This window comes from Ilumatobacter sp., from assembly GCF_039969435.1.
Classification (GTDB): Bacteria; Actinomycetota; Acidimicrobiia; order Acidimicrobiales; family Ilumatobacteraceae; genus Ilumatobacter_A.
Window position 1 is genome coordinate 114,898 of the sequence record NZ_JBDVNU010000014.1, and the last position, 115,343, is coordinate 230,240.

At 68.0% G+C, this 115,343-nt stretch carries 109 protein-coding genes and 2 tRNA genes (2 of these 111 only partly in view); 55 read left to right on the top strand and 56 right to left on the bottom strand.

The annotated features are described in order from the left end of the window. The 4 genes in view from yidC to rpmH are tightly spaced (at most 3 nt apart) and all read right to left on the bottom strand, a layout consistent with a single transcriptional unit that may run on beyond the window. Window positions 1–808, bottom strand: partial view of a membrane protein insertase YidC gene (gene yidC, locus ABJK40_RS07930; protein ID WP_348482287.1) — the 5' portion only. 344 nt of this gene lie to the left of the window's left edge; only the first 808 of its 1,152 coding nucleotides appear in the window; its start codon is at window positions 806–808; its stop codon lies off the left edge, out of view. Window positions 809–811: 3 nt separating this feature from the next. Beyond that, complete coding sequence (yidD, locus tag ABJK40_RS07935) at window positions 812–1,114, bottom strand: membrane protein insertion efficiency factor YidD (protein WP_348482285.1); 303 nt, start codon at window positions 1,112–1,114, stop codon at window positions 812–814. Further along, window positions 1,111–1,434: a ribonuclease P protein component gene (rnpA, locus tag ABJK40_RS07940; protein WP_348482283.1), complete on the bottom strand. Its 324-nt coding sequence runs from the start codon at window positions 1,432–1,434 to the stop codon at window positions 1,111–1,113. Before rnpA ends, yidD begins: the two co-directional genes overlap by 4 nt. Further along, window positions 1,431–1,565, bottom strand: coding sequence for a 50S ribosomal protein L34 (rpmH, locus tag ABJK40_RS07945; protein ID WP_348482281.1), 135 nt, complete (start codon window positions 1,563–1,565; stop codon window positions 1,431–1,433). Before rpmH ends, rnpA begins: the two co-directional genes overlap by 4 nt. A gap of 437 nt (window positions 1,566–2,002) precedes the next feature. On the opposite strand from rpmH, the gene dnaA reads away from it, so the two are divergent. From dnaA to ABJK40_RS08010, 13 genes are all read left to right on the top strand, one after another. Then, the gene (gene dnaA / locus ABJK40_RS07950) at window positions 2,003–3,403 is read left to right on the top strand and encodes a chromosomal replication initiator protein DnaA (RefSeq protein WP_348482279.1); all 1,401 of its coding nucleotides are present in this window, start codon (window positions 2,003–2,005) and stop codon (window positions 3,401–3,403) included. Window positions 3,404–3,692: 289 nt separating this feature from the next. Then, a complete protein-coding gene (gene dnaN / locus ABJK40_RS07955) occupies window positions 3,693–4,796 on the top strand; it encodes a DNA polymerase III subunit beta (RefSeq protein ID WP_348482278.1) in 1,104 nt (367 codons plus the stop codon). Window positions 4,797–4,806: 10 nt separating this feature from the next. Continuing rightward, window positions 4,807–5,898, top strand: a complete 1,092-nt coding sequence (locus ABJK40_RS07960) for a DNA replication/repair protein RecF (protein ID WP_348482276.1) — start codon at window positions 4,807–4,809, stop codon at window positions 5,896–5,898. A 28-nt stretch (window positions 5,899–5,926) separates the two neighbouring features. Beyond that, window positions 5,927–6,229 (top strand): DUF721 domain-containing protein, encoded by a 303-nt coding sequence (locus ABJK40_RS07965; RefSeq protein ID WP_348482274.1) that lies wholly within the window; start codon window positions 5,927–5,929, stop codon window positions 6,227–6,229. Window positions 6,230–6,305: 76 nt separating this feature from the next. Next, entirely contained in the window at window positions 6,306–7,055 is a 750-nt protein-coding gene (locus tag ABJK40_RS07970; protein WP_348482273.1) for an RDD family protein, read from the top strand. A gap of 242 nt (window positions 7,056–7,297) precedes the next feature. Further along, a complete protein-coding gene (locus ABJK40_RS07975; protein ID WP_348482271.1) occupies window positions 7,298–9,367 on the top strand; it encodes a DNA topoisomerase subunit B in 2,070 nt (689 codons plus the stop codon). Window positions 9,368–9,421: 54 nt separating this feature from the next. Next, complete coding sequence (gene gyrA, locus ABJK40_RS07980) at window positions 9,422–11,959, top strand: DNA gyrase subunit A (protein WP_348482269.1); 2,538 nt, start codon at window positions 9,422–9,424, stop codon at window positions 11,957–11,959. Window positions 11,960–12,081: 122 nt separating this feature from the next. Next, window positions 12,082–12,543 carry a pilus assembly protein TadG-related protein gene (locus ABJK40_RS07985; protein WP_348482267.1) on the top strand — a complete coding sequence of 154 codons (462 nt, stop codon included), beginning with the start codon at window positions 12,082–12,084 and terminating at the stop codon, window positions 12,541–12,543. 97 nt (window positions 12,544–12,640) lie between these two features. Beyond that, the gene (locus ABJK40_RS07990) at window positions 12,641–13,930 is read left to right on the top strand and encodes a DUF3566 domain-containing protein (RefSeq protein ID WP_348482265.1); all 1,290 of its coding nucleotides are present in this window, start codon (window positions 12,641–12,643) and stop codon (window positions 13,928–13,930) included. Between the two features lie 15 nt (window positions 13,931–13,945). After that, window positions 13,946–14,022 (top strand) — tRNA-Ile (locus tag ABJK40_RS07995). A 103-nt stretch (window positions 14,023–14,125) separates the two neighbouring features. Continuing rightward, complete coding sequence (locus tag ABJK40_RS08000; protein ID WP_348482263.1) at window positions 14,126–14,260, top strand: hypothetical protein; 135 nt, start codon at window positions 14,126–14,128, stop codon at window positions 14,258–14,260. Further along, window positions 14,257–15,210 (top strand): hypothetical protein, encoded by a 954-nt coding sequence (locus tag ABJK40_RS08005; RefSeq protein ID WP_348510220.1) that lies wholly within the window; start codon window positions 14,257–14,259, stop codon window positions 15,208–15,210. Before ABJK40_RS08000 ends, ABJK40_RS08005 begins: the two co-directional genes overlap by 4 nt. Window positions 15,211–15,265: 55 nt before the next feature. Beyond that, window positions 15,266–16,198, top strand: coding sequence for an alpha/beta hydrolase (locus tag ABJK40_RS08010; RefSeq protein WP_348510221.1), 933 nt, complete (start codon window positions 15,266–15,268; stop codon window positions 16,196–16,198). On the opposite strand, the gene ABJK40_RS08015 is transcribed toward ABJK40_RS08010, so the two are convergent. From ABJK40_RS08015 to ABJK40_RS08035, 5 genes are all read right to left on the bottom strand, one after another. Continuing rightward, on the bottom strand, window positions 16,108–16,683 hold the full coding sequence (locus ABJK40_RS08015) for a DUF1003 domain-containing protein (protein ID WP_348481662.1): 576 nt from the start codon (window positions 16,681–16,683) through the stop codon (window positions 16,108–16,110). The two genes, ABJK40_RS08010 and ABJK40_RS08015, sit on opposite strands and share 91 nt — an antisense overlap. After that, window positions 16,683–17,951, bottom strand: coding sequence for a CBS domain-containing protein (locus tag ABJK40_RS08020; protein WP_348481660.1), 1,269 nt, complete (start codon window positions 17,949–17,951; stop codon window positions 16,683–16,685). The genes ABJK40_RS08015 and ABJK40_RS08020 overlap by 1 nt, the downstream gene beginning before the upstream one ends. Window positions 17,952–18,114: 163 nt before the next feature. Continuing rightward, window positions 18,115–18,432: an AzlD domain-containing protein gene (locus ABJK40_RS08025; protein WP_348481658.1), complete on the bottom strand. Its 318-nt coding sequence runs from the start codon at window positions 18,430–18,432 to the stop codon at window positions 18,115–18,117. Then, window positions 18,429–19,187: an AzlC family ABC transporter permease gene (locus tag ABJK40_RS08030; RefSeq protein WP_348481656.1), complete on the bottom strand. Its 759-nt coding sequence runs from the start codon at window positions 19,185–19,187 to the stop codon at window positions 18,429–18,431. Before ABJK40_RS08030 ends, ABJK40_RS08025 begins: the two co-directional genes overlap by 4 nt. A gap of 80 nt (window positions 19,188–19,267) precedes the next feature. After that, complete coding sequence (locus tag ABJK40_RS08035; protein ID WP_348481654.1) at window positions 19,268–21,418, bottom strand: molybdopterin-dependent oxidoreductase; 2,151 nt, start codon at window positions 21,416–21,418, stop codon at window positions 19,268–19,270. Window positions 21,419–21,590: 172 nt separating this feature from the next. Between ABJK40_RS08035 and ABJK40_RS08040 the strand changes: the two genes are divergently transcribed. Then, window positions 21,591–22,289 (top strand): histidine phosphatase family protein, encoded by a 699-nt coding sequence (locus tag ABJK40_RS08040; protein ID WP_348481653.1) that lies wholly within the window; start codon window positions 21,591–21,593, stop codon window positions 22,287–22,289. Between the two features lie 72 nt (window positions 22,290–22,361). Here the strand turns inward: ABJK40_RS08040 and ABJK40_RS08045 are convergent, their stop codons facing one another. Beyond that, window positions 22,362–22,844, bottom strand: coding sequence for an NUDIX hydrolase (locus tag ABJK40_RS08045; RefSeq protein ID WP_348481651.1), 483 nt, complete (start codon window positions 22,842–22,844; stop codon window positions 22,362–22,364). A gap of 139 nt (window positions 22,845–22,983) precedes the next feature. Between ABJK40_RS08045 and ABJK40_RS08050 the strand changes: the two genes are divergently transcribed. Beyond that, on the top strand, window positions 22,984–24,480 hold the full coding sequence (locus tag ABJK40_RS08050) for a mycothione reductase (protein WP_348481649.1): 1,497 nt from the start codon (window positions 22,984–22,986) through the stop codon (window positions 24,478–24,480). A 42-nt stretch (window positions 24,481–24,522) separates the two neighbouring features. Next, window positions 24,523–25,125: a hypothetical protein gene (locus ABJK40_RS08055; protein ID WP_348481647.1), complete on the top strand. Its 603-nt coding sequence runs from the start codon at window positions 24,523–24,525 to the stop codon at window positions 25,123–25,125. 3 nt (window positions 25,126–25,128) lie between these two features. On the opposite strand, the gene ABJK40_RS08060 is transcribed toward ABJK40_RS08055, so the two are convergent. Further along, entirely contained in the window at window positions 25,129–25,902 is a 774-nt protein-coding gene (locus ABJK40_RS08060) for a sulfite exporter TauE/SafE family protein (RefSeq protein ID WP_348481645.1), read from the bottom strand. A gap of 187 nt (window positions 25,903–26,089) precedes the next feature. Here ABJK40_RS08060 and ABJK40_RS08065 point away from each other — a divergent pair, with 187 nt between their 5' ends. From ABJK40_RS08065 to ABJK40_RS08075, 3 genes are all read left to right on the top strand, one after another. Further along, on the top strand, window positions 26,090–27,283 hold the full coding sequence (locus ABJK40_RS08065) for an aminotransferase class V-fold PLP-dependent enzyme (RefSeq protein ID WP_348481643.1): 1,194 nt from the start codon (window positions 26,090–26,092) through the stop codon (window positions 27,281–27,283). A 139-nt stretch (window positions 27,284–27,422) separates the two neighbouring features. Next, complete coding sequence (locus tag ABJK40_RS08070; protein WP_348481642.1) at window positions 27,423–28,751, top strand: D-arabinono-1,4-lactone oxidase; 1,329 nt, start codon at window positions 27,423–27,425, stop codon at window positions 28,749–28,751. 26 nt (window positions 28,752–28,777) lie between these two features. After that, window positions 28,778–29,431, top strand: a complete 654-nt coding sequence (locus ABJK40_RS08075; RefSeq protein WP_348481640.1) for a TetR/AcrR family transcriptional regulator — start codon at window positions 28,778–28,780, stop codon at window positions 29,429–29,431. Window positions 29,432–29,547: 116 nt separating this feature from the next. Here the strand turns inward: ABJK40_RS08075 and ABJK40_RS08080 are convergent, their stop codons facing one another. The 3 genes from ABJK40_RS08080 to ABJK40_RS08090 all read right to left on the bottom strand — a co-directional run bounded on the left by ABJK40_RS08080 (window position 29,548) and on the right by ABJK40_RS08090 (window position 32,634). Then, window positions 29,548–30,270 carry a trypsin-like peptidase domain-containing protein gene (locus ABJK40_RS08080; protein WP_348481638.1) on the bottom strand — a complete coding sequence of 241 codons (723 nt, stop codon included), beginning with the start codon at window positions 30,268–30,270 and terminating at the stop codon, window positions 29,548–29,550. 64 nt (window positions 30,271–30,334) lie between these two features. Next, entirely contained in the window at window positions 30,335–31,129 is a 795-nt protein-coding gene (locus tag ABJK40_RS08085; RefSeq protein ID WP_348481636.1) for a hypothetical protein, read from the bottom strand. 35 nt (window positions 31,130–31,164) lie between these two features. Next, complete coding sequence (locus ABJK40_RS08090) at window positions 31,165–32,634, bottom strand: hypothetical protein (protein WP_348481634.1); 1,470 nt, start codon at window positions 32,632–32,634, stop codon at window positions 31,165–31,167. Window positions 32,635–32,668: 34 nt separating this feature from the next. On the opposite strand from ABJK40_RS08090, the gene ABJK40_RS08095 reads away from it, so the two are divergent. Further along, on the top strand, window positions 32,669–32,848 hold the full coding sequence (locus tag ABJK40_RS08095; protein ID WP_348481632.1) for a hypothetical protein: 180 nt from the start codon (window positions 32,669–32,671) through the stop codon (window positions 32,846–32,848). Window positions 32,849–32,901: 53 nt separating this feature from the next. Here ABJK40_RS08095 and ABJK40_RS08100 read toward each other — a convergent pair whose 3' ends face one another. Together ABJK40_RS08100 and ABJK40_RS08105 are read right to left on the bottom strand one after the other, a co-directional pair. Further along, window positions 32,902–33,339, bottom strand: a complete 438-nt coding sequence (locus tag ABJK40_RS08100) for a PGPGW domain-containing protein (RefSeq protein WP_348481630.1) — start codon at window positions 33,337–33,339, stop codon at window positions 32,902–32,904. Between the two features lie 108 nt (window positions 33,340–33,447). Further along, entirely contained in the window at window positions 33,448–33,639 is a 192-nt protein-coding gene (locus ABJK40_RS08105; RefSeq protein WP_348481628.1) for a hypothetical protein, read from the bottom strand. A 52-nt stretch (window positions 33,640–33,691) separates the two neighbouring features. Here ABJK40_RS08105 and ABJK40_RS08110 point away from each other — a divergent pair, with 52 nt between their 5' ends. Next, window positions 33,692–34,693 carry a helix-turn-helix domain-containing protein gene (locus ABJK40_RS08110; RefSeq protein ID WP_348481626.1) on the top strand — a complete coding sequence of 334 codons (1,002 nt, stop codon included), beginning with the start codon at window positions 33,692–33,694 and terminating at the stop codon, window positions 34,691–34,693. Window positions 34,694–34,717: 24 nt separating this feature from the next. Here the strand turns inward: ABJK40_RS08110 and ABJK40_RS08115 are convergent, their stop codons facing one another. Further along, window positions 34,718–35,962, bottom strand: coding sequence for a hypothetical protein (locus ABJK40_RS08115; protein ID WP_348481624.1), 1,245 nt, complete (start codon window positions 35,960–35,962; stop codon window positions 34,718–34,720). Between the two features lie 99 nt (window positions 35,963–36,061). Here ABJK40_RS08115 and ABJK40_RS08120 point away from each other — a divergent pair. Then, window positions 36,062–36,137, top strand: a tRNA-Ala gene (locus ABJK40_RS08120). A gap of 105 nt (window positions 36,138–36,242) precedes the next feature. Here the strand turns inward: ABJK40_RS08120 and ABJK40_RS08125 are convergent. Next, entirely contained in the window at window positions 36,243–38,279 is a 2,037-nt protein-coding gene (locus ABJK40_RS08125) for a glycosyltransferase (RefSeq protein ID WP_348481622.1), read from the bottom strand. After that, window positions 38,276–39,046 (bottom strand): glycosyltransferase family 2 protein, encoded by a 771-nt coding sequence (locus ABJK40_RS08130; protein ID WP_348481620.1) that lies wholly within the window; start codon window positions 39,044–39,046, stop codon window positions 38,276–38,278. Before ABJK40_RS08130 ends, ABJK40_RS08125 begins: the two co-directional genes overlap by 4 nt. A 27-nt stretch (window positions 39,047–39,073) precedes the next feature. Here ABJK40_RS08130 and ABJK40_RS08135 point away from each other — a divergent pair, with 27 nt between their 5' ends. Beyond that, on the top strand, window positions 39,074–40,978 hold the full coding sequence (locus ABJK40_RS08135) for a hypothetical protein (RefSeq protein ID WP_348481619.1): 1,905 nt from the start codon (window positions 39,074–39,076) through the stop codon (window positions 40,976–40,978). Here the strand turns inward: ABJK40_RS08135 and ABJK40_RS08140 are convergent, their stop codons facing one another. Continuing rightward, window positions 40,979–41,752, bottom strand: coding sequence for a hypothetical protein (locus ABJK40_RS08140; protein ID WP_348481617.1), 774 nt, complete (start codon window positions 41,750–41,752; stop codon window positions 40,979–40,981). An 86-nt stretch (window positions 41,753–41,838) separates the two neighbouring features. Here ABJK40_RS08140 and ABJK40_RS08145 point away from each other — a divergent pair, with 86 nt between their 5' ends. Further along, entirely contained in the window at window positions 41,839–43,365 is a 1,527-nt protein-coding gene (locus ABJK40_RS08145; RefSeq protein WP_348510231.1) for a flippase activity-associated protein Agl23, read from the top strand. Between the two features lie 7 nt (window positions 43,366–43,372). On the opposite strand, the gene ABJK40_RS08150 is transcribed toward ABJK40_RS08145, so the two are convergent. Together ABJK40_RS08150 and ABJK40_RS08155 are read right to left on the bottom strand one after the other, a co-directional pair. Then, window positions 43,373–47,578 (bottom strand): DUF2298 domain-containing protein, encoded by a 4,206-nt coding sequence (locus ABJK40_RS08150; RefSeq protein ID WP_348481615.1) that lies wholly within the window; start codon window positions 47,576–47,578, stop codon window positions 43,373–43,375. Between the two features lie 11 nt (window positions 47,579–47,589). Beyond that, entirely contained in the window at window positions 47,590–48,750 is a 1,161-nt protein-coding gene (locus ABJK40_RS08155) for a UDP-galactopyranose mutase (protein ID WP_348481613.1), read from the bottom strand. 25 nt (window positions 48,751–48,775) lie between these two features. Between ABJK40_RS08155 and ABJK40_RS08160 the strand changes: the two genes are divergently transcribed. After that, on the top strand, window positions 48,776–49,546 hold the full coding sequence (locus ABJK40_RS08160) for a class I SAM-dependent methyltransferase (RefSeq protein WP_348481612.1): 771 nt from the start codon (window positions 48,776–48,778) through the stop codon (window positions 49,544–49,546). Here ABJK40_RS08160 and ABJK40_RS08165 read toward each other — a convergent pair. Further along, window positions 49,530–51,068 (bottom strand): glycosyltransferase family 39 protein, encoded by a 1,539-nt coding sequence (locus ABJK40_RS08165; RefSeq protein ID WP_348481610.1) that lies wholly within the window; start codon window positions 51,066–51,068, stop codon window positions 49,530–49,532. The genes ABJK40_RS08160 and ABJK40_RS08165 overlap by 17 nt on opposite strands. A gap of 67 nt (window positions 51,069–51,135) precedes the next feature. Between ABJK40_RS08165 and ABJK40_RS08170 the strand changes: the two genes are divergently transcribed. Further along, a complete protein-coding gene (locus ABJK40_RS08170; RefSeq protein WP_348481608.1) occupies window positions 51,136–51,939 on the top strand; it encodes a glycosyltransferase in 804 nt (267 codons plus the stop codon). A 106-nt stretch (window positions 51,940–52,045) separates the two neighbouring features. Here ABJK40_RS08170 and ABJK40_RS08175 read toward each other — a convergent pair whose 3' ends face one another. The 4 genes from ABJK40_RS08175 to ABJK40_RS08190 form a co-directional block, all read right to left on the bottom strand. After that, a complete protein-coding gene (locus ABJK40_RS08175; RefSeq protein ID WP_348481606.1) occupies window positions 52,046–52,843 on the bottom strand; it encodes an ABC transporter ATP-binding protein in 798 nt (265 codons plus the stop codon). Continuing rightward, on the bottom strand, window positions 52,840–53,604 hold the full coding sequence (cbiQ, locus tag ABJK40_RS08180) for a cobalt ECF transporter T component CbiQ (RefSeq protein ID WP_348481604.1): 765 nt from the start codon (window positions 53,602–53,604) through the stop codon (window positions 52,840–52,842). The genes ABJK40_RS08175 and cbiQ overlap by 4 nt, the downstream gene beginning before the upstream one ends. Next, window positions 53,601–54,593, bottom strand: coding sequence for an energy-coupling factor ABC transporter permease (locus ABJK40_RS08185; protein WP_348510222.1), 993 nt, complete (start codon window positions 54,591–54,593; stop codon window positions 53,601–53,603). Before ABJK40_RS08185 ends, cbiQ begins: the two co-directional genes overlap by 4 nt. A 133-nt stretch (window positions 54,594–54,726) precedes the next feature. Continuing rightward, the gene (locus tag ABJK40_RS08190) at window positions 54,727–55,188 is read right to left on the bottom strand and encodes a Fur family transcriptional regulator (protein WP_348481600.1); all 462 of its coding nucleotides are present in this window, start codon (window positions 55,186–55,188) and stop codon (window positions 54,727–54,729) included. Window positions 55,189–55,316: 128 nt separating this feature from the next. Here ABJK40_RS08190 and ABJK40_RS08195 point away from each other — a divergent pair, with 128 nt between their 5' ends. Continuing rightward, window positions 55,317–55,859: a hypothetical protein gene (locus tag ABJK40_RS08195; protein WP_348481598.1), complete on the top strand. Its 543-nt coding sequence runs from the start codon at window positions 55,317–55,319 to the stop codon at window positions 55,857–55,859. 81 nt (window positions 55,860–55,940) lie between these two features. Here the strand turns inward: ABJK40_RS08195 and ABJK40_RS08200 are convergent, their stop codons facing one another. Both ABJK40_RS08200 and ABJK40_RS08205 read right to left on the bottom strand, forming a co-directional pair. Next, complete coding sequence (locus tag ABJK40_RS08200; RefSeq protein ID WP_348481597.1) at window positions 55,941–57,365, bottom strand: HAMP domain-containing sensor histidine kinase; 1,425 nt, start codon at window positions 57,363–57,365, stop codon at window positions 55,941–55,943. Beyond that, window positions 57,362–58,072, bottom strand: a complete 711-nt coding sequence (locus ABJK40_RS08205) for a response regulator transcription factor (RefSeq protein WP_348481595.1) — start codon at window positions 58,070–58,072, stop codon at window positions 57,362–57,364. Before ABJK40_RS08205 ends, ABJK40_RS08200 begins: the two co-directional genes overlap by 4 nt. A 176-nt stretch (window positions 58,073–58,248) precedes the next feature. Between ABJK40_RS08205 and ABJK40_RS08210 the strand changes: the two genes are divergently transcribed. The 4 genes from ABJK40_RS08210 to ABJK40_RS08225 all read left to right on the top strand — a co-directional run bounded on the left by ABJK40_RS08210 (window position 58,249) and on the right by ABJK40_RS08225 (window position 65,652). Beyond that, window positions 58,249–59,046, top strand: a complete 798-nt coding sequence (locus ABJK40_RS08210; RefSeq protein WP_348481593.1) for an ABC transporter ATP-binding protein — start codon at window positions 58,249–58,251, stop codon at window positions 59,044–59,046. Between the two features lie 92 nt (window positions 59,047–59,138). Then, window positions 59,139–61,673, top strand: coding sequence for an FtsX-like permease family protein (locus ABJK40_RS08215; protein WP_348481591.1), 2,535 nt, complete (start codon window positions 59,139–59,141; stop codon window positions 61,671–61,673). Window positions 61,674–61,854: 181 nt separating this feature from the next. After that, window positions 61,855–63,105, top strand: coding sequence for a nucleoside hydrolase (locus ABJK40_RS08220; protein ID WP_348510223.1), 1,251 nt, complete (start codon window positions 61,855–61,857; stop codon window positions 63,103–63,105). Window positions 63,106–63,228: 123 nt separating this feature from the next. Continuing rightward, entirely contained in the window at window positions 63,229–65,652 is a 2,424-nt protein-coding gene (locus tag ABJK40_RS08225; protein ID WP_348510224.1) for a protein kinase, read from the top strand. A gap of 63 nt (window positions 65,653–65,715) precedes the next feature. On the opposite strand, the gene ABJK40_RS08230 is transcribed toward ABJK40_RS08225, so the two are convergent. From ABJK40_RS08230 to ABJK40_RS08240, 3 genes are all read right to left on the bottom strand, one after another. After that, window positions 65,716–66,888 carry an ABC transporter permease gene (locus tag ABJK40_RS08230; RefSeq protein WP_348479808.1) on the bottom strand — a complete coding sequence of 391 codons (1,173 nt, stop codon included), beginning with the start codon at window positions 66,886–66,888 and terminating at the stop codon, window positions 65,716–65,718. After that, window positions 66,885–67,934, bottom strand: a complete 1,050-nt coding sequence (locus tag ABJK40_RS08235) for an ATP-binding cassette domain-containing protein (RefSeq protein WP_348510225.1) — start codon at window positions 67,932–67,934, stop codon at window positions 66,885–66,887. The genes ABJK40_RS08230 and ABJK40_RS08235 overlap by 4 nt, the downstream gene beginning before the upstream one ends. Before the next feature lie 127 nt (window positions 67,935–68,061). Then, window positions 68,062–69,387, bottom strand: coding sequence for an acyl-CoA dehydrogenase family protein (locus tag ABJK40_RS08240; RefSeq protein WP_348479806.1), 1,326 nt, complete (start codon window positions 69,385–69,387; stop codon window positions 68,062–68,064). 105 nt (window positions 69,388–69,492) lie between these two features. On the opposite strand from ABJK40_RS08240, the gene ABJK40_RS08245 reads away from it, so the two are divergent. Next, window positions 69,493–69,915, top strand: a complete 423-nt coding sequence (locus ABJK40_RS08245; RefSeq protein WP_348479805.1) for a hypothetical protein — start codon at window positions 69,493–69,495, stop codon at window positions 69,913–69,915. 68 nt (window positions 69,916–69,983) lie between these two features. On the opposite strand, the gene ABJK40_RS08250 is transcribed toward ABJK40_RS08245, so the two are convergent. From ABJK40_RS08250 to ABJK40_RS08270, 5 genes are all read right to left on the bottom strand, one after another. Further along, a complete protein-coding gene (locus ABJK40_RS08250) occupies window positions 69,984–70,751 on the bottom strand; it encodes a hypothetical protein (protein ID WP_348479804.1) in 768 nt (255 codons plus the stop codon). A gap of 88 nt (window positions 70,752–70,839) precedes the next feature. Beyond that, on the bottom strand, window positions 70,840–71,283 hold the full coding sequence (locus ABJK40_RS08255; RefSeq protein WP_348479803.1) for a hemerythrin domain-containing protein: 444 nt from the start codon (window positions 71,281–71,283) through the stop codon (window positions 70,840–70,842). Window positions 71,284–71,361: 78 nt separating this feature from the next. Beyond that, window positions 71,362–71,934: a DinB family protein gene (locus ABJK40_RS08260; RefSeq protein WP_348479802.1), complete on the bottom strand. Its 573-nt coding sequence runs from the start codon at window positions 71,932–71,934 to the stop codon at window positions 71,362–71,364. Between the two features lie 133 nt (window positions 71,935–72,067). Next, window positions 72,068–73,813 carry a PEP-utilizing enzyme gene (locus ABJK40_RS08265; protein WP_348479801.1) on the bottom strand — a complete coding sequence of 582 codons (1,746 nt, stop codon included), beginning with the start codon at window positions 73,811–73,813 and terminating at the stop codon, window positions 72,068–72,070. A gap of 158 nt (window positions 73,814–73,971) precedes the next feature. Further along, window positions 73,972–74,859 (bottom strand): enoyl-CoA hydratase-related protein, encoded by an 888-nt coding sequence (locus tag ABJK40_RS08270; protein ID WP_348479800.1) that lies wholly within the window; start codon window positions 74,857–74,859, stop codon window positions 73,972–73,974. Between the two features lie 69 nt (window positions 74,860–74,928). Here ABJK40_RS08270 and ABJK40_RS08275 point away from each other — a divergent pair, with 69 nt between their 5' ends. The 6 genes from ABJK40_RS08275 to ABJK40_RS08300 all read left to right on the top strand — a co-directional run bounded on the left by ABJK40_RS08275 (window position 74,929) and on the right by ABJK40_RS08300 (window position 80,155). Continuing rightward, a complete protein-coding gene (locus tag ABJK40_RS08275) occupies window positions 74,929–75,834 on the top strand; it encodes a DUF1206 domain-containing protein (RefSeq protein ID WP_348479799.1) in 906 nt (301 codons plus the stop codon). Between the two features lie 4 nt (window positions 75,835–75,838). Next, the gene (locus ABJK40_RS08280) at window positions 75,839–76,741 is read left to right on the top strand and encodes a phosphatase PAP2 family protein (RefSeq protein WP_348479798.1); all 903 of its coding nucleotides are present in this window, start codon (window positions 75,839–75,841) and stop codon (window positions 76,739–76,741) included. Further along, window positions 76,738–77,529, top strand: a complete 792-nt coding sequence (locus tag ABJK40_RS08285; protein ID WP_348479797.1) for a phosphatase PAP2 family protein — start codon at window positions 76,738–76,740, stop codon at window positions 77,527–77,529. The genes ABJK40_RS08280 and ABJK40_RS08285 overlap by 4 nt, the downstream gene beginning before the upstream one ends. Further along, a complete protein-coding gene (locus ABJK40_RS08290) occupies window positions 77,526–78,404 on the top strand; it encodes a diacylglycerol kinase family protein (RefSeq protein ID WP_348479796.1) in 879 nt (292 codons plus the stop codon). Before ABJK40_RS08285 ends, ABJK40_RS08290 begins: the two co-directional genes overlap by 4 nt. Beyond that, on the top strand, window positions 78,401–79,243 hold the full coding sequence (locus tag ABJK40_RS08295) for a PPK2 family polyphosphate kinase (protein ID WP_348479795.1): 843 nt from the start codon (window positions 78,401–78,403) through the stop codon (window positions 79,241–79,243). Before ABJK40_RS08290 ends, ABJK40_RS08295 begins: the two co-directional genes overlap by 4 nt. Before the next feature lie 111 nt (window positions 79,244–79,354). Next, entirely contained in the window at window positions 79,355–80,155 is an 801-nt protein-coding gene (locus ABJK40_RS08300) for a ThuA domain-containing protein (RefSeq protein ID WP_348479794.1), read from the top strand. A 73-nt stretch (window positions 80,156–80,228) separates the two neighbouring features. On the opposite strand, the gene ABJK40_RS08305 is transcribed toward ABJK40_RS08300, so the two are convergent. Genes ABJK40_RS08305 through ABJK40_RS08320 form a run of 4 tightly spaced genes read right to left on the bottom strand, consistent with a single transcriptional unit; the run spans window position 80,229 to window position 84,165 of the window. After that, window positions 80,229–81,791: an AMP-binding protein gene (locus ABJK40_RS08305; RefSeq protein WP_348479793.1), complete on the bottom strand. Its 1,563-nt coding sequence runs from the start codon at window positions 81,789–81,791 to the stop codon at window positions 80,229–80,231. A 3-nt stretch (window positions 81,792–81,794) separates the two neighbouring features. Continuing rightward, window positions 81,795–82,244 carry a nuclear transport factor 2 family protein gene (locus ABJK40_RS08310; protein ID WP_348479792.1) on the bottom strand — a complete coding sequence of 150 codons (450 nt, stop codon included), beginning with the start codon at window positions 82,242–82,244 and terminating at the stop codon, window positions 81,795–81,797. Next, entirely contained in the window at window positions 82,241–83,683 is a 1,443-nt protein-coding gene (locus ABJK40_RS08315) for an aromatic ring-hydroxylating dioxygenase subunit alpha (RefSeq protein WP_348479791.1), read from the bottom strand. Before ABJK40_RS08315 ends, ABJK40_RS08310 begins: the two co-directional genes overlap by 4 nt. Next, window positions 83,680–84,165, bottom strand: a complete 486-nt coding sequence (locus ABJK40_RS08320; RefSeq protein ID WP_348479790.1) for a VOC family protein — start codon at window positions 84,163–84,165, stop codon at window positions 83,680–83,682. The genes ABJK40_RS08315 and ABJK40_RS08320 overlap by 4 nt, the downstream gene beginning before the upstream one ends. A 209-nt stretch (window positions 84,166–84,374) precedes the next feature. Here ABJK40_RS08320 and ABJK40_RS08325 point away from each other — a divergent pair, with 209 nt between their 5' ends. The 4 genes from ABJK40_RS08325 (at window position 84,375) to ABJK40_RS08340 (ending at window position 88,231) form a co-directional block, all read left to right on the top strand. Then, entirely contained in the window at window positions 84,375–85,754 is a 1,380-nt protein-coding gene (locus ABJK40_RS08325; RefSeq protein WP_348479789.1) for an aromatic ring-hydroxylating dioxygenase subunit alpha, read from the top strand. Further along, window positions 85,747–86,121 (top strand): Rieske 2Fe-2S domain-containing protein, encoded by a 375-nt coding sequence (locus tag ABJK40_RS08330; RefSeq protein ID WP_348479788.1) that lies wholly within the window; start codon window positions 85,747–85,749, stop codon window positions 86,119–86,121. The genes ABJK40_RS08325 and ABJK40_RS08330 overlap by 8 nt, the downstream gene beginning before the upstream one ends. 131 nt (window positions 86,122–86,252) lie before the next feature. Next, window positions 86,253–87,377 carry a phosphotransferase gene (locus ABJK40_RS08335; RefSeq protein WP_348479787.1) on the top strand — a complete coding sequence of 375 codons (1,125 nt, stop codon included), beginning with the start codon at window positions 86,253–86,255 and terminating at the stop codon, window positions 87,375–87,377. Then, entirely contained in the window at window positions 87,374–88,231 is an 858-nt protein-coding gene (locus ABJK40_RS08340) for a glucose 1-dehydrogenase (RefSeq protein WP_348479786.1), read from the top strand. Before ABJK40_RS08335 ends, ABJK40_RS08340 begins: the two co-directional genes overlap by 4 nt. A 149-nt stretch (window positions 88,232–88,380) precedes the next feature. Here the strand turns inward: ABJK40_RS08340 and ABJK40_RS08345 are convergent, their stop codons facing one another. Continuing rightward, window positions 88,381–88,953 (bottom strand): VOC family protein, encoded by a 573-nt coding sequence (locus tag ABJK40_RS08345; RefSeq protein ID WP_348479785.1) that lies wholly within the window; start codon window positions 88,951–88,953, stop codon window positions 88,381–88,383. Between the two features lie 38 nt (window positions 88,954–88,991). Here ABJK40_RS08345 and ABJK40_RS08350 point away from each other — a divergent pair, with 38 nt between their 5' ends. The 7 genes from ABJK40_RS08350 (at window position 88,992) to ABJK40_RS08380 (ending at window position 96,267) form a co-directional block, all read left to right on the top strand. Continuing rightward, complete coding sequence (locus tag ABJK40_RS08350; RefSeq protein WP_348479784.1) at window positions 88,992–89,792, top strand: SDR family oxidoreductase; 801 nt, start codon at window positions 88,992–88,994, stop codon at window positions 89,790–89,792. Continuing rightward, window positions 89,789–90,244, top strand: a complete 456-nt coding sequence (locus ABJK40_RS08355; RefSeq protein ID WP_348479783.1) for a nuclear transport factor 2 family protein — start codon at window positions 89,789–89,791, stop codon at window positions 90,242–90,244. The genes ABJK40_RS08350 and ABJK40_RS08355 overlap by 4 nt, the downstream gene beginning before the upstream one ends. 126 nt (window positions 90,245–90,370) lie before the next feature. Further along, on the top strand, window positions 90,371–90,892 hold the full coding sequence (locus ABJK40_RS08360; protein WP_348479782.1) for a nuclear transport factor 2 family protein: 522 nt from the start codon (window positions 90,371–90,373) through the stop codon (window positions 90,890–90,892). A gap of 10 nt (window positions 90,893–90,902) precedes the next feature. Further along, window positions 90,903–92,483, top strand: coding sequence for an AMP-binding protein (locus ABJK40_RS08365; RefSeq protein ID WP_348479781.1), 1,581 nt, complete (start codon window positions 90,903–90,905; stop codon window positions 92,481–92,483). A gap of 119 nt (window positions 92,484–92,602) precedes the next feature. Then, the gene (locus ABJK40_RS08370) at window positions 92,603–93,889 is read left to right on the top strand and encodes an acyl-CoA dehydrogenase family protein (RefSeq protein WP_348479780.1); all 1,287 of its coding nucleotides are present in this window, start codon (window positions 92,603–92,605) and stop codon (window positions 93,887–93,889) included. A gap of 39 nt (window positions 93,890–93,928) precedes the next feature. Further along, window positions 93,929–94,414 carry an NUDIX domain-containing protein gene (locus ABJK40_RS08375; RefSeq protein WP_348479810.1) on the top strand — a complete coding sequence of 162 codons (486 nt, stop codon included), beginning with the start codon at window positions 93,929–93,931 and terminating at the stop codon, window positions 94,412–94,414. 938 nt (window positions 94,415–95,352) lie between these two features. After that, the gene (locus tag ABJK40_RS08380) at window positions 95,353–96,267 is read left to right on the top strand and encodes a hypothetical protein (protein WP_348479779.1); all 915 of its coding nucleotides are present in this window, start codon (window positions 95,353–95,355) and stop codon (window positions 96,265–96,267) included. A 64-nt stretch (window positions 96,268–96,331) separates the two neighbouring features. On the opposite strand, the gene ABJK40_RS08385 is transcribed toward ABJK40_RS08380, so the two are convergent. Then, window positions 96,332–96,844, bottom strand: a complete 513-nt coding sequence (locus tag ABJK40_RS08385; RefSeq protein ID WP_348479778.1) for a hypothetical protein — start codon at window positions 96,842–96,844, stop codon at window positions 96,332–96,334. 52 nt (window positions 96,845–96,896) lie between these two features. Further along, window positions 96,897–98,516 (bottom strand): aromatic ring-hydroxylating dioxygenase subunit alpha, encoded by a 1,620-nt coding sequence (locus tag ABJK40_RS08390; protein ID WP_348479777.1) that lies wholly within the window; start codon window positions 98,514–98,516, stop codon window positions 96,897–96,899. Window positions 98,517–98,692: 176 nt separating this feature from the next. Between ABJK40_RS08390 and ABJK40_RS08395 the strand changes: the two genes are divergently transcribed. Then, entirely contained in the window at window positions 98,693–99,115 is a 423-nt protein-coding gene (locus ABJK40_RS08395) for a cyclic nucleotide-binding domain-containing protein (protein ID WP_348479776.1), read from the top strand. Between the two features lie 39 nt (window positions 99,116–99,154). On the opposite strand, the gene ABJK40_RS08400 is transcribed toward ABJK40_RS08395, so the two are convergent. Both ABJK40_RS08400 and ABJK40_RS08405 read right to left on the bottom strand, forming a co-directional pair. Beyond that, window positions 99,155–100,450, bottom strand: a complete 1,296-nt coding sequence (locus ABJK40_RS08400; protein ID WP_348479775.1) for an aromatic ring-hydroxylating dioxygenase subunit alpha — start codon at window positions 100,448–100,450, stop codon at window positions 99,155–99,157. Beyond that, window positions 100,443–101,135 carry a pyridoxamine 5'-phosphate oxidase family protein gene (locus ABJK40_RS08405; RefSeq protein WP_348479774.1) on the bottom strand — a complete coding sequence of 231 codons (693 nt, stop codon included), beginning with the start codon at window positions 101,133–101,135 and terminating at the stop codon, window positions 100,443–100,445. The genes ABJK40_RS08400 and ABJK40_RS08405 overlap by 8 nt, the downstream gene beginning before the upstream one ends. Window positions 101,136–101,301: 166 nt before the next feature. Between ABJK40_RS08405 and ABJK40_RS08410 the strand changes: the two genes are divergently transcribed. Next, window positions 101,302–103,065 carry a PEP-utilizing enzyme gene (locus tag ABJK40_RS08410; protein WP_348479773.1) on the top strand — a complete coding sequence of 588 codons (1,764 nt, stop codon included), beginning with the start codon at window positions 101,302–101,304 and terminating at the stop codon, window positions 103,063–103,065. 126 nt (window positions 103,066–103,191) lie between these two features. Here the strand turns inward: ABJK40_RS08410 and ABJK40_RS08415 are convergent, their stop codons facing one another. The 5 genes from ABJK40_RS08415 to ABJK40_RS08435 all read right to left on the bottom strand — a co-directional run bounded on the left by ABJK40_RS08415 (window position 103,192) and on the right by ABJK40_RS08435 (window position 106,799). Next, window positions 103,192–103,953: an SDR family oxidoreductase gene (locus ABJK40_RS08415; protein WP_348479772.1), complete on the bottom strand. Its 762-nt coding sequence runs from the start codon at window positions 103,951–103,953 to the stop codon at window positions 103,192–103,194. A gap of 140 nt (window positions 103,954–104,093) precedes the next feature. Next, on the bottom strand, window positions 104,094–104,579 hold the full coding sequence (locus tag ABJK40_RS08420; protein WP_348479771.1) for a nuclear transport factor 2 family protein: 486 nt from the start codon (window positions 104,577–104,579) through the stop codon (window positions 104,094–104,096). 295 nt (window positions 104,580–104,874) lie between these two features. Then, the gene (locus ABJK40_RS08425; RefSeq protein ID WP_348479769.1) at window positions 104,875–105,108 is read right to left on the bottom strand and encodes a DUF5317 family protein; all 234 of its coding nucleotides are present in this window, start codon (window positions 105,106–105,108) and stop codon (window positions 104,875–104,877) included. 246 nt (window positions 105,109–105,354) lie between these two features. Beyond that, window positions 105,355–106,200: a TIM barrel protein gene (locus ABJK40_RS08430; protein WP_348510226.1), complete on the bottom strand. Its 846-nt coding sequence runs from the start codon at window positions 106,198–106,200 to the stop codon at window positions 105,355–105,357. Next, the gene (locus ABJK40_RS08435; protein ID WP_348479767.1) at window positions 106,197–106,799 is read right to left on the bottom strand and encodes a TetR family transcriptional regulator C-terminal domain-containing protein; all 603 of its coding nucleotides are present in this window, start codon (window positions 106,797–106,799) and stop codon (window positions 106,197–106,199) included. Before ABJK40_RS08435 ends, ABJK40_RS08430 begins: the two co-directional genes overlap by 4 nt. Before the next feature lie 60 nt (window positions 106,800–106,859). On the opposite strand from ABJK40_RS08435, the gene ABJK40_RS08440 reads away from it, so the two are divergent. Both ABJK40_RS08440 and ABJK40_RS08445 read left to right on the top strand, forming a co-directional pair. Beyond that, a complete protein-coding gene (locus tag ABJK40_RS08440) occupies window positions 106,860–108,002 on the top strand; it encodes an aromatic ring-hydroxylating dioxygenase subunit alpha (protein WP_348479766.1) in 1,143 nt (380 codons plus the stop codon). A 135-nt stretch (window positions 108,003–108,137) separates the two neighbouring features. Further along, window positions 108,138–109,763: an AMP-binding protein gene (locus ABJK40_RS08445; RefSeq protein WP_348479765.1), complete on the top strand. Its 1,626-nt coding sequence runs from the start codon at window positions 108,138–108,140 to the stop codon at window positions 109,761–109,763. A gap of 9 nt (window positions 109,764–109,772) precedes the next feature. Here ABJK40_RS08445 and ABJK40_RS08450 read toward each other — a convergent pair whose 3' ends face one another. Beyond that, window positions 109,773–110,552, bottom strand: a complete 780-nt coding sequence (locus ABJK40_RS08450; protein ID WP_348479764.1) for a TauD/TfdA family dioxygenase — start codon at window positions 110,550–110,552, stop codon at window positions 109,773–109,775. A gap of 72 nt (window positions 110,553–110,624) precedes the next feature. On the opposite strand from ABJK40_RS08450, the gene ABJK40_RS08455 reads away from it, so the two are divergent. Next, a complete protein-coding gene (locus ABJK40_RS08455; protein WP_348510227.1) occupies window positions 110,625–111,296 on the top strand; it encodes a TetR/AcrR family transcriptional regulator in 672 nt (223 codons plus the stop codon). Between the two features lie 66 nt (window positions 111,297–111,362). Continuing rightward, window positions 111,363–112,169: a phytanoyl-CoA dioxygenase family protein gene (locus ABJK40_RS08460; RefSeq protein ID WP_348479762.1), complete on the top strand. Its 807-nt coding sequence runs from the start codon at window positions 111,363–111,365 to the stop codon at window positions 112,167–112,169. A gap of 51 nt (window positions 112,170–112,220) precedes the next feature. Here the strand turns inward: ABJK40_RS08460 and ABJK40_RS08465 are convergent, their stop codons facing one another. The 4 genes in view from ABJK40_RS08465 to ABJK40_RS08480 are tightly spaced (at most 15 nt apart) and all read right to left on the bottom strand, a layout consistent with a single transcriptional unit that may run on beyond the window. Beyond that, complete coding sequence (locus ABJK40_RS08465) at window positions 112,221–112,694, bottom strand: VOC family protein (RefSeq protein ID WP_348479761.1); 474 nt, start codon at window positions 112,692–112,694, stop codon at window positions 112,221–112,223. After that, a complete protein-coding gene (locus ABJK40_RS08470) occupies window positions 112,691–114,175 on the bottom strand; it encodes a dihydrolipoamide acetyltransferase family protein (protein WP_348510228.1) in 1,485 nt (494 codons plus the stop codon). The genes ABJK40_RS08465 and ABJK40_RS08470 overlap by 4 nt, the downstream gene beginning before the upstream one ends. Continuing rightward, on the bottom strand, window positions 114,165–115,295 hold the full coding sequence (locus ABJK40_RS08475) for an NAD(+)/NADH kinase (protein WP_348510229.1): 1,131 nt from the start codon (window positions 115,293–115,295) through the stop codon (window positions 114,165–114,167). Before ABJK40_RS08475 ends, ABJK40_RS08470 begins: the two co-directional genes overlap by 11 nt. Window positions 115,296–115,310: 15 nt before the next feature. Next, on the bottom strand, window positions 115,311–115,343 hold the 3' end of the coding sequence (locus ABJK40_RS08480; RefSeq protein ID WP_348479758.1) for an alpha-ketoacid dehydrogenase subunit beta. It continues 957 nt past the right edge of the window; the window shows 33 of its 990 coding nt (coding positions 958–990); its start codon lies off the right edge, out of view; its stop codon occupies window positions 115,311–115,313.

A 115,343-nucleotide genomic window follows, 5' to 3' on the forward strand; every position in this document is an offset into this window, starting at 1 on the left:
GTGCCTGGCGACCCAGCGACTCGTCGTCACCGTAGAACTTCTTGGTGATGTAGTACTGCTGCAGGATCCGCAGCAGGGTCTGGAAGATGTAGTAGATGACCAAGGCAGTCAGGAAGAAGATCTGGAAGACCGCGAACACCACGGGCAGGTACTGCATGACCTTCTGCTGAGTGGGCGACATCGTCGGGCTGACCGCAGCCCGTGCGGCGACCATGCGCTGCTGACCGAAGTACAGACCGCCGAGAGCAACGACCAGCAGCGCATAGACCAGGCCCTTCACCGGGTCGTCGCTGATCGCCCGGAAGGGGGAGAGGCTCAGATCGAGTCCCAGTTCGGGCATCGTGAACTTCCCGTACAGGGACTGGAAGAGAGGGGAGTCGACCGAGAGGAAGCGCGGGATGAAGCCGCCGATCTCGTCGGCTCGACCGGTCGCGGTGAACGTCGCCGCAGCGATCGGTTCGGCGGAGCCGCGAGGCGAGTAGGTCAGTGCCTGCATGATGCGGAACATCACGATGAACACCGGCATCTGCGCGAAGATCGGCAGACAGGACGACATGGGGTTGACCTTGTGCTCCTGGTAGAGCTTCATCATCTCTTCGTTGAGCTTGGTCTTGTCGTTGCGGTACTCGTTCTGCAGCCGTCGCATCTCGGGCGACAACTTCTGCATCTCCAACATTCCCTTGGTGCTCTTGAGCGTCAGCGGCGTGGTGATGGCCATCACCACCACCGACATCAGAGCGATGGCGATGATGTAGCTGTTGGTGGCTCCGTAGAACCACGAGAGCATGGCTGCGGGAATCTCGAACATGTGTCAGCAGTCCTTGTGGGCGAGATCGGGGTCGCCGACGGCGACGGTGTGATGGGTCGGTGCTTCGGGAACCGGATCGAATCCGGACGGGCCGAACGGGCGACACCGGACGAGGCGCCGGAGGGTCAACCACGTTCCCCGGCGAGCACCGTGGAGTTCGTAGGCCTCGGCGGCATACGACGAACACGAGGGGTGGAACCGGCAAGGCGACAATCGGCCCTGCATCGCTCGTTGGTACCAGTCGATCGCCGACAGGGCCCATCCTCGAGCCCGCCCCTGAGGCGCATCGAATGCCACGTCGTTCATCCGCTCGCTCGGACCTTCGACGGGAGTCGCCCCAGCGTGGAGGCGATCTCCTCGAACGTCAGTTCGCTCGCCGCCGGCCGACAGCCGAGCAGGTACAGACCGGGCGGCACATCGATGGTCGCCATGATGGCGCGCAGACGTCGTCGGAGTCGGTTGCGGACCACCGCATTGCCGACCGCCCGACTGATCGCGAACGCCACCTGTGGTGGGTTCGCCGACGGATCGCTCAGATGTGAACACCAGAAGGGTTCGATTCGTATCCGACGACCCTCACGGCGAAGCCGCTCGAAGTCGTCGCGAGTACGAATCCGGCCGATCAAGCGGACAGGCGAGCCCGGCCCTTGTCACGCCGGGACTTGAGCACGGCGCGACCGGCGCGGGTGCTCATGCGGGCGCGGAAGCCGTGCTTCTTCGACCGACGTCGGGCGTTGGGCTGGTAGGTACGCTTCACGTGATACTCCGTGGCTTTCGAACACACTGGCCGAACGAGAGGGAGTCGGACGCTGCTCGAGACAGAGGCGCAGCAGTGATCGACCGAGCCGGTGGCTCGTGTTCGGATGTGGTCCGCCAGGCTACGGCCGCGCGACACACGGTCCCAACCTCGTCTCCATCCCGCCGCGACGCCGCCTCGGAGGGGTCCGGCGTCGGCCGGGAGCACGGGACGGAAATGGGCTCGGATGCGATGGTGCCCGAGCTCACGAACTACGTCGATGTAACTTACCCACAGGGTGTGCCGAGTCGCGTTTGCCCAGCGTGAGGGCGTCATTTTGCGAAGTTTTCGGCGCGCTTGCGAGCTGCTAGCGTGCCGTGTTCCGATCCGCCGAGTCGCTCGTCCACACTCTGTGGACAACGCTGTGGATCACTCGAGACACCGAACCTGGACTCACCATGCCGATCACCGACGCCGACGACATGTGGACCCAGGTGACGTTGTCCCTGCGATCACAGCTCGCCGAGAGCGTCTGGTTCTCCACCTTCCAGGAGATCACGCCCATCGCTGTCGACGATCAGACCTTCCGTCTGCTCGCACCGTCGGCGTACGTTCGCGATCGGATCACCACCCGGTACCTTCCGATGATCGTCGATGCGCTCGACGAATCCGGCCTCGGCCACCGTGAGATCGTGATCGACGTCGACAATGCCGTCGAGATCGTCGAGACCCCCTCCGAGCCCGAACCGTCTTCTCCGTCGGCCGACGGCCCCCGCGATTCCGAACGCGTCCAACCGCACGGCAGCCTCAACCACGACCGCAACCACCTGCTCGAAGAGGCCGGCCTCAGCACGGACTACACCTTCGACACGTTCGTCAAGGGTGCGTCGAACCAGTTCCCGTTGGCCGCCGCGCTGCGCGTCGCGGAGACCCCCGCCCGCAGCTACAACCCGCTCTTCATCTACGGGTCCGCCGGACTCGGCAAGACCCATCTCCTGTACGCGATCGGTCACTACGTCCACCAGAACTACCAGCACCACAAGATCCGCTACGTCTCGACCGAGACGTTCATGAACGAGTACGTCGAGTCGATCCGCAACAACACCACCAACCTGTTGCGTCAGCGGTACCGCGACATCGACGTCCTGCTCATCGACGACATCCAGTTCATCGCGAACAAGGAGGGCCTCCAGGAGGAGTTCTTCCACACGTTCAACGCACTCCACGGCGCGAACAAGCAGATCGTCATCAGTTCCGATCGCATGCCCGACGCCATCCCCACGCTGGAGGAACGCCTGCGCAGTCGCTTCAAGTGGGGGCTGATCACCGACATCCAGCCGCCCGACGTCGAGACCCGGCTCGCGATCCTGCGCAACAAGGCCGAGCGTGAGGACATCGAGGTTCCCGGGGCCGCACTCGAGTTCGTCGCCGAGAACATCTCGACGAACATCCGCGAACTCGAAGGTGCGCTCGTGCGGGTCATGGCCTTCGCCAGCCTCAGCCGCCAACCCATCACCGTCGAACTCGTGCAGCAGCAGCTCGCCGACCTGCTCACGGTGTCGCGTCCCAAGGTGCGCACGCCCGAGGAGTTGCTCGACGAGATCGCCGGCATCCTCAAGTTCGACGTCGAGGCACTCAAGAGCAAGAGTCGTCAACGGCCCCTCGTCACTGCCCGCCAGGAGGCGATGTACGTGTTCCGTGAGCTGACCGACCTCAGCTACCCGGCGATCGCCCGACTCTTCGGAGGGCGTGACCACACGACGGTGATCCACGCCAACGAGAAGATCCAACGTCTGATGAAGGAACGCAAACAGGTCTACGACCAGGTGACCGACCTCCTCCAGCAGTTGAAGGCGTGACGAGCGTGATCACCACGAACCGTCGCGCGACCGAGACACCGTGGGCCGAACGCACGCGCGGTGGACATCGCGGTGGACGCGAGACCTCGGTACGCGCCGCGTCATGGGGACGAGCGAAGCGTCGTCCACCGAATCACACGCGTGGCACTCGCGACCTGTGGAGTTCGCGCCATCCCATGTGGACGCCGTCGGTGCCCGTACGCTGGTCCGACGTGGCTTGTCCCCAATCCACAGCACCTACTAGTACTCCTGATCTGAATACATCCCCTCGTGAGGAGAAGTCCAAACCGTGAAGTTTCGTTGCGAACGTGATGTCCTGGCAGACGCCCTGAACTCTGCAGGGCGTGCCGCCACCAACCGGACCGGCACCCTGCCGGTGCTCTCCGGCGTGAGAATCCAGGTCGAGGGCGACACCTTGACGGTGACGGGCACCGACCTCGAACTGACCATCCGGCTCACGGTCGAGGTGGGAGGCGAGCAGGACGGAGCCGCCGTCGTACCGGCGCGTCTCGTCGGCGACATCGTCAAGGCGTTGCCGGCCGGTGCGGTCGAGATCGCCTTGGATGCTGGTGGCAGCGGTGAGATGTCGATCAGCGCGGGTCGCTCGCAGTTCTCGGTGCGCCCGCTGTCGCTCGACGACTATCCGAGCCAGTCCGAGCCGTCCGGTGAGGTCGTCACCATCTCGGCGGAGACCATGGCCGAATCCCTGCGACAGGTCGTGCGCGCGGCGTCGACCGATGACGCGCGTGCGGTGCTCACCGGGGTGTTGCTGGCGTCGGAGGACGACGGTGTGCGCATGGTGGCCACCGACTCGTACCGCTTGGCGGTGCGTGACCTGCCCGACTCCTCGGTGCTCGCGTCGGGCCAGAAGGTGTTGATCCCCGGTCGTGCGCTCAACGAACTCCAGCGTCTGATGGGCGACGTCGAGGAACTCACCGTGCGATTCGGCGAGCGCGAGGCGACGTTCGAAGCGGGGAGCACCCGCCTCACCACGCGACTGATCGAAGGCGAGTTCCCGAACTACCGGAACCTGCTTCCCTCGAGCTACCCGAACCTGCTCACGGTGAGCAAGGCGTCGATGATGGAGGCGATCCGCCGTGTGAAGATCCTCGCGCAGGACTCCACGCCGGTGCGTCTCACCCTCGGTGGCGACACGGTGCAGCTGACGGCGATCACCCAGGACGTCGGCAACGCCGTCGAGGAGATCGACGCGAGCTACGACGGCACCGAGATGACGGTCGCGTTCAACCCGGACTACCTCGCGGCGGGCATCGATGCGATCGACGCCGACGACGTCACGCTGGCCACGATGGACCCGATGAAGCCGGCCGTGCTTCGTGGTGCCGGCCAGGACGACTACCTGTACCTGCTGATGCCCGTCAGGGTGCCGTGACTCCGGCGCCTTGATCGTCTCCCGGCTCGAGCTCACGGATTTCCGGAACTACGCGTCGGCGTCGTTCGATCTCACGGCCGGGACCACTGCGGTCATCGGTGACAACGGGCAGGGCAAGACGAACCTCGCCGAGGCCCTCGCCTATCTCGCCACGCTGTCCAGTTTTCGCGGAGCACCCGGTGACGCGCTCGTGCGTGTGGGGGCGGACCAGGCGATCATCCGCGCCACGGTCGCCCATGACGACGGACGTTCGTCGTTGATCGAGGCCGAACTGGTCACCATCGGTCGCAACCGGGTCCAGGTCAACCGCCAGAAGCTGCAACGCGTCCGCGACCTGCTCGGCACCGTGCGGGTGACCGTGTTCTCGCCCGACGACCTGATCGTCGTGAAGGGCGGTCCGGGAGACCGCCGACGGTTCATGGACGACACCCTCGTCGCGCTGGCGACGAAGTACGACGCGATCCGACTCGAGATCGACCGCATCGTGCGACAGCGCAACACCCTGCTCAAACAGGCACAGAAGGCGCGTGGACTCTCCGACGACGTGGCGATCACGCTCGACGTGTGGGACGCGAAGTTCACCGAGATCGCTGATCAGTTCGGCTACGCCCGTGCGACGCTGGTGGCACGGATCACGCCGATGGTGCAGGAGGCCTACGAGCAGCTCGCCGGTGTGGCCACTCCCGTCGCCCTGCGATACGAACCGGAGTGGCGGAGGGTCGGCCTTCTCGCCGCTCTCGGGGCGGCACGTGACCTCGACGTACGGCGCGGCGTGTCGACGGTCGGCCCGCACCGCGACGAACTCGATCTCTCGATCAACGGACTGCCCAGTCGTACACATGCCTCTCAGGGCGAACAGCGCACGCTGGCGCTGGCACTGCGCCTGGCGGGACACCGATTGGTGACGGAGCGGACGGGGTCGGCTCCCGTGCTCGTCCTCGACGACGTGCTGTCCGAGTTGGACGACGGCCGGGGAACCGCGCTGCTCGGTCACCTGCCCCCGGGGCAGATCGTGATCACGACGGCGAGCGAGCTGCCTGCCGCCGCGCGCGCGGACCGTGTCATCCGGATCCGCGCCGGCGAGGTGGTCGACGACACGTGAACGATCGCGGTTCGTTACCGTGAGCGACGTGTCCGACCCCGTTCCGATCACCCGTTCCCTCGACGGGATGATGAAGTCGCTGCGCGGAACCGATCGGATCCAGGTCGGTGGCGTGTTCGGCAAGTGGGACGCTGCCGTGGGTCCCCAGATCGCAGCGCACGTGCGGCCCGTACGACTCGACCAGCGCACGCTGCTCGTCGAAGCCGACACGGCCACGTGGGCGACGCAGGTGAAGTTCCTCGCCGACACGATCATCACCCGACTGCACGAGGAAGCACGTGTCGAGATCGACCGGGTCGACGTGCGGGTGCGGTCGGCGCGGCGAAAGTAACCGATCGGTCCCTCTGCGTCGATTATGTTCTCGATTGCACGCGCACGAGCGCAACGCATCGACGGAGGAGAACGACATGACGAACACGGGTGGAACACCTGCCGGCTGGTACCACGCCCCGGGCGATCCCGAGGGCACACAGCGCTACTGGGACGGCTCGCAGTGGATCGGCGATCCGCAGGCTGCGCCGTCATCGCCCCAGAGCCCTGCGTCGGACGCAACGGTCGCGTACAACCCGACGCCGGCCTCCGACCCCGGGGCCGGTCAGCCGCCGCAGTACGGAGCACCAGGCGGTCAGCAGCCTCCGTCGTACGGTGGTCAGCCGCCCGCCTACGGATCGGCACCTCCTCCCGGAGCGGGAGCGCCTCCCGGGTACACCGCATTCGGATCGCCCGGCACCGCCGGCGCAGTGGGCGCGCCCGCCGAGTTCGGCCAGCGCGCCATCGCCTACCTGATCGACATCGCTCCGATCGTCGGTGTGTACGTGGTGGTCCTCGTCGCCAGCCTCATCTCCGATGTGCTCGGTCTGTTGGTCTCGATCGTCGGCTACCTCGCGGTGATCGGCTACGCGATCTGGAACTTCTACATCGTGCAGGGCAAGACGGGCCAGACCATCGGCAAGGAGAAGCAGGGCATCAAGCTGGTGTCGGACGCGACCGGTCAACCGGTGGGTGGGGGCATGGCGTTCGTCCGCTACCTGTGCTCGGGCGCATTCGTCCTGCTCTGTTGCATCGGTTCGGCCGTCAACCTGCTGTCCCCGCTGTGGAACTCCGACAAGAAGACCTACTCCGACAAGATCATGAAGATGAGCGTCGTCCGGGTCTGACCCTCGAACGAGTGTGGTGCCGCCGCCCGGTGCGGCGGCACCACGTCGGACGGTCGCGTCCGCGGCCGACTCCCCGACTCTGGAGTACCCCGCTGGTAGACTTTCGAGCAACGATGACATGGACGCTGCGCCGACCTGACCGGTCTGGCCTGCGGTGTCCGTGGACGTCGATCGTGCCCACGTGGCACCACGTTCGAATCACCCCGACGTCTCCGCGGAGGCGATGACGCAAGAAGGTACGAGTGTCCACTGACACCGCAGTCACCATGGCCGATGACGACGACGCGACGCAGCCGATGCGTCGGCCCGAAGACTCCGAGACGCTGCCCGACGCAGAGCCTCGCGTGCGCCGCACGCCGAACGGCGACGCCGCCAAGACCACAGCTGCCTACGGGGCCGATGCGATCACGGTGCTCGAAGGGCTCGACCCGGTTCGCAAGCGGCCGGGCATGTACATCGGCTCCACCGGCCTGCAGGGGTTGCACCACCTGATCTGGGAAGTCGTCGACAACTCCATCGACGAGGCCATGGCCGGCCACTGCGACCGGATCGGTGTCACGCTCACGGCCGACGGTGGGTGCATGGTCAGCGACAACGGACGCGGCGTCCCCGTCGACCAGTTCAAGACGGGTGAGCACGCGGGCAAATCGGCGGCCGAGGTCGTCCTCACCGTGTTGCACGCCGGCGGAAAGTTCGGCGGCGACGGCTACAAGGTCTCCGGCGGTCTCCACGGAGTGGGCGTCTCGGTGGTCAACGCGCTGTCGACCAAGCTGTTGATCCAGGTCGACCGCGACGGCAAGCGTCACGAGCAGCACTACGGCAACGGTGGCGCACCACTCGACGAGATGGTCGTCGTCGGTGAGACCCCGCCCGGCGGCCGCGAGACGGGCACCACGATCACGTTCCATCCGGATCCCGAGATCTTCCAGGCGGAAGGCACCGAGTTCGTGGCTCGCACCGTGCTCGAGCGCCTCCAGACCATGGCGTTCCTCAACAAGGGCCTGATCATCGACTTCGAGGATCAGCGACCGGAACGTGAGAACCAGGTCACGTACCAGTACACGAACGGTCTGATCGACTTCGTGAAGCACCTGAACGCCACGAAGGATCCGCTCTTCAGCAAGGTCTGCCAGTTCGAGGACGAGGACGACGACGGCCAGATGCTCGACGTCGCCATGCAGTGGAACACCGGCTACCACGAGGGAATCCACGGCTACGCGAACGGCATCTCCACGACCGAGGGGGGCATGCACGTCGAGGGCTTCCGTTCCGCGCTCACCTCCGCGATCAACAAGTACGCACGCGAGAAGAACCTGCTCAAGGAGAAGGATCCGAACCTCAGCGGCGACGACGTCCGCGAGGGTCTCACGGCGATCCTGTCGGTGAAGCTGCGCGAGCCGCAGTTCGAAGGCCAGACCAAGGCCAAGCTCGGCAACGTGTCGATGCGTTCCTTCGTGCAGAAGGCCACCTACGAGCGCCTCGCCGAATGGTTGCAGGAGAACCCCGTCGAAGCGAGCAAGCTGGTCAAGAAGGGTGTCGCGGCCGCACAGGCTCGAGCCGCCGCCAAGAACGCGCGCAATGCAATCCGTCGCAAGACCGCTCTGTCGGGCGCCGGCATGCCCGACAAGCTGAAGGACTGCCAGTCGAAGAACGCCGACGAGTCCGAACTGTTCATCGTCGAAGGCGACTCGGCCGGCGGCACGGCAGTCGACGCACGCCACCCGTACAGCCAGGCGATCCTGCCGATCCGCGGCAAGATCCTCAACGTCGAGCGGGCGCGCGTCGACAAGATGCTGAAGAACACCGAGATCCAGGCGCTGATCACCGCGATCGGGGCCGGGGTGGGCGACGAGTTCGAGGTCGAGAAGGCCCGGTACCACAAGGTGATCTGCCTGGCCGACGCCGACGTCGACGGCAGCCACATCCGCACGCTCCTGCTCACGTTCTTCTTCCGACAGATGCGCGAGATGGTCGAGGCCGGCTACTGCTACATCGCCCAGCCGCCGCTGTACTCGACCGAGGTCGGCAAGGAGAAGATCTACCTCAAGGACGATGTCGCCCGCCGCCGGTTCCTCGAACAACGACCGAACCACAAGAAGCAGTTCGCCCGACTGAAGGGCCTCGGCGAGATGGACTGGGACGAGCTGCGCACCACCACGATGGACCCGGCGACGCGCACCCTGCTGCAGGTCAACGTCGACGAGGCCGCTCGCGCCGACGACGTCATGTCGCGCCTGATGGGCGAAGACGTCGCCACTCGGCGCGAGTACATCACCACCAACGCCCGCGACGTGCAGAACCTGGACTTCTGATGCCCGGGCCTCGTCGTCCCGCTCGCCCCGCCGCTCTCATCTTGGACACTTCGAATGACTGACATCACCGACACGACTCCTCCGGTCCCACCGTCCGACGGTGGCGACCAGCCCCCCGAACCCCCCGAGCCGCCCGCAGGCGACGGTGGCGCGCCGCAGGATCCGATCCAGCCGATCGCACTCTCGGAGGAGATGGAGAACTCGTTCCTCGAGTACGCGATGTCGGTCATCATGTCGCGGGCTCTGCCCGACGTGCGTGACGGCCTCAAGCCGGTGCACCGTCGGATCATCTGGGACATGGAGGACCAGGGCTTCCGTCCCGACCGGCCCCACGTCAAGTGCGCCCGTGTCTCGGGTGACACCATGGCCCGCTTCCATCCGCACGGCGACTCGGCCATCTACGACGCCCTCGTGCGCATGGCCCAGCCCTTCTCCCTGCGCCATCCACTGATCGACTTCCACGGCAACTACGGATCGCCCGACTTCGGTGCGGCCGCGTCGCGGTACACGGAATGCCGTCTGCATCCGCTGGCGATGCAGATGATCGCCGACATCGACGAAGACACCGTCGACATGATCCCGAACTACGACGGCACCATCGAGGAGCCGATCGTGCTGCCCGCACGTTTCCCGAACCTGCTGGTCAACGGCAGCCAGGGGATCGCGGTCGGGATGGCCACGAACATCCCGCCGCACAACCTCGGCGAGACCATCGACGCCGTGGTGCATCTGATCGACCACCCCGACGCCACGGTCGAGGACCTGATGCAGTACGTCACCGGCCCCGACTTCCCCACGGGTGCGTACATCCTGGGTCGTGCAGGGATCGTCGACGCGTACACCACCGGTCGCGGATCGGTGAAGATGCGCGCCAAGGCGAGCATCGAGGAGAATAAGAACGGTCGGTACGAGATCGTCGTCACGGAGCTGCCGTACCAGACGAGTTGTTCGTCGATCGCCGCCCGTATCGACGAACTCGTCACCTCGGGTGATCTCGAAGGCATCTCCGATGTCAACGACGACTCCTCGGGTGGCAAGACCAGCCTGATCATCTCGCTGAAGCGTGACGGCAACCCGAACGTGGTGCTCAACAAGCTCTACAAGATGACGCAGCTGCAGTCGAGCTTCTCGGTCAACATGGTCGCGCTCGTCGACGGTGTGCCGCGCCAGATCAACCTCCTGATGGCGCTCGAGGCCTACGTGCGTCACCAGGTCGAGGTGATCACCCGGCGCACGAAGTTCCGCTTGGCCAAGGCGGAGCGCCGCGAACACATCCTGGAAGGCCGCATCAAGGCGCTCGACGTGATCGACGCGATCATCGCGTTGATCCGCGGCAGCGACGACGTCGCCTCGGCTCGCGCCGGGCTGATGGCCGAGCCCTTCGAGTTCTCCGAGGTCCAGGCCAACGACATCCTCGACATGCAGTTGCGTCAACTCACGCGTCTGTCGAAGATCGATCTCGAGACCGAACTGGCGGACATCCGGGCCAGCATCGAGGACCTGCAGGACATCCTGGCCCGACCGGAGCGGTTGAACAGCGTGATCAAGGAAGAGATCATCGCGATCCGCGACGAGTTCGCCACGCCCCGCACGTGCGAGATCACCTACGACGACGGCGAGATGTCGATCGAGGACCTGGTGGACGACAAGGAACTCGTCATCGTGATGACGAACGCCCAGTACATCAAGGCCGTGGCCGCCGACTCGTTCAAGACCCAGGCACGCGGTGGACGCGGTGTGTCGGGCGGCAAGCTCAAGTCCGAGGACATCGTGCGCCACGTGAAGTTCACGACCGCGCACGCCCACCTGCTGTTCTTCACGAACCTGGGCAAGGTCTACCGGTTGCGCGCGATGGAGATCCCCGAGCGTGACCGGACGGCGAAGGGGATGCCGATCATCAATCTCCTGCCGCTGCAGCCGGGAGAGAACGTCCAGGCGATCGTCGACACCCGACAGTTCGCGGGCGACCGGTACCTGTTCTTCGCCACCAAGCGAGGCACGGTCAAGAAGACCACGTTCACCGAATACGACAAGAGCCGCCGTGACGGTCTGATCGCGATCAATCTCCGTGACGGAGACGAACTCGTCAAGGTGATCGAGACGAGCGGTGACGACGACATCTTCATGGTGTCCAAGGGCGGGATGACCATTCGCTTCGACGAGAACGACGTGCGTGCGATGGGCCGGACCGCTGGAGGCGTTCGCGGCATGAAGCTGAAGAACGACACCGACGCCGTGGTGTCGGTCGACGTGGCGCGTGACGACACGTCGATCCTCACCGTCACCGAAGCCGGGTACGGCAAGCGCACCAAGCTCGAGGACTTCAACGTCCAGGGCCGCGGCGGTCAGGGCGTGATCGGGATGAAGCTCACGGGCAAGAAGGGCGAAGTCGTCGCTGCGTTCATGGTGGGCGAGGACGACCAGATCGTGGCCATCTCGAACAACGGGATCACCATCCGCATGGAGGTGCGTGACATCTCCGAGCAGGGGCGTGGCGCGACCGGCGTCCGGGTGATGAACATGGACGACGGTGACGTCGTCGGGTCCGTCTCGCCGATCCTCGCATCCGACGAGCAACTCGCGGTCGAGTGACGCGCCGCGCCGCCGGCGCTTCTCTTCGACCGGTCTCGGTCCCATCGACGGCGGCGTCCGTCCCTCGAGAGAACACCGCGCCTGCCACGAGCAGGCGCGGTCCGATGGGATGGGAGCGCAGCATGTTCACCTGGTCAGCCGACCTCACCGGACGCCGACGATCGGACTGCGACGCTGGTCGAGCAGTCCACCGATGCCGACGTCGGCGTCGTCCGTCCGAACGCCGTGAAGCCGAGCATCGTGAAGCCGAGCATCGTGCTTCCGAACGTCGCGGGACGTCGTCGACCGACACCGGCCAGGCGGCCGTCCTCGTCCTCACGGTCACCGCCGTCCTGCTGGTGGTGATCGTCCTGGCCATCGCCGCGATGGGACGCACCACGATCGAGCGGACCCGTGCCCAGACCGCAGCCGATGCCGCGGCGCTGGCGTCGCTCGACGGTGGTCGCTCCGCGGCGTCGGACTACGCACGACGCCACGGTGCCGAGGTGGTGGAGTGGTTCGCCGGTCCGGAGCCGTTCGAGGTGACCGTGGTCGTCCGCGTGGGTGACGTGACGGCCACCGCACGAGCGTCGAACGCACCGTGATCGTGCCTGATGACCGCATCACCCGAAGTGACGAGCGACGGGCACGCACTGAGCAAGTGACGGGATCGCGTCCCGGCGCGCGCCTACACTCGGGCGGGTGAGCAAGACCGAGCGTGACCTCAGCGCCGACAGTGACCTCGACGCGCTCGGTGAACTGTTCACGGACGAGGAGTTCGACGCAGCGTTCGACCAGGCGATCGAACACGCCGATCTCGACCTCGAGATCGCCGACCTCGAAGCGGGCGACGAGGACGACGCCGACCCGACCGATGCGCGAGATCGCACGCCCGTCGACGATCCCGACCTCGACGACACCGACCTCGACGACACGGACCTCGATGCCACGGACCTCGACGACACCGACCTCGACGACACCGACCTCGATGCCGCCGACCTGGACGACCACACCGTGATCGTGGTCCACACCGGAGACGACCTCGACGACGACGACGCCTCGTACATCGAGGCAGCCGAGGCGGACACCGACGAGGCGACCGCAACGGACACCGACGTCGACGAATCCGAACCCGTCGATCTCCTCGACGACGATGATGACGATGACGACGACGAGGCAGGTGCCGAGGCCGACGTCCTACCCCAGATCGTTCCCGCGACCGAGGACCCGGCGTCCGAGGCGGCGCAGCCCGAGGCGCTGACCCGGGTCGGCGACGTCGATCTCGCACCGGACACCGAGGTCGACGAGGAATCGCGCGACGTCTCCGACGACATCCTCGAAGAGCTGCGTCGGGCCGACATCGACGGTCCGTTCGTGCCGCATGCACCACAGGACGACACGACCGCAGCGGTCCGCCGTCCTCGCCGCGCTGCCGATTACGACCCGGCGCCCGTGCCGATCCCGGCGAAGGTCCCTCGCGTCCTGGGTCGCAAACCCCGGGTCCGCAAGGTCACCCGGGTGGTCCGCCACGTCGACCCGTGGAGTGTGTTCAAGATCGCGATCGTGGCGCACATGGTGTTGTACGTGATCGTGCTCACCGCGTCGGTCCTGTTGTGGAACGTCGCCAATGCGACCGGCACGGTCGACAACGTCGAACGCTTCTTCGAGTCCTTCGGCTGGAACACCTTCGAGTTCAACGGAGGCGAGCTGTACCACGCCGGGTGGATCGCCGGCCTGTTCGTCGTCATCGGTCTCACGGGCCTCGCGGTGCTGGCGGCGACCTTGTTCAACCTGATCACCGACCTCGTCGGTGGTGTGCGCTTCACCGTCCTCGAGGAGGAGGTCGTCGAGACGCGGACCTCGCCGATGCGACGCTTCGTCGTGCGTCGACCGGAGCCCGAGATTCCGGCGTTGTTGCACGACTCCTCGGGACCGATGTACCGAGAAGCGGTCGTCGACGACTCGGGTGCCAATCTCCGACCGACCCGATAGCGTCGCGACCTGTTCGGGGCTATAGCTCAGTCGGTTAGAGCGCATCGCTGATAACGATGAGGTCCCTGGTTCGATTCCAGGTAGCCCCACCAACCGTGCCCGTTCGTGGAGTCGCCGAGCGGCGAGCACACTTCTCGAATCCGTCTCCGCAGTCGCGGTGTCGCCGTCGGGCCTCGTGAAGCTCGGTACACACTGATGAAATTCGTCCGACGAGTTCTTGCAGCGCTCACCGCGACCCTCCTCGCCGCTGCCGCCATCCGCATCGGCGGGTCGGGCGGCACGCCGCCGCAGCACGGCGGCTGGCAACCACTGGACCTCCCGGACCCATGAGCCCGCGCCTGGCGATCGTCGGCGCCGGCGTGGTGGCCCGCCGCGTCGAGAAGCGCCTGGCGCTGGCGCACGACGGTCGCAGCGTCGTCACGGTCGATTCGAGACTCGTCGATCTCGCCACGTCGCGTCGACTCGACGGCGTGGACGTGGTGGTCCTCGCTCAACAGGGACCACACCATCCGGCGGCGGTGGCGCTCCTGGATCGGGGGATCCACGTCGTGTCGGTCGGCGATCAGGTCCACGACGTGGCCGCACTCCTCGAGGAGGGCGACCGTGCCGACTCACGCGATGCCGTGCTCGTCGTGGGCGCCGGGATGTGGTCGGGCCTCACGGGGCTGATGGCTCGACACCTCGCCGGTTCGTTCGCGTCGATCGACGAGATCCACCTCGCCCTGCACGGCACGGCCGGCCCGGCATGTGCGCGTCAGCACCACCGGGCGCTGGCCGGTACCGCCGTCGCCTTCGACGACGGCGCCTTCACGAGCATGCGTGCGGGTACCGGTCGCGAACTGGTGTGGTTTCCCGAGCCGGTCGGCGCATACGACTGCTACCGGGCCGAGTTGCCGGCACCGATGGTCCTGCACCGAGCGTTTCCCCAGGTCGAGCGCATCACGGCGCGCATGTCGGCGAATCGACGCGACCGGTTCACGTCACGGTTGCCGATGTTGACCCCACCACACAAGGAAGGTGGTGTCGGTGCGTGCCGAGTGGAACTCCGCGGTGCCGACGCGTCAGGGGCACGGATGACCGTGATCGGGGGGATCGCCGAGATGGTCGCAACGGCGGCCGCCGCAACCGCGTGCGCGTACGTGGAGGCGACGATCCGAGGCAGCATGCGCCCGGGTCTGGTGGTCCCGGGCGAGGAGTCCGTGGACACGACGTCGATCCTGCGTGACATCGTGCGCTTCGGGGTACGGCTGCAGGAATTCACCGGCGTGCCGAACAGCTGAACCCGGCCACGCCTGCGCCACGCGGGCGAACCGATGACCGAAGGACGAGAACGACATGACGACCGACCCCGCCACCACCGCCCCGTCGGGCGCAGCGACCCACGCCGACGCCCCGCCCCCGTGGCTTCCGCCCGGCGAGGTGGTCCGCATCGACGGCCGCGGTGAGTTCTTCATCCGTCGCCACGTCCATCCCGACCCGTCGGCGCCGACGGTGATGCTGTTGCACGGATGGACCGCTTCGTCAGATCTGCAGTTCCTCGGGGCGTACGAAGCCCTCGCCGAGGTGTGCTCGTTCATCGGGATCGACCATCGGGGCCACGGACGGGGTCTGCGGTCCTTGAAGCCGTTCGAACTCGAGGACGTCGCCGACGATGCCGCGGCGGTGTTGCGTCGACTCGGTGTGGGACCCGTGATCGCACTCGGGTACTCGATGGGTGGTCCGGTCGCGCTTTTGCTCGCGCGTGCACATCCGGATCTCGTGTCTGGTCTCGTGGTCCAGGCAACCGCGCTCGAGTGGCGCGCCACGCTGCGCGAACGTCTGGTGTGGCGACTGCTCCCGATGATGGGAGTGGCGCTGCGGTCGTGGACGCAGCCGCTGGTGATCCGCAAGGGCACCGACTTCCTGCTCGACGAGACCACTCCGCTGTGGCCTCACCGTCGATGGATCGTGGCCGAGACGATGCGCAACGAACCGCGTGTGATGATCGAAGCGGGCAGGGCGCTCAGCCGCTACGACGCTCGCGAGTGGGCGTCCGACATCGACGTGCCGGCAGGCATCCTGATCTCGACGAAGGATCGCCTGGTCCGACCGCGGAAGCAGCGCGAGCTGGCGGCGGCGCTCAAGGCGAAGGTGGTCGAGGTCGAGATGGACCATCTCGGCGCGCTCGAGCAGCCGACTCAGTTCGCGTCGGCGACCGTGGAACTCGTGTCGTCGATCGCTGCTGCGCTGCCGGCGGGGACCGCCGGCTCGATCCGATCGGCCAGCTGATCGACCTTGCGCCCGAACGACTCCATCATGTCGGTCAGGCGTTCGAGACGATCGTCGAACGACTCGCCCGTGACCATGTCGCTCAGCGACACGCGCACACTGGCGATCTCACGTGCGAGGAACTCGGTGTCGTTCTGCGTGCGCTCCGCCACGTCACGGTCGATCTCACTGATCACGCGGTCACGACGTTCCTGACGGGACTGGGCGAGCAGGATCAGCGGCGCGGCGTACGCCGCCTGGATCGACAGCACCAGCGTGAGCAGCGTGAATCCTCGAGACCACGGGTCGAAGATCAATGCGTCCGGCGCGAACACGTTGTGCAGGATCCAGACCGTGATGAACGCGGTCTGGTACACGAGGAACCGGGCGGTGCCGATGAAGCTCGCGATCGACTCGGCGAACGAACCGAACACGTCGGTGTCGACCTGGACACCACCGAAACGCCGTTGGGTGCGAGGTGCACTCAGGTCCTGCTGGCGCTTCATCAGTTGCCCCCGACGCCGGTGGCCTTGGGCCGCGCGGTCGGGCGCCGCCGTTGGCGCCACTGCTCGCCGAGCATGCGGTCGATCACGTCGTCGACGGTGACCGCACCGAGCAGACGACCCGCACCGTCGCACACCGGCACCGCGAGCAGGTCGTAACTCGCGAGTTCGGCCGCGGTCTCGCTGTCGCTGGTCTCGGGCGAGAGGGTCGGCACGTCGTCGATCAGGTGGCGCAACTCCATCGACGGCGGTTCACGCAGCAGTCGTTGCATGTGGACCACGCCGAGGAACTTGCCGGTCGGCGTCTTGAACGGAGGCTGGCAGACGAACACCTGCGTGGCGATGCTGACCACCCAGTCCGGGTCACGGATCTGGGCCAGCGCCTCGGCCACGGTCGCGGAGGGGTCGAGGATGATCACCTCGGGCGTCATCAGACCGCCGGCGGTGCCCTCCTCGTAGGACAGCAGTCGACGCACGACCTCCTCGTCGTCGTCGTCCATCGCGTCGAGCATCTGCTCTTGCTGCGCGACGGTCATCTTGCCGAGCAGGTCGGCGACGTCGTCGAACTCCATCTCGTCGAAGATGCCCTCGAGGCGCTCGCGATCGAGGCCCTCGATGATCCGGATCTGCTCTTCCTCCGGCAACTCCTCGAGGACGTCGGCGAGGCGCTGGTCGTCGAGGGCGTCGGCGAGCAGGCGACGTTGGGAATCGGGGAGTGCCCGGACGACGGCGGCCACTTCGGCGGGGTGGAAATCTCGGAGGCGTGCGGCTTCGGCTTCCATCGCCGTGGGGTCGTCGAAGAGCCCGGGGACCGCACTCGCATCGGCGAGCCGGTAGCTCGATCGTCGGCCGAGGCTGTTGCGTCGGGCGAGACGCACCTTGTCGATCTCCCACCACGTGGAGCGACCGTCGCTCATCGGGAGCAGGCCGATGTCGCTGACGGCTTCGTCGCCGATCCGCCGGTCGATCAGGTCGGCACCGATCAGCACCTCACCCGAACGCGGCTTGAAGGGGTTGAGGTCGATGTCCCACGACTTCAGGCGGGCTCCGTCGCTGTTGAGTTCTGCGACGCGGTTGGCGTTGACGAAGATCCGACGACGTTGGCTGCTGGCGACGAAGCCGACGAGTCGGGGAGCTGCGGCAGGACGGCCGTGACGTGCCGGTCGGCCGGGCACGGCGACCAGGTCCTCGATGCGACCGATGGTGGAACCGCCGGCGTCGAGCAGCGGAAGGCGCATGACCCGGAACGCGTAGATCAGTTCCGCAGCCATGCGCCGAGACTACCCCTGCGTTCCGAGCGCGCTCCGGTGTCGACGTGAGCGACGCCCCGTCCCGGGGCGGGGTGATCCTCACGTGGAGTGTGGGTGCGTGGGGGACGTGAGCGACGCCCCGTCTCAGAGCGGGGTGATCCTCACGTGGCGGGGTGGCCGGGAGTCAGGTGAGGGCCGAGAGGATCCAGAGGGTGGCCATGCCGGCGACGAAGGTCCAGATCAGGTTGCGGCGCCAGGCCGCGACGACCGCTGCGACCAGCACCGCTGCCGCCTCGGCGACCTCGACTGACCCGAGACCGTCGCTCCCGACGGCGAGGTTGATCGTGAGGGCGGCGAGCACGGCAGGACCGACGTTGGCGAGTGCGCGTTCGATCCCCGCAGGCAGTTCCCGATCGGCGAGGAGCAGGATCAGGCTGCTGCGCGCGAAGTAGGTGCCGAGCGTGGCCGCGAGGAGCACGAGCAGCGCAGCGGTGATGCTCACGAGGCCACCGGCGGATCGTGCTCGTCGGACGCACGGGTCGCTCCGACCCGGCGGTTCGCGATGATCTGCTCTGCGATCGCTCCTGCCGCCACGCCGGCCACGGCACCGACGACGATGCCGAGCCGGTCGCGGAGGCCGACGGAGACCAGCGACACCGAACCCCCGACGAGTGCGGCGACGCCGGCCGGGATCCGCTTGATGGCGAACATCGTCAGCCCGGCGAACATCAGCGGCGGGGCATAGTCGAGGCGCCACGCTTCGGGCACGACCGGCCCGATCAGCATCCCGAGTGGGACGACCGTGTTCCACACCATCCACAGGGTGATCGCCACCGTCAGGTAGTAGCGCCGGAAGTCGGCGGGTGTGCGATGGGTCTGCAGCGCGGCGAGGGCGAAGACCTGATCGACCAACAGGAACGGAGCGAACCAGCGCATCCATCGCGGCTGTTCGCGGAACGAGGGCGCCATGGCGGCGCTGTACATCAGATGGCGGGTGTTGATGACCAACACCGCGGTGATGATCGCCCAGATCGAGGCCGAGCCGGCGAGAGTGATCATCGCGAGCTGTGCCGCTCCGGCGAACACGAGTGGTGCCGACAGCCAGCCGACCCATGCGGGCATGGCGGACTCGGTGATCGCCAGGCCGATGACGAAGCCGAACGGCACCGCAGGGATCGCGACGGGCAACAGGTCGGCGAGGGCCTGCCGGTCGACGACGGTCGATCGGCCCGACACGTCGGCAGAGGTCGCGGTCACGGATCGAACCTACCGATCGGCGTCGACGTCCGTGTCGGGAGCCAGGTGCTGCGAGAACCACCTGTGGTGCGGGCCGGTCGTCATCGGCGCGTGATCTCGACGAGGGTGTCGCTGTAGGCCACACCGCCGCCCCAGTCGGTGAGCGTGTCGCTGGTGAGCGAGTTCGCGACCTTGCCGTCGCGGTGCTGGCTGCCCCACCAACCGAACGGGACCGCTGCGACGCCTGGTCGCAGCCGATCCGTCACCTTCACCGCGACCTCGATCGACGCACGGTCGTTGTGGACCGTCGCCACGTCGCCGTCGACCAGCCCCCGCTCCTCGGCGTCGGAGGCACACAGCTCGACGAAGGGTGCTCCTTCGGCGGGCCCGTGTCCGGGCAGGTGGGAGTATCCGGAGTTGAGGAACCGTGCGTGGTGCTTCGGTGTGAGCAGTTGCACGGGGAATCGGGCTGCGAGCGCCGGGTCGCCGCCGATGCTCTCGACGGGTTGGACGAAGGTCGGCACACGCGGCTGACCCATCGATTCGAGGACGTCGGAGGCGAACTCGACGCGACCGGACGGTGTGGGGATCGGCGTGTCGCCGTCGGGGTCGCCGAACGGCCGACCGTCGGTCGGGTACGGCGACCGGATCCAGCGCTCGCTGCGGAGTTCGTCGATGTCGATCGTCGGGAGCGCGACGCGCATCAGGGTCTCGTCGTCGTCGTGGAGCAGGGGCTCGTCGAGACCCATCGACCGTGCGATCCGACGGAACAGTTCGGTGTTGTTGCACGACTCGCCCATCGGCGCCACGGCGGCCTCGTTGTAGGCGACCCACAGGTGCCCCCAGGGGAACACGATGTCGTCGGCTTCGATCTGGGTCGTGGCCGGCAGCACGATGTCGGCGTACCGGGCGGTGTCGGTCAGGAACTGCTCGTGGACGACGGTGAACAGGTCGTCACGCTCGAGACCGCGACGGGTGAGTTCGGCATTCGGCGTGGTGACGAGCGGGTTGCAGTTCCACACGATCATCGCGTGGATCGCCGAGTGGTCGACCCCGTCCATCGTCGTCAGGACCTCCCCCAGTCGGCTCATGTTGACGGTGCGCGGCGGCGACCCGTCGGCGTTCGTCGGCGTGAGGTCGGGACGATTCAACGCGTCGAAGTCGATCTGACTCTCGGTCCAGTACCCGACACTGCGCGACATCCCTCCGCCGCGGTGGCGCCAGGCGCCGGTCAGCGCCGGCAGGCAGGCTAGGGTGCGGAAGAACATGGCACCGTTCTCGTGGTGCTCGGGGCCGATCAGGGTGCGCAGCGCGGTGCCGGGGGTGGTGGCGACGTCGACGGCGAGCGACTCGATGACCGCCGCGTCGAGGCCGCACACGGCTGCGGCTCGTGCGGGTGTCCAGTCGGCGACGGCCTCGCGGAGTTCGTCGAAACCGAGCGTGTGGTCGGTCACCCAGTCGGCGTCGTGGAGTTCGTCACGGATGATCACGTGCATCATCGCCAGCATCATCGCGATGTCGGTTCCGGGGAGCGGCTGGACGAACCGGTCGCCGCGTGCCGGGTCGACGGCCTCGGCGGTGAGCGTGCGGATCGGGTCGATCACGACGAGTCGCGCCCCGTCGCGGCGCGCCTGCTCGATCGTCGGCCACAGATGTCGATTGGTGAGGCGGGTGTTGGTTCCCCACAGCACGATCAGCTTCGAGTGGACCATCTCGGTCGCTTCGAGGCTCGCCCCCGATCCGTTCGTCATCGAGGCGCCGGCGCCGACCACCACGCCACAGATCGCACGGGTCAACTGCGTCGCACCGAGGTGGTTGAAGAAGCGGCCACCCGCACCGAACATCGACAGGAGGCTCTGGTTGCCGGCGTCGGAGTAGGGGAGCAGGGCCTCGGGCCCGTGCGTGGCGATGACCTCGTTCAGCCGGGTCCCGATCTCGGCGAGTGCGTCGTTCCAGGTGATGCGTTCGAACTCACCCGAGCCCTTCGGGCCGACTCGACGCAACGGGTGCAGGATGCGTTCCGGGTCGTACACCCGGTCGAGGAACCGGTTGACCTTGGGGCAGAGCTCGCCACGGGAGAAGGGGTGGTCGGGGTTGCCGCGCAACTTGACCGCGACGGCTCGGGTGGGGGTCGAGTCGTGATCGTCGACGAGACCGTCCTGCACCGTGACGGTCCACCCGCACGAGTCCGGACAGTCGTGGTGGCAGGCGCCGTGGACCGTGCGCGTCACCGGTCGGTCGTCGATCGTCATGAGTGGATCGTACGACCGCGGCGACGCCGGGCCCCGGCGGATTTCCGCCACGCAGTCCGGGGTCGCGGCGTGGTGGCGACCGGAGATGTCGGGCCGGTGAGCGACGTGGTCGGGTCGGTGACGGTGACGTCGCGAGTGGGGCGTGCTCGGGCGGACGCGCCATGATGATCCGATGAGCGAATCGACCAGCAATCCGTTCCCCGACCTGGCGCGGATCGTGCTGATCCGCCACGGAGAGTCGGCGTCGAACGCGGGTGGCTGGCTGTCGGGGCAGGACAGTTGTGGTGGGCTCACGGACCTGGGCGTGGCGCAGGCCGAAGCGTTGCGCACCCGGTTGGCGGCCGATCCGTCGATGCGGCCCGACCGCGTGATGGTGTCGACGATGCGACGCGCCGTGCACACCGCAGAGGTCGTCGCGGAGGGAACCGGGGTCGAGGTCGAACAGTTCGCGGACCTGATCGAGCGCACATCGGGTGAGGCCGAAGGGCTCACCGTGGCGGAGTACAGCGCCAAGTACGGCAGGGCGCCGTGGACGGATTGGGAGAACCCGCTGTCACCCGGCGGTGAATCGGGTGCCGACTTCACGGCTCGGGTCACCTCGGCGCTCGACCGCGTGGTGTCCGAAGCGTGGGGACGCACGATCTGGGTCGTGTGTCACGGTGGCGTGATCATGGCCACCGCCGTGCGCCGCTGGCCCGGTGCGTCCCAGGGCGGCCCGGTCACGTTGTCGTCCATCCCGTTGACGAGTCCGATGAACACGTCGATCAGCGAGTGGATCGTCGACCGCGACGACAACTGGAAGATGGCCCGCTACAACGACCACACCCACCTGGTCGGCGTCAGCTCCGGCGCCGCCCCAGCCCCCATCTGACACCGTCGGCATCCCACCGGATCATCCAAACGGTGTCAGACACCGGATGGATGATCGGTCGAACGGTGTCTGTCAAACGGTGTCTGACACCGGATGGATGATCGCGAGGAGGTGGGGCCAGGCGGCGGCGAATCCGGCGTGGACGGGCAGTGCCGCCACCTCGTCGACGGTGAACCAGCCCACGGCATCGGTCTCGAAGTTGATGGAGTCACCGAACCGTCGGTCGACCTCGACGACCACGGTCGTGTACGCCCAGTCGGCCGACGGATTGAACACGTACTGACCGAGCAGGCGAGCACCGTCCGGGATGGCGCCGACCTCCTCTGATGCCTCGCGCAGTGCGCCTTCGTACGGCATCTCACCCAGGTCGAGCGCGCCGCCTGCGCACGACCAGGTGCCCCCTTCGTGCGCCATCGCGGATCGCTTCTGCAGCATCACCCGCGGCTCGTCGTCCTCGCGCACGACGAACACGACTCCCGCCGCCCCGAAGATCCCCCACCGGACGTGGCCGTCGCCGCAACGCATGAAACCGTCACCGGACCGTCGCTCGAACACGACACCACTGTTGCCGATGCCATCCGACGCCGCCCAACCCGGTGACCGTTCGTGGGCACGTTCGCATCGGATCCGTCCGACGGCGCCCGCTGATCTCGACCGGCAACGCAAACCGGTGGGGCTGTGGTTGGATTGCGGCGTGAGCGACAACGATGCCATCTTCGACGACTTCGACCTCATCATCGTGGGGTCCGGATCGGGCAACTCGATTCCGAGCTACCTCGACGGCTGGAAGATCGCGATCGTCGAACGAGGTGTCTACGGGGGGACGTGCCTCAACGTCGGGTGCATCCCCTCGAAGATGTTCGTGCTCCCGGCCGATGCCGCGCTGGCGGCGCGCAACAACGCCAAGCTGAACATCGACACGCAGTTCAACGGCGCCGACTTCGCAGCGATTCGTGACCGCGTGTTCGGGCGCATCGATGCGATCTCCGCCGGCGGCCGTGACTACCGGGCCTCGGGTTCGGAGAACATCACGCTGTTCGAAGGGACCGCACGATTCGTCGGCGACAAGCAGTTCGTCGTGGAGATGAACGACGACGGTCCTCAGCGCCACATCCGTGCACCGAGGGTGCTGCTCGCAGCCGGCGCGCGCCCGGTGACACCACCGATCCCCGGGCTCGTCGAGACCGGGTTCCACACGTCGGACACGATCATGCGGCTCCCCCATCTGCCCAAGCGGCTGGGGATCATCGGTGGCGGGTTCATCGCCGTCGAGATGGGTCACGTGTTCTCCGGGCTCGGTTCGGAGGTGACCGTGATCAACCGGTCGATGGGGCTGTTGCGTGGCTTCGACGACGACGTGGCGGCGCGCTTCACCGAGATGTTCTCCCAGCGCGTCGACGTCCGACTGGGTCACGTTCCGACCCACGTCGAACGCACGGTCGACGGGATCGTGATCACCGTCGCGGGCGAGCGTGTCGTCGTGGACGAACTCCTGGTCGCGACCGGGCGTCAACCGAACACCGACCTGCTCGAACTCGAGGCCGGAGGCGTGGACTGCACGCGTCAGCGGACCGTGCAGGTCGACGACACGATGGCGACCAACGTCGAGGGCGTGTGGGCGATCGGTGACATCGCGAACAACTACCAACTCAAGCACCTGGCGAACGCGGAGGCGTCGGTGGCGTTCTGGAACCTGTCGCACCCCGACGACATCCGCCACCAGAGCTACAAGGCCGTGCCGGGAGCCGTGTTCTCGAACCCGCAGGTCGCGAGCGTCGGCCTCACCGAACAGGATGCCCGCGCCCAGGGGCTCCCCATCAGCGTCGGCAGGCGGGACTACGCGGGTACCGCGTACGGATGGGCGATCGTCGACGAGACGAGCTTCGCGAAGGTGATCGTGAACACCGAGACCGGCATGTTCGTCGGCGCACACATCCTGGGCCCTCAGGCCTCGACGTTGATCCAGCCGATCATCCAGGCGATGGAACTCGACACGCCGGCCGAGACCGTCGCCCGCAGCGTGTTCTACATCCACCCGGCCCTCACCGAGGTGGTCGAGAACGCGATCCTCGAAGCGCTCGTCGAGCCCGACCCGACCCAGACGGTGCCGCCGGCATCGGCGCAGGACGTCGACCCGACCGCCCCGGACGTCGACATGGCCCCCGGCATCACGAGCTCCGACTCGAACTGATCCGCGAGTGTCGGATCGGACGGGTGGGGGAACGCCCGCACCGTGACCGACACCACGACCACGACTCCCCGCACGACCGGCGCGTCGACACCCGTCTTCACGGGAACGGCCACTCCGGTCCGTCACCGCGGACCCATCCTGCTCGTCGAGCCGTCGCCGGCCGAGCCGCCGCCCGGTTTCGTGCGTGACGAGTACCTGCACCTCTGGTCGATCGACCGGCCTCGCTCGGAGGTGTGGCAGTGGCTGTGTGATCCCGCCACGTTCATCGATGGCCAGATCCCTCCGTTCCGGGTGGAATTCCTCAGCGACGCAGCAGGACGGAGCGGGTTCCACGAGGGCGTGTACAACGCCCACGTCGGTCCGCTGATGTCGTTCTCCGGCGTGCTCGGCGAGATCGACGAGGAGAAGTACCGGGATCTGCAGTACTTCTACGGCAGCTATGCAGTGAGCCACGCGCTGTTCCGTCCGGTGCGTCTCCAGTTCTGGCTGGACGAAGTCGATCCGAACACCACTCTGTTGCGTCTCCAACTCGACACGTTCGTCCGAGCACGCGCGCTCGGTGTCTGGCACCGTCTGATGGGTGTGTTCTGGAAGCGCTTCGGACGATGGTGCGAGAAGGCCATCCCGAACAACTGGCTGCGCTGACGCTCAGAGGACAGCGGTCACGAGGAGTCGTGCGGCGAGGGCCGTGAGGACGACCCGGAAGAGCAGGTCGAGGTGCGTGGTCGAGATGCGACCCAGCAGGCTCGTGCCGACCCGACTCCCGATCGCGACACCGACGATGCCCACGGCGATCGTCGCCGTGTGATCGTCGGCGCTCCAGCCGTCGGAGGCGAACGCGATCAGCTTCGCCGCATGTGCCGACACCTGTGTGGTGGCGGCGGTCGCGACGAACGCGACGCGCGACGCGGTGACGGCTCTGTAGAACGGCGAGGTGACCGGTCCGCTGGCGCCGACGGTCGTGTTGAGGAGGCCCGAAGCGGCACCCAGACCGAGCAGCATCGTGCGTCGTCCGGAGGACGGCGAGTGGGCCGGGTCGGCGACGGGGACCGTACCCGCGGCCCTGGGTTTCAACCAGCCCGGACGCCACGCGAGCACGAGCACGAAGGTCGCCAGCACGACGCGGATCGCGTCCTGCGGAAGGCTCGTGGCGATCAGTACCCCGAGGGCGCTTCCCGGCAGCACGAGGATCGAACTCCACCCGACGACGGGCCAGGCGATGTCCCGCCTCAGGAGGCCGGCACGCGACCCGTTGGACACGAGTTGGATCGCGCCCTGGATCGGGATGGCCGTCGTGGGTGCGACGAACTGGGCGATCACGAGGAGCAGGATCACGCCGCCTCCGAGACCGGCAACGGCACTGAGGATCGACGTCAGCATCGCCGCCACCCCGATCACGGTCAGTTCGATCGTCGTGCTCACGTCCTGCGCCTCCTCGACTCCCCCGTCTCGGCCATGGCCCCCCGCATCTCATCTCCTCCGTGACCAGAATACAAGTGTAATACAAGTACAGGATGAGTGGAAGACATGTTCTGGGGTGGGGTGGGCGCTGCAGGGACGTCCTGCGGAGGTGCACCACGTGTCGCGCTTCATGCGACATGCTGATGTGATGGCCGTGCCGTTCACCCCCGTCGAGATCGATGCGATCCGAGCGAACACGCCCGGCTGTACCGACGATCTGATCCATCTCAATCACGCCGGCTCCTCGCTGCCCGACGTGTCGGTCCTCGACGCGCAGATCGGACATCTGCGGCGCGAGGCCGGGATCGGCGGGTACGAGGCCGCGGAGGAAACGGCCGAGGCCGAAGCGGCGGTGTACGACTCGATCGCGGCGATGATCGGCGGGCGTCGCCACGAGGTGGCACGGATGGAACACGCCACGGCGGCCTGGAACGCGGCGTTCTGGGCCATCCCGAAGCGTCCCTGGCAACGGATCATCACCCACGACCACGACTACGGCGCGAACTGGGTCGCGTTCCTCCGGGCCGTCGAGGTGCACGGTGTGGTGATCGAGCGGATCCCGTCCGACGCCCACGGGCAGATCGACCTCGAGCGACTCGCGTCGGCACTCGAACGTCCCGACGACATCGCGCTCGTGTCGCTCGCCTGGATCCCGACCAACGGTGGCCTCGTCAACCCGGCGGCGGGAGTCGGCGCGCTCACCCGGGCGGCCGGCGTGCCGTTCCTGCTCGACGCATGCCAGGCCGTGGGGCAGCTCGACATCGACGTCGAGTCGATCGGCTGTGATGCGTTGTCGGCGACCGGGCGAAAGTACCTCCGGGGCCCCCGGGGGAGCGGTTTCCTCTTCGTGCACAGTCGCGCCGTCGAGCGCTTCGCTCCGGCACACCCCGATCACCACGGAGCCGAGTGGAGTGCGATCGACAGCTACACCTTCGCTCCCGGAGCGACCAGGTACGAGTACTGGGAGCACAATCACGCAGCGTGGCTCGGGCTGGGAGCGGCGGTCGACGTGGCCCTCCGGTTGGGCGTCGACCGGATCCAGGCGACGATCGCGCAGCGCGCGAAGGAGCTCCGCGAACAACTGGTGGAGCGCGGGATGTCGGTGCACGATGCCGGCGTGGCGAAGTGTGGCATCGTCACGATGACGCATCCGACCCTCGATGCGGGCGAGGTGGTCTCGCGACTCGCGACCCGTGGTGTCAACGCGTCGTCGACGTTCCTCGGCTCCGCGCGCGCCGACATGGAGGCGCGTGGCCTTCCCTCCTTGGTCCGACTCTCCGTCCACTGCACCACGACGCCCGCCGAGATCCAGCGGGCAGCGACCGCGATCGGCGAGATCTGAGTCGTCTCTCCGGGTGACGCCCCACCTCGCTCGTGTCGTCGTTCGTGTCCTCGTCCGAGCCGTGGTCCCGGCCCGACTCCGCATGGGCGGTGGGGTGCTCGGAGGTTTCCACCGCACGGTGCCGCGGTACGGTTCGGAGGTGGGCGTGACAACGAGGAACTGGGCCGGAAACCAACGCTGCGTGCCGACGGCGGTCCACGAGCCGACCTCGACGGACGGCGTCGCCGCCATCGTGCGCACCGCTGCGCAGGTGGGCCAACGCGTGAAGGTGATCGGTGGAGCGCACTCCTTCACCGATGTCGCCATGACCGACGGTCACCTCCTGTCGCTCGACGCCATGGATCGGGTGATCGCCGTCGGCGGCCCCGACGGCCGTGACGTCACGGTGCAGGCGGGGATCCGACTCTTCGAACTCAACGAGCAACTCGCACGGCGCGGTCTGGCGATGCCGAACCTGGGGGACATCGATCGCCAGTCGATCGCCGGTGCGATGTCCACGGCGACCCACGGCACCGGTGCGGGCCTCGGCAACATCGCCTCGATGGTCGTCGGGCTCGAACTCGTCACGGGCGACGGCACGATCCGACGCTCTGACGAGTCGAACGACCCCGATCTCCTGCGCGTCGCCCGGGTCGGGCTCGGTGCGCTGGGTATCGTCACCGAGGTCACGCTGCGGTGCGTGCCGGCGTTCAAGCTGCACGCCGTGGAGACCATCGAGCCCCTGGCCAAGGTCCTCGCCGACTTCGACCAGGTCATGCACAGCACCGATCACGTCGAGTTCTACTGGTTCCCCGGCGCCCGCCGCGTGCAGGTGAAGCGCAACACGCGAACCGACGCCCCGCTCGCTGCGCAGTCGAGGGTCGGGTACATCCGCGACAAGTGGATCGGCGAGAACCTCGCCTTCGGCACGGTGTGCCGCGTCGGTCGACGATTCCCGTCGGCGGCACCGAAGATCGCCAAGCTGATCACGTCGGCCGCGTCCGAGCGCGACTTCGTCGATCGCAGCGACAAGATCTTCTGCAGCCCGCGCCGGGTGCGCTTCCTCGAGATGGAGTACGGCGTCCCGCTCCCGGCCGTGCCCGAGGCTCTCGACCGCATCGCCTCGATGGTGAAGTCGCTGCCGTTCCCACCGATGTTCCCGATCGAGGTGCGCGTCTCGCAGGGCGACGACATCCCGCTGTCGACCGCGAACGGCCGCGCCTCGGGCTGGATCGCAGTCCACCAGTACATCGGTGCACCGTACGAGGCGTACTTCCAGGCCGTCGAGCAGATCATGAACGACCACGTCGGCCGGCCGCACTGGGGGAAGCTGCACTTCCAGACCGCCGCCACACTGGCCGATCGCTACCCCGAGTGGCACGTGTTCCAGAGCGCACGTGCCGATCTCGACCCGACCGGCACGTTCGCCAACGCCTACACCGATCGTGTGCTCGGCCCGGCCCACGTCCCCTCGGGGGTGAGCTCGTGATGGCGGAGTCGAGCGCACCACAGACCATGGCCGACCTCATCCCCGAGACGACGGTGCCGTCGTCGAGCGGCACCACGCGCGGCGTCGCCGACGGGCGCGTCGCCCTGCGGATGCGGAATCGGCAGCGGGTCATCGACGCGCTGATCGAGTTGGTCGACGAGGGCGACATGTCGCCGTCGATGGAGTCGATCGTGGAGCGTTCGGGCGTGTCGGAGCGTTCCGTCTTCCGCTACTTCACCGACCTCGCCGACCTCTCACTGGCCGCGGTGCGCGCCGTGATGGAGCGCGCCGAACCTGCTCGCGTGATCCTCGACAAGGGAGAGGGCACGCTCGAGCACCGGATCGACCAGATGATCGCGTCGCGCCTACGCGTCTCGGCATTGACGCACTCGTTCGGCATGCTCGCCCGTCGCAAGCTGGCGGTCGTTCCCGAGATCCAACAGGGTCTGACGAACGTGGTGATCCTGCTGCGCTCACAGTTCGAGGAGCAGTTCGCGCCGGAGATCGCCGCCATGTCGGACGCCGAGGTCGCCGTGGCGATGGATGTCTTCGTGACGATGTTCAGTTTCGAGGGGCTCGACGTGATGTGGCGCCAACTGGGCAACGACCACACCGCCGTCGCGGATCGGTGGCGCGTGGTGATGACCGCGCTGCTCGCTCCGCACACTCCGAGCGTCTGACCGCGCAGGTTCTCCTCGGCAGGTTTTGCTTGACGAACGCGCCGCATCGTGACATTGTGACTGACAGGTCGCGGGAGGGCCGGTGGAGGAGAGGCGGTCGCTGCCTTCGCTGTGCGTCAGCGGAGGCAGGGGCCGACCGCCACGTCGGCATCGAGCGACTCCCGGAACGCCGACGACCGGAAGTCGTCGGGCACGTCGACGGCCCACGCCCGACCCTGCGTGATGTTGCTCCGCGACCAGACGATTCCCGCGGCTCCGTCGGAGGCCACGACCATCGTCCCGGAGTCGCCGGGTTCGATCGCTCCGGTGACCTCGAAGCCGGGCCGGACCACGTCGGTGTCGAGGTAGATGTCGGTGGTGGCGACGTTCACGTGCCGCGGGATGCCGACGTCGATCGTCGTGATCTCCCGATCGTCGAATGCGCCGCGGGACACGGCCACCGTTCCGCGCTCGGCCTCGTCGTCCGATGCGCTCGGCTGGATGACCACCGGGACGGCGAGGGTCGGTGCGACGCGTAACGCCGCGATGTCGAGCAACGGGTCGAACCAGACCACCCGTGCATCGTGTTCGTCTCCGTCCCGGTCGATCACCGACACCGATTCGGCTCCGGCCACGACGTGCGCTGCGGTGAGCGCAAGCGTGTCGTCGACGAGCGTGGCGGTGCCGAACCCCACCCGTGGTCCGCACCCGTCGGATCGCACGTCGAGCAGTGCGTCCCGAGCGGCGGCTGCGGGATCGAGCGGACTCGTCGAGTCGGATCCACCGCACGCGCCGACGGCGAGCGTCAGTGCCAGCAGCGACCGGCGCGCCGTTCGAACGGAGCGAGTGCTGGGCGTCACGGGCTCCCGACGAGCAGTCGTGCCCCGCTCGGATCGGGGCGTGTCCCGCCGGGGACCTCGCGGGTCACGGCGCGAACTTCTTCCTGAGCTCGACGTACACGGCGTCCCCGGCGAGGGCCTGCAGTTCGTCGGCGAGGCTGTCGACCACCCGCTCCCCACCGGAGTAGGCCTCGCCGCCCTCGGATCGCTCGGTGCAGCACCACGCCATGGTCGTGCCGTGTGCACCCCAGTCGGCGCGCGACCAACGACGGACGGTCGCGGTCTCGGGCCCGTGGGGATCGGTGTCGTCGACGAGGGCCCAGTCGACGCGCAGTGGCAACTGCCAGCACACCGACGGCTTCCACTCCGTCGGCGACTCGCCGTGTGCGAGAGCGGCGATGTGCAACGCGCAGCCCTCCCCGCCGTCGAAGCCGGGTCGGTTGAGGAACACGCACGCACCGTCGAACACGCGTGTGCGCGTGCGTCCTGCATCGTCGTAGAACCCGGGGACGCGGCGTGGTCCGACCTGCGCGTCGGAGTCGATCGGGTCCTCCCCGAGGGTGGCGGTACCAGGCGGGTCCGAGGCCGGGGTGGCGAGGTGCTCGGTCGTGCCGACGTCGTGGAACTGCCACTGGTCCGGAGTGAGCATGGACACGTACGCCGAGAGTTGGCGCGCCTCCTCCTGACCGGCGGGCCCGTCACCGAAGTGCGCTCCGAGCGAACAGCATCCCTGGTTCAATGCGGTCGCGTCCTCACGCAGGATGCCCTTGCAGCCGTTTCCGAAGGTGCATCGCCAGTTCGACGTGAGGAACTCGCGCTCGAAGCGCCAACGGGTGTCACCGTCGGCGACCTCGACGAAGTCACCCGCCGGTTCACTCACCCGATCCTCCGGTGCGCACTCATCGGCCGGAACGCTCACTCGCGGAGGGCGAAACGGACGACGACGGGTTCGTCGGCGAGTTCGACCGGGTCGTCGTCGGTGCCCACTCGCACGAGCTCGGTGTCGCGGCCGTCGAGCACCACGACGGCGTCGCCGTCGGGAGCGACCTCGGCGATCGAGCGCGCATCGACGGCGATGACCTCGCCGTTCGCGAGCAGGTTGTCGGCGCCGCCGATGAGGGCCACGGTGCACCCGTCGATCGAGGAGGATGCCGCCACGCCCCGGTCGATCCGGGTCACGACCGAACCGTCGTCCACGTCGAGCACGGTCGACGGATCCGAACTGCGTCCGCTGCCGACGACCACACATCGAGTCGTGCGAGGCGGGGGCGTCGTGATCTGTCCGACCGCCGAGCCCAGGACGGAGCCGGCATCGTCGAGGACGATGATCGACTCGTCGGTGGTCAGGAGCAGCCGGGTCCCGTCGAGAGCGGCGGATCCACCGGTGACCGTCACCGATGCTCCGTCCTCGTCGAGGATCGGGTCGATCTCGTCGACGGTGCCATCGGATGCGACGGATCGCACGGACCCGTCGGCGGCGACGAGCACGAGGGATCCGTCGCCGGTCAGCAGCGATGCGCGTGGTGCGGGGACGTCGACCGACGCCAGTCGCTCACCGGCCAGCTCGTGGAACTCGATCTCGGACTCGGGGCCTGCAGGTTGCTCGGTCACGACGAGGTCGTCCGAGATGGCGATCACGCGCCCGGCGTAGGCCTCCGACGTCTCGGCGGCCACGTCGATCACGAAGGACTGGAACGCATTCGGGACCGGGACGGCGACGTGGGTGCCTGCGGCGTTGACGCGGATGTCGCTGCCGAAGATCAGTGGGTCGACGAGTCCGGCGACGTCGGCGACGCTGAAGGTCGTGCGGGCGGCGGTGTCGATGATCGTCATGTCGCCTCCCGCATCCGGTCCGGCGATCGCGATCGCGGGGTTGTCGGGGCTGGGCAGCAGTGTCTCGTCCACGCCGGCTCGGCCGCTCCGACTCGTCCCGTCACTCAGGTCGACGAGGCCGATCACGCCCTCGTCGGTCATCGTCACCAGCACGTCGCCGACGGCGAGCGACTGTGCATCGAGCAGGTCGACCGTCGAGGCGATGGTGTCGACCTCGTCGCCGGTGGCGCGGTCGAGGAGTCGGATCTCGTCGCGGGTCAACACGACGGTGGTGTTCCACTCCGTGCCCGCGGCGGCGGCGCCACCACCGCCATCGCCCCCGCCGATGAATCTGCTGGCGACGACGGCGACCAGGGCGACGGCGACGACGACTCCGGCAACGACCAGGGCCCGGCGCACGAGGTAGTTGGGTTCGCCGTCCACCCACTCGTCGTCGTTCGAGTCGTGGTCGACCGAGTCTCGTGTGTCACGTGCGTCGAGGACGCGGTTGCCACGCGGGGGCGTGAGATCGTCGTCACCCGTGGCGGAGGACGACGGACGGCGGCGGGACATCGCCCGTGATGGTACGCGCTGTAACGTCGGCCCGGTGGAGTTCTCGTGCCCCCGATGCCAGACGACCACGGTCGACGACTTCTACGGGCCGTGCGCGACGTGTCGTACCGATCTGGTGTCCAAGTACGCAGGCCTCGGTCGAGATGTCGCAGTCGCGGAGTACGAACCCAAGATGAACGTCACGCCGAACGCCGTCGCGCTGAAGGACGACTGAATCGGCCGCACGTCGACCTGCACCGTCGACCGGGTCGATGAATCGCGACCGGGTCAGTGAACGTCGTCGGTGTCGTCGATGCCGGTGATCGACTTCTCGGCGATCCAGTCCTGCACCTTCGGGACCAGCGTGCACAGCCCGATCAGGCCGGCGACGATCAGCGAGATCCCGGCGACGATCCACTGCGAGAAGAACACGATGACGACCACGCCTGCCGCGATCAATGCCAGGCCGGACAGGGCGAGCATGATGCGGCCGCTCCTCGAGCCCTGCACCTTGGTCGTCGCACCGGCGGCTCGCTCGACCACGTAGTCCAGCCACCGCTGCGCCCAGGCGAACTCCGTGGCCAGGATCACGAGGCCGCCGATGATCACCAGCACACCGGGGCCGGGTGCGGCGAGCAGGACGACCCCTGCGATCACCACGGCGACTCCGACGATCAGCACGACGACCTTGCGGGCGCTGCGCCCGAGGGCGTGGAATGCGCTCATCGGCGGGCGGTCCGGGTGCGATCCATCGCGTCATTGTGGCGGTCACGGACGAAAATCGCCAGGTCCTGCGGTCGCGTCGTGTCAGGCGTGCCGTGCGGCCGCTCGTGGTCAGGATCGGATCGTCTGGAGGACGGGAGCCGCAGGTGCGTGCGATCCGTTGCGATCGAGCGTGCCGAGGTGGCCGCATCCACAACGCCACCGCAGGACCGGCCCGTCGTCGGTGTCGTCGAACCCGACGACGTTGCGCCTGGTCATCAAGACGGTGGAGTCGTGGGTGGGGCAGAACGCCGAGAACATCATCTGTCCAGAATGCGCTGGACGTCGCCTTCCTGCCAATGGCAGAATCACCGGGATGAGGAAGAGAACTGCCAGTCCAGCGTGGCGGGAACGCGAGCATCGGGTGGCAGTCCTGATGTTCGATCGCCCGGCGATGTTCGAGACCTCCGTGGCCATCGAGGTATGGGGCAACGACCGCACGGAGCAGGGCGTGCCGTACTCCGAGGTGCGCCTGTGCAGCAACGAGGGTCCGACGTTGCGGGTCGACGTCGGGTTCGACATCCACCTCGAGCACGGGCTGGAGGCACTGGACTGGGCCGACACGATCGTGGTGCCCAACGGTGGTCGGCCGAACCCGGTCATCGAGTACGAACCCGTGGTGCTCGACGCGCTGCGCGCGGCGCACGCTCGCGGGGCACGCCTGTTGTCGTTCTGTTCGGGTGCCTTCGCCCTCGCGGCGACCGGCCTGCTCGACGGGCGCGAGGCAACGACCCACTGGACCTACATGCACCAGTTCCGGGCGCGGCACCCGTCGATCGCTCTCGAGCCCGACGTGCTGTACTGCGGCGGCGACCGCCTGTACACGTCGGCCGGCACGTCAGCTGCGATCGACCTGTGCCTCCACCTCCTTCGCGAGGACTGGGGAGCCGACGTGGCGAACACGGTGGCGCGACGGATGGTCGTCCCACCGCACCGCGACGGAGGTCAGTCGCAGTACATCGAGCAGCCGATGCCGTCGTCGATCGACGTCGATGCCGATCTGCGGGCCGTGTTGGTGTGGGTGGAAGGGAACCTCGAACGCCACCTGACCGTGGAGGAACTCGCACGACGAGCGGCGATGACGCCGCGCACGTTCGCCCGCCGGTTCCGAGCGGCCACCGGCACGACGCCGCTGCAGTGGATCCTGCATCAGCGTGTGGTGGCGTCGCAGCGGATGCTCGAGACCACCACGGTGTCGGTCGACGAGATCGCGGCCACGGTCGGGTTCGGGTCGGCGGCGGCACTGCGGCAGCACTTCACGAAGGTCGTGGGTTCCACACCGAGCGCCTATCGAGCGACGTTCCGCCACGCGGCGTAGCGAGGTGGCGGCGGGTCACGAGCCTCAGCCGGGATAGGCGGTGATGTCACCTTGGACCGAGATGGACGCCGACGTCTCGTCGTCGAGTTCGACGACGAACTCACTGTCGATGCGCTCCTCGACGTGATCGAAGGACCGTCGGTTCCCGAAGTTCTCGACGGAGTCGAACCCATCGGCCTCGACGACGGTGGCGAATCCCTCGACGTATGCGTCGAAACCGTCGGTCGGGAGCGCGACGTCGAAGTCGGCGGCACGGTTCACCGTGGCCGCACCGGCCGACGGGATGTTGCGCAGGACACTGTGAACGCGCAGGACCGGCGCGCTGACAGGCGCGGGGACGGCGGCGACGAGATCGAGTTGCGCCTCGAGCTCGGCGTCGACGAACACGTCCCGGCCCGGGAGTTCCGTCGCGACGATGGACTCTCCGTCGACGGTCCGTCTGACGTCGACCGACAGGAGTGGATCGTTCACCGGTCGCGGCACGATCACGTAGTGCTGCTGGATCTCGATCGTCGTCGTCGGATCGTCCTCGGGCCCGACGCGCAGACCGAAGATCGAGTTGCCGAGCGGCGCCTCTCCGAGCGTGTCGGCGACCACCTCGCCGGGATTGGCCGCTTCGACGACCGGGCGGAGCTCGTCGCGCAGTGCCTCGGCGAATCCGTCGATGTCGTCGTTCTCGACCTCGACCGCCATCCGGTGTCGAACTTCGAGAAGCGACGCGTCGGTGGTCGCGCCGGACTCGTCGAACGTCGGATCGACGAGGACGAAGCCGGCGAGCGTGATCGGTGCGCCGGCGATCTCGATGGCCGGGTCCATTCCGCTGAAGGTCATCTCCTCGTCGATGAAGGTCTGGGCGTCACGACCGTCGGTGAGGGTGGACGACGGGACGAGCAGCTCGGGGTTGAGCGGCAGGAAGACGCTGGCGAGGTCGTCTGCCGACACCGACCCGAGGCCCGATGCGGCGGGGGCAGGCGGACGCTCGACGACGGTCGTGGTGGTGTCGGACGTCGCGGTCGGAGCCTCGGTGGGTGACGGTCCGCTCGGTTCCGTCGCGGGCGGCGTTGCCGTCGTCGTCGGCGCGCCGGTCGTCGTCGGGGCGCTCCCGGACTCGGTGGTCGTGTCGGGCGCATCGGCGCTCGACACGGGGCCGTCGGTCGAACGTTCGGAACGTGAGGTCTCGACACCCGTCCCGGGGACTCCGCACGCCGCGAGGGCGAGTGCACCAGCGACCACGATCGTCGTGGCGATGCGATGGATCGGGATCATCACGGCTCCGCGACGCTACCCGCAGGCAGTGATCGGCTCGGCGCGTGCGACCGAGCCGCCCACCGATAGCGTGTGGTCGTCCTGTTCCAGGATCCCGTTTCAGGGGACGTAGCTCAATTGGTAGAGCATCTGCTTTGCAAGCAGAAGGTCGTGGGTTCGATTCCCATCGTCTCCACCAGCCAGGCCGGTACCAGCAACACCGGCGGACGATGAGTCGTTCGTGGGTGTCCGGTACGAGTTCCCGTTGCGTTGTCCGACCGATCCGGATCGTGTACGCGATTCGTCAGGGGTTGCGGGCGAGCAGCGCGAGGTTGACGGTCGTGACCCCCGGTCGCTCGGTCGGCCGATTGCGCCGGTCGAACCAACCGGCCACGTTGGTGGCGGCCGTGACCGGGTTCAGGTTCGAACGGGGGGCGTCGTCGAACTCGTGACGGTCCGCTGCGCGCTTCATCGACGATGGAAGGAGCCCGCGCTCGAGCAGCGGTCGACCGATCCCGTAGACGAGGTTGTGGGAGAAGGGCAGACAGTGATGGGTGAACGAGCGCTCCTCGCACACCTCGAGGCCGGCGTCCAGCACGGCACGGCGGAGTTCATCGGGCGTGTAGAGGCGGACGTGGTTGGCCCAGATCCCGGCCAGGGGGCCGGTCGAGACGTGCCGTCCCGTCGCACGCTCGAGCGCCCTGTTCACCGGGTCCCACAGGAACGGATAGTCGGCATGGGGCACCGTGATCGCGATCAGCCCGCCGGGGCGGACGACCCGGCTCACCTCACGCAGCGCGGCGACGTCGTCGCCCACGTGTTCCAGGACCTCGGACACGATCGCTGCGTCGAACGCGTCCGTTCGAAACGGCAACGACTCGATCGCCGCCGCGAGGACCGGCACGCCGAGCGGGCCCACGTTGTCGTGGGCGATCATCGCGACGTCGAACTCCAGCTCCGCGCCGATGACGGTGCAGTGCTCGTCGACATCGCGGTAGCGGTGGAGATGGAATCCTCGCCCGCACGGGACGTCCAGAACCACGGTTCCCGGCGTCGGTGGGATCCATTCCATGATCGTGCGCACGCGACGACGGAACGCGATGTCGGGCTCGTGCCGAGTGAGCCGGGCCATCGTCGCTTCGTCGGGTCCGTTCACGCTGCGCGTCATCGCTGAACCCTCGTGATCGGCGGCGTCGTGGAATGCACGTTCGTACCGATCCATCGTCTCGTCGAGGTCGAGTCGGCTCGCCACGTCGCGACGTTCGAGCACGAGGTCGTCGCGATGTTCGAGCACGTCGAGCACTGCGGACGCGATCGAACCGGCGTCGCCTGCCGTTGCCAGCCGCCCCATGCCGGTCTCGGTGACCGGGACGCGACCGCCGACCACGTCGGTCATCACCACCGGCGTACCGCACAACATCGCCTCGGCCTGGACCAGGCCGAAGCACTCGGTGTCACTGGTGAGCACGAGGACGTCGGCGGCGGCATACAGATCCGCGAGGTACTGGGCATCGTCGACGAGCCCGAGGAAGGTCAGTGCATCGGCGTGGCGGCGCACGAGTTCGCGGTGGTCGTGCCATGTGTTCTCGTACGCGATCTCGTGCTCACCGACGAAGACGAGGCGGGCATTCGGATGCCGGCGCTGCACCTCGGCAAGGGCGAGGATCGCCAGGTCGGGTCGCTTCTCGCGTACGAACCGACCCGCGAACAACAGCAGCGGCCCACCCTCGGGTGCGAGCGAGGCGCGCAGCTGTCCGCTGTGGTGCGGCTCGGGGACGGGGATGATCACCGGTGGTGCGATCACCCGGTTGTTCCCGGCCGACGCGTCGAGATAGCGCGAATGGGTGAGATAGTCGTCGCTGTAGGCGATCATCGCCGCCGCCCGGCGCACGCCGACGCGATGGAACGCCAGCACGATCGCCTCGATTGCACGTGCGGCCCGGCCGGGAGGCAGGACGAGATCGCCATGGTGGGTGATCGTCATCCCGACGCGGCGCCACGTGGCGAGCACGCCGACGAGGCCGGTCTCGAGCATCGGCGTGTGCACGCCGACGACGTCGCACCGGTCGAGTTGCTTCCACAACTCGACCGCATACCCGGGCATCACCATGCCCCGGCTGACGCGGAGCGGCGCCCAGAGCCGGACGACGTGCACGCCGTTCTCGATCGATCGTCGGGGGAGTGCGCGGTCGTGCCGTGCACACATCACGGTCACGTGGTGTCCGCGGGCGGCCATCTCTTCGGCGAGGTGCTGCACGTGCAGGGTCAGTCCGGTGCGGTGTGGCCGGTAGTACTGCAGGACGAGCAGGATTCGTCGCCGCCGGCCGGACCCGTCGGTCATCGTGTCCGCCATGCGACCCGCGCCGTGTCGAGCAGCGAGTGGACACATCCTCTCAACAACGTCGTGGGGACCAGCCATGACGTGCCGTGCGACCGAGGCTCGGTGTCGACGGCGACTTCGACGATGCGTCCGCCGCGTCGCGCCACGACGACGGCCAGCAGCACGGACGGGGCGAACGCCCCGGCCGGCATCACCGTGAGCGCATCGTCCAGGAAACGTCGGCGCACGAGTTTGCACGGGGTGTTGGCGTCACGCAGCGGCTGTCGCGACGCAGCGAGTGCGATCGGCTTCAACGACCAGGTGACGAACCGCCGCACCGCCGATTCGGCGCGACCGCGTCTGGTGCCGAGCACGAGGTCGGCATCCTCGCGCAGAGCCCAGACGCGATCGAGTTGGTGAGCTGGGATCTCGGCATCGCTGTCGAGATGGGCCACCCACGGTGCGCTCGCCTGCTCCCAGCCGCGGCGCAGGGCGGGGCCGTGACCGACATTGTCGGCGAGGTGGACGACCACGAGCGACGGCTCGTGTCGCGACAGGCGGTCGAGTACGCCCGAGGTCCCGTCCGTCGAGGCGTCGTCGACGACGATCACCTCGAACCGGTCGTCGCCGGCGAGGCGTCGAGCCGTGGCGACGACGTCGGCGATCACCGTCTCGATCACTCCGACTTCATTGTGCGCTGGAAGCACGACGGACAGAGCGAGGGGCATGGGGGAGGGGTCCTTGGTGCAGGGTGTGGTGTGCGCAGTGGCGAGCGGATGAACGGGCACGGGCGATGTTAGGTTCCCTGCTCACCCATGAACGTTCCGGTGCTGGTCTTCTTGGTGGTCACGCTCCTGGTGGGCACCGGGTTGACCTATCTCGGCGGCATGGCGATCGAGTTCGAGGCCAGACTCGGGATCGGGATGATCGTCGGAGCGATCGTCGTCACGATCGCGTCGGTTCTCTGGGCGGTTCCCTTCGGGTTCGACACGACCTGCGTCGGACTCGGCGTGGTGACCGCAGCGTTGCTGTCGGCTCCGGGGTGGGCAAGCGCGGCGCCATCCCTGCGGACCGACCTCGCAGATGTGCGGCGCCGCATCGACCTGCCGTGGGGTTCGCCGGAGAGCATCCGACCGCTCGTCGTCATGACGGCCGTGTCATGGGCAACGACGTTGCGGATCCTGCAGATGGCCTACCACGGTGACGGTGCGGGAGGGGTCGTGGCCGGCCACCTCAGCAGCTATGCCGACTGGAACGCCCACCTCGCATATCTCGGATCGTTCGCCTACGGCGACAACCTGCCGCCGTCCCTGCCGTTCGCGGCAGGCAGTCGGCTGACGTACCACGTCGGTGCCGACGTGTTCTCCGCCGAGGCTGCAGTGCTCGGTGTCTCGGCGACGTCGGCGCTGGTCGTCACGAGCGCATGCCTGGCCATGGCGTTCCCGCTCGTGTTCTGGTTCGCCGGCACACGGTTCACCGAGAGCCGCGCGGTCACGGCGGTGGCGTACTTCCTGTTCACGATGTCGGGCGGACTCGGATTCGTGTACGCGTTCGCCGACATCGCCCGCAGCGGGCCGAGCGTGATCGGGGCGCTGCCGCGTTCGTACTCACGACTGCCCGAGCGAGACATCTGGGTCGACAACTGGGTGCTCTCGTCGATGTACGCGCAACGTCCCGGCCTCATCGGCCTGCCCGTCGTGTTGATCGTGGCGGCTGCGATCTGGTCGCAACGTGATCGAACGGCGCTGCGTCCGTTCGTCGCTGCGGGACTGCTCGCTGGAGGGAGCGTCGGGTTCAGCGTCTTCGGCTTCGGCGGTGCGGTGCTGTTCGGTGGCTGGCTCGCCCGACGAACGGGACGACGGTTGGTGGCGTTCCTCGTCCCCGCATTCGCACTCGGCCTGCCCGTGCTGTTCCTCCTCCGACCCGAGTCGAGCAATTTCCGCTGGCAGGTCGGATGGATGTCGCGCACGCTCGAGGTCCCCTGGCCGTGGTTCTGGCTGCTCAACATGGGGCTGTTCGTGCCGCTCGGGTTGATCGCGCTCGTCCGTCCTCGAACGCTGTCCACCGGATTCGGTGCGGCGATCGCGCTGCCTGCGTGGACGATCTTCGTGGTGATGAACCTGGTCGTGCTGCATCCGTGGGAATGGAACAACACGCACTATCTCGTCGTGTGGGCGCTCGTCCTCACGTTTCCGATCGCTGCGGTCCTGGTGGCATGGTGGCGCAGTCCGCGCCCGCTGTTCCGGCTGGTCGGCGGTGTCGCTGCGGTCTCGCTCGTGCTCGCCGGCGGGCTCGACATGTGGCGAGCGATCGACGGCTCGGAGGGCCGGGGCGGGCTGACGGATGCCGACGGCCTGGCCGCCGCTCACTGGGCTCGGACAGCGACCGATCCGCACAGCGTGTTCGTCGTCGCACCCGAGATCACCCAACCGATCGTGTCGTTCGGTGCCCGCCGGGTCGTGACAGGATTCTCGGGCTGGGTGTGGGACCTCGGCCTCGGCGACTGGACGGATCGGATCGACGAGTCGACCACGGTGCTCCGCGGCGCGGAGGGCACCGACGAGATCATCGCACGACGCGGTGTCGACTACGTCGTGCTCGGGCCGAGCGAACTCGCCGAGCCCTACCTCGGCAACCCGGCGTACTGGGATGTGAACGGCACGCTCGTGTACCAGTCGCCGTCGTACCTCATCTACGCCGTGTCGAGCGACGGCAGGTGATCAGGCAGGTGCGGCGGGTTCGATCGGGTCGTCCGAACCGCCACGGCGGGAGACGGCGACCGTGATCGCGACGCCGGGGATCGCCAGGGCGAGCCCGAGCCAGACCAACGACCAGTACGGAGTCCCGCCCGTCGTGGGCAGGCCGGTCGAGATCGGGAGCGTCGTCGTGGGTGAGGTCGGCGACGTCGACGTGGGTGCGGTCGGCGTCGTCGGCCCCTGACCGCCCGCCCCGTCCGTGGGGAGCGTGGTGCTGGGACACGGCACGGCCTGAGCCGGGATGAACTGCGGGCCGACGAATCCCAGCGGCTGCCGGAGCGGCAGCGGGGTCGACGTCGCGTTGGCCGTCGGGGTGGCCGTGGGTGTTGCGGTGGCCGTGGGTGTTGCGGTGGGTGTCGCCGTGGGTGTGGCGGTCGGGGTTGCCGTGGGCGTGGCGGTGGGTGTCGCCGTCGGGCTGGCCGTGGGTGTCGCGGTCGGGGTGGCCGTGGGTGTCGCGGTCGGTGTCGCCGTGGGTGACGCCGTCGGGGTGGCGGTCGGGGACGCGGTGGGTGTCGGCGTCGGGTCCAGCGTGGTCGAGGAGCCGGTGGTCGTGCTCGGGGCGAGTGTGGTGGTGGAGCCGACGGTCGTGGTCGAGGCGGAGACCGTGGTCGTGACACACGGATCGGCCTGCGCCGGCGCAGCGCCCACGTCACCCCAACCACCCACGGTCAGGACGATCGCTCCGGCGGCGAGGGCTGCCAGGGCGCCCAGTACCGCCGAACTCGCACTACGCTTCACGCGTCGAACGTTACCAGAGCACTTCAGAGCGCGCGCCGACCGGGTCGAGCGCCAGACGCATCGCCGCGGCCTCGATCGTCGGTCTCCTGATCGTCGCGGTGCTGCTGCGCCTGGTGGCCCTGGGCGCCCGCGTGATGCACCACGACGAAAGTCTCGACGCGTGGTGGGCGTGGATGTACAGCACGGGCCGAGGGTACGAGTACGACCCCGTGTACCACGGACCGCTGCGGATCATCGTCACCGGCGGACTGTTCGAGTTGTTCGGGGCGAGCGACACGGTGGCACGCCTGTTGCCGGCCATCTGCGGTCTCGCTCTCATCGGCGTGCCGTGGATGATCCGCTCGACGCTCGGTCGGGTGGGGACCGTGGCTGCGGCCATCGCCATCGCACTCAGTCCGTCGCTCGTGTACTTCTCACGGTTCGGTCGCGAGGACATGACCTTCGCCTTCCTCGCGTCGGTGTTCTCGCTCGGGGTGGTCGAACACCTCCGCCGCCCCCGGCCCTGGCTCCCGGTCGCAATCGGCGCATCAGCGGCGGCCGCCGCGGCGGTGAAGGAGTCCATCGCCATCACCGCGTTCGTTCTGTTCGTGTACCTCGTTGCGCTCGCCGTGTGGGAATGGCGGCGCGATCCCGACACGACCTGGGGTGGACGGCCGCTGTGGCGAGTGCTGACGGCGCTCGGGCCCCGGCCGTGGTTGATCGGGTCGGGGGTCTTCGTGGCGATCTACGTCGTGAGCTACAGCGTGTTCTTCACCGACCCGGGCGGCGTGTGGCGCGGCCTGTACGACGGCCCGAAGTACTGGCTCCTGCAGCACGAGGTCGGGCGCGGGTCCCAGCCGTGGACGTATTACACCCACATCGTCACCGCCTACGAGTGGCCGATCCTGATCCTCGCTGCGATCGGTGCGGTGGCTGCGCTTCGCCGACCGACCAAGGTCGGCGTGTTCCTCGTCTGGAGCGCGGTCAGCCAGTACGTGATCTACAGCTGGGCCGGTGAGCGGTACCCATGGCTCGTCGTGCACATCGTCGTGCCGTTGTGTCTGCTGGCCGGGCTCGGTGTGCGCAGCGTCTGGGGCGTCCGGGAGGAGGTGCTCGGCCGGGTGGGTCTGGCGCTGGGGTTCGTCGCCGTCGTCTGGATGGTGGCCGTCACGTACGTCACCAGCCACGTTCGCTCGGCCGACCCACGGGAACTGCTCGTGGCCGTGCAGACCGCACCCGACGTGCGCGACGCCCTCGCAGAGGTCGACCGGGTCGTCGAGGCGGCCGCCGCCGACGGGAGGACCGCATCGGTCCTCGTCGATTCCGACGACAGCGGATCGTGGCCGCTCGCCTGGTACCTGCGCGACACCCCCGGCGTCGGGTTCCAGTCGTTCGCCGGCGGTACGGCGACGCCCTACGACGCAGCCCTCGTGATGGATGCGAACATGGCGGTCACCAACCCCGACCCGGAGCGTCATGACCTGGTCGCGTTCGAGTTCCGCCGCACGTGGTTGCCTGACTACGGCGGCGCGTCGGTGCGGGACTGGGGCGACTGGTACGCCCGACGCGAGGTGTGGAACGCGCCCCAGGTCGTCTACATGTGGCTCGTCGTCGCTCGCGAGGCACCGCGCTGAACTCAGGTCACGACGGAGTGGGAGCGAGGGCGGACGGAGGTGTCGCAGCCAGCGCGTCGGCGAGTGCGTCCTGGTCGATCTCGATGATCATGCCGTCGCCGGAGCGGAAGACGACGGCCGCCCCCGGCACCTCCTGGATCGCCGCGATGCCGACGGGAGTCCCGCGGAGCCGTTCCTCGGTACCGATGACGACGTAGCGAACGCCGTACCGGCGCAGGAAGCGGGCGGCGCCTTCGACGTCGCTGCGATAGAACGCCTCGGCCTCGCCGATCCGTTCGCTCACGGCACCGGGCACCCCGAACCGCTGCTGCGTCTGGTGCCACGGCCAACCGATCACGGTGGGCAGGCCCGTGTGGATCGACATCCGACCGCACCACTGGTACGCAGGGCACGTCATCTCCATGATCGTCGGCGTTCCCTCGACCGACGAGCGGAGCCACTCGATCAGCGGAAGGTCGTCGGCGAGGTGGACGTCCTGGTCGAGCTCGCGGACGACCGGGTCGTGATCGAGGTAGGCGATGCCGTCGAGCGTCGCGCCGGTGTCGACGAAACGGTCGGACGTCCGCGGGCCGATCGCGAACGTGACGAACGCGAGCATCGCCACCCCGGTGGCTGCCCCGAGCCCGGCCAGTGACCAGCGTGGTGCGGGACGCCACGCCGCCGAGCGACGTGCGATCACCACGATGGCAGGTCCCGTGGCGAGCGCGAACAACACCCATGCCTGGAACGTCAGCTTGAACACGGTGTTCATCCGTTGGATGTCGGGCTGGATCACGACGAACTCGGGCACGAGCGTCAGCGCGAGACCGACGGCGAATGCGACGCCCACGCCGCCGACGGCGAGCGCGCTGCGGTCACGTCGCGTCACGGCCGAGCACGTGGCGCCGACCACGATGCCGATCAGCGCGACGGTCACGGCGGCCGTCCACGACACCGTCAGGCCGAGCGTCAGCGCCGCGATGGCGAGCCCGGTCGGAGCGAGCCAACGGCGACGGTCCGTGCTCGCGTTGCGTCGCCACGCTGCGCCCGAGAACAGAACGATCAACAGCCAGAATGCTCCGAGGTGGGTGATCTGGTCGGTGAGGCCGGTGACGACCGGTGCCGGGTCGATGTCGCCGGCGACGAGGAGCCCGTCGTGACGGTACGGCGCGGTGACGATCTGGGCGGTGACGCCGACGAGCACGAGGTCGGTGCCGATGCCGAGCCATCGTCGTGGTGGCCGACGGTCCGGAACGAGACGCGCCGCACCGATGGCGATCGCGCTGACGAGCGCGATGGCGGGCAGATCCCAGGTGTTCACCATCCGCGCCAGTCCGGCGAGGACACCCAGCGTGACGACGAGGACGAGGTGGCGAGGCGACCACTGTCGAGGCGTCGCGTGCACCACGAGGCCGAAGCCGACGAGGGCGGTCGCTCCGGTCAGCCAGACGCCCAGGACGTGCGGGTGCAGGTCGGCGAAGAGGAACGACCACGCCGGGAACTCGGTGATGTCGGACGTGCCGGCATGGGTGCGCGAGGTGGCCCACCAGTCCAGTGGCATGGAGCCGCCACCCAGCCAACCGATCACCTGGCGAGCTGCGGCGAGGTTGCCGAACAGCAGCAACGCAGCGGCGCTGATCGCTCCCGACGCGTACGCGACGCCGCGCCGGGCCCGTCGACCGAAGGCGTCGATCAGGTCGAAGCCGGCGGCGAATGCCATGACGGCGGCGAGCGACGCGACGGTCGCCACACCCAGCTGCATCGCGACTTCGGGCAGGATGCCCAGCACCCGCGTCGGAACGGTCAGCAGGTACCAGCCCCAGTAGTAGTAGTTGAGGACGCCGCCGGAGAACCACGGGTCGAGCGGCGGCAGGTGGGTCGAGCGCGCGACCGAGACGAAGTAGGCGAACTCCATCGGCTTCTCCCCACCACGGGGAACCGACCACAGGTCGGGGTTGGCCGCGCGGAGTGCGAGCACGGCCGTGAACGCCCCCGCGGCGACTCCGGCGACGGCCGCCCAGACCCTCCGATCACGTCGAGCGACCCGGCGCAGTTCCGCCCGTCGGCGGTAGCCCGTCGTGACACCGACCGCAGCGACACCGAACGTGACGCACCAGATCAGCGACGTCGACAGTGCGACGTCGGCAAACGACACGATCAGCCACACGACGAGGGCGACGGCCACCGGTCCGCCGGCGAGCGCCAGTGCGGCCGGCGCCGCCCGCATCCGCGGGAGCAACGTCGTCGTGAGGGGCATCACGACGATGGCCAGCAGCACCCACCAGAGCAACCACAGCACCACTGCGAGCGTGCCGCCGAGGCGGAACATGTCGTCGAACGTCGCGCCGGTGGCGACATCGAAGACCACGTCGGGGCGTGCCATCAGTGCGTTGGCGCCGGCGTCGCCCGGCGACGTGGTCAGCGCTGCGTCGGCGGCGTCGGGATCGAGGACACGGCGCGCCCGCTCGAGCGAGAACTCGTCCGACTTGACGTAGATCTCCACGGGCGGGTGGTCGTAGACCGAGAACGCCTCCTCGGCGGCGAGCGTCGGGATCCGCAGCGGACCGAGACGCGGTTCGTTCTGGAAGGAAGCCGCCCGTGCGAACCCCAACGAGCCGTCGTCGAGAGCGTCGAAGTACCGGATCATCGACGGGTACGCGGCCGGGAAGCGGACGATGCTGTTCGAGGCCCGTTGACTCGACAGCACCAGCACGTCGATGCGATCGAGCGACTGGACGAGCTGTTCGATGTTCGCAGCCGAGTCGGTGGCGAACGGGTAGAGCGTCTCGAAGGAGTACACGGGCATGTCGGGCTGCACGTCGAGCGGCAGGGCGTCGTCCCACGAGTCGGCGCTGATCGTCGAGCCGGCCGGCACGTGCTCGACGATCCATGTCGACGCCGTCACTCTGCTGTGCTCGTGCAGGTAGACCCCGTTGACGAATGCAGCCGTCCAGGTGAGTCCGACCACGACGAGCGCGCCGAGGGCGAGCAGTCGGAGCCGGTCCGGAGTCGACACGGGGTCCTCGTGCATCGCTTCTCGGCGCGGGCGGGCGCGGCCGAGGTTGGCGATGCCGGCCCCGGCGAGCACCGCGATCGGTGCGTACATCGGTGCGACGTAGCGCATGGTCGGCACCCATGTCGCAGCGATGATCACGACCCAGATCGTGGCCCAGGTGGCGAACACCGCCCAGCCCGACATCCTCGTCCGCCAGATGTGGACGACACCGATCACCGCCAGCAGGGCGATCGCCGGCCCGATGCCCCACAGCACCAGCTGCTGGAGCGGGTACAACACCGGTGTCCGATCGATCCACTGGATCGCAGGCGGGAACAGCACGTCGCCGCTCGAGAGGCGCCCGACCTCACGGAGGTCGGCCACCCACGCGGGGTTCAGTCCCGACCCGCTGAACGCGTACGGGTTGGTGAGCCGGAACACGAGCGCGCCGAGCGCCGCGGCCCCGGCGAACATCCACGTCACCGAGCGCCACGTGCGCTCGGTGGGATTCGACCGACGACGTTCGAGGATCCCCACCCCGACGACGAGGAGCAGGGCCATCCCTTGCACGCGGCACGAGACCGCGCCGCCGACCGCGAGTGCGGCGGGGATCAGCCACCGGTGACCTCCGCTCCGGACGTAGTGGAGGGTGCACAGCGATGCGAGCGTGGCGAACATCGTGAGGAACGGATCGGGACCGAGGAAATGGCTGAGCTGGATCGGCAGGACCGACACCGCGTAGACAGCGGCGGCGAACAGGCCGCCTCGCCGCGAGATCAGCAGGCGCCCGACGAACGCGACGAGCACGATCGTGACCGTGTCGGCCATGGCCGCGAGCAGGCGGCCGACGATGTGAGCGGAGTAGCCGGCGTCGAATCTCGGGACGCCGCCGTCGTCGATCAGGTCGACGCCGACCGCGTCGAGCGCCCGGACGACCGGTTCGGCCGTCGACGTCGTCATCACACTGGCGGTCGCCTTGGTCACGAACAACGGCAGAGTGCCGTACACGAACGTGCCGCTCGCCTCGATCGGGTCGAGCGGCGACGACCCGGTGTCGAAGTACTCGCCGACACCCGACGGTGCGCTGATCGCATCCAGGGTGAGAGCCCAGTGTCGTTCGTCGGGATGGAGGTGCTGCCCGCTGTCCCAGTCGAGGCCGACGACGCGGAGCACGAAGCCGGCGAGAGCGATCACCACGACGAGCGCGGCCCAGCGGAACCGGCGCAACGTCGCCCGCACCCGGTCGAGGGTCAGTGGTCCACCTCGACGGTGAAGACCGGCGGTCGGACGCCGGCGTCGATCGCCGCGAGGAACGCGTCGGCGCACTCGAGCGCCTCGCCGACCGCGACGTCCATGTCGAGATACCGGTACGTGCCGAGTCGTCCGAGGAACGTGACGCTGGCGGTCGCAGCGGCCCGGGCGACGTAGCCGTCGACGCGCTCGGTGGGCAACGCGAGTCGCACCGGGTAGTAGGGGATGTCTCCCTCGACCCACTCGCGAGGGTGTTCCTCGCTGACCACGGTGCCGTCGTGTGTCTCCCACGGCGCGAGGTGCTTGTGCTCGGTCACCCGCGTGTGGGGGACGTCGCGGTCGCAATGGTTCATCACCGCACAGCCCTGATGGTCGCCCGACTCGATCGTGGTGACGAAGTCGATCGTGCGGTACGTCAACGGCCCGTCGACACGGCCGAAGAACGCGTCGAGCGGCCCGGTCCAGAACGTGTGGTCGTAGCCGTCGCAATCGGCCGGGTCGAGTGGTGCACCGAGCCGCACCTCGATGTTCGGGTGGTGGAGCATCGACTGGACGACCGCCGTGTACCCGGCACGCGGCATCCCCTGGAATGGGTGGTCGAAGTAGGAATCGTCGTCGTCGAACCGCAGCGGGAGACGACTGAAGACCTCCGCCGGCAGCTCATCGGGTTCGACACCCCACTGCTTGCGCGTGTACCCGTCGAAGAACGCTTCGAACAGCTCGGGCCCGATCGTGGCCAAGCCCCGGTCCCGGAACGTCGTGGCCGGTCGATCGCGGTACGGCTCGGCGCGTGCGGCGACGAACCGTTCGGCCTCGGGTCCGGTCATCGACGTGCCGAACAACTGGTTGATCGTCGTCAGGTTGACGGGCAGGCCGAACACCTCACCGCGAGCGGTCGCCCGCACCCGGTGGCGGTACGGGACCATCTCTCCGAAGCGGTTCATGTACGCCCAGACCCGTTCGGATGCCGTGTGGAAGATGTGCGGCCCGTAACGGTGCACGAGGACGCCGGTGTCATCACGCTCGGTGTGGCAGTTGCCCGCGACGTGGTCGCGCCCCTCGAACACGGTCACCCCGTGGCCGGCGTCGGCGAGCTCACGTGCGACGACTGCCCCGGACAGTCCTGCGCCGGCCACGGCGATCGTCAGCGGGACTTGCACAGGAGGCGACGCTAACCTCTGCCCGTTGGTCACGCCCGCCCCTGATCCCGATGCCCGCTATCAGCGCGAGTACTTCGAGACGGGCAACTACGCCGATCGTGGGCTCGGGCGTTTCAGCATGTACTGGTTCGCTCGTCGGTACTACGCCGCACTCGTGCGTCGGTTCGCCCCGCAGTCCGGTGCGTCCGGATCACGCACGGACGGTGGGTCCCTGCTCGAGATCGGGGTCGGGCTCGGCGACCTGTTGAGTCTGCTCCAGGACGACTTCGAGTGCTCGGGCATCGACGTGTCGTCGTTCAGCGTCGAACACGCCCGCTCCCTCGCCGGACGGGCGACGATCACCGTGGGCGATGCCGGGAACCTGCAACACATCGCCGCGGGATCCTTCGACGTGGTCGTCGCTCTCCACGTCGTCGAGCACCTCGACGATCCTGCGGCCGCGATCGCCGAGATCCACAGGATCCTGCGTCCCGGTGGCCTCTGGCTCTTCGCCACGCCGAACCCGGGCTACACCTTGCGTCGGTACAAGGACCATGCCACCGACGCGATCGGCAGCGACCCCACCCACGTCAACGTACGACCGCCTGCGCAGTGGCGGTCCTGGTGCGAGGACGCCGGTTTCACGGTGCTCCGTCAGTTCGGCGACGGGCTCTGGGACGTGCCGTACCTGCCGAGAGTTCCGTCGTCGATGCAGTTCGCCGTGTTCGGGCTCCCCGCGTTCGCTCAGGTGGTGACTCGCACGACGTGGACACCGCTCGACTGGGGCGTCAACCAGATCGTCATCTGTCGCCGCTGATCGTGCCCGCCCAGAACACCGGTCGGTCACCGTTCGCCACGTAGAGCCGCACGTCGTCCACGATTCCGCAGACGTCGGTGTCGAGCGGCGGTCGATCGAGGAACGGTGACCACACGAGCACGGAAGGTGTGTCCAGTTCGACGAGCGTCGCGCAGCCGATCGTCGCCGGGTCGAGCCGGACCAACAGTTCCGGACGCTCCATCTCGTAGCGGATGCTCTTCTCGGCGGGCATCCCGCTCGGCTCCCAGTCGGCGCCGACCAGGTAGATCGTCACGTCGGGCGGCAGGCTGTCGGCGAAGTCGACGATCGACGCGGCGATGGGCGTGTTCGCGTAGGGCAGCCCGGGGACGTACCGGCCGAAGTACCACTGCACGTCGACGAACGTGATCGTCACCATGACCGTCGCCACCAGCCGTGCGGCCCACACTCGGGTCCACCGTTCGGTGACCCGATCGCCCAGCCAGCACAGCCCGACACCGATCATCAGGTAGGCGAACGGTGCTGCGGCCAAGGTCCGACCGGCGCTGGGCAGATCGTCCGGTCCCGCCAGGATCGCCGGGACGTGCAACATGGCGAAGGCGCCGATGACCAGCAGACCACGGCGACGCCGGTCCGTCACGAGCACTCCGATCCCGACGAGCAGCAGCACGAGGCTCGGTGCGTCGACATGTGGGTCGCCCACGACATTCACCCGGAAGGACGCGTCCCCGGCCCACACGTACGCGCCGGCCGCCTTCCACAGTCCTGGAGCGATGTCCCACGGCGATGCGAGCCTCGATCCGTAGTGCTGGCCGCCGATCATCGCGCCGTTGTCGATCGATGCGACCACGATCGGCGCGGCGGTCAGCGCCATCGCTGTGAACGCCACGGCGCACGAGCGCGCCATCGCTCCGTGTCGACGTACGAGCTCGGCGCAGAAGATCGCGCCGACCAGCGCCGGCAGTACGAACGTGTTGCCGTAGAGATACAGGCCGAGCGACGCGGCAGTACCGGCGACGGTCGGCAAGGCGATCGAGCGTGGCGTGCGGACAGCGGCCACCGCAGCGACCGTCGCGGCGAGTGTCAGCGTCGGGTTCATCGTCTGCTGATCACCCAACCGGCTGAAGACGAGCCACCACGACGACACGGCAGCCACACCGGCACTCACCGCCGCGACCGGTCGGCCGAAGAGCTGGCGACCGAGCACGTACAACAGCACGATCCCGAACAGGCTGACCACCGCCGACGCAGCCTTGAACGCGAAGAAGGTGTCGCCGAGCAGCCACAGCACGGGACGGATCAACGCGGGATACAGCGGACCGATCCCGAGGACGAACCAGCCGGGCGGCACCTCGCCCTGGCGAAGGGCGATCGTGAACTCGTACACCGTCGAGATGTCGCCGTACCACTCGCCGGGCGCCGTGTCGAGGAAGACGACCCGCAACGCGATCGCCACGACGAGCACCGGGGCCAGCACCGCCGCGCCGATGGTTCCGATGATCGGAATCGACGACCCGAACGGTGGCCCGATCCTGGGGTCCATGGCGGCGGTCACGCTACACCGCGCCACCGTTCGTGCGCCCCGGGCGGCGGACGTTATGGTCCGCGGGATGGACGGGGCGGCACCATCGACGACGCTCGCCGTCGTCGTGCCCTGTTTCGACGAGGAGCGACGTCTCCCGGTGGATCGGCTCACCGAACTCGCCGGTTCGGACGGCATCTCGCTGGTGCTCGTCGACGACGGGTCGACGGACAACACCCGTGAACTGCTCCGATCCGTCGCAGCCGCGTCGCCGACCGCGACGGTGGTGGAACTCACCCGGAACGTCGGGAAGGGCGAAGCCGTACGACGAGGACTGATCGTCGCCCGCACCCTCGGTACCGCATGGGTCGGCTACCTCGACGCGGACCTCGCGACGTCGCCCGACGAATTGATCCGCCTGTCGCTGATCGCTGCCGGTGACTCGGAGCTCGACGTGGTGATGGCGGCTCGGGTCGCATTGCTGGGCAGGACCATCGTGCGCTCACCGTTCCGTCACTACACCGGCCGCGTTTTCGCCACGTTCGCCAGCATCGTGCTCGGCCTGCCGGTCTACGACACGCAGTGCGGGGCCAAGCTCATCCGCGCGGGCGACGAACTCGACCAGGCGATCTCCGTGCCGTTCCGCAGCCGCTGGGCATTCGACGTCGAGCTGCTCGGACGGCTGCGCAAGTGCGGGTTGAGCGACGACTCGATCTGGGAGGAGCCGTTGCAGTCCTGGAGCGATGTCGCTGCGTCGCGTCGGACGCTGGCCGCGTCCGTCCGCGGCATCGTCGAGCTCGAGTTGATCCGTCGCGACCTCGCCCGTTGGCCCCACGAGGACTCCCATCGCGGCCGAGCGTCGACCGGAAGTCTGGTGTCGCCGCGACCGTGAACTCGACGACTCGAGAAGGTCGTTCAGGCAGTCGAGCGAGTCGACGCCCTCCGTTATCTACCGCCGGGAGGAATGAGCGGCTCACACCGGAGCGCGCTCGCCTTCGTCAGGTGGACGGTGGCGGATCGCTGTGCGCGACGTTGCCGACCGGGATCCGGGTCGGATCGAATCCGAACGGAAGCTCGAGACGGTGCTGTTCGAGCAGAGTGGTGTCGGCGAGGAGTTCGTGGGTCGGTCCGTCGGCGACGATGCGACCGTCGCTCAGGATGATCGATCGCGGGCACACCTGGAGGGCGAATGGCAGGTCGTGGGTGATGATCAGTTGGGCGAGACCGATGGTGGCGAGCAGTTCGGTGAGTTCACGGCGCCCCGCCGGGTCGAAGCCGGAGGTCGGTTCGTCGAGCACCAGGATCTGCGGGTCCATCGACAGCACGGTGGCGATCGCCGCGCGACGTTTCTCGCCCTCACTGAGGTGGTGAGGCGACCGGTCGGCGAGGTGCGTGGCGCCGACCGCCGCCAGAGCGTCGTCGACGCGTCGGTTGCGCTCGTCGGCCGACATCCCGAGGTTCGCGGGCCCGAAGGCCACGTCTTCGCGCACCGTGGGCATGAAGAGTTGGTCATCGGCGTTCTGGAACACCATCCCGACGCGACGCCGGATCTCGCGCAGGTTCGACGCGTCGACCTTCAGCCCTCCGACCTCGATCGTTCCCTGCTGGATCGCGTTGATCCCGTTGAGGTGCAACACGAGGGTCGTCTTGCCGGCGCCGTTCGGTCCGAGGATGGCGACACGCTCGCCCGGCTCGATGGTGACCGACACGTCGTGCAGCACCTCGTGACCGTCGGGGTAGGCGAACCCGAGGTGGCGTACGACGACGATCGGCGTGGACGTTGGTTCGGTGGTCATGTGAGTGCGAATCCTGCGATGAGAGAGATGATGGCCACGATCGGAGCGATCGCGGCGGCGCACCACTCGCGCATCGATGCCGAGCGGGTGTCGAGTCGCGGCATCGTGCCGGTGAAACCGCGGGACTGCATGGCCTGGTGGACGCGTTCCCCACGCTCGTAGGAGCGGACGAACATCGCACCGGCGCCGGTGGCGATCGGCTTGGCCTGCCAGAGCCATCGGGGGTCGTGGGCGCGAGCGGTCATGGCGATCCGCATCCGGCGCATCTCGTCGACGATCAGATCGAGATACCGGAACATGAACGACATGATCGCCACGATGATCGCCGGAGCTCTCAGTCGCGAGAGGCCCTTGAGGATCTCGGCGACGGGTGTGGTGCTGGTGAGGATGATGCTCGCACTCGTTCCGAGAACGGCCTTGGCCAGGATGTTCCACGTTCCCCAGAGACCCTCGGTCGAGACCGACACGCCCAGGACCTCGGTCTCGGGTCCACCCGCGATGAACGGGATCAACACGGCGAAGGAGACGAACGGAACGACCACGGCAAGTCGAGAGAGCACGGTGCGAGGTCCGAGCCGGGCGAGCGCGAACAGCACGACGACCACCGCTGCGTCGACGGCGAACGACCCGATCGAGCGTCGGGGGGTCACGGCAACCGCGATGACGAAGGCGAACACCGCGACGAGCTTCACCTCGGGCGCCAGACGGTGGACGACCGTCGAGCCCGGGATGAACAGGTTGTGATGATGCCCCGAGCTCACACCTGCGCCGTTCGACTGCGCGCCTCACGCAGGCCGCGGAACAATCCGTACCCGACCAGCGCACACAGGGCGACTCCGGTGAGCCCGGCAACGGCGAGGCTGATCGTCTCGTTTCCGATGCCCGATGTGGCGTAGTCGGCGAACACCCCGCTGCCGAAGGCGTGGTCGCGGGCGCTGTCGATGAAGCCCTGGTCCTCGGCGACCCGCTCCAACCCGTCGGGGTCGTCGAAGGCGAACTGGCTCACCACGACGGCGAAGAACACCGCGGTCAAGGCACCACCGATCACGAACGTGCGAGCACTGACAGGGGTCCGATCGGCCAACTCCTTGCGGTCGAGGTCGGCGGCACCGAACACGAGATCCGGACGAGATGCGAGCACGGCGCCCACTGCGAGTCCGCTGATGAAACCCTCGCCGATCCCGATCAACAGGTGCACTCCGACCATCGCACCGAACACGGTGTCGAACGGGACCGGCGCACTCGCGCCGAACAGCCACTGGAGCGAGAACGCCGCGGCGGCGAGCACGACCGACAGCGCCGACGCCAGCGCGGTGGCGCCGATCACCCCCGACGCCGAACGCGGGAAGAACTTCCGGAACAGCAGGAACAGGGCGAATCCACCGAACGCCGGAACGATGGCCATGTTGATCACGTTGTAGCCCAACGCACTCAGACCGCCGTCGGCGAACACCAACGCCTGCACCAGGACCACGACCGCGACGACGATCGAACCCACCCACGGTCCGAGCAGGATCGCCGCGAGACACCCGCCGAGCAGATGCCCGGTCGTGCCGGAGGCGACGGGGAAGTTGAACATCTGTGCAGCGAAGATGAACGCAGCGGTGATGCCGGCGAGCGGAATTCGATTGTCGTCCAACTGCGACGACGCCATTCTGAGTCCGTAGCCGATGATCGCCACGGCGATCACCGCGCAGACAATGGCGACGGGAGCCTCGAGGAATCCGTCGGGAGCGTGCATCGCCAGCATGGCAGTGTCTCATTTCGAGTGTCGGGAACCGAACGGGACACAACGTAGTGCGATCCTGCTGCAGTGGCGACTCCTTCGCAACAACTCCCGCACACAACCACCCCGAGGTGTCGGTGTGACCGCCGAATCGGGTCTACGCGCGCGCCTCGGAGCGACAGTGCGCGCACCAGCCGGTCAACGCGACGTGATCGGGATCCAGTTCGAACCCGATCGTCTCGAGCACCGAGGCGGCCGCTCCGTCGAGCAGATCGGCCGATGTGTCGATCACGGACTTGCATTCACGACAGACCAGATGGATGTGCGGTCGCGCACCCGAGTCGAGCAGGTGGTACGCGGCGGGTCCGTGCGGCAGGTGCACATGGGCGACGACGCCGACGTTCACCAAGGAGTCGAGCGTTCGGTAGACCGTCGCTCGATGGACGTCGGGCGCACGGTCGACGACCTCGTCGTAGATCCGCTCCGCCGACAGGTGCTCGGTGGTGGACGCGAGGATGGCGAGCACTCCGCGCCGCGCCGTGGTCACGCGCTCGCCGCGCTCCCTCAGGACGCCGATCGCTCGATCCAACGATTCCGTCGGGTCGATCGTGTCCTTCATGAATTCCCTCGTTGCGACATCGCGGCTCCGATCACCTGGCGCCGACGCTAACAGCCTGCACGGAACCCACTCGCGGCGGGTCCGCTCGCTCGACATCGGTTCCGAGCCGCGGACAGCTGCTGCTTCAGATGCGATATCGTCGCATCTCGTGGACACACCCGGCCAACCGATCGTCGTCGAGTGCTTCGCGATCCGGCTCGTGCCGTCTCGACGGCACCGACGAGCACCGCATCGTCGGACGCCACGTCCAGGGGCCGAACGCGAGCCATCCCGACATCGACGCGGCGCGGCTCGCCGGACTCATCGGCACCCCGCTCGACGGAACCGCACTCCTCCACTCGACGTCGTGGCGGTGGGACCCGGCCGTCGGGCTCGTCCTCACCTATCTGTGCTGCCCCGACCCCTGCCCCGACATGGGTGGCACGATGGTTCCGACCGCGGGGCGCCACGCCGGCGTCGAGGAGAACCCCTCTCGGCCCCACCATCCCGACGTCGAGCCGAGTGACATCCTCCATCACGGCATCGACCACCTCGCCTGGCTCAGCGACCACCACCCCCACCTCACCAACGGTGTACGCGAGGTCGCTCCGGCGCTGTGGGACGCCATTCGCCTCGCGGGGCGCCACCGGGCGATCCAGATCGTCGACCCGCTGCCGGCGGCCGCCGTCTGACATCGGTCGCCACGTCCGCCCGGGTCGCCCGACGAGCGGGTTCGGACACGGGCTGTGCATGCGATGTGTCGGCGGCGAGCATCACGACGGCTCCGGATCCGGTCCTGCCTCGGTCGGGAGCGTGATCGTGAACCTCGAACCGGCGCCGGGTGTCGTGTCGAGATCGATCGTTCCGCCGTGGGTGTCGACGATGGCGGCGACGATGGAGAGACCCAGTCCCGAGCTGCGGGAGTCCGCTGCTGGTGACTCGCCTGCCCGGAAGAAGCGATCGAAGACGTGGTCGGCGATGTCCTGGCTCATCCCCGGGCCGTCGTCGGCGACCGTCACGACGGCGTGCGCATGGTCGGGTTGGTCGACCGTGATCTCCACGTTCGCGCCCGGGGCGTGGATGCGGGTGTTCGCGATCAGGTTCGCGACGACCTGCTGGAGAGCGTCACCGTCACCGAGGACTCGAATCCTCCGGCCGTGGTCCGGTTCGAATCGAACACGGTGTGAGGGGTCGGTCACGTGCGCGTCGGACACGGCGTCCTCGACCAGTGAGTTCAGAACGACGGGCCGAGCCTCGAACCCGTTGCCCTGATCCAGTCTGGCGAGCGTGAGCAGGTCGTTGACGAGGCGTCCCATGCGAAGTGCCTCGCTGTTGATGCGGGTCATCTGCTTGCGCACCACCTCGGGGTCGGACGCGGCGCCCAACAGGTAGGACTCGGAGTAGCCGGCGATCGTGGTCAACGGCGTGCGCAACTCGTGGGATGCGTCGGCGGCGAACTCCTTGACTCGATCCTCGGCCTGTCGACGCAGTTCGAGCGACTGTTGGAGCCGGTCGAGCATGGTGTTCAAGGAGTCGGTCAGGCGACGGATCTCGGGGTCCGCCGGCACCATGACGGCACGTCGATCCATGTCTCCGTCAGCGATGGCCTCGGCGGTGTCGATCAGCTCGTCGTAGGGCCGGAAACTGGCGCGTTGCAGGATGAAGATGATGACGCCCAGCAGCGTCACCATCGCGACGAGGGTGGCGGCGAGGGTGCGCGACAGTCCGCGGATCGTGCGATCCACCGAGTCGAGCGGGACGGCGAGCGCGAGGAGGCGGCCGTCGTCGAGGAGCCCGACGACGGCTCGGTACTGCGGTCCGTCGTCCGTGCTGTCGACGGTGAAGATCTCACCGACGCCGTCCACGATCCTGTCGGTCGACAGATCGGCTCGGGCGAGCGGATCGTCGACCGGACCGGCCGGGACCTCGACGAGGACCTCACCCGATTCGGGGTCGACGAGGATCGTGGCGATCGGATTGTTGACGACGTCGAGATCGTCGAATGCGTCGAGCTCGTCGAACTCGGCGAGCTCGAACGAGTTGTAGAGCTGCATGCTGATGTCGAGGTCGTCGGCCAGGCCCCGATCGATGTCGTGGGTCATCTGTCGTCGGGTGTTGACGATCGTTGCGATCGACCCGAGAACGAACACCAACACGAGCGCCAGGACGACCAGCGTGAACGTTCGGCGGCGGGTCACGGCGCCGTCTCGGTGCGAATGGTGTAGCCCACACCTCGCACGGTCTGGATCAGCTTCGGTTCGACGTGGTCGATCTTCTTGCGCAGGAAGCTGATGTACGTCTCGACCGAGCTGGCATCGCCGCCGAAGTCGTACTGCCAGACGTGGTCGAGGATCTGGCGTTTGGACAGGACCCGGTCGGCGTTCATCAACAGGTAGCGCAGGAGCTTCCACTCGGTCGGTGACAACTCGACCGGTCTGCCGTCGCGTGTGGCACGGTGCGTCTCGTCGTTCATCACGAGATCGGCGTACCGGTGGATGTGGGAGTCGGTCGACGTGGTGCCGCTGCGGCGCAGCACGGCGTTCATGCGAGCCACGACCTCTTCGAGGCTGAACGGCTTGGTGATGTAGTCGTCGCCACCCTTGGTGAAGCCGGACAGCATGTCGCTCCTGGTGTCGCGTGCGGTGAGGAAGATCACGGGCACCTGGTCGCCGTCGGCGCGGAGCCGACGGCACACCTCGAAGCCGTCGATGTCGGGAATCGTGACATCGAGCAGGACGATGTCCGGGCGGAACGAGGCCGCTGCGTCGAGCGCTGCGTACCCGGAGCCGGCGGTCTCGACCTCGAAGTCCAGGAACCGCAGCGAGGTCGAGAGCATGTCGGTGATGAATTCCTCGTCGTCCACGACGAGGACTCGGTGCTTGGAGTCGGTGTGGGACGGGTTCATACCACTCGATCCAATCATGCCGACCTCAAAGCGAGCTGAAAGTCGCGTCGAAACCGTCCGGGCCGGACGGCCGTGTCCCTGCGGACCCACGACGACGCGGCGGGCGCATCGAGGTTTGCTCGAACTTCCAGTGCTCTTTGAGCGAGTCTTGAGCTGCGGCCGGCAGCGTCGTCGCCATGACCGAACTCGCCGCCCCCCGTTCCGCTGCGCCTCAGATCCTCGGGTCCGAGGCCTCCGTTCCCGGTGGCGTCACGCTCGCCGCGCGGGCTGTCGCCGCTCACAAGCACTACGGGTCGGGCGACAACGAAGTCCGCGCGCTCGACGGCGTCGACGTCGGATTCGTCGACGGCCAGCTCACGGCGATCATGGGCCCGTCGGGGTCCGGCAAGTCGACGCTGATGCACAACATGGCCGGCCTCGACACGCTCACGTCGGGTCAGGTGTTCGTCGACGGCGACGACGTGACCGCGATGAACGAGAAGCAGCGCACGAAGCTGCGTCGCGACAAGCTCGGCTTCGTCTTCCAGGCCTTCAACCTGGTTCCCACACTGTCGGCGCGCGAGAACATCACGCTCCCGCAGCGCCTCGCCGGCAAGCAGCCGAACATGGAGTGGTTCGACACGGTCGTGCGGACGGTCGGCCTGACCCACCGTCTCGATCACCGTCCGAGCGAGTTGTCGGGTGGCCAGCAACAGCGGGTCGCGGTGTCACGGGCACTGGCGAGCCAACCGCGGATCGTGTTCGCCGACGAGCCGACCGGCAACCTCGACTCGACCACCGGTGACGAGATCCTGACGTTCATGCGTCAGGCCGTCGACGACCTCGGCCAGACCATCGTCATGGTGACCCACGATCCGTACGCCGCCCGATACGCCCATCGGGTGGTGTTCCTCGCCGACGGGAAGATCGTCAGCGAGATGCGTGACCCCACCGCCGACGCCGTCCTCGACCACATGAAGACCATCGGCCACTGAGCCGTCCCCCGGCCCTTCGCACTCTGTCGCGCACTCTGTCCCGCACTCTGTCCCGCACTCTGTCCACCCCTTCGACACAAGGACGTCTCGTCATGTTCCAGATCGCCATCCGCGGGCTCAAGCAGAACCCGTTCCGCTACGTCGCCACCACCATCGCCATCGTGCTGGGCGTGGCGTTCTACGTCGCCACGTCGGTGATGACCACCAGCTTCGAAGACACCCTCAACGGGTCGATCGCCGAAGCATTCGACGACGTCGACGGCGCCGTACGGTCGACCGAGGTCATCGAGACCGACTTCGCCGAGATCCGCCAGAAGATCCCCTACGACACCGGCGAACGGGTGGCCGCGATCGACGGGGTCGAACGCGCCGGCGCGTTCCTGACCGGGTACGCCCAGGCCGTCACGGCGGACGGCGACGTCGTCGACTCGGCCGGCCTGCCCCCGCAGGGGTTCGCATGGCTCGACGACACCGAACTCAGCCCGTACGCGATCGTCGACGGCGCAGCGCCTGTCGACGTCGACGACGTCGCGCTCGACGAGGACACCTTCGCCGACGGTGGTTTCGCGATCGGCGACCGGATCCGCGTCCTCCCGCTCCCTGCGACCCAGGCGTTCACCGTCGTGGGCGTGGTCGGGCCGAACGGCGACGGCGATGGGCTCGGCGGCCAGACGGTCGCATTCAGCATCGACGGTGCCGCGCAGGTGTTCGGCACCACCGACGTCGACCAGATCTTCGTGCAGGCGGATGACGGGCTCAGCCAGGACGAACTGGCCGCGAGCATCGACGATGCGCTGCGGTCGGACGGGGTGAGCGGCCTCGAGGCGATCACCGGTGACGAGCTCGTCGGCGAGTACGAGGACACGATCGGCCAGGTCACCACGATCATCAACGCGGCGCTCCAGGTCTTCGCGTCGATCGCGCTGGTCGTGGGCGCGTTCGTGATCTACAACACGTTCTCGATCACCGTTGCGCAGCGCCGCCGCGAGATGGCACTGCTCCGGGCGATCGGTGCGTCGACCAAGCAGGTGACCCGCAGCATCATCGTCGAATCGCTCCTCATCGGAGTGGGCGCTTCCGCCGTGGGTGCACTCGTCGGTGTCGGACTCGGTTGGGTGCTGCTGCAGGGCCTCGGCACGCTCGGGAGTGGTTTCGACATCGCACTGACGATCCCGCCCCAGACGCTCGTCGCCGGCGTGCTGATCGGGTCGATCAACACGGTGTTCGCCGCGTACACACCGGCCCGCCGAGGCGCGAGCATCGCCCCCATCGAGGCGTTGCGCGAGTCGTCGATCGAACAGCCCGCGAGGTCGAAGTGGCGCACCGTGATCGGTGTCCTGCTGCTCGTCGTCGGGGTGACCATGTCGATCAGCGCGGTCACGGGCGCCGACCTCGCGGCGCTGACCGTCGGGCTCCCCGCCACCGTCCTGGCGATCGTCCTGCTCGGCCCTGCGATCATCCGGCCGATGAGCAGGCTCATCGCGCTGCCGATGGTACGCAACGGGTCGATCACCGGCGAGCTGGCCCGGGAGAACGCGGCTCGCAACCCCAAGCGCACCAGCACGACCTCGCTCACCCTCGTCATCGGTGTCGCGCTGGTCGTCACCGCGACCGTGTTCGCAGCGACGATGAGCACCTCGACCAAGGGTCAGCTCGAGCAGCAGATCACCGCCGACCACGTCGTCACCGTCGGGCCCGAGATCGCGCTGCTCGGCGGCGGCCTCGACCCGACCATCACACCGTCGATCGACGAACTCCCCGGCGTCGACGCAGCCGTGCCGTTCCGTCAGGCATCGGTCGAGATCCTCGACGGCTTCAACCAGGTGACGGGAACCGACACCGGGCAGCTCGAACAGGTACTCGACCTGAACGTCGTCGACGGCAGCGTGACGGGACTCGAGAGTGACGAGATCGCCGTCTCGGAGGCCCAGGCCGAACGCGACGGCCTCACGGTCGGCGACGAGGTCGAGGTCAGGTTCCAACAGCAAGCCGCCGTGATGGTGGTGGCCGGTGTCTACGAGCGAGACGACTTCGTCGGGTCCTGGCTCGTGGACAACGCGGTGCTCGACGCCAATGTGACCCGCAGCCTCGACACCGAGGTCCTGATCAGCAGCCGCGGCGACGCGGGCGACTCGGTCACGGCAGCCGTGGCCGAGGTGCTCGCCTCGAACCCGACCGCCGACATCGAGACCACGGCGTCGTTCATCGACGGCGAGGTCGGACAGATCGACCAGCTGCTGATCCTGCTCTACGGCCTGCTCGCGATGTCCGTGCTCGTCGCGCTGATCGGGATCGTCAACACCATGGCCCTCTCGATCCACGAACGAACCAGAGAACTCGGTCTGCTCCGAGCGGTCGGCATGACCTCACGGCAGCTGCGACGCACCATCCGCTACGAGTCCACGATCATCGCCCTCATCGGGACGGTCGTCGGCCTCGGTCTCGGCCTGTTCCTCGGCTGGGTCGCCAGTCGCGCCGCACAGGACACGTTCCCCGACTTCGCGATCCCCGTGATCTCACTGATCGTGATCGCCGTCGTCGGCATCGTCGCCGGCCTCGCCGCCGGAGTCCTTCCGGCCCGACGCGCCGGCAAGCTCGACGTCCTCGACGCCGTCACCGGCGACTAGCCGATTCAGACCACTGCGAGCTGCGCCGCGCGACGCCGCGGAGGCAGGCCGGTGAAGCGGAATCAAGTGCTCGGTCGCCGGACGCGAACGATGCTTGACTTGCACGGTGCGAGAGGGATCGACGGGAGTGAAGGCACGAGTGCGTCGGGGTGCCTCGGCGTTTGCGCTGACGGCACTCGTCGTGACCTCGTGCACATCGGGCGACCCGTCCGACGCAGTCGGCGACACGGCTGACACGTCGAACGCGGTGGTCGGCGATCCGGTCGTCGATCGGGAAGCGGAGGTCACTCCGACCACCACACCCGACCCGTCCCCCACGCGCGAGACCGAGCCGTCGACCGATGCAACGCCTCCGCCGGTCGCGACGGCTCGCCCCGTCTCCGACACCGCGGTGACCGACACGGCGACGACTGGCACAGCGACGGGCACGGCGACGACTGGCACCGGGACGACCGATGCCGGGTCCCCGGCGGGGGATCCGGTCTGCTCGGCGCAGACCGACCTGCTGCCGGAGAACGACGAGCCGGTCCGGGTGATCCTCGACACCGACTTCGCCCCCGACGTTGACGACGCCGGCGCACTGGGTGTGCTCCATGCGCTCGCCGACGCAGGTGAGGTCGAGATCCTCGCCGTGATGGTGTCGGACGGCGGCGACGCCCGTTCCGACCGGGCGATCGACGCGATCAACACCTTCTACGGTCGCCCCGACATCCCGATCGGTGTGGTCGCAGGCGCGGCTCCCGCCGGAGCGTCCGTGTACGTGGACGAACTGGCCGCCGGGTTCCCGAACGACGTGCAGGAGACCTCGTCGGCGACCGACCTGTACCGACGGATCCTCTCCGGACAACCGGACGCCTCGGTGACGATCCTCAGCATCGGATACCTCACGAACCTGGAGGCCCTCCTCTCGTCGTCACCCGATGCCGCGAGTGCGAGCCCGGGCGATCGACTGGTCGAGCAGAAGGTGGTGCGCTGGGTCGCCATGGGCGGCACCTACCCCGACTCGATCGCCCATCCGCTCGGCGCTGAGTTCAACTTCGAACGAGACGTCACGGCGGCGATCAACAGTGTCGCCGACTGGCCGACCCCGGCTGTCTTCGCCGGGTGGGAACTGGGCGACGTGGTGCTGACCGGCGCGGTCCTGCAGACCGACACGCCACCGGAGAACCCCGTGCGCGAGGCCTACCGCCTCTTCAACGGAGGCCAGGCGCACCGGAGCTGGGACCTGATCGCCACCCTCGCCGCGGTGCGTGGCACGGCCGGGCTGTTCGACGTGTGCACCGGGCGCAACGTCATCGGTCGGGGAGGCAGCAATCGGTGGGAGAACGACGGCGAGAATCGACACGGCTACCTCCGCCTCACCGTTCCCGCAGCCGACGTCGCCGCGGTCCTCGACGGACTCCTCGTCGAACCCCCCGGGGCGAGCCCGTGAGCTCGTCGACCGTGCACCCCACGGACATCGACCCGACCTCCCGGCCCCGCACTCGCGCACCGGCACGGGCGGGGGCCGACGTGGGGACAGCGATGCGGATCGCCACCGCGGGGAGGGGGTGTCGTGGATCTCGGGATCCCCGGACTCGTTGACGCCGTCCCGATCGGTCAGGGAGGGTTCGCCACCGTCTACCGCGCCCGCCAGCCGGCCTTCGCGCGCACCGTCGCGGTGAAGGTGCTGACCGGTACGACCTTCGACGAGGAGCACCAACTGCGATTCGAGCGTGAACTCCAAGCGCTCGGTCTGCTCTCCGGCCACCCGGGGATCGTCACCGTGTTCGAGACCGGATTCACGTCGGACGGTCGCCCGTACCTGACGATGGCGTACGTCGCCGAGGGCACCCTCGCCGATCGGATCCGAACCAGGGGTCCGATCGCGTGGCCCGAGGCGGTGTCGATCCTCGTTCGTCTCGCGGGCGCACTCGAGACCGCTCACCGCAGCAAGATCGTGCACCGCGACATCAAGCCGGCGAACGTCCTGTTGTCGCGCTACGGAGCGCAACTGAGCGACTTCGGCATCGCCCGGATCGCCGGACTCCACGAGACTCGCAGCGGGGTGATCACCGCGAGCGTCGCGCACGCCGCACCCGAGGTGCTCAACGGTGACCGGCCGACCGTCAGCGCCGACATCTACTCGCTCGGATCGACGGCGTACACGATGTTCCTCGGCAGGTCCCCGTTCGAGCGCGACTCCAATGCATCGATCGTGCCGTTGATGGTGCGGATCCAGACCGCAGCACCACCCGACCTGCGCGCGCAGGGCCTGCCGGGCGACCTCGCCGATCTCCTGGCTCGCTCGATCGCCAAGGACCCGTCCGATCGACCCCGTTCGGCGTACGAGTTCGCCGAGAGCCTCCGGGACGTGATGCGGGCCAACGGGCAACCCGTCCCCGAACTGATCATCGGCGCCGACCACGTCACCGGAGCCGACGCCACCCGCGTCCGCACGACCGTCGCGCCACCACCCGCCGCCGCGTTCGGTGGTCCCACCGCATCGGTCGGCGACGACGAACGACCCGCTCGGGTCGCCGGAGACACACACCGCAACACCGTCCCGAACTCGCCTGCGAACGTCGCCTCGCCCACGACGCCGCCCACGACGCCGGCCACGACGCCGGCCGTCGTGCCCGCCCCCGACGACCCGCCGCGTCGACGAGGTCGTCTGGTCGTGCTGCTCGCAGCGCTCGTCCTCGTGGCGGCGGGGCTCGTGGGCGTCGCCCTCGCGGTCAGGAGCGGATCCGACGACACCGCCGACGATCGTTCCGCGAACACCGACCCGGTCCCGACCTCGGAGACGACCCGCTCCGGCACCTCCGACACGTCCGACACGTCCGGCACCTCCGGCACCTCCGACACCGGGGTCCCCCTCGTCGAGCCTCCCGACTCGCCGCCCCTCGTGACCACGACGGTGACCGACCCGGGAACACCGGTGACCATCAGGTCGATCAGCGGAGCACCGGTGGAGACCGCGGCGGAGCCGGTCAGCGTTCCGGCGACCGACGAGTCACAGACGTCGGTCGCACCGGTCTCCGACGTGCCGGTGTGTGGTCCGGGGTCGGGGCTGCTCCCGTCGGGCGGCGAGCCGGTACGCGTGATCCTCGACACCGGGATCGGCGCCGGCGTCGACGACCTCGGTGCCCTCGCCGTCCTGCACGCCCTGGCCGACGCGGGGGAGGCCGACATCCTCGCCGTGATGGTCTCGGCGGGCGGTGATGCGGCCGCCGGCGCAGCGGTCGACGCGATCAACACCTACCACGGGCGACCCGACCTCCCGATCGGCGTCGTCTCCGGTCCGGCACCGTCGGAGCCGCCTCGCTACACCGCCGAACTGGCGGCCGGTTTCCCGAACGATCTCGTGGACGCACCGGCATCGGTCGACCTGTACCGCCAGGTGCTGAGTGGACAGCCGGACGGCTCGGTGACGATCGTGAGCGTCGGCTTCATGACCAACCTGGCCGATCTGCTCGCGTCACCGGGCGACGACACGAGCCCGTCCACCGGCGACCGACTCGTCGACGCCAAGGCCGCCCGCTTGGTGGCGATGGGCGGTGCCTACCCGGAATCGAGTGCACTGCTCGACAGCCCGGAGTTCAACTTCGCCCGCGACGCACCGGCAGCTCAGCGCGTCGCGAACGACTGGCCCACGCCGATCGTGTTCAGCGGGTTCGAGGTCGGCAACTCCATCCTCACCGGGGCGGTGCTGCAGACCGAGTCCCCCGAGCAGGACCCGGTGCGCGAGGGCTACCGCTTGTGGGGTGTCGACGGGAACCAGGGCAGCTTCGACCTCACGGCCGTCCTCGCCGCCGTGCGCGGTACGGCTGACGGCAGCTTCGAAGTGTGCACCGGACGCAACCGCGTCGGTGCCGACGGTGCGACCTCGTGGGAGCACCGCGAGGGCACCCGTCAGGGCTACCTCCGCACCGTGACCCCGACCGATCGGATCGCCGGTGTGCTCGACGATCTGCTCGTTGCTCCACCGAGGACGTAGTCGACGACGCAGGACCCGGTCTTGAACCCCACGGACCGGGGTCGGTGACGCGGCGCCCGAGGGTCATGCGGGTCGAGTGCGCGGCGACGCCATCACGTCGCGCAGCTTCAGACGCTTGCCGGTACGCACGATCGCTCGGGCGTACACGGTCGAAGCGAATCGGCCTGCGACGAGGACCGTGGCGACGAGGATCACGAGGGACCCGACGATCTCGACGGGGCTCGAATCCCCCGTGGCGATGCGGGTCGGCGCCGCGATGGGCGACGTCAGCGGGAAGTAGGCGAGCACCGCGCCGAACACACCGTCTCCGCTGCTCTGGATCGCGATGTACGTGGCGATCAGCAGGTAGGTCAGCGGTGACACCACCTGCCCGGCCTCCTCCTGGCGTTCGACCAGGGCGCCGAGCATGCCGGCCAGCGTCAGGTACAGCGCCAGGCCGAGAGCGAACCATGCCGCACTGGCGGCCAGCGCGCCACCGATCCCGTCCGGGAGATCACCGCCGATCGAGAACTTGACCACCACCGGCAGGAGACCGGCCGACAGGGTCACGACGTTCACGATCCCCACCCCGATCACCTTGCCGAAGAGGAGCGCACCCGGGCTTACGACCGGCAACAGCATCTCGCTGATCCGATTCGACTTCTCGATCGCAGTCCCGTTGGCCACCTGCACCATGCCGGTCAACAGGAGCACGTACAGCACGAGCGAGATCACGACCGACGCTCCGCGTCGTGACTGGCCCGAGACATCGAGCTCGCGGAGCTGTGCGGTCGGCACGGCGAGCGAGTCGGTGATCTGGGCATCGGACAACCCGGCGTCGCCGAGTCGGTCGGTGAGGGTGGTGACGTACAGGGCCTGACGTGCGGCACCGACGAGTGCGGCGTTCTCACCCGCGCGCACGATGATCTCCGGCGAGTCGCCACTCGTCACGGCGATGTCGACCTCCTGGTCCTCCACGAGTCGGGCCGCTTCCGTGTCGGTCTCGACGATCGTGACGTCGACCCGGCTGTCGAGTGCCGGGCCGAGTGCCGTCAGCGCATCGACGAGCGCCGGGTCGTCGCCGACGACCACGACCTCGTCGGTACTGGAGTCGTCGCCTCCCACCACCTCGGGAAGGACCATCGCTGCCGTCGACCCGACGAAGAGCAACGCGAACACCGCCCACAGGCCCTTCTTGCGAGTGGCCTGGCGGAGTTCGCGGATCATCACCAGCCGAACGCTCTCGAAGGAGCTCATCGCGCCACCTCCTCGGACTCGGCGACGGGGTTCTCGACATCGGTCCTCCGGGACGGGACGTTCTGCGTCGCCAGGTCCTCGACGTCGGCGGCCGGCTCTCCGGCGGCATCGAGGAACAGTTCGGACAGCGTCGGCGTCTCGACCCCGAAGTCGCCGACGGGCCCGTGCGACCGGATGTCGTCGAGGACGTCGGCGGCCTGCGCCCCGGGGGCCAGACGGAGGCGCGAACCGGCGGGTCCGGAGGTCTCGACGGCAGCAGCGGACCCGTCGATCCACGTCGGGTCGACGTCGACGTCGACGCGGAGGAAGCGGGCGTCACTCGCCGACTTGAGCGTCGACACGTCGCCCTGCAGCACGACTCGTCCGTGGTTGATCATCGTGATGGTCTCGCACAGGTCCTCGACCAGGTCGAGTTGGTGGCTCGACAGCACCAGGACGCGTCCGCTGTCGACGTGATCGGCGATCACCCGGAACAGGAAGTCGACGGCCACCGGATCGAGACCCGCGAAGGGCTCGTCGAGCACCAGGACGTCGGGTTCGTGCACCATCGCCGCTGCCAACTGGACGCGTTGGGCCATGCCGCCCGACAGGTCCTCGACCTTGTCGCCGGAGCGATCGCCGAGGCCCAACTGTTCGAGCAGGTCCGACGTACGTGACGCGGCTCGCTGCTTGGACAGGCCGTGCAGTCGTGCGACCCAGGCGATCTGTTCGTGAACGTACATGTCCTGATACAGGCCACGCTCCTGAGGCATGTACCCCCATCCACGTCGGTCGTCCGCGGTGGCGGGCCGGCCCTGCCACTCGATCGAACCGGCGTCGGGCTCGAGCACGCCGAAGATGGCCCTCATCAGCGTGGTCTTGCCCGCACCGTTGGGCCCGAGCAGACCGATCACCCGACCCGGTGGCACGGTGAGGTGCACGTCGTCGAGCACCACACGCTCCCCGAAGCGCTGGCTGATGCCCCGTGCGACGAGGCCATCCGAGCCCGCACGGTGCGCATTCGCGGCGCGATGATCATCGACGTCCTGAACCATTCCGGCGTCCATGGGCCGAGCCGTACCCCGGTCCCGTTCGCTCCACGCACCTCCTCGTGATTTCGGATCGTCGGCCCGTCAGCCGTCGGCCCGTTCGACCCGCCGGACTCGGGTCCCCGACCGTGCGATACGGCGTCGGTCAGGCGTTCTTGGGCAGTTCGGAGAAGGGGGTGACCCGATCGTTGTTCGGTTCCTTCGGGAGCCCGAGGACGCGCTCGCCGATGATGTTGCGCTGGACCTGGTCCGTGCCGCCGTAGATCGGCGGGCCTTGCGCGAACAGTGCGAGTTCGGTGATCACACCCAGCATCGGCATCCCGGTCGCCTCGGTGATCGCCGCACGTCCGTCGTCGTCGTAGGAGTGGAGCATCCCGTTGGCGCCCACGATGCGCAGACCGAGGTCGCGTTGCAGCCGGACCAGGTCGCTCATCGACAGCTTGGAGATGTTGCCCATCCCCGGGATCGTCCGGTCGTACTCGCGAGCGCCCTTGACGCGGAGGTTGTTGATGCGGCCGATCTCACCGAGCGTGTGGAGTCGCATCAGGTCGTCACGGATCGTCGCGTCGTCGATGGTGCCGTTCTCCTGTGCGATCGTCGCCAGTCGGGCGGCCAGGCCGGACAATCGTGCCGTCCCGCCACTGCGTTGCTTCGTCGTGTCCGGATCCTTCGACGGCGCCTTCTTGGCCGGCCGTTGGGAGACGAAGTCGCCGGCGCGCTTGTCGAGGTCGCCGGCGACCGAACCCGGCCGGGCCGCACTGACCGCCTGGCTGCCGCCGCCCGCTCCGAGGCCCGCCCGCTCGTAGGCGAGCGTCGAGTTGGCGACCGCCCACCCGTTGCCCTTCCCGCTGATCATCGCGTCGTCCGACACGCGGGCGTCGGTGAGGAACACCTCGTTGAACAGGGCCCGTCCGGTCATCTCGCGCAGGGGTCGAATGTCGACGCCGGGCTGGGCCATCTCGATCGCGAAGTAGCTGATGCCCTGGTGCTTGGGCACGTCGGAGTCGGTGCGGGCGATGAGCATGCCGAGGTCGGCGATGTGGCCGCCCGACGTCCACACCTTCTGACCGTTGACGATCCATTCCTCGCCGTCCTGCTCCGCACGGGCCTGGAGGCCGGCCAGGTCGGATCCCGCCCCGGGCTCGGAGAACAGTTGGCACCACGCCTTCTGGCCGGTGACGATGTCGCGGACGTACCGCTCGATCTGTTCGGGGGTGCCGTGTTCGGCGATGGTCGGGCCAGCGAGCAGGAGCCCGAGGCCGCCGGGCGCATTGAGCGCTCCGTGCTCGGCGATCGCATTGGCGACCAGGACGGCGTCGCCACGTGAGAGGCCCTTGCCGTAGGCGTTCGTCGGGTAGGTGGGTGCCGCCCAACCCGCCAGACCGAGGCGCTCCCACCACTCGGCGACCGTGAGGTCGGGATCCCAGTTCTCCTCGAGCCAGTTCTCGACCTCGGTCAGCATGTCCGTCATGGTGACATGTTGTCACCGATCGGCTCGCGCGTCATATTCGGAGCGCTGTCGACCGCATGCTGACCAACCGCAGGACGCCTCGTGGCAGGTCGGTACCGTCTGACCGTGAAGTGGTGGCAGACGGCACTCGGGCACCTGCTCGGAATCGCCCTCGTGAGCGCAGGGATCGGCCACCTCACCGTGCTGCGCGACACGTTCCAGGCGCAGGTGCCGGACTGGTTCCCCGTCGACGAGGACGTGGTGGTGATCGTGTCGGGCATCGTCGAGATCGCTCTGGGCCTGGCGCTCCTCCTCCTCGCACGACACCGGGTCGTCGTCGGCACGCTGGTTGCCGCGTTCTTCGTCGTGATCTTCCCCGGGAACATCGCGCAGTGGATCGAGGGAGTCGATGCGTTCGGCCTCGACACCGACACGAAACGCTTCGTGCGGTTGTGGTTCCAACCGTTGCTGGTCGCCTGGGCGCTCTCGTCGACCGGCGCATGGAGAGCCTGGCGACGAGGAACCTGGCCACACGACGCCGTCGAGTGAGCTGAACGTCGAGCCGTGCCCGAACCGAGACGGCGCACCCATGCAGTGTCGGTCTCGTCTCCTCCGGATCAGGGTCGCAGCGCGGGAGTGTGGTCGTAGCGGATCACCCACGAGAGCCAGTCGGCCAGGTGGACGGCACCCTCCCGAGTCAGGTGGATTCCGTCCGCCGTGAACCATTCGGGTTGTCCGCGTGTGAACTCTCCGTACTCGAGGACGACGAGCGGCCACCTCCCCGACGAGGCCTCGGCGCGTAGCACGGCGTTCATCCGCCCGTAGACGGCGAAGAGCGATTGCGTGAGCACGGGGAGGCTCGCGTCGGCCTGATCCCGGTACAGGGTCCATGCGACTCTCTCGAACCCGGCCCGCTGAGATGCCTGCATGATCGCGCCGACCTCGTCCCGCAGGCGGCTGTCGGAGTCGTTGTGTCCCGTGGCGATCAGGAGGACGTCGTCGGTGCCCGTCGCACCGCCGGCGCGTGCGATCGCCTGGAGTTCCTCGAGCACGGTGGGAGCAGCCGTTCCTCGACCGTAGGTGCACGATGGCGACACGAGGCGGCGGCACGGTTCCATGCGCACGTCCCACCGGGTGCCGACGAGGCGATCGAGCTCCCCGTGGGCCGAGATTCCGCTCAGCACCGAGTCGGCGACGATCGTCACGCGACCGGGAGCCACAGGGACCTGGTAGACGTTGCCGGCTCGCTCCGCATGCTCCGAGGCCACAACGCTCCCGATGGCCGGTTGCCGGGCCGAACCCGGGGTGGAACCGACGCAGACGAGACCGACGGCGATGACGGTGGCGACACCGATCACACCGATCCGCCGAGCGCCCTCTGTCACCGCATGAGAGTACTCGGCGAGCGGACGATCGTGCAGCCCCACGCTGCGAGACATCGGAGCGCAGATCGCGCGCCGTCCCCGGCTCGATTCACTCGCTCTTGCGACGTTCCATGTCGGCTCGGTAGTCGTCGGCGAGGGAGTTCTTCTGCTCGTCGGTCAGGGCCTTCCCCGCCACCGGGAACACTTCCTTCTCCTCTTCGTCGAGGTGATGGACGAGACGATCCGCGAGCTCCCTGGCGGTCTGGAGCCACTGCGAGCCCGACATGTCGTACCCCTCGAGCTGCTCGACGAAGTCGTCCAGCTCCTTGTGCTCGGCGACCGAGTGGCGTGCGGCGTCCTGGGTGAGGTCGACCTCCATCAGGGGAACGTAGAAGTAGCGCTCCTCGGCAGCGGCGTGCGACGTGAGTTCCCGCTTGAGGCGGTCGAAGAGCTCGTTGCGCCCGTCGCTGTCGCCCTCGGTCTGGACGAGGAGATCGATCAGGGTGCGCTGGGTCTCGTGGTCGTCACGGATGGCTTCGAAGATGGTGGTCATGACCGAGGCGGTTCCCGATCGGGGCGACGCGAAACCCGATCGGGTGACGCGCGCGCGCGTCGTGCGCCGGGCGCCCTGTCACGCGTGGTCGTGGTCGCCGTCGTGCTGGTCGTGGTCGGACTGTCGGCCGGCCACGGGGTCCTCCTTCGCCCAGGCGAAGTGCATCCGACCGTGGTCGGCATTGGCCGCCATGATCCCTCCCACCGTGCCATCTGCCCAGGGGGCGCCGGGGATGGTGGACAGCAGGTCGTCGTCGGACAGTTCGGCGAGCAGCGCGATCGTGTCGGCGCGTACCTCCTGTCCCACTCGAACCAGTTCGACGAACGACTTGCCGCTCTGCTCGGCCTTCCACTCCTCGGTCCACGAGTGGATCGACGCCATGATCTCGTCCATCGACTGCGGTGTTCCGTCGTCGCGTCGACGCGGTTCGAGCCCCTGCTCGCCGCTGACGTGGCGACGGAACATCGCATTCCAGTTCCGCTCGATCAGCGTGGTGTGCACGAAGTGGTCGGCATACGACCAGCGGCTCTCCGGGTCGTGCTCGCTGAACGTACGCGGAGCGTTCAACTCCTCGGTCGACATCGCTCCGAGCCGCTCGAGCATCCACGCCCGGTCGGTGTTCAACTTGATCTCGATCTCGATGCGGTCCATCGTTCGACCGTAGTCACGTCGACGGAATCCGCACGGTGTCAGACACCGAATGCCACACCGACATCGAATGACACGCCGCGGAGTGGCGCATCCGTCGCGCAACGGTCATTCGGTGTCCGACACCGTGTGGTTGCTACTCCGGGAGCGAGACGACGGTGACCGTGCCGGCGTTGCCGTCGACGGTGACGACGGCGCCGTCCGGGATGAGCTTGGTGGCGTCGGTGACGGAGGCGACGCACGGCACGCCGAGCTCGCGCGACACGATCATCGCGTGGCTGCCCATCGCGCCGACGTCGACGATCACGCCGTCGGCCGGCACGAACAGCGGAACCCACGACGGGTCGGTCTGCGGGGCCACGAGGATGTCGCCGGGCTCGAGGCCCTCGGGGTCGGCCGCATCGAGGATCACTCGCGCCCGCCCGGTCGCGACTCCACCGGATCCCGCCGACCCGGTGAGGACCGTGCCGACCTCGATCGTTCCCGATGCCTTCGCGGTCCGGAGGGTCATCTCCGACAGCTCGGGGACGCGTCCGTTGACGATGAACACCGGCTTGCGGTCGAAGAGCTTGCGGAACTGTTCCCAGCGGGCGTCGAGCTCCGCGACGATGGTCTGCGGCGCATGGCGGAGCCGATCGAGCTCGTGGTTGTCGGCCATGAACACCTTGTCGATCTCGTCGAGCACACCACGCTCGACGAGTCGCCGCCCGAACTCACGGATCGCGACGCGCATCTCGTTGATCACGGTGATCGTGTTGGTCTTGGCCCGCTCGCGTCCACTGAGGAACTGCTGGGCGGACCCGAGCGCCGCTTCGAGCAGGCCCGCCGTCTCCGGATCCCCGGCGACCTTCTCGCGGATCTCCGCGAGAACTCGATCGCGCTCGGCGACGGATGCCGCCTGGCGACGGGACGGAGCCTGCGATTCGTCCGACCTGCGCATCAGGTCGATGGCGGCCAGGGCGATGCGCGGCTTGATCTCCCACGACGACGCGTAGATGTCGTACTCGTTCTGCGCGCGGGATCCGAATTCGAAGAGGAACGCGTCGAAACGCTCGAGGAAGTCCTCGGCGTCGGCGGACCCGGTGTCACGGAGCCGGTCGAGCACCAGATCCGGTCCGTCGGCGAACGCGGCGGACACGGCATCGGAGGCGGCTGCCACTCGACCCAGTTCCCACATCGCGTGTGACGGTGCGGCCGAGTCGACCTCGATCCCTGCGAGCAGGCGGATCGACAGCGACGGATCGCCGAGACCTTCGCACACCGCCGACAGAGCGCCCGGTCCCAAGGATGCGAGCGACGACACGGTCATTGCGTTCTCGAAGGTCTGCTGGAGGAGCGGCACCATCGATCGGGCGCGAGCGAGGAGTGCGGAGTCGGTGAGTGTCGACAGATCGGGTCGGTTGACGCGCTGCGCACGCGCCATGTCCCGGTCGGCCTCGAGCATCGGGAGCTCGGTGGCGGACATCGCCCACGCCATGCTCTCGCCGAGCCGAGCGTCGTTGTCCGGCGAGTCGTGCCAGTCCTGGTGGTCGTAGGGCGGTACCTCGTCCTTGTCGTCGAAGAACGCCTTGTCGATCATCTCCGGCGTCGCACCCGGCATGCGGTACCCGAGGACGCGTGTCAGCGTGAGGGGGTTGTAGACGTACCCGCCGAACATCTTGAACAGGTCGGGCGCGTCGGGATTCTCGAACTCGTCGTAGTTCAGCGCGCCGAGTCCGATGTAGGCGTCGCGCAGGCCGGGCGACAGCGACATCAGCAACACCATGCTCTTGCCGAGCGGACTGAACGGGTCCGGGAAGACGTCGGCAGCGTTGCCGCGGGTCCATGCCGGGAAGCGCTCACCCAGTTCGGAGTCGCCCACCCAGGTGTCGTGTTCGGTCATTCGATCCCCCGTGTCTCCTGGTGCCGACCCCCATGATCGACACGCCGAGAACAAAGTACTGATCACGCGATCACTTCCAGCGACCGGACCGCCCACGCGCCGGTCCGTGCCCGGCGCGACACGAGCGGTGCGCGGCTGGCCGGTCACGGCCGGGAGGGTCAGTCGTCGGTGCGTCGCTCGCGGTAGTCGTCGAACTGGCGGTCGCGCTCGCTCAGTGCCTTGCTCACACCGACCTCACCGAAGGACTGCAGGTACTCGATCGAGGGAGGCTGGTGGAAGCCCAGCGCCTGGATGTCGGCACCGGCTCGCAGTCCGTTGCGGATTCCCATCGCATCCATCTGACGGTGAGCGGCCCGCTTGTTCAGGGTGAGCAACTCCAGCGGGATCTTCGCGACCCGTTCCGCGACGGCGAGCACCTCGTCGCCGAGTGACGCGGCGGGGAACGCCCGGTTGGCCATGCCCGATGCCACGGCCTCGACGCCGCTCATCGCATCGCCGGTCAGCAACGCCTCCATGCCGCGGCGCAGGCCCATCAGCCACGGCTGCCACTGCATGTCGGGCGGCGACATCAGACGAACCGGCGGGTATCCGACCTTGGCGTCCTCGGCGACGTACACGAGGTCGCACGCCGCAGCGAGTTCGGTGCCGCCCGCCAGGCAGTAGCCGTGGACCTGTCCGATGATCGGCGTGGCCATGTCCCACATCTCGAACCAGTTGTTGACGACATGGCGGCTCCACCAACCGTCCTGTTTCGCGATGTGCCGTTCGACGTCGTGGTTCGGTGAGCCGAGGTCGTACCCGGCGCAGAACGCCGGCCCGTTCGCCCGGATGACGATCGCCGAGATGCCGCGGTCGCGGTCGGCGCGCCGGAGTTCGTCGAACAGGGCGCCCCGCAACGCATCGTTCAGGGCGTTGCGCTTCTCGGGTCGGTTGAGGGTGAGACGACGCACCTTCGGCAGCGGGTCGTCCACCAGCAACGCCGAGTCGGCGGTCGCTGGACCACCGTTGACCGGAGCTGGATCGTTCTCGATGGTGTGTTCGGCCATGATGGGAGCATCGCGCTCGCCGCCGTCGTGTTCCGAGGCGGGCGCCCGAATCCTCGAGCGTTTGCGTCGATGCCGGCCGGGGAACACACCGAGACCATGGGGGATCGAGGAACGAGAAGTGCCAGCGAGTCTGCAGGCAAGGCAGCAGACTCCGTCGCCGATTCGGTTGACGACGCCGTCGACGACAACCCGTGGGTCGAACGGTTGACCCAGTGGGGATGGATCGCAAAGGCGGCCGTCTACACGTTGATGGGTCTGACGGCGCTGCAGATCGCTCGGCAGTCTGCTCCCGATGACGAAGCATCACCCGAGGGCTCCATCGGTCGCGTGTCCGAAGCCCCGCTCGGCAGAGCGGTGCTGGTCGTTCTGACGGTCGGGCTGGTGCTGTACTCCGTGTGGCGGATCCTGAGCGTGGCGGTGATCCACGGCAACGAACTCTCCGACTGGGCCGAGCGCATCGGGTACAGCTTCTCGGCCGTCTTCTACCTTCTCCTCGCCTGGACCGCCGGCAAGGCGGTTCTCACGGGAGTCCAACCCGAGAAGTCGAACTCGGTCGAGAGTCTCTCCAAGTCACTGCTCGAGATGACGGCGGGCCGCTGGCTGCTCGGTGCCGTCGGACTTGGCACCATCGCGGTCGGCTTGTACTTCATCGTGCACAAGGGGATCCAGCGCTCGTTCGCCGACGACCTCGACGGTGTCAGCGCCACACCACGCAACAACGGACCCAAGCGCAGGGCGCTGCTGATCTCCGGCATGATCGGCTGGATCGGTCGTGGCATCGTCACCGGACTCGTCGGCTACTTCGTCGTCCGATCCGCCGTTCGATTCGACCCCGATGACGCCCGCGGGTTCGACCGGACGCTGCGGCAGGTCGCAGGAACGTCGCTGGGGACCGCGCTCGTCCTCGTCTGTGCCTTCGGGCTCATCGCGTACGGCCTGTTCTGCTTCTTCAGCCACCGGTTCCGGAGCCTGTAAACCGATGATCCCCCTCATCGTCCTCGGTGTCGCAGCCGTCGTCGCCACGATCCTCGTCTCGGTACCAGCCGCGACATCGAGTGGTGGGCCACTCGACGTCGAGCCGGAACTCCACTGGTTGGCGCGCCGCAGTCCGCGCCCCGTGCAACGGGTACTGCACGTCCTCGACCGCCGTGTCGTCGGAGGCGTCGTGGTCGGAGTCTCGTTCATCGTCGTGTTCTCGGCAGCGCTCGTGGTCGGGTGGATCTTCACCGGGATCGACGATGCGACCGGCATCGCGCGCTGGGATTCGGCTGCTGCCGAGTTCGGTCGTGATCGTGCGACGGACACGTCGACGCGGTTGCTCGACCAGGTCACCAATCTCGGCGGCACCATGTACGTGGCGGGCCTGGTGGTGCTCGTCGGCGTGTACCACGGCGTGCAACGCAAGACCTGGGGACCGATGATCTATCTGGCGGCGGTCGGGGTCGGCATCGTTCTGTTGAACAACGGGCTCAAGCTGATCGTCGACAGGGACCGCCCCGACATCGCTCAGCTCGCAGGCCATTCCGGTTCGTCGTTCCCGTCCGGCCACAGTGCCACCGCAGCAGCCTGTTGGGCGGCCCTCGCCTTCGTGGTCACGCTTCGACGCACACGTCGGATCCGCATCGCGGGCGGGGGCCTCGCGGCCTTCGTCGCCGCTGCCGTCGCCGCCACACGAGTCCTGCTTGGAGTCCACTGGCTGAGCGACGTGGTCGCCGGTGTGTTCGTCGGGTGGGCGTGGTCACTGCTGGTGACGATCGCTCTCGGAGGACGTTCGCTCCGATTGGGCGACGTCGAACACGAGGCCGACGAGCAGGCCTCGGCACCCGACGAGACGACCCGGGACGATGCCAGGAGTACATCGACGGAAGCGACCACGAGATGACCGGAATCCGATCCGAGACCGAACCGACGGAGACCGAAGCGGGGTCCGACGACGACTCGTCCTGGTGGGCGACCACGTGGCCTCTCCATCTCACGGACGCCGTCACCCTCGGCATCGCGCTCGTCGTCGTGGTCGCGATCTGGGTCGCCCTGGGTGAACTCCTGACGAACTGGTCGGTGCTCGACGGTCTCGTCGGAACGGACGAGGACATCGCGCAGGATCTCGCCGACGGGCGCACGCCGCTGCAGAACGACCTGGCCCACTGGGGCGCGTTCATCGCGGACACCCCGGTGAAGATCGGGCTCTCGGTCGTCATTGCCGGACTCTTCCTGTGGCGTCTGCGCCGCTGGCGGGAGGCCGTGATGATCGGCCTGCCGCTGATCTTCGAAGCGACGGCGTTCATCATCACGACCTACATCGTCAAGCGTCCTCGGCCCGATGTGGAACGTCTCCTGGACTCGCCCGTGAACTCGTCGTTCCCGTCCGGCCACGTCGCAGCGGCGACCGTGTACGCGGCGCTCGTGGTGATCGTGTTCTGGCACGTTCGCTCGGGCGTCGTGCGTGCGGTCGCAGTGCTGCTCGCCGCGGCCGCTCCCGTGATCGTCGCATGGGCTCGCATGTACCAGGGAATGCACTACCTCACCGACGTCGTCGCCGGCATGGTGCTCGGCGTCGTGTCGATCGCCATCTGCGCACGCGTGCTCGGCCCGCCCGACGACGCCGTCACCCCCGTCTCGACGACGTCGGATGGCCCGGCGGCCATCGTCTCCGACCGGCCTGCGTCGTGAGCTCCGTCGTCGCGATCTGGAACCCGGCGAGCGGGAGCGCGTCTGACGAGTCGAAGCTGCGTGAGGCACTCGGCGGCGATGTCGAACTGGTCGAGACCACTGCCGACGACCCCGGAACGGGCCAAGCCGAACGGGCGGTGGCCGATGGGGCCGCGATCGTGGTCGCATGCGGCGGCGACGGAACCGTGCGAGCCTGCCTGGATCCGCTCGCCGGGAGCGACACGGCGCTGGCCATCGTGCCGCTCGGGACCGGGAACCTGCTCGCCTCGAACCTGGGGATCCCGAGCGGTTTGGCGGCTGGGGCCGGCGTGGGTCGGGACTCGGCGCGAACGATCGACCTGGGTCGAGTCAACGGGGAGGCCTTCGCAGTGATGGCCGGGTCCGGGTTCGATGCGCTGATGATCCGTGACGCGAACACGTCGATCAAGTCACGTCTCGGGACGGTTGCCTACGTGTTCTCCGGTCTCAAGAACCTGCGGCGTGATGCGATCGGCACCACGGTCACCGTCGACGGTGAGATGTGGTTCGACGGGACGACCACCATGGTCCTCGTCGGGAACTTCGGTGAGATCTCCGGTGGCATCGTGGTGTTCCCCGACGCACGTCCCGACGACGGCATCCTCGACATCGCCGTGATGTCCGCGTCCACCATGCGACAGTGGGCGACCGTGGCTTGGAAGCTGATCCGAAAGCGACCGCATCACGGTGAACTCGCACGACTCACGACGGGGTCGCACGTGGTGGTCGAACTCGACCAGCCCCGCGCGTACGAACTCGACGGCGAGGATCGCGAACCGGCCACCCGGCTGGAGTTCGGCATCGAGCCGGGCGCCATCACGATCCACCACAGCATGAGGACGGACACGAAGCGATGACGCTCGACCTGACCACACTCTCGGGCCGGTTTCGAGCCCGACCGGTCGACGGGTACGTCAACCTCGCAGGTTACGACGCCGCCGAGACGCCCTTCCAGGACTCCGAGTCGGACGCCGAGGACGAGCTCGAGGACATGCAGCAGGAACTCTTCGATGCACACGAGTTGATCTACGCAGAGGACGAGCGGTCGGTGATGCTCGTGCTTCAGGGCTTGGACTGCAGCGGCAAGAACGGCACGATCAAGCACGTCGTGATCGCGATGAATCCGGCGGGTGTGAAGACGACGTCGTTCAAGAAGCCGACAGCCGAAGAGGAGGAGCAGCACTTCCTCGAACGGCACCGCGCTGCGTTCCCCGACCCCGGTCAACTCGCCGTGTTCGACCGCTCCTACTACGAGGACATCATCGTTCCGACAGCGCTGCACACCGACGACGAGGACGAGGTGGAACGTCGCATCCAGGAGATCAACGAACTCGAGGCGTCGCTCGTCGACGACGGGACCACGATCGTGAAGTGCATGCTGCACATCTCCTTCGACGAGCAACGCGAACGTTTCCTGCGACGCCTGCGCCGAGACGACAAGCGATGGAAGTTCTCCGAAGGAGACCTGGAGACCCGACGTCACTGGAACGCATTCCAGACCGCGTACGGCAATGCGATCGCCCGGACGTCGACGGATGTCGCACCTTGGTACGTGATCCCCGCCGACCACAAGTGGTACCGAAACTGGTTGATCGCCAAATTGCTGCTGGCGACCTTCGACTCGATGGGGGCGTCGTACCCGCACCCGGACTTCGACCTCGACGACCTGCGCGCCCGCCTCGAACCACCGAACTGATATGACGCACTCGATCGAAGCGTGACCACCGGTCCGTTCCGCCGCACGCCGGTCTCGTCGAAGGTGGTCGCGGATCGGTGTCGAGCCGGACGAGTGTCGTACGTTCGAGTGATGGACCCGATCAGGATCGCAGTCGTCACGAAAGGGCACCCGTTCGAGGCCGAACCGTTCTTCGACGTGTTCGAGTCGATCGTCGGTGTCGAGTGGACGCACGTCGAACATCCGGAGGCTCTCGAACTCGTGCATCCCGAACGGGCCGCCGAGTTCGACGTGTTCGTGATGTACGACATGCCGGGCATCACGTTCAACCGGTCGTCCGATGCCACCGCGTCTCCCGCCGAGTTCCCGTCCCCGCCCGACGGCTATCCCGAGGCGTTCCGTGCCCTGCTCGACGCCGGTCAGCCGATGGTCTTCCTCCACCATGCCGTGGCGGGTTGGCCCGCCTGGGAGGAGTACGCGCACATCGTCGGCGGGCGTTTCCACTATCAGCCGGCGACCCTGGGCGGCGTCGAGTACCCCGACTCCGGCTACCGCCACGACGTCACCCACACCGTCGAGGTGCTGGACCCCGACCACCCGATCTGCGCGGGCCTCGACGCGACGTTCGAGATCACCGACGAGCTGTACCTGTACCCGGTGTTCACCGACGAGGTCACGCCTCTGATGCGCAGTCGCCACCGCTTCGTCGACACCGAGTTCTACTCCGCCGACCGCGCCATCCGAGGGGAACGCAACTCACGGGACGGCTGGAGTCATCCGCCCGGCAGCGACCTCGTCGCCTGGACGAAGACCGTCGGTCGGTCACCGGTCGCCTACATCCAGTTCGGCGACGGCCCCCAGACCTACGCCGATCCCAACTACCGCCGCGTCATCGCCAACGCCATCCGGTGGGCGGCGAGCGACGCCGGTTGATCCCGCCGGAACACCCGCACACCCGAAGATCCGAGTTGGTCCGATCCGTTCAGAACCAGAAGGACCAACTCGGTCAGATGGAGCGGTCGACGCCTTCCCAGTACGGGGCGCGGACCTTGGCCTTCTGGACCTTGCCGGTGCCGGTGCGGGGGAGTTCGTCGACGAAGTCGATGGAACGAGGCCGCTTGAACCCGGCGAGGTGCTCGCGGCAGTGCGCGATCAACGTGTCGCGGAGTGCGTCGTCGGGTTCGACCCCGTCGTTCGCGACCACCACGGCCTTGACCTCCTCGCCGTACTCGTCGTTCGGCACGCCGATCACCGCCACGTCGGCCACGAGCGGGTGGCCGCCGAGCACGCCTTCGATCTCGGCCGGGTAGATGTTCACGCCTCCCGAGATGATCATGTCGATCTTGCGATCGCTGAGCCAGAGGTAGCCCTCGTCGTCGAGGTAGCCGACGTCACCGGTGGTGAACACGCCCGGTTCGAGATGTGAGTCGGCGGTCTTCTCCGGTGCGTTGTGGTACTCGAAGTCGGTGCCGCTCGCGTTGCGGAAGTACAGCGTGCCGGACTCGTTCGGTCCCAGGCGGGACCCGTCCTCGCCGACGACGATGACCTCGACGTTCGCCAGCGGCTTGCCGACGCTGCCGCCCTTGGCCATCCACTCGGTGGAGTCGATCATCGTGATGATCGAGCCCTCCGTCGATCCGTAGTACTCGGTGATCTTGGGACCCCACCAGTCGATCAGCTTCTGCTTGACCACCGGGGGGCACGGCGCCGCACCGTGCAGCACGATCTGCAGTGACGAACCGTCGAACGACGACTTCACCTCGTCGGGCAGATCGATCAGCCTCTTCATCTGCGTCGGCACCAGGTGGACGTTCGTGGCCTGGTACCGGTCGATCAGTTCCAACACCCCGGCGCTGTCGTACTTGTCCTGCATCACCGTCGTGGAGCCGTTCAGCATCGGGAGGAACGAGTAGGCCCACTGAGCCGAGTGGTACACGGGACCGCACAGCACGGTCGTGCCGACGCCCTTCACCTGTTCGGCGAACCCGGCGCCGATCAGTTGCCAGATCGCGGGGTCGGCACCGCCGGGCATGTTGGAGAGCGTTCCGCGTACGCCCTTCGGGTTGCCGGTCGTGCCGGACGTGTAGAACATCGGCCCGCCGAAGCTCTGCGCCTCGGGCTCGTCGGGCGAGCCGCCGGCGAGGAACTCCTCGTACCCGGTGTACCGCGAGTCGGATCCGGCACCGATCACGATCGCGGTCGACACACCGCTCGACCGTTCGTCGGCGAGCGCCTTGGCGACCTCCTCGGCGAACCCGTGGCCGACGATCACGGCCTTGGCCCCCGAGTCGCCGAGCAGGTAGGCGATCTCGGACGCCACGAGGTGCCAGTTGACGGGCACGAAGACCACGCCGTTGCAGGCGCAGGCCAGAGCGGCCTCGAACCATTCGTTGCAGTTCCCGCTGGCGATGGCGATCGTGTCGCCGCTGACGATCCCGGCGTCGCGGAACGCATGGATCAGACGATTGACGCGTTCGTCGGTCTCGGCCCAGGTCCGTTCCCCCGTCTCGTCGGCGAACGCGAGGTCACCGCCTCGGGTCGCGGCGAACCCGCTGGTCAGCGCCGACATCGGTCAGGCCCATGCGTTCTGGAAGTCGGCCGAGAGGTCCTGCGGCCCGCCGTACTGGATCACGAGCTCGCGGCTCGCGAACAGCCAGTCGCCGTCGACGCGGATGTACGCGTCGTCGTAGTACGCGAGCAGGATCCCCTTGGAGTCGTCGGCGCGCCACCAACTCTCCTGGATGTAGCAGCGACCGATGCCCGAGCCCGATTCGTCGTCGAGGCTCGCGCCGTGGTTGACGACGTTCTGGACGACGGCCTTGAAGCCGTCCATCGCGTTGTTCCACAACTCGAGGATCGCCTCGCGTCCTTCGACCCGTCGGCCCTTGCCCAGTTCCCACACGGCGTCGGGCGCCCAGGTGGCTGCCCACTGGTCGGCGTCCCGTCGCACCACGGCATCTGCGTAGTGGTGGACGAGATCACCGACGGCGATGCGGTTCTCGGCTGATCCTGCGTTCTTCATCGGTTGGCTCCTTGGTGTGTGGTCGCCCCGGCGGCGCGACCTTCTTCGATGTACCTCCGCACCGTCGCCTGGAAGTGGCGGGCACGGACCTCCTGGTAGTTGCCGAGGCTCTGACCACGCTTCGCGCTCGCCTTGAAGCCGCGTGTCTGCGCAGCGAGGTTGGTCGTGTCCTGGTCGAGGACCTGGCCGAGCGAGATCGGCAGACCGGGCACGGTCGTGTAGCTGTCGTCCACGTCGAGATCGAACGGTTCGGCGGGCAGCGGAACCTTGCCCGAGCGCGGCGTGGGCCGCATGTACAGCACCTCGTAGATGCAGCGGTCGGGATCCGGACCGTCGGGACGGAACCGGTAGATCAGTGGGACCGCGAGGCCGGGGAAGAAGAACGCGTTGGGGAACAGGAAGTACTCGATCGAGTCGATCGTCTCCGCGACGGAGAGGTCCGAGAAGTCGTTGTCGTAGACCTCGCCGAGGGACGCCTGGACGTGGCGGGCGTAGACGTCGCGGGCGCGCTCGCCCTCGGGGATCGTCGGCACCTCCTCACCCGGATTCTTGCGCCCCATCAGCATGTTCAACAGCGTCTGCTCGTCGGGCCGCTTGTGCTCGGGTACGTGCGGGCTGGTCGTGGCGATCGTGTGGACGAAGCGGCTGACGTGCTCACCGAACACGTCGTACTGGGCGTTCGCGTCACCCGCCGTCATGATCGACTGACTGTGCGTCTCGAGGATGTGGTACGCCTCGAGGAACGCCTGGGCCGACGCCTTCCAGTTGGCCGGGAGCTTCTTGCGGATGTGCACCTCCACGTACCGGTCGGCCAGGTCCCACCCGGCCTCGGTGAAGTGGTCGTCGAGCGCTCCGATGTAGTCGTCGAACGGTTGGGGGTCGTCGGCGAAGTTGACGAACACGAATCCGCCCCAGGTGGCCGTGTGGACCTGCGGGAGGGCGTGGGTCTCGGCGGTGACGTGCGGGAAATCCCACTCGCACGGCACCTCGTCGAGTTCGCCCTCGATGGTCCAGGTCCACCCGTGGAACGGGCAGCGCAGCTTCGGGCTGTATCCGGACGACGCCGGCGGCTTGAGCTGTGTGCCCCGGTGCAGGCATGCGTTGTGGAACGCACGGATCGTGCCGTCGGGTCCACGGACGACCACTGCGGAGCGGTCGCCGACGTCGTAGACCTGGTAGTCGCCGGCCTCGGGGATGTGCTCCTCACGGCACGCCCACTGCCAGGTGCGCGACCACACGTGGTCGTGTTCGGCCTCGGCGAACTCGGGCGACGTGAACTCGTCGTAGGGCACGTCGTCGTCGCCGATGAACGCGTAGCTCTCCGCGAGGAGCGGTGCAGGTGGTGGAACGGAGTCGCCGAGCAGGATGTCCCGCGTCGACGGCCCCGGGCATCGGGCATCGCCCGGAGACAGGGAGACGGGAGTGATCTGGTCGGTCATGCGAAGTCTTTCAGAGCGAAGGGGAGGGACGGGTCGAGGACCTCTTGGAGTTCGACGATGTTGCCGTCGGGGTCGCGTCCGTAGATCGCTCGGAGCCGACCCGGACCGCCACCCATCTCCTCCACCGTCGGAGGCGTGGACGAGAAGGTCATGCCGTTGGCGGAGAGCCGGGCGTGTTCGGCGTCGATGTCGGTCACGTCGAGGCACAGGTGCGTGTAGCCGTGGTCGGCCGGGTTGCGGTCGGGTCGGGCTTCGACGGATGCGGGCGCCGAGTACTCGAACAGTTCGAGGTGGGCGTTCCCCGCACGGAGCATCACCTGACGCGCTGCGGAGTCGGGCAGATCGATCATCCGGTCGACGAGTGGCCGGTCGGACCACGACGTCTCCATCACCGACTCGAATCCGATCACGTCGGTGTAGAACGCGACGAGGCGGTCGAGGTCGGGCGTGGAGATGGCGACGTGGTGGATCCCGCGGATCACGCCGTGACCCCGGTGGTGGTCGATGTCGTCGATGTCGTTGGCATGTCGTGTCCCCTTCGACGGTGCGTGTCGTCCTCCGAGTCGAGTCCGAAGTGATCAGCAGGTTAATTTCTGGACGTCGGAGGTCGAGAGCCGGAGCGTCGGTGACGCGATCTCTCCGACGACCGAGCGGGCAGCACGGGGAACAGCACGGGGAAGAGGGGACACACATGACCACCATCGAGCGACCAGACGAGCAAGCCGTCGAGGTGCGGGGCATCACGCGCGCCAAGGCACCCGAGCCCGAGCTGAGCGACACCACCATCCGTGGGTCGCGCTACTGGGATCCCGCGTTCGCAGCCCGGGAAGCCGAGGCACTGTGGCCGCGCGTGTGGCAGATCGCCGGGCGCGTCGACCAGATCCCGAAGCCGGGCGACTACGTCACCTACGAGATCGGTCGTGATTCGGTCATCGCCGTGCGTGGCGACGATCATCAGGTGCGCGCGTTCTACAACGTGTGCCAGCACCGCGGCAACCGTCTGGTCACCGCCGAGGTCGGCTCGCTGCTCACCGGCGAGTTCCAGTGTGCGTACCACGGTTGGCGGTTCGGGTCGGACGGCAACCTGAACTGGGTGCCCGACGAGGACGACTTCGTGCAGGGCAGCCCGTGCGGCAAGCGCAACCTGGTCGAGATGCCGTCGGACACGTGGGCCGGTTTCATCTGGTTCAACATGGACCCGAACGCGACACCGCTGCGCGACTGGCTCGACCCCGTCGCCGAGCACCTCGACGCGTACCGCATGGAGGACATGAAGCGCACCCACTGGGTCACCATCGAGGGTGACTGGAACTGGAAGTGCGTGCAGGACAACTTCAACGAGAGCTACCACCTCCCGTTCGTGCACCCCCAGACCCTGGCCTCGATGAACGAGCACCACTCGGGGTGCCAGTTCGACCTGTACGAATCGGGCCACGCTCGCATGTTGATGCCCGGCGGCGGACCCGGTCCGCAGTACGGCGGCAAGCCCGAACGCACGCTCAAGTCGCTGCAGGCCGACCTCGACTTCTGGGACGTCGACCCCTCACCGCACCTCGACGACCTGCCGTCGTTGCGCATCGCGCTGCAGCAGGCCAAGCGACGCCTCGGAGCCGAGAAGGGCTACGACTTCTCCCGCTATTCCGACGAGCAGTTGACCGACAACTACCACTACACGATCTTCCCGAACATCTCGTTCAGCATGAAGCCCGACGGGTGCATCTGGCTGCGGGCCATCCCACACCCCGAGGACCCGCAGAAGTGCTTCTTCGACATGTGGTACCTCACCCTGTTCCCCGAGGGTTCGAGTGAGTACTTCTCGAACTCCATGAAGGACTGGGTGTCGATCGACCACCAGGTCGAGCACCAGACCGGCATGGCCGGCGAGGTGTCGTGCGGTCCGGGCATCGACCAGGACGTGGCCATCTGGACCACCCAGCAGCAGGGTCTGCGGTCACGCGGGTTCCGCGGTGACTACATGCCGTGGCAGGAACGACGGATCCGCTACTTCCACGACAACGTCGACCGTCACCTGGCGATGGGGCCGTTGCAGGTGGAGCAACTCGATGGCTGACGCGCCCCACGGTGCCGTCGAACTCGGTGACCTGTCCGATCTCGGCGACGGCGAGATGCGCTGCTTCGAGGACATCGGACCCGACGGCATCGTCGTGTGCCGCGTCGGAGGTGCCCTGTTCGCCCTCGCCGACAACTGCTCGCACGCCGACACCCCGCTGAGCGGAGGGCGTCTGCGCGGTTACGGGTTGACCTGCCCGCTGCACGGAACGTCGTTCGACGTCCGTGACGGGACGCACTCCGGCCCACCGGCGTGGGAGGGGGTGCCGTGCCACCGGGTCACCGAGTCCGACGGCGTCGCCGTGGTCGTCATGGCGAGCACCGACGACGACCGCCCGTCCGACGGTGGACGACTCCAGACCCGCTGACCACCCGTTGCACGAACCGACCAGGCGGCGTCGCGAGCCGTCGACCGGACCGTCGATCCCGAGCACCATCAGACATTCGAACACCGGCTGACATCCGACGACCGGCCGCAGCGGCCAGGAGGGAACACACCATGGCGACACTGCCCACCACGACCGACGAGATCACTGCCGACTGGCTCACCGAAGCACTGTGCGGTTCGGGCGTCATCCCCGCCGGAACGACGGTGTCCGGTCTGCGCATCGACCCACAGGCCGGCGGCGTCGGCTTCATGGGTGAGGTCGGCAAGCTGCACCTCACCTACGACGGCCCCGTCGCGGGGGAGAACGGCGACGCCCCGAGCGAGATCGTCGCCAAGTTCGCCACGCAGAATCCGGAGCTGCGCGAGATGATGCGCCCCACCCGCGTCTACGAGCGCGAGCACCGCTTCTACGAGGTGCTCGCCGCCGAGACGCCGCTGCGCACGCCTGCCGTGTACCACGTCACCTGCAATCCGTCCGACGACCCCGACGTTCCCGAGGAGTACCTCCTGCTCATGGAGGATCTCGGTCATCTCACGCTGGGCGACCAGGTCGCTGGCGTCACGCCCGAACAGGCTCAGAAGGCGCTGGCCGGGCTCGCCGAGCACCACGCCCACTTCTGGAACGGTGCCCACCTGGAGCGGGCGACGTTCCTGCCCGACATCAACGGGCCACTGAACCAGGGCGGCAAGGCGATCTACGAGGCGTCGTACCCCGGCTTCCGGGAGGCGTTCCACGACACCCTCGATCCGAAGATGGCCCAGGTCGCGGCGGCGTACCCCGACTCGTGTCTCGCGATGTTGGATCGTCTGGCGGCGATGCCGACCACGCTCGTCCACTTCGACTACCGCGCCGACAACCTGTTCTTCGACGACTCGGAGTCGGGAGGCGGGTCGGTCGCGGTCATCGACTGGCAGGCGATCGCACGGGGCGGTGGTGCCTACGACGTGGGGTACTTCCTGTCCCAGAACCTCTCGATCGAGGATCGTCGTGCGCACGAACAGGACCTGATGCGCGGGTATCACGACACGCTCACCGCGAACGGTGTGACCGGCTACGCGTTCGAGCAACTGCAGGACGACTACCGGGTGGGGATGATGTACAGCTGGGTCATCCCCGTCCTGGCCGTCGGCAGCCTCGACTTCACGAGCGAGCGCGCCGTCACCCTCTGGACCCGCGTGATCGAACGCGCCCAGGACGCCATCTTCCACCACAACGCACAGGAGTTCGTCGGATGACCAGCACAGGAGTGACCACGGCCGGGACGGGTCGTCTCGCGGGCCGGACCGCCGTCATCACCGGAGCCGCCAGCGGCATCGGTGCGGGGACCGCCCGGATGTTCGTCCGCGAGGGTGCGAACGTGATCGTCGCCGACCTGCAGGTCGAGGCCGGCCGAGCGCTGGTCGCCGAACTGGGTGACGCCACCCGGTTCGCCGAGTGCGACGTCACGAACGAGGACCAGATCGCCGCGGCGGTCGACATGGCCGTCGCCGAATTCGGCAGCCTCGACATCATGTTCAACAACGCCGGCATCGTCGGCGTGGTCGGGAAGATCTCCGAGATGCCGGTCGATGCGTGGGATCACACGATGTCGATCCTGCTGCGCGGGGTGTTCCTCGGAACCAAGCACGCAGCGCGCGTGATGACCGAGCAGGGCTCCGGTGTGATCATCAACACCTCGAGCACGGCGGGCATCCTGGGCGGGCTCGGTCCGCACGTCTACACCGCGGCCAAGCACGGGGTGATCGGGCTCACCAAGTCGGTCGCCAACGAACTCGCACCGCTCGGCATCCGCGTCAACGCGATCTCGCCGGGGAACACCGTGACGGCGATGACCGCCGCGGTCACGACCGGCGACGCCGCCGACCTGGAGGGAACGAACGCGAAGATCGCGTCGGGATCACCGCTCGGGTACGCCGGCACCCCCGACGACATCGCCGCGGCGGCGCTGTACCTCGCGAGCGACGACGCCCGCTACGTGTCGGGCCACACCCTCGTCGTCGACGCCGGGCAGACGACCGCCGGCATGGTCCCGCAACGATTCAACACCGGTGCGTCTCGCCAGTTCCACGAGGCAGGTCGCATCACATGATCGGTCGTGTGCGCGTCACCAAACCTGTCAAACGGTGTCAGACACCGAATGGATGTGATGCGACGGATCCGAGCTTGGTCCGATCGTCCATCCGATGTCTGACACCGTGTGGTTCGTTGACACCGTCTGGTTCTTCTGGTTCGTGTGGTTCAGAGGGTGCGGACCGGGTCGGAGCCGTCCCAACCGACCGAGGCGTCGCGCACCATGTCGTAGAACGCCCGCAGCCTCGCGACCGGTTCGTAGATCTCGATCAGGTGCCCGCGGGTCGGCCCGCCGTCGTGGAATGCGAACCCCATGCCGCCGGCGGTCTCGGCGCGCAGCACCTCGGCGTGACCGTCGACGACGAGTCCGGAAGACACGGCGTCGAGGTCGTCGACGAAGTGGGCGACGTGGTGCAGCCCGCCCGATCCCACGATCCGGTTCGACGGCCGGTTCGACGGCCGGTCGGTCGCCGGCGTGTCGTGCTGGCAGATCAACTCGAACATCAGGTCGCCCCACCAGCCGTAGGCCGAGGAGTGGTCGAACGTCGCCGGCGATCCGTTGATCCGCGTCTCGCCCAACTCGATGTGCTCCATCACGAAGAACGGTCCGACGCCCAGGGGCACCCATCCCGCAGCGGCGTCCCGGACGTCGTCGACCGCATAGGCGAGTTGCACCGGAGGACCCATCGACCGCTCGACCGGTCCAGGCGCCGTCGGGCGTCGTGTTGCGTCGTCGGTCATCGACGGAACGTATCGAACATCGACGAACGGAGTCACACATGAACGACGACATCGCCTCCCTGCTCGACCTCGAGGGTCGAACCGCGGTCGTGACCGGGGCCGCCACGGGCATCGGAGAGGGGATCGCCGCGGTACTCGCTGCCGCAGGCGCTCACGTCGTGGTGGCCGACATCGACCGGGTGGGCGCCCAGCGGGTCGCCGACGACATCGGCGGCACGGCACTCGACCTCGACGTGACGGACCCCGACCGTTGTGCCGAGGTACTGGCGACCGTGGGTGACCGACTCGACATCCTCGTCAACAACGCCGGCTCGTACCACGAGGCCGGCAGCATCCTGGACCAGAGCGTCGAATCGTGGCAGCGCTCGATCGACGTCAACATGGCGAGCCTCTTCAACTGTTCCAAGCCCGCAGCGCAGCGCATGGTGGCCCAGGGTGACGGAGGCGCGATCGTCAACATCGCATCGGTCGACGGTCTGCTCCCGTGTCTCGGCACCGGATACGACACGGCCAAAGCAGGTGCGATCCACTTCTCGCGCAGCCTGGCGGTCGATCTCGCACCGCACGGCATCCGCGTGAACGCGGTCAGCCCGGGTGTGGTCCCCGTGCCGACGCTCGACCGGATCCACTCGGGAGAACTCGACCCGCTCTGGCCGACGGACTCGTCGGTGACCGGCTTGATGGGCCCGCTGATGAAACAGCGCTCGTCGAACGTGCCGATCGGTCGCAAGGGCACGCCCGAGGACATCGCACGTGCCGTGCTGTTCCTCGTGTCGGACGCGTCGAGCTACGTGACCGGCCAGAATCTCGCCGTGGACGGTGGGTGGACGCTGATATGACGAGCATCTCCTCGGCCGACATCAACCGACTGCTCGACGAACGCAACATCGTGGCGGTCGCCACGGCGTACACGTGGGCGCTCGACGAGCACCGATGGGACGATCTGCGCGACGTGTTCGCTCCCGATGCGACCGCCGACCTGGGCACCGCCGACCGACTGGTCGGCATCGACGCGATCGTCCACCGGATCCGAACGGCGCTCGAGCCGCTCGACGACAGCCAGCACCTCGTGGGGAACCACCACGTGGTCGTCGACGGTCGCACCGCCACGCATCGCTGTTACCTACACGCTCAACACGTGCGTCGCGACGCGGTCGGCGGCCCGAACTACATCGTCGCCGGTCGGTACGAGGACGACCTCGTCCGCACCGAGGACGGCTGGCGCATCACCCACCGCTCCCTGGTCGTGATGTGGACCGACGGCAACACAGCGGTGGTCCGCCCCGGTTGAACGCCGCACGATGTCCGGTGCCGTCTCCTCCTCCTTCTCCTCCTGCTTCTTCTCCGACGAGCGGTCGATCTCGACGTCCCGCTCGATGGGACGCGGGAATTGACCGGTTGGTAAGTTTCCTCCGCGATGAGTGACGACGTGTATCCGACACCCACCGTGGACCAGCTCCTCGCGGCCGAGGCCTGCCGCGAGGCGGCACGCCGGTACTCCTACGGGATCGACCGACTCGACGTCGACACCTGCAAGTCGGCGTTCTGGCCCGACGCGACCGACGTCCACGGAGCTCACGACGGCAACGCCTGGGCCTTCTTCGACCGGGTCGTGCCGTCGCACGCACGCTGGACCTTCACGATGCACTCGATCTACAACCACCAGGTCCATGTCGACCCCGCAGGTGACACCGCACGCGGCGAGATGTACTGCATCACCCATCTCTTCGACGCGGACGAGCAGGCGATGTCCACCTGGTACGGCCGGTACCAGGACTCCTACGAACGGCGCGACGGCGAGTGGCGGATCAGCCGACGGGTCTGCGTGCACCACGGCACCACCGTCGACACGGGCGTCGACCCGATGGCGATCGACGCCGCCCCGTACCGCCAGGCATCCTTCGACCGTCCCGCCGGCGGACGACCGATCGGGCCGTAGGAGGGACTCCATGCCACGCTTCTCCACGCAGCGAGCCGCCGAGGACCCGACCGGGTTCGCCCTCGTCGACGTCTCCCCCGACGGCTCACGCGAGATGACCTGGGCCGAGGTCGACGAAGCCCTCAACCGGTGCGCGAGCCGCCTCCTCGCCGCCGGGGCAGCGGGCGAACTCGGACCCGACCATCGCATCGCCGTCTTCGCCGAGAACGCCGCCGAGACGGCGCTCGCACACCTCGGCGGGCTCCTCGCCGGCGCCTCGTCGGTTCCGGTCAACTTCCACCTCACCGCCGACGAGGCGGAGTACATCTTCACCGACTCGGGCTCGGGCATCGTGTTCGTCGGACCCGAGACGGCTGAGCGTGGCCTGGCTGCGGCCCGTGCTGCGGGAATCGACACCGTGGTCGGATGGGGATGTGACGACGTCGAGGGCGTCACCCCGTGGACCGACTGGCTCGCGGCGGGCTCGAACGAGGACCCGCCCGACGCGATCGTCCCCCGTCCCAACCTGCTGTACACGTCGGGCACGACCGGCCAGCCCAAGGGGACCGAGTTGCCGCCGACCATGTTCGCCGGCGGCGGCGACATGGTGGAGCACCTCGAAGCCCTCGCCACCGGTGGATTCGCCGGGTTCGGTACCCATCTGGTGGTCGGTCCGATGTACCACACGGGTCCGCTGTCGGGCATGAGGCTCCTGTGCGCCGGCGTGGCATCCGTGATCCTCACCAAGTTCGACGCCGAGACGACCATCGCCGCGATCGATCGCTACCGCACCGAGAGCACGGTGATGGTGCCGACCCACTTCGTGCGGATGCTCGCGCTCCCCGCCGACGTGAAGTCGAAGTACGACGTCTCGTCGATGAAGATGATCGCCCACACCGGCGCGAAGTGCCCGGTCGACGTGAAGGCCGCGATGATCGAGTGGTTCGGACCCGTCTTCCGGGATGCGTACGGCGCCACCGAGGTCGGCACGGTGTGTTCGATCTCGAGTGAGGAGTGGATGGAACACCGTGGCTCGGTCGGGCGCGCGGTTGCGCCCTTCACCGCCGTGGTGTTCGACGACGACATGAACGAGGTGGCCCCGAACGTCGAGGGACGACTGTTCTTCCGTGACGACACCGGTCGGGGCATCGTCTACCCGAACGACGCGGAGAAGACCGCTGCGTCGAATCCCGAGCCGGGCCTGTTCACGCTCGGCGAGATCGGCTTCATGGACGACGACGGGTTCGTCTACATCACCGACCGCTTCAGCGACATGGTCGTGTCGGGCGGGGCGAACCTCTATCCCGCCGAAGCCGAACAGATCCTGATCGACCACCCCGGCGTGGCCGACGTCGGATGCGTCGGCGTGCCGCACCCCGACATGGGCGAGATGCTGATCGGCCTCGTCACCCCCGCCGATCCGGCGTCGCCACCCGACCCCGCCGAACTGTCGACGTGGCTGCGCGACCGGCTCAGCCACTACAAGTGCCCGCGCGAGTTCCACGTCGTCGACGATCTGCTGCGCAACACGATGGGCAAGATCAACAAACGAAAGCTCCGCGACGCCTGGCTCGCGGGCGAACTGACCACCACTCTCGAACAGACCCACTGACGACCCACCTCGACCCCACCCACCTCGACCCCGGCCGCATCCGACCTCGTCGCATCTCCTCTGAGCAGGAACGACGGGGTGGGCGGGGTGAAGGTGGATCGACCCGACCGGAGACACTCATGACCGACACCCAGGAACGAACCGCACCGCAGTACGACATCGAGGCCGACGTCAGCGTCGACGACTTCGCCGCCCAGGCCGAGGAATGGCTGGCGAGCAAGCTCGAACGCCGTCCTCCACCCACCGAGCAGGTGTGGGGCGAGGGCGACTTCGACGTGTCGGTGTTCCATGCCATGACATACGACGTGGAACGAGCATTCCTCGATTCGCTGATGGAGTGGGTCCAGGCCAAAGCCGAGCGCGGCTACCACGGGATCACCTGGCCCCGTGAGCTCGGCGGGCTCGGCTTGAGTCGCGCCCACTCGCGTGCGTTCGGACGGCTCGAGCGCCAGTTCCTCACGCCCGGAACCCACGAGACCATCGGCGTCACGCGAGGTCTGATCGCTCCGACCATCGAGGTGTTCGGCACCGACGAGCAGAAGCAACGCTGGATCCCGCAGTTCATCAGCGCGGACACACTGTGCTGCCAACTGTTCAGCGAGCCGGGAGCCGGATCCGACCTGGCGGGCCTCGGCACCAGAGCCGTCCGTGACGGCGACGAATGGGTGGTCAACGGGCAGAAGGTGTGGTCGTCGGGTGCCCAGTTCTCCCAGTACGGCGAGCTGATCGCGCGCTCCGATCCGGATGTGGTGAAGCACCAGGGCATGACTGCGTTCATCATCCCGATGGACCTCCCCGGGATCGAGGTCCGACCGATCGCGCAGATGAGCGGCGGCTCGTCGTTCTGCGAGGTGTTCTTCAACGACGTGCGCGTCTCCGACGACATGCGCCTCGGGGACGAGGGCGACGGATGGAAGGTCGCACTCACCACACTCGGCTTCGAGCGTGACCACTCCGAGAGCGAAGGGGGCGGTGCATCCGGTGGAACGTGGGGCAAGGTGCTCGCCACGGCCAACGCGATGGGCGTCGCCGGAGACCCTGTCGTCCGCGACCGCCTCGCATCGATGTACATCCACTCCCGTGTCGAGTCCATGACCAACCGGCGCGCCGCCGACCTCGCGAAGTCCGGCACCCCCGGCCCCGAGGGTTCGCTCGGCAAGCTGATGTGGACCGAGGGGATGTACCAGATGACCGAGCTGATCAGCTCGATCCTCGGCGCGAAGCTCGTCACCGACACCGGTGAGTGGGGCACGTTCGAGTGGGGCGCCCACGTCACGGGTGCGCCCGGCTACCGGATCGCCGGTGGTTCCGACGAGATCCAGCGCAACATCATCGGTGAACGGGTGCTCGGCCTGCCGCGTGAGCCCAAGTCCGACACCGGCCCGTGGAAGGACGTGCCGCGCTGATCGCCGGCGGGAGCGGTCGTGCCTGAACTGTCCGCCGGCATCGTGCTGTGGCGTCGCGTCGTCGAGCGTGGCGTCACGACGCCGGCAGGGGGTGGCGTCCAGGTGTTGCTCGGTCACATGGGCGGTCCGTTCTGGTCGCGCAAGGACGACGGCGCCTGGTCGATCCCGAAGGGTCTCCCCGATGCCGGCGAGGAACCGATCGACGCCGCACGCCGGGAGTTCACCGAGGAACTCGGCCTGCCGTTGCCGCCGGGCGAACTCGTCGACCTGGGTGAGTTCCGTCAGTCGTCGAGGAAGACCGTGACCGCCTGGGCACTCGAACTCGCGCCCGGCGACACGCTCGACGTCGAGGCGATCGTCAGCAACACGTTCGAGATGGAATGGCCTGCGCGTTCGGGCCGGACGCAGTCGTTCCCCGAGGTGGATCGGGCAGCCTGGTTCGACCTCGACACCGCCTGCCGCAAGGTGGCCGGCGGCCAGGCGGCCGTGTTCGACCTCCTCATCGCCGCCGTCGATCCCGGCTGAACGCACTGGTTCGGCTGCACCGGAGAACTCTCGATCGTGAAACTGCTGCTTCTCCATCCGCTCCCTCTCGACGGCTCGATCTTCTCGGATGAACTCCGAGGGCTGACCGACGAGTCGGCGTCCCCCACGCTCTAGGACGCAGGTGACGATCTGGTGGCGTGGGCGCGGGCTGCGCTCGATGCTGTCGGCGATGGACCTTTTGTGGTGGTGGGCAACTCGATCGGCGGTTCGTGCGCGATCGAGGTGGCACGACTCGCACCGACGAAGGTGAAGGCACTCGTGATCATCGGCGCGAAACCGGGCCACGATCCGGACCCGGCGTGTCGCGACGAAGCGCTGGACGTCATCGGAAGAGATGGTCTGGAGACGGCGTGGGAGAGGTACTGGCTCCCGCTGTTCGGCCCGGACCCTCGGAGCGAGGTGGTCGAACGTGCGTGGCGAGTCTGCTCGGCGCAAGGACCCGAAAGGATCGCCCTGGGGCGTGCGAGCGTTTCACTCTCGACCCGACCGGTCAGCGTTCCTCGCATCCTGGCCGGGACCCGTTGTGGCGGCGAGTGGCGAGTACGACATTCGACCCGAGCGGAGCAGACAGCTCGCCAGTCGACTGCCGAACGCGACGTTCCACCCGGTTGCGGGCGTCGGGCACCACGTGCCACTCGAAGCATCGGCGCTCTCGCCGACATCACTGCCGACGTGATCGCGCGAGCAGCGCCGGTCGTTCAGTGACGTCGACGCCGTGACGACCCGGTGGTCGAGCACGACCCGTCGGCTCAGCGTCGCACGGGTGGTCTCACGCGTCCGTGAGGTCGGAGAAATCTCGGAGAATCTCGGAGAATCTCGGAAGGATCTCCGGAGAGGCTGGTCTGTCGAACTCGTGCGGCCCGTGAGGGGAATCGCCCCTGACGAGTCGCCGACGGGCGAGGACTACCGTCGAACCCGTGAACTACGCCGATGTCGCCACCGCCTACCTGACGCCACGCGACACCGATCCCGCGCCACCGGTCGTCCCCGATTCACCGGCGCGTCGGCTCCGTGACGCGGTCGAACCGATCGCCACCATCGGATGGTGGTCACAGGCCGCCGGCGAGCAGTTCACGGCAGCGGGCCTCGACTTCTTCGGCGGATACGTGTGGGGTCGAGCGGCGTCGCTCGGCGCCGATTCCGACGTCAGTACCGTGGTCTCGGCGTTCGGTGTGTTCGACGCCGGGCTCGTCGCCGCGGTTCTCGACGCCGCCAAGCCCGTTGCGTCGCACGGCGAGATCCTCGCGAGTCGAGAGCGGGGAGCGGCGGCGGGGCTCGCAGCGGCCGCGGCGACGATCGACCCGGACCTCGTCGCGTCCGCCGGACGCCGACTCCGTGCGTCGATGGACGACGTCGACGGTGCAGCACGACCGCTCTTCAGCGGCTTGCGTGCCCTGCCCACGCCCTCGGATCCGTACGGTGCGCTCTGGCGTGCGGCGGAGATGTTCCGCGAACACCGAGGCGACGGCCATCTGGCTGCGTGCGTGGCCGCCGGGCTCGACCAGGTGGAGATGAACGTGCTCACGGAACTGTGGTTGGACTACCCCGCCGGGGAGTACTCCGGCACCCGCGGGTTCGCACCCGATCGGATCGAGGTAGCGGTGTCGACGCTGCGCTCGACTGGATGGGTCGGTGACGACGGCTCGTTGACGCCCGACGGCCGGGCGGCGCGCGAGGAGATCGAACTGGCCACCGACATGTCGCAACACCGGGTGATCGCTGCGCTCGGCGACGACGCCGACGAGGTGATCGCCGACCTCGCGACGATCGGCGACGCCGTGGTCACCGCGCACGCGGCTCCGGCCGATCCGCGCAAGCGCGCTGCGGGCTGAGCGACGAACTCGCCGGCGCAGGTACCGATGCCGTGTCCGGGTCGGTCCCCGGACGCGGACTCCGTCAGTCGTTCTGAGCGGCCATCGCCTCGACCGTGAACGCGTGGAACTTGGCGGTGTCGAAGGCGACGACCAGGCGCGCATCGGTCTCGATGATCACCCGGTGCGGGGAGTCGAGGAACTTCGCGAAGCTCTGGACGTAGGGGTCGTCGGGCTTCGTGTCGAGACGCGACAGGCGGGTGTAGAACCAGGCCTTCAGTTCGTCGAAGCCGGGGTCGCCGTTCGCGTGGACGATCGACTCGCCCTTGAAGGTGGCGGTCTTGCCTCCGTTGTTGATGACGATCCCACTCTGGGGTCGCTGGCGCAGAGCGGGCACGCGGGCGCGCCGCTCGGCGCAGGTCGTGAAGAACTTCCCGTCCTGATGGACGAACGCGACGACCACGCCGACGGGGTGACCGTCCCGAGTGGTCCAGTTGAACACGCACTCCGCCGGTCCGGCGAGGAGTTCGGCGAGCCCGTCGTCGTCGAGGCGCATGCTGGTGAGGTCTTCGTAGTCGACCTGGGTTTCATCTGTCATCGCGGTCTCCGATGTCTGTGTTGATGGAAGGTGATGGGGCCGACGGACACGGTCAGCGGCGCGACGGAGGCTCGACGGCGACGTCGGTCGGGCCGATCTCGAGCCACTGGTACAGGTGCTCCCAGAAGTGGCGGATCTTCGTCTCGTTGTAGTTGGCGAAGATCACCTCCTGCTGTTCCTGGTTCTTCAGCCCGGTCTGTACGTGGGGCAGGTTCACGGAGTCCTGCTGGAAGATCTTCGCGGTGGGGCCGAGTTCGGGGGCCAGGGTCCAGTCGTCGTCGGGCCCGAGACGGGTGACCTTGGCCGGATCGGGTCGATTCGCCTGATCGCCCCACGGCACGAACATCATCACTTCGAAGATGCACGAGTCGGGGTCGTTGCCGTTCGGCCGGAACCGGTACTGCAACGGGTTGAAGGTGCCCCACGGCGACCAGTTGGGGAACACCGAGTACCAGATGGCGTCGACGAAGTCGGCGTCGGAGAACTGCGACGGATCGATGTCGCCTCCGGCGCGCTGCATCCAGTCGGCCCGTCGCAACTCGGCGGTCATCGCCCGGGCCTCCACCGCCGACTCGACGTCGGGCTTGCGCATCACCGGGATGTCGAACACACCGTCGGGCGACGGCCCACCGATCCAGATCAGCAGGTGCGGGTCGGCTTGGGTGATCGGCCCCGACACGTGGGTGCCGTCCACTTCGAACAGTGAGTCGTGTCCGTCGAGGTCGATGATGCGGACCCGGCTGTTCGAACCGGGTGAGTCGACGTCGACGCGCTCGTAGATGTGGCCGTTCATCGGGTGGCGGTAGCGGACGTACTGCTTGCCGTCGGGGTCGACCTCGTACTTCGCCATGCCGTCGAGGTGCGGTGAGTCGATCACCTGCGGCGAGATCGCCCGACTGAAGTTGCCCCACGTGTCGTACCGCGTGTTCGCGTCGCCGAGCGACTCCATCAGCGTCGGATGCGTGGCCACCACGTGGTACGCCTCCATGAACGCTTCCTGGCACGCCTTCCAGTTGCACTTCATGATCTTCTCGACGTGTGCGACCTTCACCTTGCGGGCGAACGGATACTTCTCGAAGTGGCGGTCGAAGCCGTCGAGGAACTCGGCGAGCGGGGCGGCGTCGCGATCGGGGTTGATGAACACGAAGCCGTCCCACGTGTCGACCGACGCCTCGGGCAGCGAGTAGTCCTCCTTGCGCAGCGATGGAAAGTCCCACTCGCACGGGATCTCCTTCATCGACCCGTCGAGGTTCCATGCCCACCCGTGGAAGGGGCAGCGGATGTTGCGGGCGCCCTTCCCGTGGGTTTCGCGCAGCAGCCGGCCGCGGTGCAGGCAGGCGTTGCGGTAGGCCTTGATGCCACCGGGGCCGGCGTCGGTGCGCACGACGAGGAACGACATCTCGGCGATCTCGTACACGTGGTAGTCGCCGACGTTCGGGATCTCCTCCTCGAGACAGGCGAGTTGCCACACACGGCTCCACAGCTTCTCGACCTCGAGATCGTGGAACTCGCGCGACGTGTAGTACCACGCCGGCACGCGCGTGTTGCCCTCGGCGATGCCCTCACGGGACTCCTCGCGCAACGCCGCGGCGACGGGGTGGGTGTCCTGGTCGAGCAGCTCGGTCTGGCTCACGCCGGCGGATCGGTTCGTCCCGGTGATCGTCTCGGTCATCACACCATGATCGCGGGATGGGCGTCGCTGCGACGAGTCGAGTCGGGCGTCGTTCCACCGGCTCCGGACCGACTCGACGAGGTGGGAGGGGCGTGTCGGATCGGCTTCGGACCAGCACGACGAGGTCGGGTGCTCGAGGCTACGATCTCGCCACCGACCGAGGGGGAACAAGGAACATGGCACGCAACAGATATCACGACTACCTCCGAGCGGTTCCGCTCTTCGCCGACGTCGAGGAGGACGATCTCGACGCGATCGGTTCGGCCGTGACCGAACTCCAGGTGAAGGCCGGCGACGTGCTGATGCGCGCAGGCAGTTCGGCGCGCGAGATGGTGATCGTCCTCGAGGGTGAGCTGTGCGTGATGCTCGGCGACACCGAGATCGCCACGATCCCGAGCGGCGGGTTCGCCGGCGAGATGGGTCTGCTGGCCGACCGGCCACGCAACGCCACCGTCGCCGCCAAGACCGACACCCGCATCCTGCACATCGACAGCCGCTCGTTCGACAACGTGCTCAACGAAGCGCCCCAGATCGCCGTCAAGATGCTTCCCGTCGTCGCCAAACGCGTCGTCGAGAACAACGCCCGCCACTCCGACTGAACGAGAACCAGCCACACGGTGCCTGTCATTCGGTGTCTGTCATTCGGTGTCAGACACCGATTGCAACGTGTGGTTCTCGACGTAGGGGCCGAGCAACTGCTCCATCCGGAGGTGCTCGGGGATGCGATCGACGCCGATCGTGCGGTCGATCTGTTCGTGCAGGTGCCAGATCCGGCGCTCCTGGTAGTTGATCGGGATGCCGCGCAGCGCCGGTGACTCCATCGAGGCCTGCATCGGTGCCATGTTCATCTCGTCCTCGGCCATGATCGAGTCGTAGGACCGCTTGCGGGTGCGCCACCCTTCCGGCAGGTCGTCCGGGTCGAAGCGGTCCGACCCGTCGCCGGGGAGGCCGTAGTAGATCCAGTCGAGGCGCGTCGTGTGTTCGTCGATCGGCCAGAAGACGTTGATCGGGAACCCGATGCGACCGAGCGGGATGATCACGTTCGGAAAGATGCTCACCGCGCTGCTGGTGCAGTCGACCATGCCCGGCACGCCGTCGATGGCCGGCATCGAGCCGTGGTCGAGTTGCTTCCAGTCGTCCCATCCGTCGAGGCCGAGCCGCGCGACGTTCTGCTTCGAGAACGGGGTGATCATCCGGCTGTGACCGTTCGGGTACAGCCCCATCGCGGCGCCACGGTTGTCGAGCACGCTCACTCCGTCGTGGGAGTGGATGTGGCGGAAGTGGTACACCTCGAGGAACGCCTCGGCGGTGACCTTCCAGTTGCACGGGATGATCCGCGACTCGCGGTACACCTCTCGCAGATCCTCGGCGCGGAACGGATCGAGCATCTCGCGGGCGGGGCCGATGAAGTCGGCGAGCGGCGCTGCGTCGAGGTCGCGGTTGACGAACACGAATCCTGCGTACACGTCGCATCTCGCACGCGGCAGGCATCGCTGCTCCCAGTCGAGGTCGACGAAGTCGCGTTCGTCGGGGACCGACACCAGGGTGCCACCGTCGACCTCGTAGGTCCACGAGTGGTACTGACACCGCAGGCGGCGCGACGACCCGTGGGTGTCGCGCACGACCGGAGCACCCCGGTGCTGGCAGGTGTTGTAGAAGCAGTTGACCGCGCCGTCGGTGCCGCGCACGATCAGCAGTGGCACGCCGAGGTCGTCGAAGGTGAAGTAGTCGCCCGGTTCGGCCACGTCCTCGGCACGACCCGCGATCACCCAGGTGTTCGGCCAGAGGTGTTGCTGCTCGAGGTCGTGGAAACTGCGCGACGTGTGCCGCTCGGTGGGGATGTCGTGGAAGGCGGGAAACCCGACGGGTGGAGCGGTGCGAGCGAACTCGTACGTCATGTCGGCCTTGAGCCGCGTGATCAGCGTGTCATCCATCGTCGGTCGCGTCCTCGTCGTCGGTGCTGTCGTGTGTGCTGTCGTCGGTGCTGCCACCGGTGATGCGGGTGGTGGTCGCTCCGGCCGGCGATCCAGCGAACATCGCTTCGGAGTCGAAACCGATCCGCGTGTCGACGTCGATGCGCACGACGACACGTCCCGGCGAGTCGAGGTGGGCGACGAACGCCGCTTGTTTGGCGGTGTCGCCGGGGCGGACCTTGGCGGCGAGGACCGGAGAGAACCAGGCCAGCGTGGCGTCGTCGTCGAGCACGGTCGCCGTGCCCTTGTACGTGACCGCCTGGCTGATGCCGATGTCGGTGCCCCGGCTGCTCACGGCCACCGCGACGCGCGGGCGGGCCTCGATCGCGGGGACCCGCTTGCGGCGGCGGGTGCACGTGAGCCAGAACGCACCGGCGTGCCACACGAAGTTCATCACCACACCGACCGGGTCACCGTCTCGGGTGGTCCACATGAACACGCACTCGGTCTGGGTGGCCAACAGCGTCGCTTCACGGTCGTCCGACAGCGTGAAGCCCGACACGTCCTCGTAGCTGTCGGTGTAGCCGCCGCTGCCGCTGCCGCCGCCGCTGACGCTGCCGGAGTCGCCGACGGTGTCGTGTGAGTCGTCGTCACCGGACTCGTGGTCGGTCGGTCCGACGATCGCCGTGTCGGCTCCGGTGCCCATCAGGGCCTCGCTCCCCGGCGACGTGGTGGCCCGATCCGCGTCGACACTCTCGGGGTCGACACTCTCGGGGTCGACGCTCTCGGGGTCGGCGCTCCGACCGATGGTGTGATCCCGGACACACACTAAGTTTCGTCGCCGACGTACCGCCACGACGAAGGGGACCGACATGACCGATGACACCGCCGCACTGGACGGCTGGATCACCGACACGGAGATCAGCACACGGTTCCCGTACTACACGCGTGCGAATGCGGACGAGGTCGGTCCCGAACCCTTCAGCCCGCTCGGGTGGAGTCTCGGCTGGATGAAGGGATGCATCCCGGGGGTGGCCAAGGGGTTCATCGCCTTCGGTGTGGTGACGGCGGACGAGTTCGCCGTCGACCCGCCCGAGGTCTTCGGCAACTGGGGCGGCTACTTCTACAACCAGCTGTCGTTGCCGCGGGTGATGGGTGCCCGGATGCCCGGGGCCAGCCCCGACGCGATCGACCAGGCGTACTTCGGCGACCACCCCGGCGTGCCCGACTACATCGAACACCCCGACGACGAGAACCCCGAGCAGAGCGCGAAGCTCGCCGAGACCATGGGCTGGGCGATGAGCACCCCGAGCTTCCCCGAGCAGGAGGAGGCCTCGGCCACCTCGCTGCGCATCGTGCGCGAACGGCCCGACCTGTCCGCCATGTCGAACGCCGAACTCGTGGCGCGCGCACGAGAGGTGGCCGGCCCGAACCTCGACGACGCGTGGACCGTGTACTGCCAGTCGGCGCTCGGATCCTCGCTCGGACCCGGTGCCGTGCAGGCGATCTGCGCAGCGATCGGCCGAGGTCCCGACGCGGTGAAGTTGATGACCGCAGTCGGCGGCATCGAGTCCGCTGACGCGCCGAGTGCGATGTGGGCGATCTCGCGCACGGTGAAGAACTCGAGTTCGCTGTCGGCCGAATTCGACGCAGGGGTCGACGGACTGCTCGACCGTCTCGGGGACGCCGACGACGCCGACACGGCCACGTTCCTCGATCAGTGGACCGAACTGATCGCAACGCACGGGCACCGCGGCCCCAACGAGTGGGACCTCCGCCCGCACTCCTGGACCACGAAGCCGTCGATGCCGCTCGGGATGATCGAGCGGATGCGCCACCAGAGCGACGACCACTCGCCGACGGCCGCGCAGGAACGCGGAGCCGCGGAGCGCGTCGCGCTGACGACCGAGATCCTCGCGCTGGTCGAAGGCGACGCCGAAGCGCACGGCACGCTGCAGGCCGGCATCGCCTCGGCCGCCGTGTTCTACAAGGCGCGCGAACTCGGCAAGAACTCGTGCATCCGACTCATCCACGAGGCGAAGCTGGCGCTGATGGAGGTCGGCGGCCGCCTCACCCGTGACGGCCATCTCGATGATCCGCAGCAGATCTTCATGCTGGTCGACGACGAGCTCGACGCATTCCTCGACGACCCGTCGTCGATGATCGACACGATCCGCGAGCGCGGCGCGAAGTTCGACCACCTGCACACGGTCGAGCCGCCGTACATCGTCGGCAGGGAGGGCGGTGTGCCGCCGATCTCGTCGTGGGGTCCGCGCGGCGGCCGCAAGGCCGAGCCGGGTTCGGTGGGCGACGTGCTGCAGGGGGCGATGGGCTCGCCGGGCAAGGTCACCGGCACCGCTCGCGTGATCCTCGATCCGTCCGATGCGGGCGACTTCGGCCCGGGCGACATCATGATCGCCCCGACCACCGACCCGTCGTGGGTGCCGCTGTTCCTCGCCGCCGAGGGTGTCGTGGTGAATGTCGGAGCCGTGGCGAGCCACGCCGCCATCATGTGCCGCGAGCTCGGCCTGCCGTGTGCGGTGTCGGTCCACGACGCGACGGACCGCATCCCCGACGGTGCCACCATCGAGATCGACGGCTCGACCGGCACGGTCACCATCATCGCCCTCCCCTGATCGATCGGAACCGCAGCCTCCTCGCCCTCCGGCGGCGTCGGTCCTGGCGGTGATCGGGTCTCGGGGAGCGCACGCCCGGCAGGTGCTCATCGCTTCGACGACGTCCGTGGTCGACCTCCCGGTCGATCAGGCGGTGGATCCGCCGTCGATCACGAGCAGGTGTCCGCTGACGAACCGGGCCAGATCGGACACCAGGAACAACACCCCGCAGGCGATGTGGTCGGGCTGGCCCGCGATGCCGACCGGATTGGCAGCGATGCGCTTGTCGATGTCGACGCCGCTCGCGCGCAGCGGAGCCAGCTGTTCCTGCACGCCGGGCGTGTCGATGATCCCGGGCGCGATGGCGTTCACGCGGATGCCCTGCGGGCCGAGTTCGTTGGCGTGTGCCCGGGTCATCGCGACCACCGCACCCTTCGACGCTGCGTACGCCGAGATGTTGGCACCGCCGCCGATGGCGGCCACGGACGCCATGTTCACGATCGCTCCGCCGCGTGGCATCCGGTCCGCCGCTTCGCGGGTGGCACTGAACTGGGCCCGGACGTTGACGTCGAGCATGTGGTGCACGAACTCGTCGCTGACCCGAGCGACGGGGCCGGTGGTCGGGAAGATGCCGGCGTTGTTGACCAGGATGTCGAGTCCGGCGTCGCCGGCTGCGGCGTCCACGGCGCGAGCGAGCTCGGACGCATCGGTGATGTCGCAGCGCGCGAAATCGGCTCCGATCGCATCGGCCGACGCCTGCGCGTCCGGGTCGAGGTCGGCGACGGTCACGTGGGCGCCGGCCTCGCGCAGGCGTGCGGCGATGGCGGCGCCGATGCCCTTGCCGCCGCCGGTGACGAGCGCCCGCTTGCCGCCGAGATCGATGAGGTCCGTGAGTGCAGGTGTGGGCATGGCTCGGTTCCGTTCCGTTCAGTTCAGTTCAGTTCAGTTCGTGGTGTCGGTGCGTGAGAACAGTGCGTCGACCATCCGGTCCACGATGGCGTCGATGGCGTCGATGGCGTCGGGTGGCCCGGCGACGGGTCCGATGCCGGTCACGATCCCGCGTCCGACACGGCCCGTCCGTGGGCCGCTGCGGCGGGCATGATCCCGGCGTCGCCACGCCGCCACAGGACCGTGAGCGTGACGCCGGTGACGAGCCACCCGACGGGACCGAGTTCCGATCGCACGAGCGTGTCGTCGTAGTAGCCGCCGATCGTGAACCACGACGTGGGGTCCTCGGGTCGGTACACGTGGTGGGCCTGCATGTACATCCGGCAGCGAGCGTCGTCGCCGTCGATCTCGGCGATCGGGTTCGTCATCGAGTGCTGCGTGGCGTCGAGTCCGGTGAACAGCGGCACCACGCTCGCCACCCACTGGTCCGCCGTGACCGTTGCGGGTGCGCGGTCGCTGTACGACGAGAAGTCGATGGCGACCTCCGGAGCGAAGATCGACCGGTACAGCTCGAAGTCGCGCATGTCGATCCCGGTCGCGTACCGGTACACCGTCTCCGCGACCGCCAGCCGGTCCGAGACGCTCATGGCAGTTCCTCTCCGAGACTCTCCATCGATCCGGGTACGAACTCGGTGACGTGGACCTTGCTGACCCCGTGGTACGCCACGCCGACGCACCCGTCGCCGGACCGATGCGTCCTGTCGCCACGTCCCACGTCGACCCCCATCGATCTGAATGAATGATCATTCCTACTCGTGCCGGTCCGACCCTCGCAACTCGTCGGTCGACCGGCACGGAGCTCGTCACGAGCGGGCGCGCGCAGGAGGTTCACGCGCCCGGCCGTCGCCGTCACCGTTCTCACGAACGGCGTGCGCCGACGGGTCACCCGGCAGGGCCGACGAGTTCCGATGACAGCGGAGCGGGCCACGAGTTCGAGCGGGCGGTCCGGCGACACCACACGTGTGCCAGGTAGGTGGCCGCGACCACGATGATCACGTCGCCGATGCTGAACACGTTGGCGAGGGGCCAGTTCGCAGGGATCGCGAACACGTCGCCGAGGAACGCGAGGCGGGCGTCGGCGTTGACATTCGAGTTCTCGAACGCGGCTCCGGTCAATTCGGGGAGGCCCGCAGTTCTCCACGCTGCCGGCGATGAGTGCCACGACGGTTCCGCCGACTGCGGCAGCGCGCAGTACGGGCGAGGTGATGCGCCATTTGATGGCTTCGGGTTCTCTTCCTGACAAGCCAGCTGACACATACGGTTGGACCGAACGAGGGAACATGCCTGCCGATCGTGGCTGCGAGCCGCGACGGTCGCAACGGTTGCAACGCTCAGCAAGGTCGCGGGTCCGGGTCGGACGGGTCAGCCGATGAGGGAACGCATGCCGCGAGCGACCGCGTGGACGTGGTCGTGGGCGGGCCGACCCCATGCGGACTCGTTGCACACCTCGAGCCCCCACGGGACGTCGACGCCCTTCGCACGCAGCAGGTCGACGAATCCGGTCACGTCGAACTCGCCGAGGCCGGGCGGAACGCGGTGGCGGAGGCAGTCGTCTCGATAGTCGAAACCCGAACCCGCATCCGGGGCGCGGCGAGGACCGTCGCTCATCTGGACGCCGGTGATCAGCTCGCCGGGGATCGCTTCGAGCAGGGAGACGTCGTCGGCACCGCGGACGTGATGCCAGATGTCGACACAGACGCCGCCGTTCGGTCGTCCCGCCTCCTCGACGATCCTCTGCGCGTCACGGGCGTCGACGATGTTCGTGAAGGGGAGGAACTCGAGCCCGACCACCGCTCCGTGGTCGGCGGCGCGGTCGCACAGGGCTCCGAACCGGACCGCCGCGTCGCGGATCGACCCGTCGTACGACCCGATCGCCTGCACGTAGCGCGACTCGAAGATGTCCACGAGGCTCCACACGACGGCTTCGAAGGCGAGTTGTTCCTCGGTCGGAGCAGCGCGTCCCCAGTGCGCGAGCACCTCGATCTCGGCGAGACAGATCGATGCCGTGTCGAGTGCGTCGCCGAGTCGGGACGGCGACCAGCCATCGTCGGCCAGTGCGATCCACTGCCCTGCGAACAGCCCGATCCCCGCGAACCCGGCTGCACCTGCGGAAGCGATCCGATCGTCGAGATCGTGGTTGCGTTCGAGGCTGAAATGACTCAGCACCAGGTCGTCCCCGGTGAGCGACCGTGGTGCACGCGCCGTCACGTCCGAGCTCCGAGTCCCGCGTCGAGGGCGGCGAGCTGGCGTTCCGGTGGCCACGTCTCGGGGTCGAACAGTGCCTGGAGGGCGATCCCGTCGACCAGCGCGATCAGTCGCTCGGCCTCCACCACGTGATCGTCGGGCGATCGGGCATCGTCGGGGCTCGCCGGATCGCCGCCGACTTCCCGGTCGGCCACGAGGCCGACGAGGTGCGACCGGAACTCCCGGTAGGCGTCGCGCTGCACGAGTTGCAGTTGGGGTTCGGCCGACGCGTGGGCGGCGAACGCCACGGTGACCGTCCAGTGCAGGCGGCCCTCGTCGTCGAGCGGGAGTGCGTTCGTGAGCGAGGTCCGGATCTCGTCGCCTCGGTTCGAGCTCTTCGGGTCGCCGCGTCGGGCTCGCCGCCGTTCGAGCGACGTCTCGAGCGTGAACGCGAGCAGGTCTCGCTTGTCGGTGAAGTAGTGGGCGAGCGTCCCCGTGGTCCAACCGGCCTCGGCGGCCACGGTGCGCAGCGACGCGCCCGCGACCCCGCGTCGGGCGATGACCGCCGCTGCGGCCCCTGCGAGTTCGAGTCGGCGCTGGTCCACGTCCACGATCTTCGACATTGACGCAAGATATCACAGCTGTTATATCTTGGGGAACGACACGAACGATGGAGAGATCTGATGGTGCACATTCCGACACGCGGTGACGTCCCCGTCCGCCTCGGCCCCGGCGTCCGGCTACTGCCCGACCACGGCCCGAGCACGATGCGCGCCGACGTGTACACCGATCCCGTCCGCTTCGAGCTCGAACGTGAGCGTGTGCTCGCACGGCACTGGATCCTGGCCGGCCGGTCCGAGCAGATCCGTGAGCCGGGTGACTGGCTCACGTTCGAGGGTCACGGCGAGACCGTCGTCGTCACCCGTCAGCAAGACGCCACCCTCGCCGCGTTCCACAACGTCTGCCAGCATCGTGGTCCGGCGATCGTAGGCGAGGCGGTCGGCTGCGGAGCCAAGCGTTTCACGTGTCCCTACCACGGCTGGGTGTACGACACGACCGGCCTCGTGGTCGGCGTCCCCGATCGCAACGACTTCGATCCGCACCATCTCGACGGGCTCCGGGCTCCGGCGGTCGCAGCCGACGAGTGGGGCGGCTGGGTGTGGATCAACCTCGCCGGACCCGACGATGCAGGGTCGCTGATCGACGCGATCGGCCCCGAGATCTCCGCCGACCTCGGCCGCTTCGCCATGGAGGACATGGTGCTCCACGACGTGATCGAGTTCGACGTGCCCGTCAGCTACAAGGCGATCGTCGACGGGTTCAACGAGATCTACCACACCAAGCAGTTGCACGGCGTCGACGCCACGTGGGTCAAGGCGGCACGGGAGACGTCGTTCCACATCGTCGACGACAACTACATGTGCTTCGTCCCGCGTGCCGACCACCTCGACGAACTCGCGGTCGACCGTGACCACCACCAGCACGCGATCTGCCACTACCTCGTGTTCCCGAACACGGTGTTCAACTGCAACCCCGAACACATCCAGGTCTTCAACCCGATCCCGATCGACGTCGATCGCACCCGCTTCCTGTGCTGGGAGCTGATCTACCCCGGCGACCGCGACGACCCAGAATACGCCGAGTACTTCGACCGCACGATGAAGCACTGGAAGGGGTTGCAACGGGTCGTCGGTGAGGACATCGGCATCTACGAACAGTTGGAACGGACGAAGCGATCGTCGGGGTACACGCGACACGTCCTCAACGACCGAGAGTGCAAGATCGCGCACTACCACGAGAACATGGACCGCAAGCTCCGCGACTGACACCGTTCGACTCCCCGGCGCCGAAGCAGCGGCTGTGCAGCGAGGCGCTCCCGGTCTGTTGCGCTGCGAGCCGCTCGTTCGTTGCGAAGTACCTTCGAACGCGACATCGAAGAGGGGGGAACAGGGGGATCGAGGATGACCGAACAGGGCATGAGTGAGAACTGGGCGACGCTGTGGGAGGCGTTCGCCGACGCCCAGCCCGAGCACGTGGCCGTGGTGATCGGTGACCACGAGCGGACCTGGCGTGAGTTGGACGACCGTGCCGCCCGCCTGGCCGCTGCGCTCGCGTCCCGCGGTTCGGGCCTCGACACGCGGGTCGCCCAGTTGATGTACAACTGTCCCGAGTACCTGGAGTCGGCGTACGCCGCGTTCAAGTTGCGGGCATCCCCGGTCAACGTCAACTACCGGTACAAGGCGCCGGAGATCGCGTACGTCTGCGACAACGCAGGCGCCGAGGTGCTCGTGTTCCACGGCTCGCTCGCGGATCGTGTCGACGAGGCCCGCTCGATGATGCCGACCGTGACCACCCTCGTGCAGGTCGACGACGGGTCGCCGCTGATCGACGGTGCCGAGTGGTATCACGAGATCGTCGACGCGACGGGGCCCGCGCCGCGGATCGAACGGTCCGGCGAGGACACGCTGATGCTGTACACCGGTGGGACCACCGGGAATCCGAAGGGCGTCGTGTGGCGCCACGTCGACCTGTTCGGCGCTCTCGCGTACACATCGTACGCCTCGGCGGGCATCGAGATCCCGACCACACCCGCCGACGTCGGTCGGATCGCGGCGGAGTTGCAGGCCGATGGCAAGTCTCCGGTGATGCTCTGCGCCCCACCGCTGATGCACGGCACCGCCCTGTTCCTCGCGATCGGCGCGTTCGTCATGGGTGGCACGGTCGTGTTGCTCGGCGGTCGGTCCTTCGATGCCGACGAACTGTGGAAGCTCGTCGATCGGTACCGGGTCACGCAACTCTCGCTGGTCGGCGACGCCTTCGCCCGCCCGCTGAACGAATCGGCTGCTCGGGCCGGGAGTGAGGGTCCGGATCTCTCGTCCGTCGCACGCATCGTGTCGACGGGCGCCACGCTGTCCGCCGAGCAGAAGCGCGCCTTCCAGGAGGTGATGCCCCAGGCGATGATCTTCGACATGATCGGGGCGTCGGAGGGCGGACCGTTCGCGATCTCGATGACGATGCCGGGAGCCGAGCCGCCCGAGACGGCGGTGTTCACCGCCCCGCCGAACGTGGTCACGATCGATCCGCTCACGAACGGGGTCATCCCTCGGGGCAGCACGGAACCCGGCATGCTCGGCGCCTCGGGACCGATGCCGCGCGGGTACTGGAACGACGAGGCCAAGACCGCCGACACGTTCCGCACGATCGACGGTGTGCGCTACACGGTGCCCGGCGACTTCGCGACGATCGCCGAGGACGGCACCGTCACGCTGCTCGGCCGTGGGTCGGTGTGCATCAACTCGGGTGGCGAGAAGATCTACCCCGAGGAGGTCGAGGTGGCGGCGCGCCGGCATCCGACCGTGATCGACGCCAACGCCGTCGGCGTCCCCCACGAACGATTCGGCGAGTCGGTCGTGCTGGTCTGTTCGGTCTCGGAACCGACCGGCGCAGACGAGATCATCGCCACGATCAAGCAGTCCATCGCCGACTTCAAGGCGCCTCGCCAGATCGTGTTCGTCGACGAGGTCTACCGGGCCCCGAACGGCAAGGCCGACTATCGCTGGGCCAGGGCACAGGCCCTCGCAGACTGACCACGTCCCTCAACTCTCGCCGATCGACGCGTACCGGGAGTCCGAGTGGAGCCGACCCTCCGGCAGCCCCAGTGCCGAGGTGGTCCAGACCCAGACCCGCCACATCAAGCGGTCGACGTCGCGGTACGGGTCGCGGCCGTGCATCATCCGGTAGTTGTCGAACACGACGACCTCGCCGGTGTCCACCTTGAAACGCGGTGCGACCTCTCCCGCAGCGGTGACCGCAGCGTGCCACCGTTCGATCATCTCGGAATCGGCCACGGCATCATCGCTGTCGGCAGCGGGCCTCTGGAACGGGAACCGCCGCAGCATCAGCCGACCCCCGCCGTTGTCCATCACCAGCGGCGAGAGAGCACCGTGCATGTCCGGTTCGGTCTGGTCGATCGGGACCAGCGACATCCGGTGCAGCAACTCCTCGCCACCGGGGCGTGAGCGCAGTTCCTCCAACACACGGTGGCCGTCGACGGCGTACGACTCGCCTCCGACCCCCGATGCCTGCGCACACGAGAGCAGGAAGTAGTCGGGGTACAAGTCCCCGTAGGCGAATCCGTCGGTGTGCGGTGGGAGTGGCGTCGTCTCGTCGATCATCGCCGCCGTCCGGTCCTTCACTCCTCCCGCCCGGACTTCGGCGGGTTCGGGGATGGCCACGACGCGCTCGGCGAAGATCGACCGCGCAGCAGCGACTGCGGCGTCGGCGTCCGGGTCGCATCCGACGAGGACGGCGACGCCGTCGCGCTCGACGGCGCTCATCACCTCGGAGGGGTCGGAGCTGCGACAGGGGGTGGTCATGGACGTCTTGCTCACAGGGTCTCCTCGTTCGACTGATTGAACCGCTCGATTCAACAAAGGTAGACATCGTCGATGTCGCAGGAGTGTCCCGAACGTGACGACCGCGTGTCGAGCGGTCCCGACGCCTCGGTTACCGTCGGCGCCGTGCAGAACGAGATGCCCGAGCGCGATCGACTCCTTTCGCTCGTCGCCGACTACTGCCTCCTGAACGGCGTCGCCACGCTCACCCTGAGGAGTCTCAGCGATGCAGTCGGCACGAACAACCGCATGCTGCTCTACTACTTCGGTTCGAAGGAGGAGATGATCGCCGAGGCGCTCACGGAGGCGAAGGCGCGTTTCCCCGGCGTGGAGAGGGCATTCGAGACTCTCGCCGATCGCGAGCTGGGGCTCGTCGACCGACTGCAGTCGGCGAGGCGGTCGATCGCTGCGCCCGACAACGTGGAGTACCTCCGACTCTTCTTCGAGGTGTTCGGGCTGGCGGTCCGTGAACCGGAACGGTACGCCCACTTCATCGACGGCGGCCGATCGTGGCCGCGCCGGATCGCACGCATCCTCCGCGCCGAGGGCGTGCCGACGGCCGAGGCGCGGTCGATGGCGCGTGAACTGGTGGCGCTCTGGCGAGGGATGCAGTTCGACCTCCTCGCGAACGGCAACCGCAAGGCGGTGGAAGAGATGCACGACGATGCGGCCGAGCGGTTCGCTGGGCGGGTGGCGCTGTGCGTCGGAGTCCCCGCACACGTGTGAACCGTTCGGTTCATCATTCACATTCTCGAAACCCACGGCTCCGTCGGATCTGGTATCCCTGGCGCGATGACCCAGTCAGCAACCGCCGCCGCCCTCGTCTCCTCACTCGACGGAGTCGCCATCTCGATCCCGGAACTCGCCGCCGACTTCCGGCGTGACGGCTACGTGAACGTCCGTGGCCTGCTGACCGACACCGAGATCGACGAGTTGCAGGTTGCGCTGGTGTCTCTCCAGGACGCTGTGGCTCGCGGTGAACTCGACCGCGCGCGCTATTCCGGTGACGACCTCACCTCAGCCGACGATGGGTCACTGCCGTTCGTGAACTACGTCAAGGACGTCACGCACCTGTCGGACGTGGCCCGTGACGCATTCCACCATCCCGTGCTGCACGAACTGCTCACCGCGTGCTTCGACGGGATCGAGCCGTGGACGTGGAGCGAGGCCCACGGCCGCAAGTTCGGGGTGGTGTACCAGGACGCTCGACCCGGGCAGGAGAGCGGCTACACGCGGATCGGTTGGCACTCGGACCATCAGGCCTTCCCGACCTCGGACTTCTTCCCGTCGATCGCGCTGACGTTCCACCTCGATGCCACCTCTCCGGCGAACGGCTTCCTGCGGGTCGTGCCGGGGAGTCATCGCCGCCGAACCGACGAGATGCCGCTCGGGTTCGAGAAGATCGACGGAGAGATCGGCGTCTACTGCGAACGAGGCGACGTGCTGCTCCACCACAGCGACCTGTGGCACTCGGCGGCTCGAGCGACCGAGGACCCGCCCGGTGGAGTTCGACGCCACATGCGCGGAGGCTGGAACGCAGGGCGCCGCCCCGCCGACGACGAGGAGCTCGAGGCGTTCAACAAGAACGCTGCCCGCTGACGCTGCGGAACGCGACGGCTCGGCTCTGACAGGTCGGAGCGTGATCGCAGTTCAGGCGAGGGCGGCGCCCCACCACTGTTCGAACGCGGCTTCGACCGTGCGGTCGACGAGCTCGACGATCAGTCCGGTCGGCGGGCGGATGTAACTGAACACGCCGTAGCCCTCGCCGTCGCCGGGGTCGCGCTGGGCTCCGAGCAGAGTCCATCCCGCGTCGACGAGCGTCGTCGTCTCGGCGGCCACGTCGTCGACCCAGATGCCGATGTGGTGCGCGCCCGGTGCGTCGTTGCCGTCCCAGAAGCTCCCGGACGGGCCCTGGAGCAGTTCGAGGTGCTGGGGTCCCTCGGCGGAGTAGGTGAAGCGGAGGTGGTGGTGCTGCAACCCGGCTTCGGGCGTCCACAACGCCTGCTCGGCCACGTCTCGCGCCTCGGCCCACGTGACGTTCAACCCGGCACCGAGCTCGTCCATGGCTGCATCGATGTCGGCGACACGGATGCCGATGTGGAACTGGTCCTGGTAGTCGATCATGACGTGCTGCCCGTTGCGTCGAGGGCGGCGGGGTCGCCGAGGAGGGTGCAGATCGTGCGGCAGAACTCCGCCGCCGGTGCCCCGTCGAACGCTCGGTGGTCCCAGGTGAGGCTCAGCGTCATCCGCTTGACGGTGCCCACGTTGCCGTCGGCATCGAGCACGATGTCGTCACGGAGTCGGCCGACTCCGAGGATCGCCGTGTTCGGTGGGTTGATCACCGGTGTGAAGCCGTCGACGCCGTACATCCCGAGCGTCGACACCGAGAACGTCCCGCCCTCCAGGTCGGGCAGCGCCAGTGCGCCGTCGCGTGCGGCAGTGGCGAGACGTGAGGTCTCGGCACCGAGGTCGGCGAGGTCGCGACCCAGTGTGTCGCGGATGACCGGGACGATCAGGCCGTCGTCGAGGGCGACCGCCAGTCCGACGTGCACCTCGGGGAGGAGAGCGAGGCCGTCGTCGGTGATCTGGGAGTTGACGTACGGGTGCGTTTGCAGTGCCCGTGCGGCGGCGGCGATCACGTAGTCGGTGTAGCCCGGTGCGGATCCGGCTGCCTTGCGTCGGTCGCGATCGGCGACCACGGCGTCGAGGTCGGCGTCCATGTGCAGCGTGAGCTGCGCCATCGATTGCAGCGACTCGTGCATCCGCTTGGCGATCGTGCCGCGCATCCCGCGCATGGGCGTGACGCTGGTGGGTGTCTGCAACGCTGGCGGCAGGGAGGTGGCGGAGGACGAAGCAGCGGCGGCGGGAACGGCCGGCCTCGGCGAAGCGGTCGGGGTTGCCGCTGTGCGGTCGTCGAGCATCGTCCGCACGTGTTGCGCGACGGTCTCACGGGTCACGCGTCCGTCGGACGGTTCGATCGCCACGTTCGCCACGTCGACGCCGAGCAGATCGGCCAACTGGCGAGCGGCAGCGGTCGCGGGCACGTGGCCCAACGACGGCGCGGGTGCGACGCTGTGCGTTGCAGTGTCGGCGGTCGATGGGGTGATGCCGTCGAGGTCTTCCGACGTGATGCGTCCGCCGGGGCCGGTTCCCGCAACGGTCGACAGGTCGATGCCACGCTCCGCCGCGAGCCGCTTCGCGAAGGGCGACGCGATGATCCGCCCACCCGGCAACGTTGCGGCCACGGCGATCACGGCGGCCGGAGCGGCCGTGGACGACGAAGCCGGCGCTGCGGCCGTGCTCCCGGGGCCGGGCGCCGTGGGCGCCGCCTCGGTCCCAGCGGTAGTCGAACCCGAGGGGGCGGCTTCGCCGTCGTCGAGGATCCAGCCGATGCGCTCACCACACGCGAGGGTCGAGCCGACCTCGGCTCCGATGCTGATGCGCCCGGTGCCGGCGGCCTCCACTTCGGTCTCGGTCTTGTCGGTCTCGATGACGAGCACGGCCGCGCCGGCGCGTACCTCGTCGCCGTCGGCCACCAGCCACTCGGTGATGGTGCCCTCCTCCATCGTGAGGCCGAGCTTGGGCATGAGGAACTCAGTCGCCATGGGTGTCCTTTCGGAGGGGAGCGGTGGGTCGAGAAGCAGACCCGGGAAGGGGTCGAGATGCCGACGTGGTCGATCGTGATGACGCGACGTCGAACCTCCCGTGGTGGGCCGCTGCGGTGAGGATCGATTCCACGTCGATCAGTCGCGGACCGGACGGGGTGATCGACACCCGGATGGTCGCATCGGCCGAAACCGGCGTGTCGCGTTCGCCGTCGTACGCGAGCACACCACCACCCGGGAGTTCGATCGTGGACGACTCCGCGATCGGATGGATCGATTCGACGTCGAGTGTGGCGAACGTTCCGGGGGAGAGGGGCACGCGCACCCGCCTCGTCCCGCACGTACCGGGGGCGGCGAGGCGGATCAACACGCCGCCGGGTGCGTCACGCCGCACAGGGTGGACCCGACCGGCGATGCTCGCCAGCCCGGTGCTCGCCGGGTTGGCGATGCACGCCACGACCCAGCGGATCGACGCCGGATCGTTCACGGCGCGTGCGCCGACGAACGAGGTGCCGATCAGCGCGGCCTCCACCAACGCTGCATCGTGGGCGACGCACTCCCTGCCGGGTTCGTCGATCGTCAACTCGACGCGCTTGGCCGGAGTGGCGAACGACTCGATGGCACCGGTCGCCACGAGTGCGGCGGCCACACCGGCGGTCGTGCCGTCGACGTTCGACGGGAAGACGTTGTTCGTGCCGGTCGAGATCGCGATCAGCGGCACCTCGGGCCACCCGATGGTGACGTCGCGACACGTTCCGTCACCGCCCAGCGCGACCACCGCTCCCGCGTCGGCCTTCCACATCTCGCGTGCGGCGGCGACCGTGTCGAGGTGCGACCCGGTCCGAGGGCCCTCGACGAACTCGATGTCACCGTCGAGACCTTCGACGGCGCGCTCGGCCAGGTGGTGTGTGTCGGTGCTCATCAGCACGCGGTCGACGCCCTGTTCCAGCGCTCCGGCAGCGACTCGCCGCATGATCCCGATCTTCACCGAGTCCGACGTGTGGCCGGCTGCCGACACCAACCTGCGGATGTCCTTGCCGGCGTGAGGGTTGACGATGATGCCCACCGTCGAGGCGACGCGACTCGCCACTTCACCACCCCCTGCGACGACGGACGACACGCGGCATCGCGGAGATCAGGCTCCGGGGCGGGCGAGCACCGCGCGGAT

Bases quoted from the DNA above. Each gene is read 5' to 3' on its own strand.
- ABJK40_RS08215 (WP_348481591.1), top strand. From the start codon at position 59,139: ATGTTCCAGATCGCCATCCGCGGGCTCAAGCAGAACCCGTTCCGCTAC.
- ABJK40_RS08210 (WP_348481593.1), top strand. From the start codon at position 58,249: ATGACCGAACTCGCCGCCCCCCGTTCCGCTGCGCCTCAGATCCTCGGG.
- ABJK40_RS08075 (WP_348481640.1), top strand. From the start codon at position 28,778: ATGGCCGACCTCATCCCCGAGACGACGGTGCCGTCGTCGAGCGGCACC.
- ABJK40_RS08285 (WP_348479797.1), top strand. From the start codon at position 76,738: ATGACCGGAATCCGATCCGAGACCGAACCGACGGAGACCGAAGCGGGG.
- ABJK40_RS08240 (WP_348479806.1), bottom strand. From the start codon at position 69,387: ATGACGGACATGCTGACCGAGGTCGAGAACTGGCTCGAGGAGAACTGG.
- ABJK40_RS08165 (WP_348481610.1), bottom strand. From the start codon at position 51,068: ATGGACCCCAGGATCGGGCCACCGTTCGGGTCGTCGATTCCGATCATC.
- ABJK40_RS08415 (WP_348479772.1), bottom strand. From the start codon at position 103,953: ATGCCCACACCTGCACTCACGGACCTCATCGATCTCGGCGGCAAGCGG.
- ABJK40_RS08040 (WP_348481653.1), top strand. From the start codon at position 21,591: ATGAGCGAATCGACCAGCAATCCGTTCCCCGACCTGGCGCGGATCGTG.
- ABJK40_RS08065 (WP_348481643.1), top strand. From the start codon at position 26,090: ATGGCCGTGCCGTTCACCCCCGTCGAGATCGATGCGATCCGAGCGAAC.
- ABJK40_RS08450 (WP_348479764.1), bottom strand. From the start codon at position 110,552: ATGACCACCCCCTGTCGCAGCTCCGACCCCTCCGAGGTGATGAGCGCC.
- ABJK40_RS08345 (WP_348479785.1), bottom strand. From the start codon at position 88,953: ATGACCGACGACGCAACACGACGCCCGACGGCGCCTGGACCGGTCGAG.
- ABJK40_RS08405 (WP_348479774.1), bottom strand. From the start codon at position 101,135: ATGGGCACCGGAGCCGACACGGCGATCGTCGGACCGACCGACCACGAG.
- ABJK40_RS07985 (WP_348482267.1), top strand. From the start codon at position 12,082: ATGTTCACCTGGTCAGCCGACCTCACCGGACGCCGACGATCGGACTGC.
- ABJK40_RS08105 (WP_348481628.1), bottom strand. From the start codon at position 33,639: ATGATGTTCTCGGCGTTCTGCCCCACCCACGACTCCACCGTCTTGATG.
- ABJK40_RS08440 (WP_348479766.1), top strand. From the start codon at position 106,860: ATGGTGCACATTCCGACACGCGGTGACGTCCCCGTCCGCCTCGGCCCC.
- ABJK40_RS08385 (WP_348479778.1), bottom strand. From the start codon at position 96,844: ATGACAGATGAAACCCAGGTCGACTACGAAGACCTCACCAGCATGCGC.
- ABJK40_RS08305 (WP_348479793.1), bottom strand. From the start codon at position 81,791: ATGTCGGCGCTGACCAGCGGGTTCGCCGCGACCCGAGGCGGTGACCTC.
- ABJK40_RS08035 (WP_348481654.1), bottom strand. From the start codon at position 21,418: ATGACGATCGACGACCGACCGGTGACGCGCACGGTCCACGGCGCCTGC.
- ABJK40_RS08195 (WP_348481598.1), top strand. From the start codon at position 55,317: ATGCGATATCGTCGCATCTCGTGGACACACCCGGCCAACCGATCGTCG.
- ABJK40_RS08360 (WP_348479782.1), top strand. From the start codon at position 90,371: ATGAGTGACGACGTGTATCCGACACCCACCGTGGACCAGCTCCTCGCG.
- ABJK40_RS08420 (WP_348479771.1), bottom strand. From the start codon at position 104,579: ATGAGCGTCTCGGACCGGCTGGCGGTCGCGGAGACGGTGTACCGGTAC.
- ABJK40_RS08470 (WP_348510228.1), bottom strand. From the start codon at position 114,175: ATGGCGACTGAGTTCCTCATGCCCAAGCTCGGCCTCACGATGGAGGAG.
- ABJK40_RS07970 (WP_348482273.1), top strand. From the start codon at position 6,306: ATGACGAACACGGGTGGAACACCTGCCGGCTGGTACCACGCCCCGGGC.
- ABJK40_RS08235 (WP_348510225.1), bottom strand. From the start codon at position 67,934: ATGGACGCCGGAATGGTTCAGGACGTCGATGATCATCGCGCCGCGAAT.
- ABJK40_RS08330 (WP_348479788.1), top strand. From the start codon at position 85,747: ATGGCTGACGCGCCCCACGGTGCCGTCGAACTCGGTGACCTGTCCGAT.
- ABJK40_RS08020 (WP_348481660.1), bottom strand. From the start codon at position 17,951: ATGGCTGCGGAACTGATCTACGCGTTCCGGGTCATGCGCCTTCCGCTG.
- ABJK40_RS08335 (WP_348479787.1), top strand. From the start codon at position 86,253: ATGGCGACACTGCCCACCACGACCGACGAGATCACTGCCGACTGGCTC.
- ABJK40_RS08460 (WP_348479762.1), top strand. From the start codon at position 111,363: ATGACCCAGTCAGCAACCGCCGCCGCCCTCGTCTCCTCACTCGACGGA.
- ABJK40_RS08230 (WP_348479808.1), bottom strand. From the start codon at position 66,888: ATGAGCTCCTTCGAGAGCGTTCGGCTGGTGATGATCCGCGAACTCCGC.
- ABJK40_RS08205 (WP_348481595.1), bottom strand. From the start codon at position 58,072: ATGAACCCGTCCCACACCGACTCCAAGCACCGAGTCCTCGTCGTGGAC.
- ABJK40_RS08350 (WP_348479784.1), top strand. From the start codon at position 88,992: ATGAACGACGACATCGCCTCCCTGCTCGACCTCGAGGGTCGAACCGCG.
- yidD (WP_348482285.1), bottom strand. From the start codon at position 1,114: ATGAACGACGTGGCATTCGATGCGCCTCAGGGGCGGGCTCGAGGATGG.
- ABJK40_RS08465 (WP_348479761.1), bottom strand. From the start codon at position 112,694: ATGATCGACTACCAGGACCAGTTCCACATCGGCATCCGTGTCGCCGAC.
- ABJK40_RS08340 (WP_348479786.1), top strand. From the start codon at position 87,374: ATGACCAGCACAGGAGTGACCACGGCCGGGACGGGTCGTCTCGCGGGC.
- ABJK40_RS08365 (WP_348479781.1), top strand. From the start codon at position 90,903: ATGCCACGCTTCTCCACGCAGCGAGCCGCCGAGGACCCGACCGGGTTC.
- ABJK40_RS08370 (WP_348479780.1), top strand. From the start codon at position 92,603: ATGACCGACACCCAGGAACGAACCGCACCGCAGTACGACATCGAGGCC.
- ABJK40_RS08265 (WP_348479801.1), bottom strand. From the start codon at position 73,813: ATGACCGAACACGACACCTGGGTGGGCGACTCCGAACTGGGTGAGCGC.
- ABJK40_RS08435 (WP_348479767.1), bottom strand. From the start codon at position 106,799: ATGTCGAAGATCGTGGACGTGGACCAGCGCCGACTCGAACTCGCAGGG.
- ABJK40_RS08000 (WP_348482263.1), top strand. From the start codon at position 14,126: ATGAAATTCGTCCGACGAGTTCTTGCAGCGCTCACCGCGACCCTCCTC.
- ABJK40_RS08100 (WP_348481630.1), bottom strand. From the start codon at position 33,339: ATGAGCGCATTCCACGCCCTCGGGCGCAGCGCCCGCAAGGTCGTCGTG.
- ABJK40_RS08255 (WP_348479803.1), bottom strand. From the start codon at position 71,283: ATGACCACCATCTTCGAAGCCATCCGTGACGACCACGAGACCCAGCGC.
- ABJK40_RS08295 (WP_348479795.1), top strand. From the start codon at position 78,401: ATGACGCTCGACCTGACCACACTCTCGGGCCGGTTTCGAGCCCGACCG.
- gyrA (WP_348482269.1), top strand. From the start codon at position 9,422: ATGACTGACATCACCGACACGACTCCTCCGGTCCCACCGTCCGACGGT.
- ABJK40_RS08325 (WP_348479789.1), top strand. From the start codon at position 84,375: ATGACCACCATCGAGCGACCAGACGAGCAAGCCGTCGAGGTGCGGGGC.
- ABJK40_RS08300 (WP_348479794.1), top strand. From the start codon at position 79,355: ATGGACCCGATCAGGATCGCAGTCGTCACGAAAGGGCACCCGTTCGAG.
- ABJK40_RS08410 (WP_348479773.1), top strand. From the start codon at position 101,302: ATGACCGATGACACCGCCGCACTGGACGGCTGGATCACCGACACGGAG.
- ABJK40_RS08125 (WP_348481622.1), bottom strand. From the start codon at position 38,279: ATGACCGACGGGTCCGGCCGGCGGCGACGAATCCTGCTCGTCCTGCAG.
- ABJK40_RS08355 (WP_348479783.1), top strand. From the start codon at position 89,789: ATGACGAGCATCTCCTCGGCCGACATCAACCGACTGCTCGACGAACGC.
- ABJK40_RS08280 (WP_348479798.1), top strand. From the start codon at position 75,839: ATGATCCCCCTCATCGTCCTCGGTGTCGCAGCCGTCGTCGCCACGATC.
- ABJK40_RS08015 (WP_348481662.1), bottom strand. From the start codon at position 16,683: ATGAAGCGCCAGCAGGACCTGAGTGCACCTCGCACCCAACGGCGTTTC.
- ABJK40_RS08175 (WP_348481606.1), bottom strand. From the start codon at position 52,843: ATGACCACCGAACCAACGTCCACGCCGATCGTCGTCGTACGCCACCTC.
- ABJK40_RS08110 (WP_348481626.1), top strand. From the start codon at position 33,692: ATGAGGAAGAGAACTGCCAGTCCAGCGTGGCGGGAACGCGAGCATCGG.
- ABJK40_RS08260 (WP_348479802.1), bottom strand. From the start codon at position 71,934: ATGGACCGCATCGAGATCGAGATCAAGTTGAACACCGACCGGGCGTGG.
- ABJK40_RS08395 (WP_348479776.1), top strand. From the start codon at position 98,693: ATGGCACGCAACAGATATCACGACTACCTCCGAGCGGTTCCGCTCTTC.
- ABJK40_RS08005 (WP_348510220.1), top strand. From the start codon at position 14,257: ATGAGCCCGCGCCTGGCGATCGTCGGCGCCGGCGTGGTGGCCCGCCGC.
- ABJK40_RS08135 (WP_348481619.1), top strand. From the start codon at position 39,074: ATGAACGTTCCGGTGCTGGTCTTCTTGGTGGTCACGCTCCTGGTGGGC.
- ABJK40_RS08010 (WP_348510221.1), top strand. From the start codon at position 15,266: ATGACGACCGACCCCGCCACCACCGCCCCGTCGGGCGCAGCGACCCAC.
- dnaA (WP_348482279.1), top strand. From the start codon at position 2,003: ATGCCGATCACCGACGCCGACGACATGTGGACCCAGGTGACGTTGTCC.
- ABJK40_RS08400 (WP_348479775.1), bottom strand. From the start codon at position 100,450: ATGGATGACACGCTGATCACGCGGCTCAAGGCCGACATGACGTACGAG.
- ABJK40_RS08390 (WP_348479777.1), bottom strand. From the start codon at position 98,516: ATGACCGAGACGATCACCGGGACGAACCGATCCGCCGGCGTGAGCCAG.
- ABJK40_RS08185 (WP_348510222.1), bottom strand. From the start codon at position 54,593: ATGCTGGCGATGCACGCTCCCGACGGATTCCTCGAGGCTCCCGTCGCC.
- ABJK40_RS08310 (WP_348479792.1), bottom strand. From the start codon at position 82,244: ATGAAGAACGCAGGATCAGCCGAGAACCGCATCGCCGTCGGTGATCTC.
- ABJK40_RS08270 (WP_348479800.1), bottom strand. From the start codon at position 74,859: ATGGCCGAACACACCATCGAGAACGATCCAGCTCCGGTCAACGGTGGT.
- ABJK40_RS08445 (WP_348479765.1), top strand. From the start codon at position 108,138: ATGACCGAACAGGGCATGAGTGAGAACTGGGCGACGCTGTGGGAGGCG.
- ABJK40_RS08090 (WP_348481634.1), bottom strand. From the start codon at position 32,634: ATGTCCCGCCGCCGTCCGTCGTCCTCCGCCACGGGTGACGACGATCTC.
- ABJK40_RS08455 (WP_348510227.1), top strand. From the start codon at position 110,625: ATGTCGCAGGAGTGTCCCGAACGTGACGACCGCGTGTCGAGCGGTCCC.
- ABJK40_RS08275 (WP_348479799.1), top strand. From the start codon at position 74,929: ATGCCGGCCGGGGAACACACCGAGACCATGGGGGATCGAGGAACGAGA.
- ABJK40_RS08315 (WP_348479791.1), bottom strand. From the start codon at position 83,683: ATGACCGACCAGATCACTCCCGTCTCCCTGTCTCCGGGCGATGCCCGA.
- ABJK40_RS08170 (WP_348481608.1), top strand. From the start codon at position 51,136: ATGGACGGGGCGGCACCATCGACGACGCTCGCCGTCGTCGTGCCCTGT.
- ABJK40_RS08190 (WP_348481600.1), bottom strand. From the start codon at position 55,188: ATGAAGGACACGATCGACCCGACGGAATCGTTGGATCGAGCGATCGGC.